This window comes from Chlamydiota bacterium, assembly GCA_012729785.1.
In the GTDB taxonomy this organism is placed as follows: domain Bacteria; phylum Auribacterota; class Tritonobacteria; order UBA1439; family UBA1439; genus UBA1439.
This window is the reverse complement of the sequence record JAAYCL010000038.1, coordinates 1-110,171: the sequence shown is the minus strand read 5'-3', so window position 1 is coordinate 110,171 and position 110,171 is coordinate 1. Positions and strand designations below refer to the sequence as shown.

The window sequence follows — 110,171 nt, the reverse complement described above, 5'->3', positions numbered from 1 at the left end:
GGCGGGAAAGGCGTGGAGAAGGGCGCCGCGAAAGTTGAAGGGCCCGGCGGGAAGGGGAAGGAGACGGCGGGCGCAGAGGAGAAGGAGTCGGGCGCCACGGGCACGAAGAAGGGGGATACCGGCTCGGGCCAGGCGAAAGAGGAGGCCCCGGGCGGGAAAGGAGTGGAGAAGGGCGCCGCGAAAGTCGAAGGGCCCGGCGGGAAGGGGAAGGAGACGGCGGGCGCAGAGGAGAAGGAGTCGGGCGCCGCGGGCGCGAAGAAGGGAGATGCCGGCTCGGGTCAGGCGGGAGAGGCGGCGGCGGGCGGGAAAGGCGTGGAGAAGGGCGCCGCGAAAGTCGAAGGGCCCGGCGGGAAGGGGAAGGAGACGGCGGGCGCAGAGGAGAAGGAGGCGGGCGCCGCGGGCGCGAAGAAGGGGGATACCGGCTCGGGCCAGGCGGGAGAGGAGACGGCGGGCGGGAAAGGCGTGGAGAAGGGCGGCGCGAAAGGCGAAGGGCCCGGCGGGAAGGGGAAGGAGACGGCGGGCGCCGAGGAGAAGGAGGCGGGCGCCGCGGGCGCGAAGAAGGGGGATACCGGCTCGGGCCAGGCGAAAGAGGAGGCCCCGGGCGGGAAAGGAGTGGAGAAGGGCGGCGCGGGGAAATCCGCCAAGAAGGCGGGCACCGGCCTTCCGTTCAAACAACCGCAGAAGGGCGGCGGGGAAAGGCAGTCGGGAGGCTCGACCTTGGGCCAGCCCCCGTCCGCCGCGGCCGGAGGAAAGAGCGCCGAGAAAGACGGCGAGGGCGCGGGCGGGCAGGCGGCGGGCGCCGAATCGGCGGCCGAGAGCGGGCGGGATCCTTCCGCCGGTTCCGGCGCCTCTCGGAAACGCCCCGAGGAGACGGCGGGGGAGGCGATGCCGGGCGCCGGGGAAGGAGAGCCGCTCCCCGGCGGAACGGCGCACGACCCCCGCCTCGCCGACAGCCCCGTGGCGCCCCCTTCGGAGGTCGCTGACAGGGTCTACCTGCAGATGAAGGCCGGCGATGAGACGGAGGGGCGGGCGTCGAAGCGTCTTACGCTCTCGCCCGCGGAGGGCGTCGGCGGGGATGAAACGCAGGCCCCCGCGCGCGGGATCGACCCGGCGGCGCGGCTCTCCGACGAGCAGGCCGGGGAGGACGCCGTGCGCCCGGCCCCGGTGCCTTTGGAGTACCGGGAGATCCTCAGGCGCATCAACTCGGGAACGCCGTAGGGCGGCCTTCAGGCCGCCCGGTGCGACGCAGTCGGGGAGAGGAATAACGGTCGTGCCGCGGATGGAAAAGCGGTTGAAGATCCGAGGTTGAACGCCGAGAGATTCAACGGCCTTGCACCGTGCGCGTTCCGCGTTGAACCGCACTCGGATCCGTGATGGTCTGCGGGAATCCGCGGCAGAGAACCAAGGAGATATCCATGGCAGGGCGTGCGGGGAGGTTCGCGGGCAAGGATGCGATCGAGCAGTTCAAGCGGGTCTTCGGCGCGCTTCGCGATCAGATCGGGCGGGTGATCGTCGGCCAAACGGAGATCGTCGAACAGGTGCTCATCTGCTTCTTCGCGCGCGGCCACGTGCTGCTCGAGGGGGTGCCGGGCCTCGGCAAGACGCTCCTCGTCAAGTCGCTGAGCCGCGCGCTTGGTTTCGACTTCAAGCGGATCCAGTTCACCCCCGACCTGATGCCCGCCGACATCATCGGCACGCAGCTCGTCGTCGAGGGCGAACACGGCGGCAAGAGGTTCGACTTCTCGCCGGGCCCGATCTTCACCAATATCCTCCTCGCCGACGAGATCAACCGGGCGACGCCGCGCACGCAGTCGGCGCTGCTGGAGGCGATGGAGGAGCGGCAGGTGAGCGCGGGCGGCGTGACCCGCCCGCTCGTGGAGCCGTTCTTCGTCCTCGCGACGCAGAACCCGATCGAGATGGAGGGGACCTACCCGCTCCCCGAGGCGCAGGTGGACCGGTTCCTGCTGAAGATATTCATCGACTACCCGACCGCCGACGAGCTGCGGGAGATCCTCAAGCGCACCACCGCCTCCGCGCGGAGCGAGATCGTGCCCGCCTTCGACCCCGCGGAGGCGGCGGAGGAGATCGGGGAGATGCGGCAGCTCGTGCGCGAGGTGCTCATCTCGGCCGAGGTCGAGCGGTACATCATCGATATCGTGACCTCGACGCGCCCCGACAAGAGGCGGGCGGCCGATCCGGACGCCCGCCCGGTGGACCGGTATGTGAACTACGGTTCCTCCCCGCGGGGGGCGCAGGCCCTCGTCCTCGGCGCCAAGGTCGCCGCGCTTCTCGACGGGCGGGCGAACGTGGGCTACGAGGACGTCGACCGCGTGCTCGTCCCCGCCCTGAACCACCGGGTCGTGCTCAACTTCGAGGCCGAGGCGGACAAGGTCTCCGCCGCGGAGATCCTCCGCCGCGTCCGCGACGAGGTCCGCGCCGGCCGGCAGCCGTGATTCCGGTCCGATCCCGCAGGGCGCCATGAACGGCAACCCGCGGGGGCGGACTGAAAGGGGCGGGGGCGCGCCATGCTCACCAAGATATTCTCCCCGGAGTTCCTGCGGCGGCTGGAGGCGCTCGCCATCCGGAGCCTGAAGGAGTTTCGCACCGTCCGCAAGGGGGACCGCCTCGCCAACATCAGCGGCACGAGCATCGAGTTCGCCGACTACCGGAACTACCTCCCCGGCGACGAGATCCGGCACATCGACTGGAATATCTACGGGCGCACCGAGCGGCTCTATCTGAAGACGTTCAAGGAGGATATCGACTTCTCCACGCACGTGCTCATCGACGCGTCCAGGTCGATGCTCTATCCCGAGGGCGACGGGAAGTTCGACTACGCGCGCAAGCTCGCCCTCGCCCTCTGCTACGTCGGCCTCTCCACGCACTCCAGCGTGAAGACGGCGGCGTTCTCGGACCTCGAGACCTCCGGCTCCCTGACGGACACCTCGTTTCTGAACGGCCCCCCCTTCTTCTCGAAACGGAGCGGGATCTTCGCCATCAGCGAGTACCTGTTCGGCATCAAGCCGGGGGGCGGCACCGACTTCGTCGGCTACCTGCAGCGCTACACCAGCCTCACGCGGGGCCACCGCGGCGTCTTCATCATCCTCTCGGATTTCCTCTTCGAGCCGGCGGCGCGCCGGCGCGGGCTGAACCTGCTCCGCTACCTCAACTACGACGTGAAGGTGATCCAAATCCTCGGCCCCCGCGAGATGGACCCGTTCCGGGGGCTCTCCTCGGCCGAGGTGGTGGACGTGGAGACGCGGGAGCGGCGGACGGTCTCCGTCACCCCCGCCGTCCGCAGGAAGTACGCCGACGCGCTCGAGGGGCACATCAGGGACCTCAAGAACTTCTGCCGGGCGAACCGGATCGTCTACGCCCTCGCCCTCACCGACGTGGATTTCGAGTCGTTTGTCCTGCGCGAGCTGCCGCGGATAGGGATCATCAAGTAAGCGCCGCCGCGGAGGGGGCGTAAGGCGGTGCGCGCCGCGGATCGGCGCGGATCCTCGCGGACCGGGCTCTCCGTTGCGGAGATCCGCAACAACTCTTCCGCGCAGGGCCCGCGCGCCGCCGATGCTCCGCGGGGATTCCGATTTTCTCGGTGACCTCGCCGCCCTCTGTGGTTACACTATCCCCATGGGTTTCCTGAATCTCGCCGGCCTCGCCTACCTCGCCTCGATCCCGGCGCTCATCTGGATCTATCGGCGGAGCCGCAAAAAGCGGCGTGTCGAGATCTCGAGCATCATCCCCTGGCGCGTGCTGAAGGAGAGCGTCGTGCGGAGCAGCCTCTTCCGCGCCGACCTCCTCTTCTGGGTGCAGCTCGCGATCCTCATCGCCCTCATCCTCGCGGCCTGCCGCCCGTATTGGCGGGGGACGGCGGTTTCCGAGCGGCGGCGGCACTTCATCCTGGTGCTGGACCGCTCGGCGAGCATGCAGGCGCTCGAGGGGAAGAGAAGCCGCTTCGACCTCGCCCGGGAAGGCGCCGTGCGCCTGGTGCGGCGCCTCGGCGCGGGCGACCGGGTGACGCTCATCGCCGCGGGGGCGCGGGCCGAGGCGCTTGCGACCGGGGAGACCGACCATGACGCGGTCGAGGCGCGCCTCGCGAAGCTTTTCCCCGCCGACACCCCCGACAGGATGGCCCCGGCGCTCGGGACCGCGATGGCGCTCCTGCGCGAGGGGGAGAAGCGCCGCCGCCTGCCCGAGGCGGCGGCCGAGGAGACGCATCTGCGCATCTTCACCGACCGGAGCGCCGACTCGCTCGGCCTCGGGAGGGAGACGGCGGGCGGGGCGATCCGCGTCGACCGCGTCGGCGCGCCGAAGGGGAATGCGGCCATCACCTCGCTCGCGGTGCACACCGACCTCTTCTCCGCGCGGCAGATCGCCTCCGCCTACGTGACCGTGGAGAACCTTTCGGCCTCCCGCTTCGCGGGGACGCTCCGCGCGCTCGCGGGCGGGAGGGGGATCGCCTCGCGGCCCGTCTCCCTGGCCCCCGGCGCGTCGCTCACCACCGCGGTGGGGGAGACCCTCCCCGAGGGGGCCGTCGAGATCGTCCTCGAGCCCTCGGACTCCCTCCCGGCCGACAACCGCGCCTGGGCGCTCCTCACCGGCCGCCGCACCGAGCGGATCGCCCTGTTCACGCGCGACCCTGCGTGCCTGCGGTCGTTCACCGGCCTCGCGGCGGCGATTCCGCACGTCGAGCTCGTCGCGCGCAACCCGTCGCAGTTCGTCTCCACCGATATCGCCTCCTTCCACACGGTCATCTTCCACCGGTGCGAGCCGGAGGAGATGCCCGCGGCCAACCTTCTCCTCATATGCCCCCCGGTGAAGAGCGCCGTCGCGCCCGTCAGGGGCGACTGGGCGACGGGGATCGAGTTCCTCAACTGGGACGAGAGCCATCCGATCGGCGAGAACCTCCGGGGGCTGAACGGCGTCCGGTTGAGCGGCGCGCGGCTCCTCGAGACGCCGAGGTGGGCGCGGCCCGTCGTCATCTCGGCGACGGGGGGGGGCGACATCCCCCTTCTCCTCTGCGGGCGACATCGCGGGAGAAAGGTCGCGGTCATGGCGTACGACGCGGCCGAGATCGACCACCGGAAGGTCGAATCCCTCCCCGCGCTCGTGTTGCTCCTCAACACCCTCAACTGGCTCGCCGAGGACGATCGGGCGCAGCTGAAGACCGGAGAGCCGTACGAAACCCTCCTTCCCGAGACGGGGGGCGCCGAAGGCGAGGAGGCGGCCGCCACGGTCATCGACCCTCGCGGTAACGAGACCGCCGTGACCGCCGCGCGCGGCGAGCCGCTTGTCTTCGCGGGGACCGACTACGCGGGGCGTTACCTCCTGACCGGGGAGGGGGAGAGCCGATCGTTCGCGGCGAATCTCTGCAGCCGCGCGGAGTCGGATTTGCGGACCGAGGCCGACGCCGGCGACCGCGTGTCGGCGGCAGAGGTGGTCTCGGTGCGCATGCCGCCGTCCGCGCCTCCCGATCGAAGCCCCCTGTTCCTGCTTCTCGCGGCGGCGCTGATGCTGGCGGACTGGCTGCTGTTCGGCATGCGACGGCGGCCGCTTGCGCCCGCCCCTGCGGAGGCAGGAGAGAGCGTGAGCCCTCCCTCGGCCGGGGGGGGACGGATATAGGTATCCACAACCCCAGGGCACACTTAGGTGTGCCCTTGGGTTGTGGATAACCTCTGGGCAGGAACTGGGTTTTCGGACAGGACCGTATGGATTTCACGGCATACCTTGTGCGTCTCGCCGCGCGTCACGGGCTGGAGTTCGCGCGCCCCGAGCACCTCGCCTGGCTGCGCATGGTGCTCGCACTCTGGGTGATGGGGGCATTCGCCCTGCGGCGCGGGCGGCCGCTGCGGCTGCTCGCCGCCCTCCTCGCCCGCACCGCGGCGTTCGTCCTCTGCATCCTCCTCCTCGCGGGCCTTAGCCGCAGGACGGAGGAGGTGCGCCCCCCCTCCGTCATCGCGGCGGTGGATGTCTCCGACAGCATGGGCCCGGAGGGGCGGGAATGGGCGGAGGGGCGCGCGCGGGAGCTGTTCGCCCTCGCGGCCGCGGCGGCGACGAAGGGGGTTGTCCTGTTCGCGCGCGGGAGCGAGATGGCGCAGGGGCTCTCCCGCGACGTCTCCGCCGGCGCCTTCTCCCCGGATATCCTCACCGATGCGACCGATATCTCCGCCGCGATCAAGTCGGCCTGTCTCGCCTTTCCGCCCTCCGGCCCTCGACGTCTCCTGATCTTCAGCGACGGCAACGAAAACTCCGGGGACGCCGTCGCGGCGGCCGTCGAGGCGGGACGGGACGGCGTGCGGATCGACTGCCTCGCGCCGCCGCCCCGCCCGCGGGAGACGCGCCTCTCGCTCGTGCGCCTCGACCTCCCGGAGGAGGTCTCCGTCTCCGAGCGGTTCGTGGTGCGGATCATCGCCGAGAACCGCGGGGAGGCGGCGGCGCACGGGTCTCTCGAGCTGCGCGCCGGGGAGAAGCTCGTCAAGGAGTGGCCCGTCCCGCTCCAGCCGGGCACGAACGCCTTCGAGCTCCCGTACGCCATCGCCGAGCCGGGGACGCACCGGATCACGGCGACGCTCACCCCGCTCGTCGAGGGGGGGGCCGGGGTGCCCGAGACGGTCGGCGCGCCGGTCCTCGTCGTCGACCGGCCGAGGATCCTCTGCGTCGGCGGCACCAGCGAGGGGAGAAACTTCCTCGCCGAGGTGCTCGAGGCGAAGGATATCGAGACGCAGGTCGGGGGGGCGGAGATCATCCCGGACACGCTCGAGGGGTTTCTCCCCTACGACTGCATCGTCCTCTCGGGGGTCCCGCGCCGAGCGCTCGGGGAGGCGAGGATGAAGCTGCTCAAACGGTACGTGGAGGAGCACGGCGGGGGGCTCGTGATGCTCGGCGGGCCCGACAGCTTCGGCCCCGGCGGCTACGGCGGGACGCCGGTGGAGGAGCTGCTGCCCGTGTCGATGGGGGCGGGCGTCCCGTACGAGCGGGAGAAGACGGTGCGGCTCTGCATCATCCTCGTCATCGACAAGTCCGGGAGCATGGCGGAGGGGTTCGGGGGGAAGATCGTGGCCGCGCGCCGGTCGGCCGAGGAGCTCGTGAAGCAGCTTCAGCCCAACGACATGGTCGGCATCATCCCGTTCGACGCCTTCCATACGGTCCTCGTGCCGCTGGGTCCCGTGGGGGGGAACGCCCCGTTCATCATCGACCGCATTCGGAGGATTTATCCCGGCGGCGACACGCGCGTCTCAAAGCCGATGGAGGAGGCGCTCCGCCAGATGCGCGCCTCGGCGTGCAAAGCCAAGCACGTCGTCGTTCTCACCGACGGCATGACGCGGGACGTCAAGGAGTACGACTACCGGGCGCTCATCGCCGAGTACGCGCGGAACGGCGTCACCGTCTCCACCGTCGGCATCGGGCGCGGGGCGGACAGCGAATTCCTCCGCGCGGTCGCGTTGGGGACCGGCGGGGACTACTACCACGTCAAGGACGCCTCCACGCTCCCGATGATCGTCCTCCAGGATGCGCGGAGGGTGCTGGAGAAGACCGGGTTCCTCGAGGAGCGGATCGTGCCGAGATTCGGCGAGAAGACCGCGATCTTGAAAGGGATCCGGCAGGAGGAGCTGCCGGTGCTCGAGGGCTATGTCATCACCGCCGCCAAGCGCAGCGCCGACGTCGCGCTCTACACGGACGCGCGGAAGCTCAAGGACCCGCTGCTCGCCTCGTGGCGGCGCGGACTCGGGAAGACGGTCGCCTGGACCTCCGACGCGGAGGGGCGCTGGTCGGGCGGGATGGTCGGGTCGAGGATCTTCGGGAAATTCTGGGCGCAGATCATCCGGTGGGCGATGCGCGAGCGGTCGCAGGACTCGTACCTGGTGCGCCTCAGGAGCGACGGGGGGCGCGACGTCCTGGAGCTGCGGTCGTTCAGCCCGGTGAAGGAGGGGGTCTCGTTCAGGATCGCCGCAGGCGCGGCCGCGGCGAAGGGGAGAAAAACCGCGGCGCTCCACCAGGTCGCACCCGACGTCTGGGCGGGCGAGGCGCGCGGCATCCCGCCCTCGCTCGACTCCGTGACGGTGGAGAGGGTCGAGGCGGGGAAGGTGACCGGCCGCAAGGAGGTCGCCCTCTTCCGCCGCGGCCCGGCGAAGCCCGCCGCGACCGCTGAATCCGTCACGGGGACGAACCTGCGGCTGCTCGAGGCGATCGCGCGGGCGGGCGGCGGCGGGGTCGATACGGCCCTCGACGCGGCCTCCTTCGCCCCGGAGAGGGCCCCCGTTCGGGAGGGGCTCGCCCCGTACCTGCTCCCGCTCGTCTTTGCCCTCCTCCTCCTGGATATCGCGGCGAGGAAGCTGTGGATGTGAGGAGTGATCGGAACAGAGAGACCGAATACACGCGATGAGAAAAGCTTCCGTTGTTGTCCTCGCCGCCGCGACGCTCTGCGTCCCCGCTGCGCCAGGCCCCGCGGAGATGGACGGTGTCCCGGGTGCGCCGCCGCGGCACTCCGCGCCGGGAATCTCCGCGGCATCCACCCCCGCCCGACCCTCCGTGCGGAACATCCTCTGCGTGAGCCGCTCGGCCGCGGGGAGGGAGTTCCTCGCGAACGCGTTCGCGGCGGAGGATGTCGAGACGCGCGTCGGGGGCCCCGAACTAGTGCCGGACAACGTCAAGGATTTCCTCGCCTACGACTGCGTCGTCCTCTCCAACATCCCCCGCGCCTCCCTCGGCGACGCGCGGATGCGGGCGCTCGCCCGGTACGTGCGCGACTACGGCGGCGGTCTCGTGGTGCTCGGCGGACCGGGAAGTCTCGGCGCCGCCTACCGCGGAACGCCGCTGGAAGCGATGCTCCCGGTGACGATGGGCGGGGGGAACAGATTCGGGAAGAGGGAGGCGCTGCCGTTGTGCATCGTCCTCCTCGTCGACAAGTCGGGGAGCATGGGCGAGGGGTTCGGGGGGAAGATGCTGGCCGCGCGGCGGGCCGTCGGGGAGCTGCTGACGCAGATGCAGTCGAACGACATGGTCGGGATCATCCCGTTCGACTCCTCCTATTCGGTCCTGGTGCCGCTGGGGCCCGTGGGAGACGACCGGGAACGCATCGTCAACCTCGTCCGCCGGCTCCAGACGGGCGGCGACACGCGTCTCGCAGGGCCCCTGGAGGAGGCGCTCCGGCAGTTCCAGGATTCCGCCTGCAGGGTGAAGCGCGTCATTCTCATCACCGACGGGATGACGAAAGACATCTCCGAGTACGACTACCGCGGCCTCATCGCCGACTACACGAGGAACGGCGTCGCCATATCCGCGATGGACATCGGGCGAAAGGACGGCAGCCATTTCCTGCGCGCGCTCGCGCTGGGGACGGGAGGCGACTACACGCACCTGGGGGACGTGGATGAACTCCCGCTCGCCCTCCTCCGGGACGCGCGGAAGTCGATGGTGGAATCCGGCCTCATCAGTGGATCCGTCGTGCCGAAGCTCGGCGGGAAGAGCGCCATCCTGGAGGAGATCCGTCGCGGCCAAATCCCGGAGGTCAGGGGCTACGTCATTCTGTCGGCCCGGCCCGGCGCCGACGTCGCCCTCTACAGCGATCTGCGGGGCGAAAAAGACCCGCTCCTCGCCTCGTGGCGATTCGGGAGGGGAAGGACGGTCGTCTGGGCCTCGGATGTCGAGGGGCGCTGGTCGGGCGGTTCGGGGGCGGCGGAAAGATCGGCGGGCTTCTGGGCGCGGGTGCTCCGTTGGGCGGGCCGCGCGAGGCGGTGAGGACCGGCCCTTGCCGCGGCGTCCCCCCGGCGCTATACTCATGGTGATGAAGCCGAGAATGGCGGCGCTGTGCGCCCTCCTGTGCCTGTTCGCCTCCGGCGTGTCCGCTCGCTCCGTCCTCGAGGGGCTGGAGATCGTCGAGGGGGATAACGGCGCCGTGGAAATCCTGAGCGTCGCCCCGGGGAGCCCGGCCGCGCAGGCGGGTCTCCAGCCCGGCGACCGGATCATTTCCATCGGGAAAACGAAGGTCAAACGCCTCGACGACTATATCGCCCTGTCGAAGGGGCTCAAACGCTCCGCCGCGGGGATCGCCATAGGGTATCTCCGCGCGGGGGCCGCACACACCGCCGACCTCTCGATCCATTCGAACCCGCTCCGGGAGAAGTGGGGCATCCCCGTGGCCCCGTGGAGGGAGTCGAGGGCTTCGGAAGAGGCGCGGGGCTCGGGGTTCTGGCTCGACCGGGCGCGGAGGGAGCTGCGGGAGACGGAGGCGCGCGGAGACGCGGCGAGGCCCGAGGATCACGCGAAGGTCATCCTCTCCTTCTTCACCGCCCTGGACGCCGACCCCGACTCGCTCGAGACCGCCGTGCTCATCGCGCGACAGTACGGGAAACTGGCGGGGCTCTATGCCCGGCGGGAAGAGAGGGGGAAGGCGGCTTGGTGCCTCCGGCGCGCCCTGCAGATATACGGGAATGCGGTCCAGAAGTCGGGGGGGATCCAGGAGCTCGTATTGGTGAAGAACGGCCTCGGCGAGATGCAGGAGGCGCTCGCGGCGATGCGCTGAGGGCGCCGCGCCGTTCGTTCGGGCCGGACCGCTCCATCCCCCCGCGGCGGGAGACGGAACACGCCTTCGCGGCCGCTCCTCGCCCGCCCCGCTAGTCGCGCACCGCCAGCCGCAACGTGTCCAGCGCGAAGGCGTTGACGAGCGCCGGCGGCGCCTGCGGCGGCACGAGACCGGCGTGCAAGGTCCAGGCGCCCGCCGGGATATTCGCGGGCACCTCGATCTCCAGGAGCGCCGCCTTCGTCTCCGCCTCGATCCCCCGGACAGCCCCCAGGTATCGCCGGATGCCGGGGGCGAGGCGCCCACCCGGCAGGATCGAGTACGTCCCCGCGGGCCCCGCCAGCACCGCGTAGGCGTCGAAACGTCGGCTCGTCGGCTGCACCGCCGCGGCGAGCCGGAGCCCCGCTCCCCGCGGGAACAGCGTCCCGTCGGCTAGAAGCCGGAGCGGGGCGGCGCACGGCCCGTCTTCCCGACATTCCACCGCGCCGATGTCGTGGTACGGGCGCGATCCCGCGCCCGCGCCCGGCGGGTCGCTCCACCTCCTCGCGCAGCCCTCGAAATCGACCCCCGGCGTTCGGTCGCTCGTCCCGGCGTCGATAACGGCGGATCCGGGCCGGGGCCTGAAATCGAGCGCCGCCTCGTTTGCGTAGGGGCTCTCGACCGCGGTGGAGGAGTGCGCGTCGTACCCCGCCGCCTGCCACTCCGCGAGCGAGCGGTACGAGACCCCCCCCTCGGCGGGGCCGCGGTGGCAGAGCGGGTCGAAATTGACGCCGTAGCGGATGTCGGGCAGGAACAGATTGTAATCGGAGGAGAGCGACGCGGAAACGTTTTCGCAGTAGATCGCCGCGCTGATCGGGGAGCTGTTCCCGTTCTTGCGGATGACGCAGTTCCGGAGCGCGTACGGACCCGTTCCGGCCAACGAGATCCCGCGCACGCCGCAGTTGGCGGCGATCCCCGAGGAGTCGGCGCCGAGGAAGGCGATCCCAGGGTAGCGCCCGTATCCCTCCTTCTGCGTGTCCGCGCTCAGGCAGTTGACGACCACGTATCGCCCGTTGCCCAGCTTGAACGCGTGCGCGTTGTTGCCGGCGCAGAGGCACCGGTCGAGGATCGCGTCGCGGGAATGGAGGAGATCGAAGCCGTCGCCGTTGTCGGCGATGTTCCAGCCGTTGTCGCGGGAGACGCAGCCGGTCAGGAGCGCGCGTTCCGCGTAGAAGCCGAACCCGTCGTTCCCGTTGCGGCGCGCCTCGCAGCGCTCCAGCGTGACGAAGGATGCGCGCGGAGTGTCCCCGTCGCTCGCAAAGCCGAATCCCGCGTTGTCGCGCGCGCGGCAGCCCCGGAGGTGGATCCGCGCGCATCCCCTAAGGAGCATCAGTCCCGCGCTCCACCGGTTGTCCCCGCCGTTGCCGTCGAGCGCGCAGTCCAGAATCTCGATATCGTGCGCAAACTCCCCGAGGTGGATGCCGTTTCCCGCGTTCCCCTCGACGTTGAACCCCTCGATGCGGATCCACCCTTTCCCCGACAGGTCGAAGCCGTGCCCCGCCCCGCCCGAGACGACGGGCGTCTCGCCCGGGGCGGCGCGGAACGAGATGTAGCGGTGGTCGCTCCCGGTTTTGAGCGGAACCACGCCGCCCGCGTACGATCCCGCGCGGACATACACCGTGTCGCCCGCCTCGAGCACGGCGGCCGCCTTCTGGAGCGTCGCCCACGGCGCGTCGGGAGTGCCGGGATTCGCGTCGCTGCCGCCCGGGGCGGCATAAAAGATCCGTCGCGGCGCCGAAACGGGGCGCTTCAGGACCAGGCGCACCGCGTCGGCGATTGCGTCGCCGCCGCCCATGTCCGTGATCGCGATCTCCGCCCCGGCGCCGAGACGGTACTCGCCGATGCTCCGCCACACGCCGCCGCCGTCGCGCAGATTTACGCGGGCGTGGCGGACCCCGCCGGCGGCGCGGACGAAGACCGGGAGATCCGCGGCGAGCGTCCCGGCTGCGGCGGGCCAGCGGAGAAAGAGTTCGTAGATCCCCTCCTGGTCGAGCGCGGGACGGTAGGTCGCGACGCTGCCGCCGCTCCCCGGCCCGGTCCGGGCCGCCCAGCCGCCGAGGGCGGAGGCGGAGCGGAAGAGCTCCCAGTCGCCGGAGAGCTCCGCCTGCGCGTCGTCGAGAAGACGCTCCGCCGCGGGTGAGGCGGTCAGGAGGAACGAGAGGATGAGCGCGGACGAGAGCATCGCCACAAGGCCTCCATGCGCGACGCGCGCCCGCCGTCCCCCCGCGCCGGGGGGAACGGATCGCGCCCACGCGCCTTTTCCCCCCGTGTGCCGGAGGGGGATGGGGGGGCGCGGCTACGCGCGGGCCCGCGCCGTGATCAGGCGGTGCGTGTCACGGGCGATGACCAGCTCCTCGTTCGTGGGGATCATCATCGCGGCGACCTTCGACCGGGGCGTGGAGAAGATCGTCTCGCCGCGCCGGTTTTTCTCCTCGTCCACCTCGAGGCCGAGGAAGGTCGCGAAGGCGAGGATGCGGGAGCGTATCGGGGCGCTCCGTTCGCCCATCCCCGCGGTGAAGACGATCGCGTCGAGGCCGTTCATCGCCGCGGCGTAGGCGCCGATATACTTGGCGACGCGGTAGGTGAAGACCTCGATGGCCAGGAGCGCCGCCTTCGACCCGGCGCGCGCGTCCTCGATGATGTCGCGCATGTCCTTCTTGCCGCAGATCCCGACGAGGCCGCTCTTCTTGTTGAGGAGATCGCTCATCTCCGAGATCCCCATCCGCTCCCGCTCCATCAGGTAGAGCGGCACGTACGGATCGAGGTCGCCGCTCCGGGAGCCCATCACCAGCCCCTCGAGCGGGGTGAACCCCATCGAGGTGTCCACGGAGACGCCGCTGTCCACCGCGGCCACGCTGCAGCCGTTCCCGAGATGGCAGGTGACGATCTTGAGCGATTCGAGCGGCCTGGCGAGGAGGCGCGCCGCCTCCCGGGAGACGTACATGTGCGAGGTGCCGTGGAAGCCGTAGCGGCGGATCTTGTGCGTGAGGTACATCCTGTACGGGATTGCGTACGCGTACGCCCGCGGAGGCATCGTCTGGTGGAACGCGGTGTCGAAGACCGCCGCCTGCGGGACGCCCGGCAAAAGTTTCCGGCACGCCTCGATGCCGAGGAGGTTCGGCGGGTTGTGGAGCGGGGCGAGCTCGACGCACTCCTTGATCGCCGCGTACACCGCGTCGTCGACGAGGACCGACTCGGCGAACTTCTCGCCGCCGTGCACGATCCGGTGTCCGACCCCCTCGATCTCGCGGAGGTCGCGCACCACGCCCTGCTCTGGATGGGTGAGGAGGGAGAGGATCTCCTCGATGGCGACGGTGTGATCCCGGATCTCGCCGGTCCGCGAAAACGGTGGCTTCTCGGAGACGGAGTGCGCCACCGCGGAATTCTTCAGCCCGATCCGTTCGATGAGCCCCTTCGCGAGAAGGGTCTCGCGGGAGTCGATATCGAAGACCTGGTACTTGATCGAGGAGGAGCCGGAGTTGAGGACGAGGATCTTCATCTGCGGCGACAGCGTAGCAGAAGCCCCGCGGGCGGGTCAACTGTCCTTTGGGTAGGTTACCGTTTCACCACGGGGACACGGAGAAGGTGCAGTGTATTTCGCCGCGGATTTACGCGGATCAGCGCGGATAGAATATCCATTTCCTTATCCGTGGATATCCGTACGATCCGTGTTAATCCGTGTCTGACGCATTGTTCTCCGCGCTCTCCGTGGTGAAGCAGTTGATGCCGCGCGCCGCCTTGACAACGGCGCCGGGGCGGCTATACTTCGCTGCGTGAAGAAGATCGCGTCGATCGGGCGTGGAGGCGTGGGGAAGACCTGTTTCATCGCGGGCCTCGCCCGCGTGCTCTCCGAGAAAGGGCCGCTCCTCCTGATCGACGCCGATCCCGACCAGAACCTCGCCGAGGCGATGGGCGTGGAGGTCGAGCGGGAGGGGGTCAAGAGCATCTCGGAGCTCCTCTTCGACGTGAAGGCGGGCCGCATCGATCCCCGGCTCGAGAAGGCGCCGCTGACGGAGAAGGTGGACTACCTCCTGAGCCATCACGGGCTCTACGAGGGGGAACGGTTCGACCTGTTCTCCCTCGGCACAAAATGGTCGGAGGGATGCTACTGCCGGCCGAACAGCATCCTCAAGGGGCTCATCGCGCGGCTCGAGGGGGGCTACCGCTTCGTCCTCATCGACTCGCCGGCCGGTCTCGAGCACCTGAACCGGAGGATCACCGCCTCGATCGACGACATCTTCGCCGTCGTCGGGGGGTCGAAGAAGGCCCTCGACAACGCGCGGAGGGCGAGGAGAATCGCGGAGGAGATCCAGATCCGCTTCGAGCGGTTCTATTTGGCGGCGGGGTACGACTACCCGCCGGAGAGGATCGGGGATCTCTCCGCGGATCCCGCGTTCACCTGCTGCGGCACGCTCGCCCGCGATCCGGAGGTCGCCCGCGTCAGCCTCGCGGGAGGATCGATCTTCGCCCTCCCGGACGATTCGCCGTTCATCGCATCGATCCGCGCCATCGCCCGCACTGCGGGCTACCTCTAACCCTTTTCCCCCGCGCGCGCGTCTCCTTTCGCCCTCTTTTCGCCGTCGCCCGGGGAGCGGTTCGATATCCTTCCGGGCGCATGGGGCGCGACTGCATGCCGCGGGAGAAGACGGATCTTCGAAACCGGGGGCGTGCAGGTATGCGCGGGCGGGTGGGAACGATGTGCCGGCTTGTGTGCCCTCCTGTCTCCGCCGGAAGCGCCGGTAAAAGAGGATCTTTTCGGGAAGAGGATACGGAACGGGTGCGGGGCGCCGCCGTCTCAGCGAAGGGGCTGGGGGTCGTCCACGACACGCCCGGCCTCGAGGATCCTCATCCCCCGCGGCGGGAGGAACTTTTCCGGGGGGATGGGCACGTCCACCTTCAGCTCGACCGCCTCCTGGACCATGTCGCCGAGCGAGGGGCTCTTCTTTTTGAGGGGGAGATTGTTCCAGAGCCAGGTTGTCATCCCCATCGCCTCGTACAGATCGCAGTCGCGCCCGAGCACCTTCTCCTTCCCCTTGCCGGCGACCTCTCCCGAGATGGCGTGCCCCCGGGTGAGTTCCCTGCCGATCTCCTCGAAGGCCGTCTTCTGGGCGGGGCTCATCGAGCGCACCATCTCTCGCGCGAGCCTCGCATAGCTCGGGGTCTTCTCCGCGGTTTTCTTGATCTGATCGATGCGGTAGATCCACTCGCCGTCGTCGATCTCGACGATGGATTCCTTCTGCGTGCGCCCGAGCAGGGTGAGCGTGGTGTCGCGCTCGGTCCTCGTTGTGCGCCCGTGGTCGTCGATGAAGAGGGTCTGCGTTCCCTCCTGTATCGTACCGCTGATCTTGTAGACCACCACGGCGCTCTTGAACGGGTACCGGGGCCGCTCCTCGGCCCGCGCCGGCAGGGCCGCGGCGGCGAGAATGACGGCGATGAGAGGAAGTCGCATCTTCTGTCTCCGCGATGACGCGCACGCGCCTCCCGGATCCCGGGAGGGGCGCGAACACTCTACACGACGGCGCGCGGGCAGGTCAAGCGCCATTGCCCCGCGGGCTCGAGTGGAGCGGATTCAGGCGGCCCGTGGCCCGTTCGGGTTCGCTTCGTCGCGTTCCGCGCCGCGGCATCTGCATTGACAGTACGGATCGTATGTGGTAGTTTGTCGAATATCGGTCCTTGTAGCACCGCCCCGCGGTCTTCTGCGCGCGGCGGCGATCGTACGGGGGTTTCCGCAATGGCGAAAAACCTGGAAAAGGCGATACAGAGATTCAACAGGCGTTACAGCGAGGTCGGCGGCTACAAGCGCTTCTGCGCGCTCCTGCGGGAAGGGAGAACGCTCGAGGAGATCGGCGCCGTCTTCGGCTTCACGCGCCAGTACGCGTCGCTCAAGAAGATCGAATTCGGGCTGAGACCGCCGATCAAGAACTACCACGACCGGGAATGGCTCGAGCGCCGGTACCGTCGGGAGGACCGGTCCCTCGCGGATATCGCCAAGGAGTGCGGCGTGGACCCCGGGACCATCTATGTGCATCTGAAGAAGTGCAAGATCCCGCTGAAGGGCGTCCCGTCGGGGGAGCGCCACCCCCGGTTCAAGACCGGGCAGTTCAAGCGGCCGGACGGCTCGATCGTCATCACCGCGGGGAAAAACAAGGGAAAATACCTCCACCGGCTCAAGATGGAGGAGTACCTCGGAAGGCCGCTGCGCCGCCGGGAGAAGGTCTACCACATAGACGGCGACAAGTCCAACGTGGAGATATCCAACCTCAGACTCGTGAGCAGGGACTAACGCCTCGCCTGTCGGGAAGAGGGGGTCGCCGATGAGATGCGTCACCGTCGCCTGCCTCGCGTGCCTCGCGGCCGTCTGCGGCTGCGGCGTCGCGGACAACACCCCCGTGGGGAAGGGGGTCAAGGCCTACGAGAGGTACAGCGACGAGATCGGCAAGGAGCGCGACGTCACGCTGTTCGGGAAGGACGTCGTCGTCGAGCCCGAGGCCGACAGAAAGATACGCATTGCGTTTTGATCCGCGCGGGGGCGTTCCCGTTCCTCCCCCCCTCCGTCCGATCGGGCGGCAAGGAATGAGTCTGTGATCACGCTGCGCCCCCGCATCCTCTACGCGTTCGCCTTTATCATGAACAGCGCCACCGGCGTGCTGGTGGTCGCCTTCCCGCTCCTCGGGATCCGTTTCTGCGCCTCGCCGCTCCAGCTCGGGATCCTCGGCGCCGCCGGTGCGTTCGTCTATACCCTCGCCTGCCCGTTCGGGGGGGGGCTCTCGGACCGGGTCCGCGCGAGGGCGGGCGGGCGGCGCGGTTCGCTCATCTTCTGCTGCGCCCTTCTCGTCGCGGTGGATTCGTTCATCTTCGCCGTCTCGGGTCTCAGGGACCTGTTCATCATCGCCATCTGCGGCTATTTCTTCTCCGCCTTCTTCTGGCCCCCGCTCCAGGCGTGGCTCTCCGAGGTGGGCGGACGCGAACGGCTCGCGGAGCGCCTCGGTTTGTTCAACCTCGCCTGGAGCCTGGGCATCATGGTCGGGCCGATGATCGGCGGCTTCCTCTTCGCCGTCGACTACCGACTCCCCTGGTGCTACGCGATGCTGACGAACTCCTCGCTCGTCCTGCTGCTCCTGCTCCTGCGGAAACAGACCTCCGCCGCCGCCCCGCCCCCCCCGCCGCCCGCCGACGAAGCCGCCCGCCGCAACAACGCCGCCGAGTTCCTCTCCCTGGTGCTCTGGGCGAACTTCGCGAGTTTCTTCTGCCTCTCCAACGTCCAGTCGCTCTATCCGAAGCTCGCCTCCGTCCGGGACCTTTCCCCGCAGCTCATCGGCTGCCTGCTCTTCATGGTGGGGGCCGCGCAGTCCGCCTTCTTCATCGTCCTGCGCGCGACCCGCGCCTGGCATTTCCGCTACGGGCCGCTGGTGGCGGTGCACGGCCTCGCGGCGGCGGGGATGCTGATCATCTTCCAGACCGTCTCGGTGCCGCTGCTCGCGTTTGCGTTCTCGCTGATCGGGATCGCGCTCGGCCTGTCGTACTACTCGAGCCTCTACTACAGCCTCTGCGGGGACGGGGATGCGGGGCGCAGATCGGGGATCCACGAGCTGATGGTGGGGTCGGCGTTCTTCCTGGGGCCGCTGTTGGGGGGCTTCGCCGCCCAGTACCTCGGCCTGCGCTCCCCGTTCATCCTGTGCGCGGCGCTCCTCGCCGGGACCGCCGCGTGGGAAGTTGCGCGGTGGGGGATATCGGTCCGCCGCTCCCGCTCGCTCGATAGCGCGACAGCTCGATAGCGTCAGTTGATCTTGTCCTCCGGCAGGTACGGCGTCTTGATGAAGATCACTCGGATGGGGGCGGGCGTGTCGTTCACGATGTCGTGGCGCTCGCCGGGTTCGAGGCGGAACACATCCCCCTCTCGGACCCGCTGCGGGGTCTCGTTGACGAGGAGCGTCGGCGCCCCCTCGAAGAAGTAGAACGTCTCCTCGACCTCTTTGTGCCCGTGGCGCCCCATCTTCTCCCCCGCCTTCAGGCGGATGATCCCCCACTCGAACCGCGGCCCGCGCATCAAATACTTGGGCCCCGAGTCGCCGTGGCGGTACGACTGTTCCTTCTCGTTCACGCGCTGCATGGCAGACCTCCGTGATGAAATCCAGAATCCCATAGCCCAAGGTTCAAATCCCAAGGACCAAAGACCACAATGCGCGCCGAGACGCGATGAGGCCGCGCGGACTAGAGCGCCGCACGGAGTATGCGCACGAGCGCCCCCTCGTCCGCCGCGACCGGGTTCCCCTCGAGGCTCGACCCGCGCGCCTCCCGCGCAATCGCCGCGAAATCCTTCTCCCGCACCCCGAACGCGGAGAGGCCGGGCGGAATGCCGATCTCCGCGGCGAGGCGCCGGACGCGTTCGACCGCCCTGCGGGCGGCATCCTCGACCGCGAGCCCCCGGACCTCCTCGCCCAGCGCCGCGGCGACATCGGCGTATCTCTGCGCGGCGGCGGGGAGGTTGAACGCCATCACTCGGGGGAGCAGGATCGCGCAGGCGCAGCCGTGCGGGACGTTGAAGCGGACGCCGAGCGGATGGGAGAGGGCGTGCGCCGCGCCGAGCCCGGCGTTGGCCAGCGCCATCCCGCTGAGCAGCGCCGCGAACGACATCCCGGCGCGGGCCTCCGCGTCGCCCCCGTCCCGGACCGCGCGCGCGAGACAGCTCCCCGTCAGTTGTATCCCGCGCAGGGCGAGCGTGTCGGTCAGCGGCGTGCTCCGCCTCGAGACGTACGGCTCGACGAGCTGGGCGAGGGCGTCCATCCCCGTCGCGGCGGTCGGAGCGGGCGGGAGCGAGAAGGTGAGTTCGGGGTCCACGACGGCGGCGGAGGGGACGAGGAAACGGTGGCGTATGCTCTGTTTGCGGCCGCGCCGGCGGTCGGTGATGACCGCGTTCTTCGTGACCTCGGCGCCGGTTCCCGCGGTGGTGGGGACCGCGACGAAGGGGAGGGGGGGAAGGCGGATCTCCTTCCCCTCGAGGTAGTCGTACGTCGAGCCGCCGTTGGTCGCGATCCCCGCGATCGCCTTGCCCGCGTCGATCGCGCTCCCGCCGCCCGCCGCCACGACCAGGTCGCACGCCCCGTCGAGCGCCGCGGCGACGCCGCGATCCACCGTCTCGGCGGACGGGTCCCCTTCGACCCCTTCGAACAGGACCGTTTCGACGCCGGCGGCCCCAAGGAGGCGTTCGATCCTCTCGAGCGCGCCGCCGCGCCGGAGCGACCCCCTCCCGGCGACGAGGAGCGCCTTGCGGCCGAGCCGCCCCGCCTCCTCGCCGAGCCGGGCAAGGGCGCCGGGGCCGTAGATGACACCGGGGGGGATGAAGAACTCGTGCACGGGCATCGTCGTCGGCTCCCCGCGATAGTGTACGCCGCGAGGGGGCGCGGGTGAAGCGAAAAAGAACTGCGTGCCACGGATCGTGCGGATCTCCACGGATTGTCTAACGAGACGGATTCTTTATCCGTGCTGGTCCGCGTAAATCCGCGGCAAAAAAGAAGCCGCGTTTTCTCTGTGTCCTCCGTGGTGAAACGTTACCCGCTATCTTCGTGGCACAACAGTAGCTGTGCCGGCGTTCATTCTGTTGCCCCTCCCCGCGCGATGTGATATAAACGCACGAAAATGAATCCCGTCCTCCTCACCATAGACCTCCAGAAGGACTTCCCGCGCCTCTTCACGCTCCGCAAGCCGGCCGCGGCGTTCGACGAGAGCGTGCGCCTCCTCGCGGCGTTTTTCAGGAAGCGGAAGATCCCGATCGTGCATATCCTGACCCTGCACAAGGAGGACCGGAGCACCTGGACCCGGCAGATGGTGCGGGACGACTTCAGGATCTGCGTCGAGGGGACGGACGGGGCCAAAGAGCTCGAGTCGGTCGGCAGGAGGCCGGACGAGCCGGTCATCCACAAGACCCGCTGGAGCGCCTTTCACGGCACCGGCCTCGACCGGTTCCTCAAGGTCCGCGGCTACGACACGCTCGTCCTCGCGGGGTTCCTCACGCACGCCTGCATCCGGGTCACCGCGCTGGACGCCTACCAGCGCGACTACGACGTGATCATCGCCCGCGACTGCGTCGACACCTACGACGCCGCGCACGAGAAGGTGACGCTCGCCTACCTCTCCCGCTACGTCGCCCGCGTCCTCTCCAACGACGAGCTCTTCGCACTGCTCGGTCCCGGGGCGGGGGCGCGGTAGGCGTTCGTCCCCGCGCTCATTTTTACTACAGCATCGAGGTTCGGGTGTCCGCCCTGCGCTCTTGCCGCGCGTACACGCTGTTTTCACCCCCCCAAAAACGCGTCCAAGGCCTATTTTGAGGCCCTAAAAAGACTCAACCATAACCGCCCCAACGAGATATCGTGGTCCGACCCCAAAAAACTCCATTCCTCCCTCCCGATGTAGTATCATTTCTCCGGCGGGCCGCGGCGGGCGCGGCCCTGGCCGGGTGGGGACTGCGGATGCTCTGGGGGAAGATCGGCGAGACGGCGGGGAGGGTGTACGAGCAGCTGCGCCGGAAGAAGGCGGCCACGCCGGCGGAGCTCATCAAGGCGCTCAACTGCCCGTACGACGAGCTCCAGATGGCGCTCGGGTGGCTCGCGCGGGAAAACAGGATCAGGTTCGAGAAGGTCAAGGCCCGCCTGAAGATCGTGCTGCGATAGCATGACCGATCGGGAGCCGGAATCCGGACGCCGGGAGCCGGGATGAGGATGCGGGCGGCATCTGCCGACCCGGCGGTGCGGCACGAGGCCCTCCGATTCGCGCGTTCGGCGTGCCGTCCATCTCGGACATCCCCCGGATCTGAAACCTGCGGCCCGGTCTCGCGATCCCGGCGCCCCGCGGTGTCGATCGCCCCGACCGTCGCGGAAGGATTCGGGCGACGCGGGAAGGCGGACAGACCCGGCTCGTCGACGTCGCGCAGGGTGCCGTCGAACACGCGCGATACTGTCGGATTCCGGCAAAGGGGTTTGGCCGCGGGGACGTTTCCGGGGCCCTGCGGTTGCTCGAAGAAATAGGCGCGCCGCCGGAGGCCTAGTCGGGACCCGTTCCGGATCCCGACTCCCGGCTTCTGACCACCCGGGTCTTCACGGGAGAGTATGCCCAAGACACTCACGGAAAAGATCGTCGCCGCGCACCTCGTCTCGGGGCGTCACGCCGCGGGCGGGGAGATCGCGCTGCGGATCGACCAGACCCTCACGCAGGACGCCACCGGCACGCTCGCCTTTCTCCAGTTCGAGGCGCTCGGCCTCGACCGGACGCGCGCGCGCCTCTCCGTGAGCTACGTCGACCACAACACGCTCCAGGCGGGCCCCGAGAACGCCGACGACCACCGCTACCTCCAGACGGCGGCGGCGCGCTACGGCGCCTGGTTTTCCCCTCCCGGGAACGGCATCTGCCACCAGGTGCACCTCGAGCGGTTCGCCGTGCCCGGGGCGACGCTGCTGGGCTCTGACAGCCACACCCCCACCTGCGGGGGGCTCGGGATGCTCGCCGTCGGCGCCGGGGGGCTCGATGTCGCCGCCGCGATGGCGGGCGAGCCGTTCGTTTTCACGATGCCCGAAGTCGTCCTGGTGAGGCTGGCGGGGAAGCTCCCCCCGTGGGTCTCCGCCAAGGACGTCATCCTCGAGCTGCTCCGGCGATTCGGGGTGAAGTGGGGGAGGGGGAAACTGCTCGAGTACGGCGGTCCGGCGCTCGCCGGCCTCACCGTCCCCGAGCGCGCGACGATCGCGAACATGGGGACGGAGCTGGGGCTCACCTCCTCCGTATTCCCCTCGGACGCGCAGGCGCGGCGCTTCCTCGCCGCGCAGGGGCGCCTGAAGGCGTGGCGCCCGCTCGCCGCCGACGCCGCGGCCGCGTACGCCGGGACCGTCGACCTGGACCTCGCGGCGCTCGAGCCGCTCGTCGCGACCCCGCACAGCCCCGACAACGTCCGCGCGGCGCGGGAGCTCGCCGGGACGCGGGTGGACCAGGTGTGCATCGGCTCCTGCACCAACTCCTCTCTGCGCGACATGCGGGAGGCGGCGGCGATGCTCAAGGGCCGCCGGATCGCCCCCGGCGTCAGTTTGACCGTCTCGCCGGGCTCCCGGCAGGTGCTCCGGATGCTCGCCGCGTGCGGCGCGCTCGACGCGATGCTCGAGGCGGGCGCCCGCCTCCTCGAGAACGCCTGCGGCCCCTGCATCGGGATGGGACAGGCGCCCTCCTCGGGGGGCGTGTCGCTGAGGACCTTCAACCGGAACTTCAAGGGGCGCGCGGGGACGCCCGACGCGGGCGTCTACCTGTGCAGCGTCGCGACGGCGGTCGCCTCCGCGCTCGCGGGCGAGATCGCGGACCCGCGCCGTCTCGGCCGCCCGAGGGCGTTGCGGCTCCCCGCGCGGTTCCTCGTGGACGACGGGATGCTCGTCCGGCCGCCGCGCAACCGGCGGGCGGTGGCGGTCGTGAAGGGGCCGAAGATCAAGCCGTTGCCGCGCTTCCCCGCCCTCGCCGACCGGCTGGAGGGCTCCGTGACGCTCGTCCTCGGCGACAACGTCAGCACCGACGACATCATGCCCGCGGGGGCGAAGATCCTCCCCCTGCGCTCCAACATCCCCGCCCTCGCGGAGCACGCCTTCGGCCGCCTCGACCCCGGCTTCGTCGCGCGGGCGAAGGCGGCGGGGACGGGGCTCATCGTCGCGGGCGAGAACTACGGCCAGGGGTCGAGCCGGGAGCACGCCGCGCTCGTCCCGCGCTACCTCGGGATCGCCGCGGTCGCCGCCCGCTCGTTCGCGAGGATTCACCTGGCCAACCTCGTGAACTTCGGGATCGTCCCGCTCCTCCTCGACCGGGCGGAGGATCTCGCGGCGCTTCGCGCGGGGGACCGGATCCTGATCGAGGGGCTGCGGGAGGCGGTGCGGTCGGGGGATCGGGTGATCATGCGGAACGCGTGCCTGGACAAGACGGTGTCCGCGCGGTTGGAGCTCTCCGCGCGCGGGCGGCGCATCCTGCTCGCCGGGGGGCTGCTCAACGACATCCGGAATCGCGCGGACCGCGCCAGAACGGAGGCCCCTCGATGAGGGCGGCGGTCGCGGGACGATGGATCGGAGCCTCGGCCGCCGCCGCGCTTCTCTGCGGGTGCGGGCGGGGCGCGGAACCGGTCGCGGTGATCGACATGGAGGCGGTCCTCAAAGGGTACAGGAAGGCGCAGGCGGTCCACGCGACGCTCGACAAGGAGAAGCGCGACCTCGAGAAGAAGGGTCAGGGGATGCTCGACGAGATCGACGCGCTGGTCAAGGAGCCCGGGATACTGGACGAGGAGGCCCGCCGCGAACGCGAAACCCTCATCCGGGAGAAGAGTGCGGCGGTCGAGTTGTTCCGCCGCACCGCGACCCGCACGCTGATGGACAAGACCGGGGAGGAGTACGCAACGCTGATGGGCGAGCTGCGGGCCGCCGCCGGGGCGTTCGCGCGCAGGCGCGGCATCCGCGTCATCGTGGATTCCTCGGCGGTCGCCTACGCCGGCGAGGGGATGGACATGACGAGGGAGGTCGTGGAGGAGCTCAACAGGCGCCTCGACAAGAAGGGCGGGGAGAGGTAGCGGCCGCGCGCCGCTCCGCCCCGGCCGGGTGACCGCCGATGCCGTTTCCCGTTCCGTTCCTGCTGCTGCTCCAGTTCCTTCTCCACGACCTCGCGGCCGGGGAGGAGCGGCAGCGCTTTCTCGCCCCGGTGGACGGGTTCGCAACCGCCGCGCTCGAGCGCTACGCGCCGCGCGACCGCGGGGCGCTGAGGATGGTCTTCTACGTCAAGTCCGGCGAGCTCTGGCAGGGGCCGGGCGATCCCGACGGTGTCCGCTGGAGCGGCTACCGGACGCTGTCGGGAGAGGTCTTCAGGTACGCGCAGGCGCGCGCGTACGTCAGCGTGCTCGCGCACCGGGACGAGCCGCGGGCGGAAATCGCCTGGGAGGAGGCGGGGCTCGTCGACAACATCCCCACCTGCATCCCCGGGGCCTGCGTCCCCGACCTCCGTTCCGTGGCGGAGCTGACGCGCTGGATGGGTGATGCGACCAGGCTCGACCTCCGCTACGCCCCGCCGCTGCGTGAGTTCTCCCCGTCGCGGGTGGTCGACCGCGAACCGCTCGCCCCGGGGAAGGAGGGCGAGTTCGGGGCGGTCTATATCGACGCCAACGGCTTCAAACGGCTCCAGCGCGGCGTCGATCTCTCCGGCCGGGCAGACCAGACGCCGGTCTCGGCGGCCGCGGTCGGGAGGGTGGCGCTCGTGTCGCGGGCCGGCGAGCGGAAGGCCTCCGCGCTGACGTCCGGCGGCGGCGTCACACACGATTTCCCTCCCGGGCGGCCCGACAAGGGCGCGACGCTGAAGGAGTACGGGAACTGCGTCTACGTGGCGCACCCCGACGGCTACAGCATCCGCTACGCGCACCTGGGCTCGATCGAGGTGGAGGCGGGGCAGGGGGTTCTCCCGGGGACGAAAATCGGCACGGCGGGCGGCGCAGACGGCGTCTCAGGCGGGGAGGGCTGGGTGCACATCGAGGTCCGGCTGGGCGACCCGCTGAGCGACGGCGACTCCCTGCCGGTGAACCCGTGGGAGTTCTTCGGGCGGAAACGTCCGTCCGCTTCGTAACGGGTCCGGGGTCGGACCTCGGCGGGACGCGTCGTCTGAAAAGGGAGGGGCTCGTGAAGCGGCGGGCGCTCGGAATCACCCGTTCAGTGTGCGCCGAGAGGCCCGAAGCATCCTTTGCGCCCCCCTGCTCGGCCTCCGGGACGCTCTACTGCACCTACTGCTCGGCGGTCAAGCACGGGTCGCGGGCCCCGATGCCCTCCATCCGGCGCTACCTCTCGCCGCGCATCCGCCTCGTCCACCGGATGAGCCGGGAGGCGGGGAGTCGTTTCGCCATCCTCTCCGGGGAGTTCGGCCTGCTCGGGCCCTACGCCCAGATCCCGTACTACGACCATCTCCTTCTCGCAGGCGAGGTCGCCGCATTGGTCCCTCGCGTCGCGGCGTACCTCTCCCGGAAGCGGATCCGTTCGGTGCGTTTCTTCCACGAGCCGCTGAAGGGCCGTCCGAACCTGAAGCCGTACCTCGCCGCGATACGTCGCGCCTGCCGTCTCGCGAACGCGCGCCTCGTCCTCTCCGAACTCTCTCCGTGAGCGACTGTTCGAGTCCTCCAACCCCCCTGAAATCGAAATCGGGATCGGGATCGGAATCGGGATCGGGAACGACCGGCACCTATCGAAGATCAACGAGTCGACGCGTTGCGGCTGCCGGCGCGGCCGCGTAAAGAAAAGGGAGCTTCCGGGGACGGGCGACCTGATTGTTGGTGCGGAAGGGGGGAGTTGAACCCCCACCCCGTTGCCGGGACTAGACCCTGAATCTAGCGCGTCTGCCAGTTCCGCCACTTCCGCACCGTAGGATCGGCATTCTAGACCATCCCCGCCCGCGTGTCAATCGAGGCGCCCCGCGGGGGCGCGTCCTCGCGCCCCGCGCCGAGCCAGTGCGGGGCCAGCATCAGGAAGATGATGTTGAACGTCGTCACGAGGACGCCGGGAACGGAGGCGGTCCTGCCGATCAGGGCGAGGCCGACCGCGGTCGAGAACGCGGACATCTTGACGGTCCCGAGGAGCACCAAACTCGCCCGCTTTTCGCGTTCCACGCCCGCCCGCCGAAGCAGGGCGTTGAGCGTCCCCGCGGTCCCGAAGACGCTCGCCGCCGCCGTAACGCCCGCCCAGAGGAGGAGGTCGAAGCGGCCGAGGAACGTCTCCCGGTTGATCCCGACCGCGGCCAGAACGATGACGGCAAACCCCCAGTTGACGACCGTGCCGTGTCGCCGTGCGACACGCTGCGCGAGCCCCAGGCGGATGATCAGCTGCGCCGCGACGAACGGGACGACGAGGAGCTTGAAGAGCGCGGGAAGGAGATGCCAGGGGGCGAGCGTCCCCTCGCCGAGGAAGGCGGCGGTGATGAGCGGCGCGACGAGCGGGGAGACGGCGAAACCGCCGATCAGCCCGGCGGTGGAGATCGTGAGGTCCCCGGCGCAGAACCTGGTGAACGGAATGACGGCGACCCCCGGCGGCGCCGCGGCGACCAAAACGAATCCCGCCCGCAGCGCCGGGTCGTCGACGAACGCCCAGGTGAGGGCGAGCGTCGTCCCCCCGAGAACGAGCATGTTCAGGACGGCCCCGACGGCCATCGGGCGCAGGAGGTCGAGCGGACGGCGGAAGCGCCCCCACGGGAGGCCGCTCAGCGAGACGGTCATGATGAGCATCAAAATCGGCATCGCGAGCGGGTCGAGCGGCGCGACGCGCTCCCCGAGGAGGAGGCCGAGCGCGATCGCCCCGAACAGAAGCAGGTTCCTCGCGGTGAGGAGCGTCTTCATCCGGCGGGGGTCAGAGTTTTCGCGCGGCTTCGCGCGCGAGCGTTTTCGCCTTCTCGAGGGCGGTCTCCGCGGCCTCGGGGCCGGCGGCGTCCATCGGCTGGGCGGCGACGAAGACGATCCCCTCGATCCCGGCGAAGCCGAACGCCGTCCGAAGGTACGGCTCGAGGAAGTCGTACGAGCGCATCGGGCTCCCGGGGGCGTAGTCGCCGCCGCGGCTCGAGACGACGACCATCGGTCTCCCCTTCGCGAGCCCCTCGACCCCCGTCGCCGTGTAGCGGAACAGGTACCGCGGCTGGAGGATGACGTCGAGGTAGTGCTTGAGCACGTACGGGACGCAGAAGTTCCACATCGGGGTGCTGACAAGGAACGCGTCCGCGGAGAGGAAGCGCTCGATATGCCGGAGCACCCCCGCCCATGCGTCCCGCATCGGCCCCTCGAGTTCCTTCCCCCCGAGGAGCGCGTACTTCCCCCGCACCACCGGGACGGTGAGCGGCGGGAGTTTCTCCTCCCAGAGGTTCAGCTCGTCCACCGCGCAGCCGGGGCGGGCGGATCGGAACGTCTCGAGGAACGCCGCCGAGACCCTGAGCGTCCGGGACTCGTCCCCGCGCGGCGCGGCGTTGATGTGGAGCAGCTTCCTCACGGTTCACCCATCCCGGGCGCATCCCCGCGCCCCTCGTTGCCTGCGCCGCTTCGCCGCGCCTGTTCAGGGCGCGATCGACCTTCGGCAGCGCTCGATCTCCTGCATCAGGTTCCTGACCACCGTGTGGGCGGCCTTCGCGATCGAATCCACGGCGATCTCGGCCCCCTCCCGCGTGTCCGTCTTGTAGATGAGCCGCCCCGTCTTCGGGTCGGCGAGCTTCATCCGCGCGTAGACGACCTTCCTCGAGACGATCTTCTCCTCGAGCGTGAACAGGAGCGGCTCCTCCTCGGGGACCGGCCCCAGCTCCTCCGTCATCTCCGTTTCGACGACCGCGTCGGCCTGCGCGGGGGAGGCGGCGAGCCGGAAGCGCCCGCGTCCGCGGCGTTCGAGCTCGTCGACGATGCATTCCCGCATCTCCCGGGCGGCGTCCTCGCCGGGCGCGCCCCGGACCTCCTGCACGAAGAGAACCCGGACCTTCAAGAGGCGCGCCATCATCTCCGGGTGGTTGGCGTAGTAGCGCGCCATCGCCCGCCCCCCGCCCGCGCAGGAGGCGAGGGCGGCGAGGCAGGAAACGGCGAGGGCGAGGCGCACGGTCGTTCGAGCGGGGATCATCGCGGAGTCTCCTTGTGCGCGCGGGGCGCCGGCGCGGGGATCGGGGGCGCCACGCGGGGACCGCGCCGCGTTACGTTCACGGCCTGGGGGCCGCGGGGGCCGGGCGCCTCGTCGAATTCCACCGCCTCGCCCGGGGAGAGCGTCTTGAATCCGTTCCCGGCGATCGAGGTGTAGTGGACGAAGATCTCCGCCTCGCCGCCTTCGGGGGCGATGAAGCCGTACCCCTTACGGTCGTTGAACCATTTCACGATCCCGTTCGCCATGGGCCCGCTCCTTCCCGCGGGCTACAGTATAGCACGCCGCCGGGGCGCGTGGGGACGAGGCGGACGGCGTCGCGAGGCGCGGGGGCCTGTGCTATACTGTGATCCCTCGACCGGGGCCGCCGCACGCAATGGAATTCGCGCATCTCCACAGCCACTTCTGGGGCTCCTACTCCGACAGCGCCCTCGGGCTCGACGAGGGGCTCGCCCGCGCCGCCGCGCTCGGGCAGCGGGCGATGGCGATCACCGACCACGGCGAGCTCGCCTTCGCGCCGCGGTTCTACCGGGCGGCCCGCGGGCGCGGGATGAACCCGCTCCTGGGCTGCGAGTGCTACTTCGTCGACGACGCGTTCGACTCCATCGCCCGAAACGACCCCTACCGCAACCACCTCGTCCTCATCGCTAAGAACGCCGAGGGGTACCGCAACCTGGTCTCCCTCACCAGCGATGCGTGGCTCGACCGCTGCTTTCGCGGCAACCGCGGGACGGTGGACTGGTCGCTCCTGGAGAGATACCACCGGGGCCTCTCCTGCTCGAGCGCCTGCTTCTGGGGGTCGTTCCCCCTCGCGATCATCCGGCGGGGCCGGGCGGCGGGGGAGCGGGAACTCCGGCGCTACCTGGAGATCTTCGGCGACGATTTCCACCCCGAGATGTCCAGCCTCGGCTACGCGGAGCAGGAGATATCCAACGCCGCGATCCTCGAGCTCGCGCCGCGCCGCGGGCTGAAGGCCGTGGTCACCAACGACGTCCACTACGCCCACCCCGAGGACTGGGTCGCGCACGACATCATCGTCAAGACCCGTTTCGGGAAGGTGAGCGACTTCGCCGTGACGACCCGGTCGATCTGGCTCAAGGGCCTCGACGAGATGCGGGCGCTCGGTTTCCCGGACTCGTTCCTCGCCAACACGGCGGAGGTCGCCGCGGGCTGCGACGTCCGCCTGCCGCCGTTCCCGTTCTCCCCGCCCGTTTTGCACGGTTCCCCGGCGGCGGATCTCCGGGCGCTCGCCGCCCGCTGCGCCGAGGCGGTCGCCGGGATCGCGCGCGGCCCCCGCCGCAGGCGGCTGGTGAAGCGCCTCGAACGCGAGGCGGCGGGCATCGGCGCGCAGGGCCTCGCCGGGCTGGTTTTGGCCGTCGGCGCCATCCCGCGGTTCTTCGGGAGCGCCCGCGGGCGGATCCGCATCGCGGCGGGGGGATGGGAGGGGAGCGCGCTCTTCCGACTTCTCGGCTTCTCGGGCGGCGCCCCGCGAGGCCCTTCGCCTCCCGCCCCCGCGGCCCTGTCCTCCCTCCGGCTGTTCTGCCCCGACCCCCGGGCCGCGGCGGAGCTGCTGCTCGAGGGGCTCGGGCCCGAGCGGGCGTGCCCCGCCGCGGAGTTCGTTCCGATCCGCGGCGGCGACGCGCTGCGCTACGCGGCCGAGGTGCTCGGCGTGCCGGAGAGGGAGCGCCTCCGGGGGCTCGGCGCCGTGCGGGCCGGGGAATTCGTCGCGAGCGCCCTCGCCCGCAGCCGGTCCTGCGCCGCCCTCTGCCTGTCGCACCCGCTCGTGGCCCGGTGGGCGCGCAGGATCGAGGGGATCCCCCGCATCTCCCGCCCCTCCCCCGGCGCGGTCGTCCTCACGAACGGGCCTCTGCGGACGCTCCTGCCGCTCAAGCGGCTCGGGGGCGCGATCTTCGCGCAGTACGACCTCGAGGGGGCGCGCATCGCGGGCCTCTGCACGGTCGAACTTGTCCACCTGGACGGCCGCCGCCCGGCCTCGAACGGAAACGAGCCGGTGCCGGTGGCGGGGGATTTCTGACGGCCGGCGGCGAGGAGAGCGCCGGACCGCCCGGCGCGCGTCTGAACGGCTCGACGGGAACGGGCGGCTAGCCGACGAGCCCCGCGAGCAGGCGCTCGTGGAGATCCTCGAAGCTCCCGTTGGACATGATGAGGACGACGTCCCCCGGAACGCACTCCGCCAGGAGCGCCGCGAGGATCTCGTCCACGCGCTCGATATAACGCGCGTGCACGCCCCGCCTCGCGAGGTCGGCGGCGAGTTTCTGCGGCGAGAAGCGCCGTGTCTCCTCGATCTGCTCGGCGCGGAAGACCCCCGCGACGACGACCCGGTCCGCCCCCAGGAACGCCCCCGGGTACTCGTCCTGGAAGAAGCTCCTCCGGCTGGAGTTCGTCCGCGGCTCCCAGACCGCCCAGATCCGCCGCCCCGCGTAGCGTCCCTTCAGCGCCTCGATGGTCTCGCGCACCTCGGTGGGGTGGTGCGCGAAGTCGTCGACGACCGTCACGCCGCGCGCCTCCCCGCGCACCTCCTGCCGGCGTTTCACCCCCTGGAAGGAGGCGATCCCCTGGAGGATCGTGTCGGGGGGGACGCCGAGCGCCGAGGCGGCGGCGAACGCCGCCGCGGCGTTGCGCGCGTTGTGCGCGCCGGCGAGCGGCGATTCGACGAGGTGCCTGTCGCCGCCGCGGCGGGAGAGGGTGAAACGGGCGCCGGCCGCCGTCGCCTCGAAGCCGGAGAGGCGCCAGTCCGCGCCTTCGCGGAAGCCGTACGTCGCGACCGAGGCGGAAGGCGCATCCGCCGCTATCCCCCGGACGTGCGGGTCGTCGGCGCAGGCGACGAGCGTCCCCGAGGAGGGGACGAGGGCGGCGAATCGCCTGAACGTCTCCTTGCAGGCGTCGAGGCCGCTGAAGATGTCGGCGTGATCGAAGTCGACGCTCGTGAGGACGCCGATCGACGGGCGGTAGTGCAGGAACTTCGGGTTCCGATCGAAGAAGGCCGTGTGGTACTCGTCCCCCTCGACGACGAAGTGGGGCCCGCGGCCGGAGGCGCTCGAGCCGCCGAAGTTGCGGAGCACCCCCCCGATGAGGAAGCCGGGTTCGAGGCCCGCGCGGGTGAGGATCCACGCGATCAGCGACGAGCAGGTCGTCTTGCCGTGCGTGCCGGCGACGACGACGTTCGTCCGGCGGGAGAGGTACATCTCCTCCAGGGCGGCGGGGAACGAGAGGTAGCGCAGGCCGCGGCGGATCGTCTCCTGCACCTCTGGGTTGTCGGCCCGCACGGCGTTGCCGACGACCACGAGCTCGGTGTCCGGGGGGATGTGCGTGGGACTGAAGCCGATCTTCACCTCGACGCCCAGGCGGGCGAGGAGGTCCGACATCGGCGGGTACGGGCCGGCGTCCGAGCCGCCGACCCGGTGCCCGCTCTCCCTGAGGAGCTGCGCGAGCGAGCCCATCCCCATCCCGCAGATGGCGCAGAGGTGTATATTCATCCCGACAAGTCCCTTTCGTTGCGGCCGCGCCTCATCCCGCCAGGCACGGCTCCGTGAGCGTCACCGTTCCGCGCGTGCCGTCGAGGGAGGCCCGCGCCCCGAGCGGGAAGAGGATGCTCCCGTCGAAATGCCCCGCGGGGAATCCGGCGAGGACCGGGCAGCCGGACTCCTCCGTCGCCTCGAGGGCGATGCGCCGAACCTCCTCCCCGTAGCGCTCCGCCCCCTCCTTCCATCCCGCGGGCGGGACGAAGCGCCCGAGCAGAAGCCCCCGCGCCTCGTCGAGCGCGCCTGAGAACCTGAGCGAGGAGAAGAGCCGGTCGATCTCGTACGGCTTCTCGCCTCGGTCCTCGAGGAGGAGGATCCGCCCCGCGGTCTCCGCGGCGTACGGCGTGCCGAGTAGCGCGCAGAAGACGGTGAGGCTCCCGCCCGCGAGCGGCCCCTCCGCCGCCCCCCCGCGCAGCGTCTCGAGCCCGGCGGCGACCTCCCCCCACGGCGCCGTCCGGCCGAGTTGCGCCAGCAGCGCGCGGAAGGCGGGCGGCTCCATCCGGCCCATCTCGGTGACCAGCGGGCCGTGGAACGTGACGAGGCCGCACGCCGTCCCGAGGAAGGCGTGGACGGCGGTGAGGTCGCTGTAGCCGACGAAGATCTTCGGGTTGCCCCGGAACAGCTTCGGATCGAGCAGCGGCAGGAGGCGCTGCGAGCCGTACCCGCCGCGGGCGCAGAAGACCGCCTTCACGTCCTGGTCGGCGAAGAGCCTCGAGAGCTCCCCGGCCCGCCGCCGGTCGCTTCCCGCGAGGTACCGGTCCCGGGAGAAGATCCCCTCCTCGAACAGCGTCCGGTGACCCGCCTCCTCGAGGAGGCGGACCCCGCGGAGAAAACATTCGCGGTCGAACGGGCTCGCGGGGGCGGCGATGCCGACGGTATCGCCCGCGCCCAGCGGCGGGGGCGTGATGGCGCTGGTCATACGGTCACGGTGGTGCTACACTCGATCTTCCCGCGGGCGACACGGGCGCACCATCATAGGGATTCTTCATGCGGCAGTCAAAGGAAAACAGGGTGGAGGAGTTCCTGCGCGTCCGCGGGCTCTGCGGGGCCCCGGCGCGCCTGGCGGGGGACGCCTCCACGCGCTCGTTCTACCGCGTCAGGCGCGGCGCGGGCACGGCGGTCCTGATGACGCGCGACGAGCCCTCCCGGGAGGCGGATCGGGACTTCATCGAGGTGCGCGACCTCCTCGCCTCCTGTGGCGTCCCGGTGCCGGAGATCTACGAATGGGACCGGGGCCGCGGCATCGTGCTGATGGAGGATCTCGGCGACCTGACGCTCGAGGAATGCCTCCGCGCTGCGGCCCCGCCGGAGCGCCGCCGCCTCTACCGCCTCGCCGTCGACGCGATGCTCTCCGTTCACGTCTCGGGGAGCTGCGGCGTGCGCGACTGTCCGGCGTTCCACCGCCACTTCGACGAAACGAAGCTGATGGAGGAGCTCGATTTCTTCCTCCGCCACACGGTGGAGGGGCTCCTCGGCGCCGCGCCGTCCCCCGCCGCGCGGGAGGAGATCCGGGCGGGGTTCGCGGAGCTGTGCCGGCGCCTCGCCGCGATGCCGCGGGTGCTCAACCACCGCGATTACCACAGCCGCAACCTGATGGTGGTCGGGGACCGGCTCGGCGTGGTGGATTTCCAGGATGCGCGGATGGGGCCGTGCCAGTACGACCTCGCCTCGCTCCTCAAGGACTCCTACACCGTGCTCGACCGGGCGTTCCGCGCGGAGATGGCGGCGTACTACCTCGACGCGAGCCGCGACCGCGGGATCGAGTGGCGGGACAGGGACGAGTTCGTGGAGCGTTTCGACCTCGCGGGGATCCAGAGGAACCTCAAGGCCTGCGGCACCTTCGGCTACATGGCCGTCGTGCGCGGGAACCGGCGCTACCTGGACGCCCTCGCGCCGACGTTCGCCTACGTGCGCGAGGCCGCCCCGAGATTCCCGTTCCTGGACCGGTGCATCCGGGCGCTCGGCCGCCTCGTGCCGCAGCTCCGGGGGGAGGGCTGAGATGCGGGCGATGCTGTTGGCGGCCGGCCTTGGAACGCGCCTCAGGCCGCTCACCGACGAGCTCCCGAAACCGCTCCTCCCGGTGGCGAACCGCCCACAGATACACTACGTCCTCGATCTTCTCGCCCGCGCGGGGGTGCGCGAGGTCGTCGTGAATCTTCACCACCTCGGCGGACGGGTGCGCGCCGCCCTCGGGGATTCGTACGGCGGGGCGCTGCACATCAGCTACTCGCCGGAGCCGGAACTGCTGGGGACCGGCGGCGGGCTCAAGAAGGTCGAGCGGTTCTTCGCGGACGAGCCGTTCATCCTCGCGAACGCCGACGCGCTCACCGACGCGGATTTGCGCGCGGCGGTGCGCAGGCACATCGAGGCGGGCGCGGCGGCGACGATGCTGCTCGCCGACTGGGACCCCTCCGGCCGGTATTCGAAGATCGAGGTGGGCGCGGACGGGATGGTGCGGCGCATCGGCGGGGTCGGGGGCGGCGGGGGCCTCTCCCCCGCCGTCTTCACGGGGATCCATATCCTCTCGCCCGAGATATTCCGCCGCCTCCCCACGGGGGCGCCGTCGTGCATCGTGCGGGACGGCTACCTCCCGATGCTCGCGGCGGGGGAGCGCATCGCCGGGCACCGGGTGACCGGGTACTGGAGGGACATCGGGACGCTCGCGGCCTACCTCGACGCCAACGCGGAGGTGCTGCGCGGCGCGCTGCCCGGCGCCCTCCGCGTTTCGGCGGACGGGGATCCGCTCCCGCGCCGCTTCCCCGGCGCGAGATTCAGCCCCCCGGCGCTCGTCGGGCCGGGCTGCACGATAGAGGCGGGCAGCGTCATCGGCCCCGCGGTGGTTCTCGGGGAGGGGTGCCGCGTCGGGGCAGGGAGCCGTCTCGAGGAGGTGGTCGCGCTGCCGGGCGCCCGCTTCGGGCCGGGGGAGACGGCGCGGCGGGTTGTGCGTTCGCCGGCGGTTTCGGTATTGGCCTGATGCGGCGTTCGGTTTTTGTTACAATACGCAAAATACCTTGTAATGGATCCGCCCCTTTTCGCGACTAGTAGGGTGAAAGGGGGTGGGGTATGGACGGGAAAGCGGCGGGGGAGTTGCACCGGGGGTCGCTGACGCTCGATTTCGATCGAGACGGGGGACGCGGGCAGGGATGCCGCTGGCTGCTGCGCTTCGACGGGGCCCCGATGCCGGCCCTGGTCCGCGACATCAGCAGCTGGGCCCACGGCAAGGCGAAGCTCGAAGCGGTGGCGGTGAACCTCGCCTCCCTCGACAGGGGGCGGATGGAGCTTCGCATCACAGGCCGGGGCAAAGACGGGCGGTGCCGCTGGTGCCGCACCTTCCGCTCCGGCCTCGGAACCGCGGTGCGCCGCGGTTGCGGTCCGCAGGCGTTCGTGCTCGCCGGGCGCTGTGTTTTCGACGGCCCCGCCGGCCGGGCCCCTGGAACCTGAAACGACGCCTGAGGGGGGGGAGCGGGCGCCGGCGGCGGGAGGCGCGGCGAGGGCGTCGACCGTGCGCACACGGGCCTGTCCCGCCCGGGAGCGGCCGGGACGGGGGGCGCGTTCGAAGGCACGTATACCCGGCGGCTCGCCGGGGGAAGGGTGAGGATGCGGCTGCCGGGCGGCAGGCACACGTGGTACGTCGCGGCCTCCGCGATCGTGAGCGTGGGGGTGATCGGCTATCTCCTGACGGTGGTCAGCCCGGGGGAGATCGCCCGCTCCGTGCGGAGCGCCTCCGTGCCGGGACTGCTGGCCTACACGGCACTGAGTCTTCTCTCGACCCTGTTCCGCAACGAGCGGTACATGCTGCTCGTCCGCGCCGCGGGCGCCGGCGTCACGATCGGGCGATGGCAGATGCTCCTCGTGACCTTCGTGCGGAACCTCTTCGCCGACCTCCTCCCGGCGCGGATTGGCTCGACGGTCTACATCGTGGTCCTGCGCACCCGCTTCGGCTATCCGGTGGATGCGGGAACCTCCATCTGGGCGCTGGCCTTCCTCCTGGACATGGTCGTGATGGTCCCGCTGATGGCGATCGGAATCGCGATGGTGGGCGGGTGGAGGCTCGGGGTGTCGCCGATGCTCCTCGCCGCGGTCGCCGCCGCCTTCTTCCTCCTCTCCGTCACGGTCTTGCTGTACCTGCCGTCCCTGCTCCGCGCGGCGGGGCGGGCCGGCGCGCGGCTCCGCCCGCCGCGCCTGAAGAGGGCGGCGGTGGAGGAGATCTGCGCGCGCACGGCGGATCGCGTCGAGCGGATCGCGCGCGCCGGGCTGTTCGGGCGCGCGCTCTGGCTCTCGTTCATCGTCCGGGCGCTCAAGTACGCGTGCCTGATGTTCCTCGTCTACGCGATCCTCAACCCGATCGATCCGGACGTCTACACGCTCCGCCGCATCGGGTTCTGGCCGGTTTTCGTCGGGGCGTCGCTCGCAGAGCTCTCCGCGAGCACGCCGGTGAGCGGGATCGGCGGCTTCGGGGCGTACGAGGGGGTATGGGCGGGGGCGTTCTATCTCCTCGGTTACCCGAAGGACCTCGCGGTGCTCTCCGGCGTCTCCGCCCACGTGATCACGCAGGTCTTCGGCTACACGCTCGGCGCCCTCGCCCTGGCCGTCCTCGGGGCGCCCCTCCTGCGCCCCGGCGGAACACCCCGCTGAATTCGCGTTCCCTCGCGTAGCAGCCCGCGTTCCGTCGGGGGAATCCTCCGAAATGGCTTCCGAAATACGCCGGGAAACGGAAGCCGGAATAATCGGACGAAGCCATTTCGATACGCCCTACCTGCACCGTGGGGGCAGCGGTGAAAGCCGGCTGCATCATCAGTAGCGCCGTTGCCTTGTGCATGCGTGCGCTCCCCGCGTGGCCCCCGCCGCCACCGTCGATCTCCGCGACGCAGTAATCGGCAGAATCCCCCGCTACATCGGTGCCGTCGAGGGCAGAACGTTTTCCGTCCCCTTCATGGCGGGGTGCGGGATCAACACCGATGGCGGGGGCACGGGCGACCTCGCGGAGCTCCATGATGGGACCGACCCGCGCGATGCCTCTGACGACTTGGACGGTGACCGGGACGGGGACGGGCTGACCAGCCGGGATGAGCTGGAGCAGTGCCCTGCCGATCCGCGCAATGACGACCACGACGGCGACAGCCTCGACGACGGGGAGGAGATCCTCAGCTTCCTCACCTCGGCCACGAGTCCGGATTCCGACAATGACGGCTACAGCGATTACATAGAGGCACAGTGCGGATGGGACACGGGGGAAGGCGCTCCTTCCGGTGGCGTCCGCCTCAACCTCCGGCGTGCAGCGAATTCAAGGAATCCGTCTGGATTTTGCGTGGACGCCGCGGACTCCCCGAGCCCGCGAGGCTACGGGTGGGCCTGAACTGGGTACGGTAGGACCGCTGAATGTGGGTGAGAGTTTTGCATGTTAATAGTAAAAGTAACTATTGATATTCAGGCTGGATGATGCTAGCGTAGAGATGAAAAGTGTATGGTCGCATCCGTATCTCTTGCAGGGAGAGATTATGATACGACACCAATGCCCGGGCCGGAAGATGAACCGGCGCCAGTTCATCAAGACGTCAGCCGCGGGGGGCGCAGCGCTCGCTCTTTCCCTCAAGGGCGGTCTGCTGCGCCGAGCGTGGGCGGCTTCGACTGACAAGACGCTTGTCCTCAGGGTGGGGAACATCCCGGAGAACCCGTTCGTGCACGGGGCCAACCGTCACGCGGGACTGGATACCGTACTCTCTCTCTTCTCCTCGTGCGAGAGGCCGTTCTATCAGAGCGACACTACGCGCGATCTCCTCACGGGGCCGACCGGCATCATCCACGCGGACGATGTGGTGGTCATCAAGGTGAACGGCCAGTGGTGCTACCGGGGCGCGACGAACACCGACGTGCTCCGCGGGCTCATCCAGCGGATCATCGAGCACCCCGACACTTTCTCGGGCGAGATCGTCATCGTCGAGAACGGGCAGGGGCGGGGTAGTTTCGACTGCGACCAGGATCCAGGGGAACTCGGGCCCGGCGTGCACGCCAACGCGGTGGACCACTCGCAGTCGTTCAACGCTGTCGTGTCGATGTTCTCCGGGGTGACCCGCATCAGCGCCTACCTTCTCGACACCATCCGGAGCGTGGGGGTGACAGAGGGAGATCAGACGCGCGACGGCTATGTGGCCTTCGGCACGGTCACCTACCCGAAGATCACGACCCCCTTCGGGACCAAGATAAACCTGAAGAACGGCATCTGGAACGGCGCGGCCTACGAGGACCGGCTCCGCCTCATCAACGTGCCGGTCTTGAAAGACCACGGCGGGGCGCAGGTGACGGGGGCCCTCAAGCACTCCTACGGCCTCCTCTCGATGGAGCTCGCGCCCTTCGGCACGTCACCGTACCACTACCTGGACCTCGGGAAGACGACAGGGACAATCTGGTCGGCAATCCGCAGGGCCGATCTGCACGTGCTGGACGCAATCCATGTAGTGAAGAGCGGCGGGCCGGGCTGCGAGACCTACAGCGAGAGCCTCGCCCCGCACACGGCGACGCTGCTCGCCTCTGTAGACCCGGTGGCGCTCGACGTCGTCGCCTCGAAATACGTTCTCTACCCTGCCACCGGCGACGCTCGACACCATCCCGACAACGCGGGGAGGTTGAAGAACTACCTCGCGCAGGCCGAGACGACGATCCGGGGCTACGGCTACGCGGCGAACAGCCAGGAGAGCGGCATCATGGTGGCGCACGGCGTGCGGGGGGCGCTCGATATGATGTCGAAGAAGCACCGCGAGGGCGGCGCCTCGGCGATCGACGTTCAGCGGCTCGTGGAGTACTACTACGAGGGGGCATGGATCTGATGAGGTTGCCTTCAGCGGTACTCGCGGCGGCGCTCCTGGTCCCGGCGCACACCCGGGCGTCGGGGCACGTGTATCCCGAGGGCGTGGCCGTCGCCGTCGGGAGGGAGTACGAGTCCCTGCTCATCATGCCCGGCATCCCCCTCGAGCTCACCGTTCGCATCGACAACCTCAGCGCCTCCTCCCTGCGCGGGCTGGTCTTCACCGAGCATATCCCCGCCGCCTATGACGTCGAAACGATCGGGGTGTCGATAGACGGCGCCCCCCTCGCCGACTACCTGTACGAGGTATCGACGCACGACGTGTACCCGGAGACGAACGCGCACCACTGGATACTCGAGGAACCGGGCAGGTACGAGGAGCGGGCGAATCCGCTCCCGGCGGGCTCGTCGCTCGTCATCTCATGCCGCCTGAGCGGCACCTCGTATCTTCCGTTCGAGTGGCCGCCCTATTTCGCCGCATGGGAGGCGGACCTCCCCGCGGGCGAGTACGGCTTCGCGTGGTGCGACGAGACGCTCGTCATCAACGATGACGGCGACGACGACGGGATGGGTGACGCCTTTGAGGTCCGTTTCTTCGGGGATCTCTCGCACGACGGAACCGCCGACGGGGATGGCGACTGGCTGAACGACCTGGCCGAGTACCGGGCCGGGACGGACCCGACGAGCCTCGACACGGACGGGGACGGATTGAGCGACGGGGACGAGGTCTCCGTCCGCGGGACGAATCCCCTCGCCTCCGACACGGATGGGGACGAGTTGAACGACGGCGCCGAGGTGCATGTGTGGGGCACCGATCCGCTCTCTCCTGACAGTGACGGGGATCTCCTCGGCGACGGCGACGAGGTGGTGCGTTTCGGCACGGATCCGAATCTGGCGGATTCCGACGGCGACGGAGTCGGGGACCGCGACGAGGTCGGCTACGACGGTGACCCGTCCTCCTACGCGCCGTATGATCCCGACGCCGGCCCCTCCGGCACCGACCTGGACGCGCGCCGCCCCGACACCGATCGGGACGGCTACAGCGATCTCATCGAATCCCATCTCTCGACTGACCCCCTCGACGGGGGGGCGACGCCCGCGGTGGTGCCGGCCAACTTCCAGCCACCGTCTTCACGCCGTCCCTCCGGTTTTCTCTCCGCCGGTACGGACCCCTACTCCGCTCGCGGCTTTGGCTGGCGATAGGGCGTCGCCCCCGGGCCCCCGTCGCACTCCGCGCCCGAACATGGTAGGATACGGGACGGCGCCCCGATGAAAACCGCGACTCGTCCCCTGATTCACCGGCTCGTCGTCGGCCCGCTGCAGGCCAACTGCTATGTCGCGGCCTGCCCGCGGACCCGCGAGGCGGCGATCGTCGACCCGGGCGGCGACGCGGACCGGATCGCCGCGCGGGTGCTGGAGGAAGGCCTCAGGCCGCGCTGCATCGTCAACACGCACGCCCACCCCGATCACGCGGGCGCCAACGCCGCCCTGAAGGCCCGCTTCGGCGTCCCGGTCCTGATGCACCGCGCCGAGGCGGCGATGCTGCGGCATGCGGAGCCGCTGCTGCAAAGGCTCGGCCTGCCGTTCGAACCCCCGCCCCCTCCCGACGCCCTGCTCGAGGACGGGGACGCGATCGCTCCGGGAGAAATCGTTTTCAGGGTCGTCCACACGCCGGGCCACTCGCCCGGGGGCATCTGTCTCCTCCACGATCTGAGCTCCCCGCCGATCCTCCTGAGCGGCGACACGCTCTTCGCCGGCTCCGTCGGGAGGACCGACCTTCCGGGGGGCTCGCAGGAGGCGCTCGAGGCGTCGATCAGGGACAGGATACTGCCGTTGCCCGACGAGACGCTGCTCCTCCCCGGGCACGGGCCGGAGACGACGCTCGGCAGGGAGCGGAACTCCAACCCCTATCTCCGGCTCTGACGGTGCGCCATGCGGGTTTTCCTCGATGAGTTTCTGAACTACCTCGCCGTCGAGCGGGGGCTCTCCCCCCTCACGATCGCCGCCTACCGGAGCGACCTCCTCGGGCTGCTCGCGTTCCTGGAGAAGCGCGGGGTGCGCACGCTCGACGGCGTGACGCGCGAGCTGATCGGGGAGCACCTGATGGCGGAGAAGCGGCGGGGCCTCGCGGGCTCGTCGCTCTCGCGCTTCCTCGCCGCGCTCAAGGTCTTCTTCCGTTTCCTCGCCTCCAATCGGTACGTGCGCGCCGACATCACCGACGTCCTCGAGAGCCCGAAGATCTGGAAACACCTCCCCGAGGTGCTCTCGGTGGAGGAGACCGAGCGGCTCCTCGCCGCGCCCCGGCCCGGCACGCACGAGGGCCGCCGCGACCGGGCGATCCTCGAGCTGATGTACGCCACCGGGCTGCGGGTCTCCGAGGTCGCGGGATTGAAGACGGAGGAGGTGAACCTCGAGGTCGGGTACCTCCGGTGCCTGGGGAAGGGGTCGAAGGAGCGGATCGTGCCGCTGGGGCGGCAGGCGCGGAAGGCCGTGAAAAGCTACCTCGCCGAGACGCGCCCCGCGTTCGCCCGCCCCGCCTCCCCCGGCGTCCTCTTCCTCACGCGCCGCGGGAGAGGGTTCACCCGCCAGGGGGTCTGGCGGATCGTCACGCAGCACGCCCGCCTGGCGGGGATCGGGAAGGGGATCACGCCGCACACGCTCCGGCACACGTTCGCCACGCACCTCCTCGCGCACGGCGCCGATCTCAGGGTCGTGCAGGAGATGCTCGGGCACGCCGACATCTCCACGACGCAGACCTACACGCACGTCGACACAAACCGCCTCAAGGGGATCCACGCAAAATTCCATCCACGCGCCCGGTAGCGGGCGTTGACGCCGGGCCTCGGGCGCGGTAGCATGCAGGCGCCGGCGGTGCACGCGAAGCGGTTCGGCGCGGTCCTCGAGATCCATAGCCGGTGCGCCGTCGCGCGGCGGCCTAAAGACGGGAGGGATGGGGATGCGGGTGCGGGACGGGGCGGGGGCGTGCCTGCTCGCCGCCTGCATGGCCGCGTTCGCCGCCGCGGAGCCGGCGTTCCTGCGCCCGTGGGCCGCGCGCGCGCAGGATCTCGTCCTCCTCCTCGTCCCGAACGCCCCCGCCCGAAACGTCTGCGTCGTGATCGCCGCGGACGCCGCGAGCCGCCGCGAGGTCGGGCCGTGGCCGTGGCCGGCGTCGGTGGCGGGGCGGCTCCTGGACCGGATCGCCCGCGGCAACCCGCGCGCCATCGGCGTCGTTTCGTGCCCCGCCTCGTCCGACGGGGGGCGGCCGCTCGCCGATGCCGCGCGGCGGGCGGGAAACGTGGCGAGCGGCTTCGCGCTCAGGTTCGGGTACCAGTCGTCCGCTGGCGGGCCGCCCGCGCCCCGCAACGCCCGCATCCGCTATGTCACCAACCCGTGGGGGAAGGCGCGCGAATATCGGATGCCGAAGGCGGACGGCACCGGATGCGTGGATGTCGCTCTCGCGGAATCGACGTCATCGGCGGGGTTCACGAATGTTCCCCGTCCGGAGGATCGGGATAGCCGGGAGCCCCCCTCCAGCCTTCCCCGATTTCCCCGCGGCGGGGACCCGATGGTGCGCGGGGCGCCTCTCGTCTCCGCGGAGGGGGACGGCTTCCTGATGAGTCTCCCGCTCGCTCTCGCCTCGACCGTTCTGAAGACGGCGCGGGTGACGCTGCGGCTCAAGGGCGGCGCGGCGGATGGGATCGAGCTCGACGGGCGGTTGATTCCCATCGATGCGCGCGGGATGCTGCGGCTTGTTCCCTCGCGCGGGGGGAGGGGGCCGAAGATCGTCTCCGCCGCGGATGTCCTGTTCGGGCGCGCGGAGGCGTCGCAATGGGCGGGGAAGGTGGTTGTCCTCGGGGAGTGCGAGGCGCCCCTCCCGGCGCGGCGATGGGGCCGTCTCCCGGCCTCCGCGCCCGCGGCGCTCCTCCACGCGGAAACGGTCGACGCCCTCCTCGCCGGGCGGTTCCTGCGGCGGCCGCGCCTCGCGGCGCTCCTCGAACTCGCGCTCGCGGCCGTCTTCCCCTTCGTCGCGCGCGGGATCTTCAGGCGGAGCGGCCGGGGGGCGCGGCGCGGGTGGGCGGCCCTCGCCGCGGCGCTCGCCGTCTGCGCGGGGGCGGGGATTGTCGCCTTCGCGGCGCACGGGGAGGAGATCCGCCCGTTCTATCCCGCGGTGAGCGCCGTCGTGTCGTGGGTCGCGTACGGGGTCCCGGGCCGGCGGGGGGCCCGCGTCTCGTAGCAGGGTCCCGCCCGCTTTTTGCGGGATCGGGCGCGGATCCGCACAACCGGTTCTACAGGATCGCCAGATACTTGTCGATCTCGTACCGGGAGACGTGGACCCGGTACCGGTCCCACTCGATCTTCTTGTTCTCGATGAGCTTCTGGAAGATGTGGTCCCCGAGCGCCCTGTGCAGGAACGCGCTCCTCTCCGCCTCGACGATCGCCGCGTAGAGGCTCCCCGGGAGCGTCTTGATCCCGGCCGCGTCGCGCTCCTGCGGGCTGAACTCGAAGATGTCGTCCTCCATCGGCGCGGGGATGGTGTACTTCTTCTCGATCCCCTCGAGCCCCGCGGCGAGCATCGCGGCGAACGCGAGGTACGGGTTGCAGGCGGGGTCCGGCGCCCTGAACTCGATCCGCGTCGCCTTCTCCTTCCCGGGCTTGTACAGCGGCACGCGCACCATCGTCGAACGGTTGCGCTGCGCCCAGGAGATGTAGACCGGGGCTTCGTAGCCGGGGACGAGCCGCTTGTACGAGTTGATCCACTGGTTGGTGACGATGCAGAACTCCTTCGCGTGCGCGAGGATGCCGGCGGTGTACGACTTGGCGACGTCGGAGAGATGGTACGGGTCCTTCGCGTCGAAGAAGGCGTTCCGGTCCCCCTTGTTGAGCGACTGGTGGACGTGCATCCCGCTCCCGTTCTGCCCCTCGATCGGCTTGGGCATGAACGTGGCGTAGACCCCGCGCATCTGGGCGACCTGCTTGACCACCAGCCGGTAGGTCATCGCGTGGTCGGCCATCGCGAGCGCGTCGGCGTAGCGCAGGTCGATCTCGTGCTGACTCGGCGCCACCTCGTGGTGGTCGTACTCGACCTGGATCCCCATATCCTCGAGGATCTGGATCGTCTCGCGGCGGAGGTCGGCGCCGAGGTCCATCGGGACCATGTCGAAGTAGCCGCCCCGGTCGAGGACATCGGCCGCCCGGTCGTTCTTGAAGTAGAAATACTCCAGCTCGGGCCCGACCATCCAGCGGTAACCGAGGTCGGCGGCGTGCTTCAGGGCGCGCTTGAGGGCATAGCGCGGGTCGCCCTCGTACGGGTTTCCGTCCGGCGTGACGATGTCGCAGAACATCCGGGCCTCGCAGCCTTCGTTCTTCGGTCTCCAAGGGAGCAGGCAGAAGGTGGACGGGTCGGGCATCGCGACCATATCGCTCTCCTCGATCCGCGCGAACCCCTCGATCGAGGAGCCGTCGAAGCCCATCCCGGTCTCCAGGGCCTCGGCCAGCTCGGTGCGTGTGATGGAGAAGCCCTTGAGCCGGCCGAGAACGTCGGTGAACCAGAGGCGTATGAACCTGACATTGTGCTTCTTGACGAGTTCCAGAACCTCTGATTTCGTCCGTGCCATCGCGGTATCCCTCCGGATGCGCCGTGCATGTCGGCTGCGGCGCTATAGTACTTAATCCGCCCCGTCCGGGAAAGAGGATTCCGGCGGCCGATTCCGGCGAGAGGGGGGGATGCGCGCCTTCAAGGCGGGCCGGTTCCCGGCAGGGGCGTCGCGGTCCGGTCCAGGCACCATGCCCTCCAGCGCTCGAGGGCCTCCTCGCGCGACGCCGGATCGGCCGTTCGCGAGAAGCCCCGCGCGTCGCCGGTGATCTTCCCGAGGGCCTCCGCGGCCTCCTCCCTGACCTCGGTTCGGCGGTAGGGAACGAGCAGGGAGAAGCCGCTCGGGTTCGAGTCCTGGAGAAGGGCGCAGAGGGCGGGGATCGATCGCGGCGCCTTGAGCGCGCCGAGCGCCGCGGCGGCCGCGCCGCGCACGTGTGGGGTTTCGTCGCCGGCGGCCTTCTCGATGAGCGGGACCGCGTCGGCGTCGCCCATCTCCCCCAGGGCGGCGGCGGCCGAGCTGCGGACCCACGCGTCGGAATCCTCCAGCGCCTTCCTGAGCCGGGGGAGCGCGGCGCGGTCGCCGATCTTCCCGAGGGCGATTGCGGCGCTGTTCCTGACGCGGGCGGACGGTTCCTCGATCGCCTTCAGGGCGGCGGGAACCGACTCCTTGTCGCGGAGGTTGCCCGCCGCCGCGAGGGCGCAGGCCCTGACCTTCTCGGAGGGGTCGGAGAGGAGGCGCCTGATCTTCCCCGTGTGCTCCGGCATTCGGAGCTCCCCCATCACGCGGACCGCCTCCGCACGCGCCGACTCGTTCGGATCGTCGAGGAGCGGGGCGAGCACGGCGGGCGCGCCCTCGAGGCCGAGCTTGCCGATCGCCGCCGCCGCCTGCGCGCGCACCGGCCCGTCGGGGTCCTGCAGCGCCTCGCGGAGGGCCGGGAACGCCGCGGGCTCCCCGATCTCGCCGAGGACAAGGGCGGCGCGCGCCCGCCGGCCGGTTTCGGGCGCCTTCAGCTCGGCCTCGAGGTACTGGAGCACCGGCTTCCCCATCCCCCGCAGAAGCGCGGCGGTGGTCCTTCGGGTCTCCATCGTGCCGCCGGCCACGTGCCCCGCGAGCGTCCTGACCCGCTCCAGGTACGCGTCGGCCGCCTCGCCGTCGGCGGCGGGGGAGGGGAGGGGGACGAGGAGCATGCCGCAGCAGGCGGCCGCGAGGCGCCCGCGCAGCGGCCGGCCGGCCCGCGCCGCGGGGCGCGGCCTCAGCCGCGGTACGTCACCGAGTAGTTCGGCGTTTCCCATAGCTTCACCTCGGCGACGCCGAGCGGGGCGAGCCGGTCCCAGATCCAGCGAGCGATGAGCTCGGTGGTCGGCTTCTCGAACAGCTCGTTCAGGTCCCTGTGGTCGAGCGCCGAGATCACGCGCTCCTCCAGCTCCCGCTCAAGCGCGACGAAGTCGCGGACGATGCCGTCCGCGCCCAGCGGGCCGGTGAACGACGCCTCGATCCGCCAGCCGTGCCCGTGGAGCCGTTCGCACGGGGCGCCGGCGAGACGGAGACGGTGGGCGGCGTCGAAGCGCCCGGTTACCGTGACAAGGAATTCGCCCCGTTCCCTCTTCATCGGCCCTCCGGCATACCTCTCTGTGGCCGCGGCTGGGACGGCACCGCCTCCCGTCGCGGATGCCGCGGCTCTCCGCGGAGGCGTCCGTCCGTGTCGATCCGCGGCACGGACCTATCCGGGACGATTCGCGGCGGAGACTACGTTCGCTTTCCGCCGATCCGCACGAGCTCGTAGCTCCGCGTGCCCACGCCGATCTCCTCGGCGTACTCCAGTATCCTCCGCCAGCCCTTCACCCCGGTGGCGGCCGTGATCGCGTCCCCGTCCGGGTTCTTCCCCTTCAGGCGCGACGAGGAGAGCACCTGTCCCGCGTTCACCAGGTCCGTGGAGGCCTGGTCGATCGCCACCGGGTCGCGGGAGGCCACGATCCCGATGTCGGCGACGAACGGGGCGTCGTTCCATTCGTAGCAGTCGCATTCAGGCGACATCCGCAGGAGGAAGTTGAAGAACGCCGCGCGCCCCCCCTTGTTCGCGAGGATGGCCTTGACGTACTCGGCGGACTTCTCCAGCAGCGGCTCCGCGGCGGTCTCCCAGTTGACCGGGATCGCCTCGGCCGGGCAGACCGCCACGCACTCGCCGCAGCCGACGCATCTGTCCGTGTCGATCCCCGCCTTCCCTCCTTCCGCGAGGCGGATGGCCCCGTGGGCGCAGGAGCGGACGCACCGCCCGCAGGCGATGCAGCGGCCGCGGTCCACCTTCGGTTTCACGTCGGAGTGGAGGATCTGCTTCCCGGCGGGGGTCGTGCACCCCATCGCGATGTTCTTGAGCGCGCCGCCGAAGCCGAAGAGCTCGTGCCCCTTGAAATGGGCGAGGGAGAGGATCGCGTCCGCGCAGTAGATCGCCCCGGCGACCCGCACGCTCGGCACCCGTTTCCCGTCCGCGGGCACCTCGACTGAATCGCCGCCGCTGAGCCCGTCGGCGATGATGATCGGGGCCCCGGCGGAGGCGACGGAGAAGCCGTTCTTCAGGGCGGTGAGGATATGGTCGATCGCATTGTGGCGCCCGCCGGTGTAGAGCGTGTTCGTGTCGGTCAGGAACGGTTTCCCGCCCGCCTCCCGCACCTTCTCCACCAGGCGGCGGGCGAACGGGGGGGGGAGGAAGGCGACGTTGCCCCACTCGCCCCAATGGAGCTTGACCGCGACCTTGTCGCCGGGCCGCAGGAGGCCGCCGAAACCGACGAGGTCGAAGAGCCGGGCGGTCTTGTCGAGGAGCGACTCCCCCGACTTCGCCCTGAGGTCGGTGAAGTAGACGTTCGATTTCATCGTGGCCTCCCCCCGCCGCGGCGGGCGTTCAGTCCGGCGTCACGGCCAGACCCGGGCGGCGCCGGCGAGCTCCGCGAGGCGCCTGAACTCCCCGGGAGGGGTCGCCGCGGCGCCGAGCGTGTTCCCCGAGTTGTCCTTCCACCCGTGGTAGTCGCTGCCGCCGGTCTGGATGAGCCCGAGGTCGCGGGCGAACCCGCGGTAGCGCTCCCGCTGCGCGCCGGTATGGTCGGGCGTGTACACCTCGATGCCGGCGATGCCCCAGGCCGCCAGCTGCGGGATGAGCTCGTCGCCCCCCCAGAGGCCCGGGTGCGCGAGGACCGCGACGCCGCTGGCCTCCCGGATGAGGGCGATCGCCTCCCCGGGGGCGAGTTTCGAGCGCGGGGCGTAGGCGGGCTTCCCCTCCCCGATGAAGCGGTCGAACGCCTCGCGCATCGAGGAGACGTAACGCCTCTGGAGCATCACGCGGGCGATGTGGGGCCTTCCGACGGAGCCGCCGCCGGCCGCGGCAAAGATCTCTTCGGGATCGACCTCCATCCCGAGCGCGCCGAGCTTCTCGACGATGCGGCGCATCCGGACGATCCGCGCCTCTCGCAGCTCCGCGAGGGCGCGGCCGAGGCGTTCGTCGCGGTGGTCGAGGAAGTAGCCGAGGATATGGTACTCGAACGCCCCGTGGTAGGCGTTGATCTCAACCGCCGGCACGACCTCGATCCGCTCCTCTCCGGCCGCCTGGAGCGCCTCCTCGACGCCGTTGACGGTGTCGTGGTCGGCGATCCCCAGCGCCGAGAGCCCGGCTTCGCGGGCCTTCCGCACCACCTCGGCGGGGGCGAAGAGGCCGTCGGAGGCGTTTGTGTGGACGTGCAGGTCAATGCGCATCGGGGGACCGCCTGTGCCGGGGGGCGATGGCGCCGGGGCGGTGCGTCACGGCTGCCGCATGGTGCAGAAGATGTCGCCGTCCTTCCGCTCGAAGAGAATCGAGCCCCTCTTGGTGGTGTCTATCGTGTAGCGCTCGCCCGGCGGCTGGAGCCCGAGGAGGACGTCCCGGACATAGACCCTGAATTCGCCGGTGGAGAGTTTTTGGTAATCGGGCCGCCATTTGAGGAGCATGTCGGTGACGAAACGGACGTCGTCACCCGCCCACGGCTCCGCGCTGCAGAGGAACCGTTCGAGCCCGTCCGCGTCCGCGGCGGGCGGAGGCGTCTCGGCGCCGACCACGGACGCCGCCGCGATCGCCGCCGCAAGGAGGAACGCCCGGGCAGGGACGCTACGCGCCGTAGACGCGATTGACGATCTCATCGACCTTCTTCTCGATCGCCGCGGAGGGGGCGGAGGAGAACTCCCACCGCAGGTTCTGGAGGATGCGCTGCTTGGCGTGCTCCTTGCTGTGCGCGAGCCGCTGGAACAGGCGGGCCCGCTCCGCGATCTCGTCGTACTGCATCTTCTGAAACGCGTTGCTCTTGGCTGCCATCGGTCCCCCCGTTCAGGTCCGCCGGGATGCGTCTTCCCCGGCATATCGGCACTAGTATAGACGATCGGGCGCCCCGCGTCAATCGGCGGCTCCGCCGCCGCGCGGCGGGGCGGCGGGGAAAGGCGTCGGGGCGCGTCCCGCGCCGCGTGGCAGGCGCGGGGCGATGGAGATCGTGTCGATCTCGAGGTCCGCCGCGCCGGTGTGGACGACGCGCGCCGCGAGCGCCTCCCGGCGCGGCAGGGCGAAGTCGAGATCGACCGACCGGTAGCCGCCGGAATCCCCGCCCTCCGGCAGGGCGATCTCGCGCTCCGCGAGGATCCCGCCGTTCGCCCCGGAGAGCTCGATCCGCGCGAGGGGTGCGCCGGGGCGCGCGCCCCTGCACCGCATCAGGACCGTCAGACGGTAGGCGCCGGGATCGAGCGGGTGGGCGGGGGTCGCGGCGAGGACGCCGGGCGGCGAGGAATCCCGGTTCGCGCCGCGCGCCCGCCCGGGACCCGCCCCCGCGTCGGGGGCGCGAATCTCTCCCGTCTCCCCGGGAAGCCCCGCCGCGTCGTAGCGGCGGCGCCGGGTGAGGATCGCGCGGTGCAGCGCCGCCTCGGACCCGTCCGGGAGCGGGTAGGATTTGATCGTGTCGAGGTGGAGCCAGGGGGCGGTGAACCGTCTGAGTTCCTCCCGCTGCCCCGCCCCGACGAGGCGCGTGATGATGAACGCGGCGTCCCCGGGGGCCGCGGCGGAGATCCGGTAACGCCCGGCCTCGAGGCGGTAGATGAGGGCTGCGCCGTGGAACCGCGGGTGCGGCGCCAGGAACCAGCCCAGCGAGGTCCCGCCGGGCCCCGCCTGCGCCGAGAGGTCGCGCAGGATCTCGTCGATGCGCCACTCCTCGCGGAGGGGAACGCCGATGCCGGCGGCGGGGATGACGCCGCGGACGACCGGCAGCCCGGCCCCGCCCGGGCGGAGGGGGATCGAGAGGTCGAGCAGGGCGGCGGCGGAGGGGAAGGTGAAGGCGGCGGCGTTCAGCGCCGCCGCGAGGAGCGCGGCGGCGGCGAGGCCGCGCCGCCACGCGGGGCGCTGGAGCATCGCGATCCCCGCGGCGGTGAGCAGGGCGGCGGCCGGAAGCGCCGGGGCGAAGAGCCGGGGATCGCCCGCGCCGGAGAGAGAGAGGACAAGGAGCGGGACGAAAAGCCAGAGGAGCAGGGCGGGATCCGCCCTGCGGCGGACCGCCGCGGAACTGATGCCGGCGAGGAGGAGCAGCGCCATCGGGAGAAAGAAGACGGAGTCGACGAGGAGACGCGGGAACCGGAAGAAGCCGCGCGGGGACACTCCTTGGAAGAGCCCTCCCCACGCCGCCGCGAGTCGCGGGATGCACGGCGCGGCCGTCGCGGCGGCGACGGCGAGGGCGAGGAGGCGCAGCAACGCCCTCCGGGAGGGCGTGCCGCGGTAGCGCAGCGTGCGGCGGGGCCCGAACAGGATCCAGGCGATCGGGGGGGCGGCGAAGAGCGGGAAGAGGGGGGAGGAGAGGGTGCCCATCCCGAAGGCGAGGCCGAGGAGGAGGTGCCAGGGGATCGTGCGCGAGCGTTCGGCGCAAAGCGCCGCGCAGACCGCGGCGGCGGCCAGCGCCGCGTCGGCCGTCCCGGGCAGGTACTGTCTCGAGAGGCCGAGGGCGAGCGGGTAGGATACGGCGAGCGCCGCCGCCCCCGCGCCCGTCCCCTCGCCGTGGAGGATGCTCCCGATGCAGTAGACCGAGACAAGGAGAAGGGCGAGGAACGGGATGTTCGCGAGGACGGCCGCCGCGCGCGTACGCCCGACGCGCGAGAGACAGGGGGCCGCCGCCGCGTGCAGGAGCGGGGCCGATTCAGAGGAGACGAGCGCCGCCACGAGACGGGGCCGTTCCCGCAGGGGCCGGTCGAACGCCGCCCGCCAGCGGAGGCCGAGGCGGAGGCAGTCGGCCTCGTCCCTCGAGGGGGGGAGGGTGTCGAGGCGCTGCGTCTGCACGATGCAGGCGGCGCAGGCGGCCGCGGCGAGGAGCAGCAACGGCCAAGTGCGCCGGGCGCCTGGGGCGGGGTACGGGTGGGGTGCGGCCATCGGCATCACGGCCCCGCGCTCAGTCCTCGCGCGTCTCCTCCTCGGCGATGATGCGGAACGCGTCCTCCGGCGTCGCGGCGGTGCGGAGCCTCTCGAGGAACGCGTCGCTCTGGGAGAGCGCGGCGATGTTGGCGAGCGCCTTGACGTGGGGGCCCGACATCCCGGTGGGGGCGGAGAGGAAGAAGAAGATGAACGACGGCTTCCCGTCCATCGCCTCGAAATCGCGGCCGTCGGGCGCAACGGCCAGCGAGCAGGTGAGCTCGCGGACGGCGTCGGTCTTGCAGTGCGGGATCGCGACCCCGCGCGCGAGTCCGGTGGTCGCCTCGGCCTCGCGCCGCATCGCCGCCTCCACGAGTTGCCCCTCGTCGGCGACCTTCCCGGCCGAGGCCAGTATGCCGACGAGCTCCTCGACGATGCCGCGCTTGTCGCGGCTTTGGAGCCCGATCCGGATCAGGTTCGGGGTGAGCAGTTCGGTCAGTTGCATGGCGGTGCCTTTCCGTGTCTCTTGCCGCGGAGGCGACGACGAGGTCTCCCGCCGCGGATACAGGCGAACCTTCGCTGACGCAAGAAACCGCGTCTTCAGCCGCGGCCGAAACCTGTCTGCGCGCGTCCCCGCCTGCCGGCAGGCGCGCGGATCCGCGGCCGGGGGGCTATTCCACGCCGTCGTACAGCGCGCGGATCCTCTCCTCCCCCTTCACGACGAGGACCGGGCACTGCGCCTCGCGGAAGATCCGCTCCCCCTCGTTGAAGTAGTAGTCCCTCCGCGAGGCGGGGGCGTCGGGTTCCCCCATCACCAGCAAATCCGCCCTCATCTCGCGCGCCTTCGCGGTGACGATCGTGTGGACCTCGCCCTTCTCGAGGATCGTGGAGATCGGGACCCCCTTCGCCTCGGCCAAATCCCGGACATGGTTCAGGTACCGGCGCCCGTTCTCCTCGAAATCGCGCGCGTAGTCCCTCTCCTCCATCTGGATGAAGATGCGCGCCTTCAGGAGGCCGGCGAGTATCTTCGTGTCCACCACATAGACGGCGATGAGCTCGGCGCCGAGGAGGCGCGCGAGCGCCACCGCGTACTGGGCGGCGAGGAGGGAACGCTCGTTCCCGCCGATGCTGACCAGTATCCTCCCGATGCCGCGGGCCTGCGCCATACGTTCAGCCGCCCCCCCGGGCCCCGCTCCGCGCGCCGGAAAGGCGCGCCTTGATCATCTTGAGGACGAAGAACGACTCCCGCTCGGATTCCTCGAGGGTGTTCGCGATGTATTGTAGGACGTCCGTGTAGTCGGGGATATAGATTTTTTCGAGCGCGTTCACGCGCCGCATGCTCTTCTTGACCTCGGCCGCGAGGCGGAGGACCGAGTTGAACATCCCGGTGAACGCGTCGAGGAGTTTCACCGCCTCGGCGAAGAGCCGCTGCGCCTCGTCGAGCCGGAATCCGGTCTGCCGCGCGGGGTAGAACGGCGGTTCGCCGCGGGCGGTGGAGTGCACGACCGGGAGGCCGACCCCCATCACCCTGCGCTCGGAGACGCGCGTCTCCACCCTCGCGTCGACGGCCCACGACGCCTCGCGGACGGCGCGCCGCCCCGAGTCGAGCACCGCCCGGTCCAGCGCGGCGAACGCCTCCCCGAGCTTCTCGTCGAGCCGCCGCTGCGTGTGCGCGGCCTCCGCCGCGAGGTCGAGGAGCTCGGCGACGAGGATATCGCGCTTCTTCGTGAGGAGCTCGTGCCCCTCGCGGGCGAAGGCGAGGCTCGCCGCCGCGGCGAGCAGGTTCGACTTCGTCGGGGCTATCGCGTCTCGCGGCATTGCGGCGCTTTCTCCTCGATCGTCGGGGCGTGTCGACACTACCGCGGGTAGTGCCGTTCCATCTCCTCGTCCGTCATCCGGTGGAGCTCCTCCCGGGGGAGGAGGCGCAGCATCTGCCAACCGAGGTCGAGTGTGCGCTCGATCGGCCGATCCTCGTGCTCCCCCTGGCGCAAAAACGACCCCTCGAACTCCCTGCCGAAGGCGAGGTAGGCGGTGTCGAGCGGGCTCAGCTCTTCCTCCCCGATGACGGAGGCGAGGGCGCGGAGATCCTTTACGTGGGAGTACGCCTCGAAGAGCTGCCCGGCGAGGTGCGCGTGGTCCGCGCGGGTGATCCCCTCGCCGATCCCGTCCTTCATCAGGCGGGAGAGCGACGGGAGGCCCGCGACGGGGGGGTAGATCCCGCGCCCGAAGAGATCCCGATCCAGCACGATCTGCCCCTCCGTGATGAAGCCGGTGAGATCGGGGATCGGGTGCGTGATGTCGTCGTTCGGCATCGTCAGGATGGGGATCTGCGTGATCGAGCCGGGGATCCCGCGGACCATCCCGGCGCGCTCGTAGATGCTCGCGAGGTCGCTGTACAGGTACCCCGGGTACCCTTTCCGGCTCGGGATGTCCCCCCGCACCGTCGCGATCTCGCGCAGACTCTCGCAGTAGTTCGAGACGTCGGTGAGGACGACCAGCACGTGCATCCCCTCGTCGAAGGCGAGGTGTTCGGCGAGCGTCAGGGCGGCCCGCGGCGTGATCAGCCGCTCCACCGGGGGGTCGTCGGCGAGGTTGAGGAAGAGCGCCGCGTTCTCCAACGCCCCGCTCTCCTCGAAACTGTCGGTGAAGAAGCGGGCGGTGTCGTACTTGATCCCCATCGCCGCGAAGACGACCGCGAACCGGGTCTCCTCGCCGAGGATCCTCGCCTGCCGGGCGATCTGCGCGGCGAGGCGGTTGTGGGGCAGGCCGCTCCCGGAGAAGATCGGGAGCTTCTGCCCGCGGATGAGGGTGTTCATCCCGTCGATGGCGGAGATGCCGGTCTGGATGAACCGCTTCGGGTATTCGCGCGCGGTCGGATTGATCGGGAGGCCGTTGACGTCGAGGAGGGTTCCTCCGATCGGCTCAGGGCCGCCGTCGCGCGGGCGCCCGATGCCGTCGAAGACGCGCCCGAGCATCTCCCTCGACACGGAAAGCTCGAGCGGCCGCCCGCGGAAGCGCACCCGGGTGTCCGGGATGGTGAGCCCCATCGTCCCTTCGAAGATCTGCAGGGCGGCCAGTTCGTCCGACGTCTCCAGGACGAGGCCGAGACGGGTCTCGCCGTCCGCGCCGCGGACCTCGGCGAGCTCGTTGAAGCCCACGCTCCCCGCGCCCCTGACGATCACGAGCGGTCCGAGCACCTCGGAGATCCCGCGGTACTCGCGGGCGCCCGCCGCCCGCTCAGCGCCGCCCATAGCGCGCCTCCAGTTCGGCGATCGAGCGCTCGAGTTCCTCCCCCATCCGGTCGAGCGCGGAGAGGTCGTCGTTGGGCACCGTCTGCCGCATCCGCATCATCTCCCGGTAGGAGGGGAGCCCGCGCACGGCGACGAGGGTGGCCCCCTTCTGCAGGGCGCGGCTCCCGAGCCGGTGGAAGCGGAGGATGAGCGAGAGCATCTTCATCTGCTTCTCCGCCGGCGTGTAGGCGTCCCGGGCGCTGAAGGCGTCCTGCTGGAGGAACGAGTTCTTGAAGAGGGCGCAGGTCTCCAGCACGATGCGCTGGGAATCCGGGAGGACGTCGGGCCCCACCAGCTTGACCACCTGCTGGAGGCGGTTCTCCTGCTGGAGGAGCCCCATGATCTCGGCGCGCAGTTCCCGCCACTGCGGGAAGCCCTGCGCCTCCCACCAGGGGGCGAGCTCCTCGACGTACTCGCTGTACGAGTCGATCCAACTGACCGCGGGGTAGTGGCGGGCGTTGGCCAGCTTGCGGTCGAGCAGCCAGAGGGCGCGCACGAAGCGCTTGGAGTGCTGGGTCACCGGCTCGGAGAAGTCGCCCCCCGGCGGCGACACGGAGCCGATCACCGTCACGGATCCCTCCTCCCCGCCGAGCGTCGTCACCGCGCCGCCGCGCTCGTAGAACTCGGCGAGGCGGGTGGGGAGGTAGGAGGGGAACCCCTCGTCCGCGGGGAGCTCCTCGAGGCGCCCGGAGAGCTCCCGCAGCGCCTCGGCCCACCGCGAGGTGGAGTCGGCCATCACCGCGACATGGTAGCCCATGTCCCGGTAATACTCGGCGAGGGTGATGCCGGTGTAGATCGACGCCTCGCGCGCCGCCACCGGCATGTTCGAGGTGTTGGCGATCAGGATCGTCCGCTCCATCAGCGGCCTCCCGGTGCGGGGATCGAGGAGCTTGGGGAACTCGGTGAGCACGTCGGTCATCTCGTTCCCGCGCTCCCCGCAGCCGATGAAGACGATCACCTGGGCGTCGCACCACTTGGCGAGGGCATGCTGGAGCATCGTCTTGCCGGTGCCGAACCCCCCGGGGAGCACCACGGTGCCCCCCTTGGCGACCGGGAAGAGGGTGTCGATCACGCGCTGCCCGGTGGCGAGCACGGCCGCCGGCGGCATCTTCCGCGCGTACGGGAGGCCCCTGCGCACCGGCCAGCGCCGGCAGAGCGTCACCGCCCGCTCCCCCCCGGGGCCGGAGATGACGGCGATCGTGTCGTTGAGGCGGTACTCACCCTCGGGCGCGATCGACGTGATTCTCCCCTCGGCCCCCGGCGGCGCCAGCACGCGGTGCTCGATGCTCCCCGTCTCTTGGACGGCGGCGATGACCGCGCCGGCGCGGACCGGGTCGCCGGCCCGCAGGCGCGGCGCGACAGGCCAGGTCCGCTCCCGGTCGAGGACCGGCAGGTGGATGCCGCGCCGGATATACTGTCCCCCCGCGTCCCGTATCGCGGCGAGCGGTCGCTGGATGCCGTCGAAGATCCCTCCGAGAAGGCCGGGACCGAGCTCCGCCGAGAGCGGCATCCCGGTGCCGTAGATGGGCTCGCCGGGCTTGAGGCCGGTCGTGTCCTCGTAGACCTGGAGGGCGGCCCGCTCCCCGTCGAGGCGGACGATCTCGCCGACGAGGCGGTCGGCGCCGACCTCGGCCAGCTCGAGCATCTGCGCGTCCTTGACGCCGCGCGCCTGCACGAGCGGCCCGACGACCCGGCTCACCCGCCCGATCACCCTTCCGCCCGTGGTAATCGCATTCATGCCCATGCCCCTTCAGAGGCGCCGCGTCTCCGCGTCGCCGCCGCGCCTCCCTCTACCCGAACAGCGCCTTCGAGACCAGCAGCCGGATCTCCCTGCCGTTCCGGAAGATCTTCGCCTCGAGGGTGTTGTCCACCGAGACCCGCCCCGTGCGCGACCGCGCGACCGCGCCGACGCCCGGGGCCGGCTCCGCCGCGACGGCGACGGATGCGTCCGCGATCCCCTCCCGCGCGAGCGCCTCGGCGATCTCGCGGAGCGCCGCGCCGTCGAGCCGCTCCCGGTCTCCGGGGGGGAGGAGGATCTCCGCCTCCCGCTCGCCGAGTTCCAGGACGGCCTCGGCGGCGAGCCGCTTCAGCACCCCGGCGTACCCAGGCTCCAGGCGCAGTCCCGCGATCCTCCGCCGCACGCGGCCCATCACCTCCTCGATGAGCCGCTCGCGCTCCGCGAGCTCGTTCCGGCGCGCATCGAGGCGCACCTTTGCGAGGAGGCGCGTCTCCTCCTGCGCGGCCGCGGCGCGGCCCCGGAGGACCGCCTCCTCGCGGAGGCGCGCCGCCTCCGCCTCCGCCTGCGCGATGCGGGCGGACGCCTTCTCGGCGGCGAGGCGGAGCAGTTCGGCGGCCTGCGCCGCGGCGTCCTCGGCGATCCTGCGGCAGAGGTCGGCGGCTCCCTGCGGTTCCATCTCCGTCTCCCCGGCTCGGCCGGGCCGTGCGTTTGCGTTCATACGGTGACGCCCACCGCGGCCTTGACCAGCTCCCGGATGGTCTTGCGCCCCTCCATCGGGCCGCGCCGGTCCGGGATCTCGACGACAAGCGGTTTCCCGCGGAGGCGGCAGGCGTCGATTTCGGCCTTCACCGCGGCCGCGATCCGTTCGGTGATCACGACGACCGAGACCTCCCCGGCCGCCGCGGCGGCCTTCAACGCCTCCCGCGCCTCGTACGGCGTCCGCGCCGCCCGCCCCTCGATCCCCGCGAGGCGGAAGCCGGTCACCGTCTGGTCGTCGCCGATGACGAGGTAGCCCACGATCGATTCCTTTTGGCGCGCGCCGCGCCGGTCAGACGCGCATCAGGATGAGGAACGCGATGACCCAGCCCCAGATCGCGATCCCCTCGGCGAGCCCGACGAAGATGATCGCCCGGCCCGCCAGTTCCGGCTTCTCGGCGATCGCCCCCATCGCCGCGGCGCCCACGTAGGCGACCGCGATCCCCGCCGCGAGCGATCCGACCGCCACGGCGATCGAGGCGGCGATGAAGGCGCCGCGCACCACGTTCGGGTCCGTGTTTTTGACCGCCGCCTCGTCCTGGGCGTGTGCCGTGCGGGCGACGCCCGCGAGGCCTATGCACGCCGCCGCGAGGACCGGCACGAGCAGCGCCGCCCCCGTGAACCTTCTCAGCATTACGCTCCGCGAACCGTTCATCCGTCTCCTCCTTGTTGCCGCACGCCGAGGGGGCGGCGGTTTCGCCGCGCCCTCAGGTCTCCGCGATCGAGATCGGCTCGTACGCGGCGCCGTCCCCCGCGAAGAACTTGCCGAAGAACTCGTTGTACTCGAGGCGCACCGCCTGTATGGTCACGATCATCCCCTCCAGGCAAAAGATGAGGAGGTTCCCCAGCAGGATGATCAGCGCCGATGAGTAGGTCCCCCCCGGCGTGCGGGCGATGACGTCCGACAAACTGAAGACTGCCATAAAGAGCATCCCGTGCGCCAGCGCAAAGGCGCCGACACGTATGAACGAGAGGGTGTTCGAGAGGAAGCCGACGAAGATCTCGACCACCTCGATGACCATCTCGAGGAGATAGGTGAGCGGTCCGTCGGGGAAGAGCCGGGGGCTCTTCCCGGCGAGGCGCGAGAACGGGGCCTTCAGGAAGAGGAGCAGCACCGGCGTCCCCACGACCCAGAGGATGATCCGCGGGCTGACGGAGGAGTCGTTGAGCATCAGGGCGTTGATGGCGAGCCCCGCGCCCCCCCAGTAGATGACGCCGGCGAGCAGGCCCGCCTTGTCGAAGATGCCCCGCACCCAGTCGCGGGTCCTGAGGGCGTCGGCGATGTTGAGGAGGAGGCCGAGGGTCACCACCGCGATGCCGAGGAAGATCGCCGCCTTGAGGAACAGGAAGACGTCGCTCATCGGCCGCACCCAGAGCGGCCTGAACCAGCTCTCCACGCCGAAGAAGCTGCCGTACAGGAAGCCGAACGCGGTCGAGGAGAGCCCGCACGCGAAGAGGAGGGCCCCCGACTTCTTCACCTGCGGCGCGCGGCGCCCCCTGACCAGCAGGGCGCCGATGAGGGCGAGGACGAGTCCCTGCCCGATGTCCCCGAACATCACGCCGAACATCAGGAGGAAGGTCACCGCCACGAAGATCGTGGGGTCTATCGTGCCGTAGGCGGGGATGCCGTAGGTCGCGGTGAGGAGTTCGAACGGCCTGGCGAAGAACGGATTCTTGAAGAGGACCGGAACCTTCACGCGCCCCTCGGCCACGCCGGGGACCTCGGCCGGCGGACGGATATTGAGGTAGTAGCGGCCGCCGGTCGCGGATTCGATCGCCGCCTTGAGGGCCGGCACGCGGGCGTCGGGGACCCAGCCGGAGATCAGGCTGGCGCTCCCGGTCCTCCTGAAGCGGCTGCGCGCGGAGGCGAGGAGCCTCGTGCAGGCGATCCGCGCGCTCAGCTCGGCGAGCGGGCCGCGGCAGCGCCCGCGCGCCGCCGCGATCTCCCCGTCCAGCGCCTCGATGCGCGCGCGCAGCGCCTCCGTCTTCCCGCGCAGGGCGCCCCCGACGTCGCCCGCCTGCCCCGCGGGAGGGGCGACCGGCTCGAACGCCGCTTCCCGGAGGGCCGCGTCGAGCGCCGCCTTGTCTTTCTTCAACCCGAGCGCCGCCACCGTGACGCGGTCGCCCTCGGAGCCGAGCGGCATCAGGACGTGGGGGACCCCGTCCAGCGTGCGCTCGAGGAGGGCGAAGCCGCGGCGGCTGACCCTCCCGGTGGAGATCTCGAGGAACGAGTGGCGCGCGCCGGCGTCGAGGCGCGCCAGCGGGCCGAGGGCGGCCGCCTCCCGGGCGATCGCGAGAAGCTTCTCGAGCTCCTGCGCCTTCGAGCCGCGCTCGATGACCAGCCCCCCGACCTCGGCGTCGAGGGCGGCGAGTTTTTCCTCCCACTCGTCGAGGTCGGCGGCCGAGAGGCGCTGCGCCGCGCGGGAGACCCTGCGGGGCAGCTCCCTGATCCCGATCCCCCGGGCGAGTTCGCGGAGCTTCTTCTCGAGACGATCCGTCCGAAGGAGCGTCTCGCCGGTCTCCTCCGCGGCGAGGTCCTGCGCCCAGTCCCCGATCTCGCCGCAGTCGGCCAGATGCATCACGCCCGCCTCGGCGATTTTGCCGGTCACGGCGTCGAGATCCTCCTTGAGGACGAGGACATTCACCTGCGACATCGTTTCCGGCTTGAACACGTTGCCTCCAGACGGCCGGGCTGCCGAACCGCCGCCCCCGCGGCGGTTCAGACGAGCTGCTCCGCCGCGATGCCGAGACTCTTTCCCGCCAGTATCCTCCGGATCCGCCACGACTCCGCCCGGGAGAGGGACAGGTACGCGATGACGGTCCCGATGCCGAACGGGAACCCGGCGAGCGCGTGCCGAGCCTCCGAGGCGAGCGCCTCCTCGAGGAGCGTCCCCACGAACCGCAACTGCTCCAGCGCGTCGGCCTCGCGCGCGGCGGAGGGGGGGGGGAGGGAGACGCCCCCCAGGGTCTCGACGACGAGGCGGGGGCTTTTCGCCGTGTAGGCGCGCAGCAGGAGATCCTCGCGCAGCCGGTGGCCGCCGGGGAGCAGCGTCCGCCGCGCCTCCTCCGCGGTCAGCCCGGTGTAGCGCATCAGGCGGAGGAGGTTCTCGATGTTGCGGATGTCCACCTCGGTGCCGATGATCCGCGCCGCCGCGAGCCGGTCCGCGCGGCCGAGCCCGCGCACGGCCTCGCCCAGGCGCCGGTAGTAGTCGATCTCGATCGCCGACTCGAGGGTGAACAGCTTCCCGGTCCGGCGGTACCGCGGGTAGGCGGAGACGAGCGGCTTTCGGTACGGGGTCTCCTCCAGGAGCAGGATGATCTCCTCGATGCCGGAGGCCTTCAGCATCGCCTCCACCGGGATCTCGCGGCAGATCGTCTCCGCGATGATCCCGTCGCGTTCCTCCCACGCCTTCTCGCTCCAGATGCGGATGATCCGCTCCACCTTCCCCACGTCGTACAGTTCCAGCAGCGCGAAGACGAATTCCGCCACGGCCCCCTTCGCATGGCGGAGGATCGCGCGGTGGCGCTCGATCTCGAGCTCGATGAGGAGCTTCTCCGCCGCCTCCGGCGCCGCGCCGCGCTCGATCGCGGCCGCGACGGGGCGGTACTCGGTGTCGAGGAGCATCGCGGCCGCCTCCTGGAGGTCCGCGGCGCGGGCGAGGGAGGCGAAAAACCGCTCGTCGAGCCGCGCGCGCAGCCGCGCGCGCAGGAACGCGTTCAGGAATGCGTATCTCGCGAGCGATATCATCCCAGCAGAAACTCCATGACGGCCTTCGCCGCCCCGTCGAGGAGCGGCTCCTTCTCGCGCGCGGCGCGCGCGGCGTTTTCCTGCGCCTCCCGCAGGATGCGCTCCCGCTCGGCCTCGCCGGCGAGGCGCGCGGCGGACCGCACGCGGTTGGTCTCCTCGCGCGCCTCCCGCTCCGCCCGCGCGGCGATCTCCGCCGCCTTCCGCTCGGCGTCGGCGCGCATCGCGTCGGCCTCGAGACGCGCCTGCGCGAGGCGTTTCCTGCCGTCCGCCTCGGCCCGCAGCACCTGCTCGACGGCGTCCTTCATCGGCATGCGAACCCCCTCCTCCGCCTCGCGGCGTTTCCGCGGTTCCACCGGCCGGCAGCGCCTGCTTCGTTTTCCCGCCGCGCCGCGGCTATCTGAATCCGCGCCGCCGGGAGCTCCGCGGCGGGCGGATCGCGCTCGGCCCGGCGAGGATGAAATCCACCTGCCTCGTCGGAAGGTCCACGCGCGAGATCCTGACGGTGACGATCTCCCCCACCCGGAACCTGCGCCGCGTCCGTTCGCCCGTGATGCAGGAGCGGTTTTTGGCCATCCGGTAGAAGTCGTCGGTGAGCGAGGAGACGTGCACGAGCCCGTCGAGGAGGTAGTCGTTCAGGTAGACGGTGAAGCCGAAGTCGCGGACGCCGGTGATGACCCCCTGCAACTCGTCGATCGTCCCGTCCAGGAGGTGCCCGCTGAGGTACTGGAGCTTCCGCAGTTTCACGCACTCCCGCTCGGCGTCCTCCGCGGTCTGCTCGGCCTCGGAACAGTGCGCGGCCAGCCCCGGCAGATCCGCGGGCGGCGACACCTTTGCGCCGGCGCAGAGCTCCTTCAAGAACCGGTGCGTGACGAGGTCCGGGTAGCGCCGGATCGGGGAGGTGAAGTAGAGGTAGTGCGGGCAGCCGAGGCCGTAGTGGCCGACGTTGCGGGTCGAGTAGACGGCGAGTTTCAGGGAGCGCAGGAAGCTGAGGTGGAGGGCGTACGCCTCCGGTTTCCCCTGCACCCGGTCGAGGAACTGCTGGATGGCCCGGGGATCGCGGAAGTCGCGTATCGTGTGCCCGAACGGCTTGATCAGGTCGAGGTACTCCAGGAGCTTCTTCTCGTCGGGCTTCTCGTGCACCCGCCAGAGCGCGGGGGCGCGCCGGGCGGTGAAGAAGGCGCCGACCGCCTCGTTGGCCGCGAGCATGAACTCCTCGATCAGGATGTGGGAGATGTCGTGCTCCTCGCGCCGCACGGCGGCGATGCGCCCCTCGTCGTCGAACTCGATCACCGCCTCCGGCATGTCGAGATTGATGGCGCCGCGCGCGAATCGGCGCCTCCTGAGGAGGCCCGCCAGCCGCTCCATCTCCCGCAAGACCGGGAGGATGAGGCGCTCGGCCTCCCCCTCCGGGAGCGCCTCGCCGCCGAGGAGGGCGCTCACCCGGGCGTAGGTGAAGCGCCTGCGCGAGCGGATGACGGTCGGGGCGAAGCGGCTCGCCTTCACGACCCCCTCGGGGGAGACGGTGACGAAGGCGCTCAGGGCGAGGCGGTCCTCGCCCTCCCTGAGGCTGCAGGCGTCGTTGGAGAGGGCCTCGGGGAGCATCGGCAGGACGCGCCCCGGGAAGTAGACGCTCGTGCCGCGGCGGCGCGCCTCGTCGTCGATCGGGCCTCCCGGCCGGACGTAGTGCGAGACGTCGGCGATGTGCACGCCGAGGATCCAGTCGGTCCCCTTCCGGGAGAGGGAGACCGCGTCGTCGAAGTCCTTCGCGGTCTCCGGGTCCACGGTGAAGATGATCTCCCCGCGCAAATCCTCGCGCCCCCCGAGGTCGGCCGGGCCGGGCTTTTGGGCGACGCTCCGCGCCTCTTTGAGCGCCGCCGGCGGGTACTGGATGCGGAGCTTGTGGTCGTGGATGATGGCGAGGAGGTCGGTCTCCGGCTCGCCCGCCTCGCCGAGCACCTCCGTGATCACCCCCTCGGGGTTCGCCTGCTGCGTGCCCCAGTTCGTGACCCGGACGAGGACCTTCTGTCCCGGCCGCGCCCCCCCGGCGTCGCCGGCGGCGATGTAGACGTCGCGCACGAGGCGCGGGTTGTCGGGGGCGACGCGCAGCAGGGCGCCGGTCTTCTCGACCGTCCCCACGACGATCTCGTTGGCGCGCGCGAGGATCTCGACGACGCGCCCCTCGCGCCGCCCGTCGCCCCGCCCGCGGCGCCCGCGCCCCTCCTCGAGCATCCTGACCGCCACGGTGTCGCCGTGCATCGCGCCGCCCATGTTCTCGCCGTGGATGTACACGTCGCCGCCGGCCTCTCCGGCGGGCTCGACGAAGCCGAATCCGCGCGGGTGCACCTGGAGCTTCCCGGTGACGAGGTTCACCTCCGCAGGGACGGCGTAGCGGCTCCCCTTGACCCGGACGAGGCGCCCGGCGCGCTCGAGTTCCTTGAGCGTCTTGCGGAGATCGCGGGCGTCGTCGCCGGAGAGTTCGAACGCGCGGCACAGCTCGGCCCGCCGCATCGGGCGGTAGCGCGGGGATGCGATGAATCCCAGGATCTGTTCGGGGGAGGGGAGACGATTCCGGCTCATGGGATCATAGTATAGCAAAGGCGGGGCCGCGCAGGGGAAAGAAGGCCGGCCGCGGCGGGGGTATCCGCGGCCCGGGCGGCAGCGCGGCTCGGGCGCGTTCGGCACGCTGCGGGCGTCCGCGAAATGCGCCGCGCCCCGGAAAGAAAAAGGGGAGGGCCTGCAGGCCCTCCCCCCGCGTGATCCGGCGCTGCCCCTGTCGCCGGAACGCTACTCCACCCGGCACTCCCCCAGAATCTTGACGCTTCCCTGCCCGTCCCGGATCTCGAAGACCGGGTTGTACTGGTCGCCGTCGGGGTAGCCCTTGAAGCGGGCCTCGAACCTCTTCCCCTTGATGTCGACCAGGTAGCTCCTCCCCGCCACGCAATCCTCGTGCATCATCCGCTCGTCCATGGACGCCCCCGCTCCGGTAGTTGAGTTGGTTTGAGACTGGTATGACGACGTGTTCCACGACACCCGTTGCAGCCCTCGGGCGCATACTGGCATACCGGCGCAGGTATGTCAAACAAAAAAAGGATAAAAAATCCCCGGGTTCCGAAACGCCCGGGGATTCCGCCGTGTGCGGTGACTACACAACGTGCTCCGGCATTCGCTATCCGTTGAGCTTCTTCAGCAGCCAGGCCATGTTCTCGCCGAGGAGGCGCATCGTCTCCATCCCCTCCTCGTCCCGCTCCACCTCGCCGATCTCCCTCCCGATCCCGACGTTCCAGTAGCAGGATCCGGGGACGACCATCTGGCCGATGAAGAAGAAATGGTTGAGCGTGTCGAAGGTGTGAATCGCCCCGCCGCGCCGCGCCGCCACGACCGCCGCGCCGGCCTTGCGCCGGAGCATGTCGCCGTTCGCCCGCGCGACGTAGCCGGCCCGGTCGATCAGGGCCTTCATCTCCGCCGTGGCGTCGGCGAAGTAGGTGGGGGATCCGAGGATGACGCCGTCCGCTTCGAACATCTTCGCGATGCAGGTGTTCGCGATGTCGTCGTCGATCGCGCAGCGGCGGTTCTTGTTCTTCAGGCAGGCGCCGCAGGCCGTGCAGCCGCCGATCCGCTCCCCGGCGAGCTGTATCAGCTCGGTCTCGATCCCTTCCCGCTGGAGCTCCGCGAATACCGCCCGGATGAGTATCGCGGTGTTCCCGTCCCTCCGGGCGCTCCCGTTGAACGCGACGACCTTCATGAGGCGTGCCCTCCCTGTGTGCGGTGCGTCACAGTATACCATCAGCTGCCGCCGCGGCGGGCCATGGGACCGCGTCGAGAACGTGGGGGCGGCGATTTCACGGCGAAGAGAGGAACGGCAAAGGCGTCGCGGCCGCCGTCTCGAAAAGACGGCCGCCTTGTCGGCGGATGCGAGGAGATCAGGCGCGAAATGGCGACGCGCCCCGCCCCCCCGCTCAGTGAACCCTGGAGGCGGACAGGACGCAGTCCATCGTGTAGATCGTCTGCGCGTATTTCGGGAGTTTGCCCAGAAGCTCGAACTCCTTGAGGTCGTTGACGCTCCCGACCCCCTCGGGGAGCCGGCCGGGGTCGGTCGTGACGACGTAGAGCGTCCACGACCCCGCCAAACTCGGGGTCACCGCCATGTTCTTCCAGACCGAGTGCAGGACCGGCGCCTTCAACCCCTGCATCCCCCGGGCGCACGGGAACAGGCCGTCATCCACGTAGCCGTTGAGGAGGATGCTCGCGATCTGCCCCGTCGTGTTGTTCGACACGCCGATGTAGGCGTCGAACGCGGTGTCGATATCCTTGCCGAGGGATATCGACATGGAGAGGAGGTCGCCCGACCGCAGCCGGGGGGAGGAGAGGAGGAGGCCGAGGTTCGCCGCGTTGACGTTGCTGGAGGGGGCGGTGGTGAGGGCGCTTATGCACGCGTCCTTCCCTCCCTTGAACTCTTTCTGGTACGGGTAGCTGTCGACCGGGAAGTCGGTCGACGCGGTGGTGCCGGCGACGACGGCGTTTCCGTCCGGGGCGATGGCCACGACCGGCGCCGCGTCGTTCCCGGCGCCGCCGAGGTAGGTCGAATAGGTGATGAACTCCCCGCCGGGCGAGAGTTTCGTCAGGAACAGGTCCCTATCTCCGGCGCGGGACTCCTGGTACTGATGCACCACGGGGAAATCGTCGAAGGTGGTCATCCCCGCGACGAGCGCGGAACCGTTTTCGTCGACGGCGATCGAGTGGGCGTTCGTCCAGCCGTCGCGCTCCGTGAGCCCGTAGAGGGGCTTGTAGTAAAACAGATCGCCGAGGCGCGGGGTGAGTTTGGCTGCGAACGCCTCGCTCTGCTGCGACCCCCCGTCCATGCCGTTCCGCGTGTACGTTCCCGCCACATACACGTTGCCGGAGGAGTCCGTGGCGACGGATTCCAGGTTGGAGGCGTTGTTCTTTAGGCCGTCGATGCTCCACGCGCCCAGGAGCGTCGACCGCTCGAAGCGGCAGTCGCTCGAGAAACGGACGACGAAGCCGTTTCCCGTGGACTGCGGGGGGTAGTTCGGCTGGAGGGAGTCCTGCGAGACGGGGAAATTCGGCGATGCCGTTCTCCCCACGACGTAGAACGACCCGTCCGGAGCCGTCGTGATGCCTGTGATCTCGTCGTCCTCTCTGCCGCCGAGGAAGCTGGCGTAGACGACGCGGCTCAGATCGGGGTCGAGCTTCACGATGATGCCATCCCAGCCGCCCTTACATTTTTTCTGATACGCGTTCTCTGTGGTGGTGAAGTTCCCGCCGTTCCAGTACCCGACCACGATGGGGGACCCGGCCTGATCCAGCGCCATGTCCGTGACATCGGTGCCCTCGATGAGCGTGGAGGCCAGCATCGTTTGGCACGGAGAATCGAATTTGGTGACGAAGACGCCGCTGCCATTCTCTTTGTAGGCGCCCTCTTTGGTGGGGAGGTTTTTCGATTCCGTGTCTGATGAGGCTCTCCCTGTGTGTCCCGCGACGAAGATGCTGCCGTTCCACACGGCGATCGCGCAGGCATAATCGTCCTTGTCCCCGCCGAAATACGTCGAGGAGAGGCGCTGCCCCCCGGATGAGAACCTCGAGATAAAGAGATCGCCGGCGCGATCGTCATGCCCGCCCCGATTGGGTTTTGTGCAGAGATTGAAGGGAGTGTGCGTGGGGAAATCGCCTTTGAGAGAACCCCCTTCGGGCGGCGGCTCGGTGGTCCCGACAAGATAGATGTTCCCGTTGGAATCCATCGCCATGTCGCGGACCGAATCATTATCCTTCCCGCCGAGGTAGGTGGAAAAGTCCAGTCCCGACGCGGCGGCTTCAAATGCGGGGATGGCGAGGAGGAGAATGAGGGGGAGAACGACGGCGGCACGCAACGAGGAGACTCGCATCGAAGGCCTCCCTTCCGGGGCTTAAGCCCTGCGGTCAGTTCAACATCATCCGCGGGGGGCGTCAAGCGAAAAGTCGTTTGCCCAACCGCGTGTCGAGGCGTGCGCGCATCCAAATCGAAATCGCTATCGGGATCGGGATCGGGAACGGGATTGGGAACGGGAACGGGATCGGGAACGGGATCGATCTCGTTCCCCTCGTGGATCGCAATCTTCTCCCGCACCCGGTATAGATCCTGGTCGCTCGTATCCGAGTGCCGTTCCGTTTCGATCCCGATGGCGATCCCGATCCCGATTTCGATGACACCATCAGGGCAGTATGTCCATGACCAGTTCCCGGATTGGACACGGCTTTCCGCGCTGTGCTATCCTCCTGGCGCCGCCGCACACGGGAGGGTTTCGGGATGAAAAGGGCACTCGAGAGATACTTCGGCCTCGGCGCGCTCGGCACGAACGTCCGCACGGAGATGGTCGCCGGGGTGACCACCTTCATGACGATGGCGTACATCATCTTCGTCAACCCCGCGATGATCTCGGCCACCGGGATGGATTTCGGGGCGGCGATGATGGCCACCTGTCTCTCCGCCGCCTTCGCGACGATCCTGATGGGAGTCTGGGTGAACTACCCGATCGCCCTCGCCCCCGGGATGGGCGAGAACGCCTTCTTCACCTACACCGTCTGCCTCGGGATGGGGGTGCCGTGGCGCGTCGCCCTCGGCTGCGTCTTCATCGAGGGGCTCATCTTCATCGTCCTCACGCTCACGAGGATCCGGCAGGCGATCATGGACGCGATCCCCGAGTCGCTCCGGCACGCGGTCGCCTGCGGCATCGGCCTCCTGATCGCCTTCGTGGGCCTGAAGGACGCCGGGCTGATCGTCGCCGACCCCGCCACCTTCGTCTCCCTCGGCGACGTGATGAGTCGGCCGGCGCTCCTGTCGCTCGGCGGGCTCGTGCTGACCGGCGCCCTGCTGGTCCGGGGGGTGAAGGGGGCCATCCTCTGGGGGATGCTCGCCACCGCCCTCGCCGGGATCCCGCTCGGGATCGTGCGCTACCAGGGGATCGCGGCGGCGCCCCCCTCGATGATGCCCACCCTGCTCCAGATGGACCTCGCCGGGGCGATGCAGATGGGGCTCGTCTCCATCATCCTCGTGTTCCTGTTCATGGACGTCTTCGACACGGTGGGGACGCTCGCCGGCGTGGGCGAGCTCGGGGGGTTCATCAAGAACGGGAGGTTCCCGCGGGTCGGGAAGGCGATGCTCGTCGACGCGGTGGGGACCTGCGCGGGGGCGGTGTGCGGCACCCCCGTCGTCACCTCCTACGTGGAGAGCGCGAGCGGGATCGCCTGCGGGGGGAGGTCGGGCCTGGCGAGCGTCGTCACCGGGCTGCTCTTCGTCGCCGCGATCTTCTTCTCGCCGCTGGTCAGGATGATCGGCGGGGGCGTCGAGATCGCCGGGGCGCTGCTCCATCCGGTGACGGCGCCCGGTCTGATCATCGTCGGGAGCATGATGCTCCAGCCGGTCGTGAAGATCGACTGGCGCGACTGCACCGAATCGATCCCGGCGTTCCTCATCGTCATCCTGATGCCGCTCACCTTCAGCATCGCCACCGCCATCGCCTTCGGCTTCATCCTCTTCGCGGCCATCAAGCTCGCCGCGGGGCGCGGGCGGGAGGTGCCGTGGCTCATCTACGTCTGCGCGGCGCTCTTCGTCGCCCGATTCGTCTACCTGAAGATCTGACATGCCCCGGCGCGGAGGGGGCGGGATCCGGCCGGCGGTTGACCTTCGCCTCTCGGCCGGTCCGTCTGCCTGACGATCCGGACGGGGGGCGCGGTCACGGCGCAGGGATGGCGGCGAGGAGTTCCTTCGCCTTCGCGGTCTCGGGGCACGCGGGCCAGCGCGCCACGATCTCCTCGCAGGCGGCGCGCGCCTTCGTCCGCGCCTCCTTCTTCTTGTCCGCCTCCTCCTCGGCCTCGGCGATCCTCCTCCACGTGTCCGCGATCCGCATCTGCGCCTCGACCCAGTAGATGCTCTGCGGCCAGGAGTCCGCGATCCCCCGGTACTGCTCGACCGCGCGCGCCGAGGCCCCCCGCATCGCGGCCAGGCGCATCCGCGCCCGGACCGCCCAGACGCTCTTGGGGAAACGGGAGACGACCGCCTCGAGCGTGCCCGCCGCCTCGTCCCCCTTCCCGTAATGGTCGAGCGCCTCGGCCGACTCGAACCGGGCGGCCGCGGCCGCGCGCGTGCCGTCGTACCGGGTCGCGGCGTCGGCGTAGCCCGAGAGCTCGGCGTCCCTGTTGCCGAGGGCCCGCTCCGCCTCGCCGCGCCGGGCGATGGCCCTCTCCAGTATGTCGCCGATCGGGTGGAGTCTGTGGTCGTAGGCGCCGTCCACCGCCATCCCCTCGACGAGGGAGGTGCAGGCGTCCGCGGCCTCGCCGAACGCCCCCTCCGCGAACAGGAGGTCGGCGAGGCGCATCATCGCCAGCGGCGCGATCTCGGGGAACGACAGCACCGCCAGGCGGTAGGCCGTCTTCGCCCCGGCCGGATCCCCCGTGGCGGCGAGCAGGTCGCCGATCAAAACCTGCGCCCGCGCCGCCTCCTCGGGATAGCCGTCGACCACCTTCAGGTACTCGCGCCGCGCCTCGTCCGCCTTCTCCGCGCCGAACGCCGCCAGAACGTCCCCCGTGCCGATGATCGCCTCCGCCCGCGAGGCGGGGTACCGGGCGAGGACCGTCTGGTAGGCGGCGAGCGCCTGGGTCATCCACGAGGAGGCCTTCGACTCGATCTCCTCGATCTCCCGTTTCGGCGCCCCGCCCTCCCTGGCCCGCGCGAGATCGGCCAACGCCTGCCGCAGCAGTTCACGGCAACAGACGCCGAGTTCCAGCCAGCCCTCCTGCGCCTCACCCGCGTCGGGGTGGCGGGAGAGCATCGCGCGGTAGGTTGCCACGGCGAGCTCGTGCTGCCCGGTGTGGGCGTAGAAAAGCCCGAGGTGGGGGTACTCCCTGATCGTCGGGTTCTCGATGCTCGCCCGCCCCGCCGCGGCGAGCAGCAGGATACAGATCGTCGCCGTCTTCATCGTCTGCCCCTCCCCCTTTGGAAACGAGAAACGAATGACCGGAAACGGCGGTCGTGGCGCGCCCGGCAGGACTCCCCTCGGCTGCGCTCGAAACAGACTCTCCTGCAGCGCAGCTTCTCGTCCTGCCGGCCTCGCGATGATCCCGTTATCCCTGGAAACGAAAGACGATGCGCCAGGGACGATAGTTGTGGCGCGCCCGGCAGGACTCGAACCTGCGGCCGACGGATTAGAAATCCGTTGCTCTGTCCAGCTGAGCTACGGGCGCGGGTGTCGCACGGGGAAAGTATAACACAGGCCGGCGGGGGGCGGGGCGGAACGGGCAGGCGGCACTGGACGGCGAAAGGGTGCCCCGGTTGATCCCGGAGGGGATCCTTGCCGTGTCTATCTTGCGCGCCGCGAGGCGGGGACCTTCAACGTTCTGCTTTTTGTTTTTCCCCGGTCATCCGTGAAGGTCACCTTGATCTTGTCGTGCACCCCGGCGGCTATCGAGTCCTTGAACGGGTGGCCGGGCGTGAGAGAGCCCTCGACCGTCGCTCCCGAGTTCTTGTTCCTGATCGCATACGTCACGAAACGCGGCGTGTACTCGCGGAACCGGATCGAGCCGCCGACCTCGACACGGTTCTGCGCATCCGGACCGGTCACGTACAGAGCCTCCTTGGGCACGATGAAGTTCGATCTCGGTCCCGTATACGTGACGCACCCGGCCAGGGCCAGTGCGAGCAGTGCGCCGCGCGCGCCCCTTCGCGCCGGGGAGGGTTTCATCTTTCGGAAGATCCGCATCGCCTCACTCCTCGAACCGCCGCTGCCGCCGGCGCGGGCGGACCGATTGCGGTCGCGGCGCGTTGCGTCTGGTCCGCGCCGCGGCGTTGGGGCGATGAGAACACGCCCCCGGTTCGCCGCCGCGCGCGCGGCGCGTATCCGTTACGGCTGCCCCCGCAGCCCCGCGGTCTCATCGAGGACCCTGTCCACGACCTCGTCCTTGACGTCGACCGTGAACGTCCCGAACTCGCCGGCCATCTCCCTGGCCATCGAGGGGAAATCCGGCTGCCCCGGCGCCCTGCCGCCGGGAGCGGTGCACCCGGCGCATGCGAGACAGGCGATCGCCGCGGGTACGGCTAACGGTATCCTCACGAGATGGTTCCCTCCGTGCAACGGGTTTCTCCTGCAGATCGAGTCGGCGCGCGGCGGGAGGCCGGTATCGGCATCGGACCGCCGAGGGTGATTATGCCACGAAGGGGGAGGATGGGGAAGGGGGTAGAAGGTCGGGCAGCGTCAAGTAGTGTATGCAAAAGGAGGAAGAAGTCCCCGGGAGGGGGGTGAAAAGGGCAAGGGAACAGGGGGACAACAAAGGTATCCTCTCCGGTCCAATCGGGCAGGAAAGAAAGGAGAGGATACCGTGCCACGAACGAGACACAGTGTGTGGGATTTCGATCCTGACAGGCAAGACCTTGGCTTCATGGTGGGATATGCGGCGCGGGACCTGTGGAGCTGCATCCGAGAGGAGCAGAGAGGAGCATTGGGGTCGGACCACGATATTGTATTGTGCCGGAATGAGTTATGCTGAAAAAGCCCTTTTTAGGGGCCAGAATAGTCGCAACATCCACTTCCGCAACGAATTATCGTGGTCCGCCCCCAATACGCATTGCCGGAGGGGGCGGCATGGTGACATGCAGCCGCGCTCGGTGTATACTGTACTGACGGAAGGACGCGAAAGGAGGCGCCCCATGAAGAGTATGCGCGCGCGCGCGGGCCTCGTCGGGATCGGAATGGCGGCGGGATTCGCCGCCTCCCTGCTCGTGCTCTCCCCGCGCCGGGGGGAGTCGCAGGTCGGGTATCCGTCCCAGGCGCAGGCGTACGCGCAACAGAACATCTCGCGGGATCTGGCCTCGATCAACCAGAAACTCGACCAGCTTCTCCAGGGCAACCGCAGGATCATGGATATGCTGACCAGGACCTGGGAGAACACGCGCCGGAGCCGGTAGACGGCGCGCGGGTCCGCCCCGTCGACCGGGCCGTCTTCTCGCGCGCGGCTCCTGGAGGGGCTATGCGGACTTCTCCGCCGCCTCCAGGATGATCCCCGCCGCCTCCTCCGCGCCGTTTGTGCGCAGCGCCTCCGGCCGCCGCGGCGGTCCGGCGAGGAGCGCCTCGATCTGTTCCGCCCACGCACCCGCGTGGAAATCCTCCCTCGGCAGGAGCCGCGCGCGGCAGTAGCGCGCGGCCCCCTCCGCCATCACGGCGTACTCCCGGAAATGGTCGCGCGAGGTGTAGACGAGCGGCGTTTCGTTCGCGATGCACTCGGCGACGGTGCAGTAGCCGGGCTTGCTGATCACGCAGTCGCTCGCCGCGACGATGTCGGGGTGGGCGATCCCCGCCCGGTCGGCGATCAGGATCAGGTTCGGGATCCGCGCGGCCGGCCGGAAGTACGACAGGTAGAGATGGCCGCCGAAGTCGGCCCGGCCGCTCTCCCGGATCTCGGCCCCGGCGTGCCCGCCCATCGAGATGAAGATCACCTTTCGCCGCTCCCCGTCGGCGATCCCGAGCCTCCGGCGCACCTCCCGGCGGGGCGTCGCGGCCTTCCGCGCGATGAGGGGGATGTCCCGCACCCGGCGGAACGCCTCCATCGCCCCGTGCATCGGGAGACGGAGCAGGAGGTCCGCCCGCCGGTACGCCTCGCGCGCGAGCTCCACGACGGAGCCGAAGGAGGCGCGTTCCGCCGCGTACTCCTCGTAGATCCAGTCCCACGAGAAGTTGCCGACGGCGACGCTCGGCCGGCGCGCCTCCGAGGCGGCGAGGAAGGCGAGGGGGGGGATGTCCCCCACGACGAGGTCGATCCGTTCGGCCCGGAGGAACGCCGCCTCCCGCCGCACGAGGGCGTCGGCGTCCCGGTAGAACCTCTCGTTCTCCTCGATCGTGCGGCGCACGTCGAGGCGCAGACTGTCGTCTTGAATCGCCCCGACATCGCAACGGAGCGGGCGGAGGCGCACCGGCACGGCGGGCGGCTCCTCAAAGACCCAGCGCGGCACCGGGCCGGTCACGTAGAGGGCCGCGGAGGGGGCGCGTTCCCGGATGCGGAAGAGCAGCTCCTTCATCCGCATCGCGTGGCCGAGGCCGTGTCCGCTGAGGTAGAGGGCGATGCGGCGCATCCTAGAAGAGCCTCGCGCGTATGCTGAGTTCCCGGACGAAGTTCCGCAGCGCCTCGGCGTCGGTCGCGGCCAGGCGGCCGAGGAGCGCGTCGGCGTTCCTCACGATCCGCGCGGCCGCCTCGGGGTCCCGCGCGAGGGCGTCGACGAGGCGCGCGGCGTCGTCGGGGTCGATGCGCTCGAGGAGGCGGCCGAGCCACGCGACCAGCTGGTCGATCTGGACCGGGGAGACGGCGGCGTCGATCCGGTCGCCGTCCCGCAGGAGCGGCGCCGAGCCGCCCGACGGGACGAGTTCGAGGTACGGTTCGCCGAGGAGGCTCCTGGAGCGGATACGGGCGCGCAGGTCGCTCCTGAGCCCCGCCGCCGCGCTCACGCGCGCCCCCACGAGCGCCTTCCCCCCTTCGAGGCGAAGCCCCGTGACGTAGCCCACCTCGACCCCCGCCACCGCCACCGGCGAGTCCTTGACGAGGCCGCAGGCGTGGGGGAAGAGGAACGACACCTCGACGCCGTCCCGCACCCGGGCGCGGGAGATCTTCAGCGAGATGAAGCCGAGGAGCAGCGCCGCCGCGACGACGAAGAGCCCCACCGAGATTTCGTACCTGAAGCGTGTGCGCATCGTCTGCCTCCTGTCGAATGCGTCTGATCGTGGTTTGTGGCGCCGTCTCGCGGCGCCGTTATCGGCCCCGGTGCCTGGCGAAGAAGTTCGTCAGCACCGGGTCGTGCGAGCGGATGATCTCCTCCCTTTCCCCGAAGGCGACGAGACGTTCGTCGTGGAGGACCCCGATGGAGTCCGCGATCTTGAACGTCCCGGGGATGTCGTGGCTGTTCACCACGAAGGTGCAGCCGAGCGTGCGCTGCATGTCGAGGATCAGGTCGTCGATGGCGTCCGCCATCAGCGGGTCGAGGCCGGAGGTCGGCTCGTCGAAGAGGACGATCTCCGGCTCGAGGGCGATGGCGCGGGCCAGGCCGACGCGCTTGCGCATCCCGCCGGAGAGCTCCGACGGGTATTTGGGGGCGCAGTCCGGCATCCCGACAAGCGCGAGTTTCTCGGCCACGACGCGCTCGATCTCGCGCTCGGAGAGCCGGGTGTGCCGGCGCAGGGGGAAGGCGACGTTCTCCCCGGCGGTCATCGAGTCGAACAGGGCGCCGTCCTGGAAGAGCATCCCCATCCTGCGCCGCAGGCGGTAGAGGCCGCGCTCGTCCAGCGCCGCGACGTTCTCCCCGCCGACGAGGACCGCGCCCGAGTCGGGTCTCTCCAGGCCCACGATCATCCGCATCAAGACGCTCTTCCCCACGCCGCTCGGCCCGACGAAGACGGTGATTTTCGACTCGGGGAGGGAGCAGGAGACGTCCGCGAGCACACGGACGCCGTCGAACGACTTGCAGACGTTGCGGTACTCGATCACGGTCTCACCCGTACATCAGCTCGCTCAAGAAGTAGTTCAGCACGATGCACACCACGCAGACGCTCACGACGGCCCGGTTGGTGGCGCGCCCCACCCCCTCGGGGCCGGGGGCGGAGTGGAAGCCGTGGCAACAGCTCAGGGTGGAGATCATCGCCGCGAAGACCGCCCCCTTCGCCATACCGTACCAGAGGTCGAGGAGCCCGACGCTGCTCCGCACGTTCTCCATGAACGTCCCCGGGTCGACCCCGAGCTGGCGCACGGCCACGAGGTAGCCCGCCAGCACGGTGAAGAAATCGGCGAAGATCACGAGGATCGGCAGGGCGATGAGGGCGGCGGCGATCCGCGGCGCCGCCAGGGCGCGGTACGGGTTGACCGCCATCACCTCGAGGGCGTCGATCTGGCCCTTCACCCGCATCGCGGCGACCGAGGCGGCCATCGCCGTCCCCGCCTTCGCCGCCACCATCGAGCCCGCCACGATCGGCCCCATCTCTCGGACGCAGGCGAGCGCGACGAAGATCCCGACGAGCCCCTCCCCCCCGAACTGCCGGAAGGCGTGCCAGCCCTGGAGCGCGATGGTGCTCCCGATGAAGAGGGAGACGGCGCAGACGATGAAGAGCGACCCGACGCCGATCCGGTACGCCTCCTCGAGGATCCAGGCAAGGGGCGGGGGGGCCGCGGCCGCCGCGCGCGCCGTGCGGGCGCAGAAGAGCCACCATCGTCCCGTCTGCGCAAGGAGGCGCGCGGGCGCCGCGCGCCCGGCGGCTTCGCCTTCCGCTCGCATCCGTCCCTCCCTCTCCGGCGCCTGCGGCGTCCGTCCCCGCCGCCGCTATCCCGCCATCGACAGCAGCGCCGAGGTCAGAAAATAGTTGATCCCGAGAAAGGCGATGATCGACCGCACGACGGCGTCGTTGGCGGCTTTCCCCACCCCCTCCGCGCCCCCCCTGACGGTGGAACCGTAGTAGCAGCTCACGAGCCCGATGATGAAGCCGAAGACGAGCGTCTTCACGATCCCCCCCCAGAGGTCGGCGGCCCGCACGAAGCCGTACAGGTTCGCCGCGAACGCCCCCCGGTTCACCCCCTTCAGCAAAACCGCGGCCGCGTAGCCGGTCGCGATGCCGCTGGAGCAGGCGATCGCGTTGATGAGCGGGCAGGCCAGGGTGAGGGCGATCAGCCGGGGGACGACGAGGTACTGGAACGGGTTCACGGCCATCACGGCGAGCGCGTCGGTCTCCTCCCTGAGGCGCATCGTGCCGAGTTCCGCCGCGGCCGTGCTCCCCGCCTGCGCCGCCATCATGATGCCGGTGAGGCCCGGGGAGAGCTCGCGCAGAAGCGAGACGACGAGGATGCTGCCGAGCATCCGCTCGACGCCGAACAGGTTCACGATCGCGAGCCCCTGCAGCGTGATGACCATCCCGAACGGGGCCACGACCGCGATCACGGGGATGAGGCAGCGCTCCGCGGTGAGGGCCATCTGCCTGAACGTCTCCCGGAAAAACCACGGCGGGCGGGCGGCCCAGTAGAGGGTCTGCGCGCCGAAGGAGGCGATCCTGCCGAGTTCGGTGATGAAGCGCATTGCCGTCGATGCCCCCGCCGTGTGCCCGTCATTCTACCACGGCCGGCGGGAGGGGCCTACCGGGATCGGGCGCGGACGGCCCGCGGGCGCGGGGGGCGGCGGGGCGGGCGGGGACGAAAGAAAAACCCCCGGGCCGCGAGGCCCGGGGGCTCGATCCGTTGCGCACGGGGCGCTTCAGAAGGGGACGTTGTAGCTCACCATGACCCGCTGCCGCTCCTGGTCCATGTTGAGGGCCAGGCCCTGATTCTTCTTGGCAACGTTCCAGGCGTCCCACGCGCTCCAGGTGTGCGCGATGAGCATCCCGCCGCCGCCGGCGAACGCCACGGGCCGGGGACCCTCGACCAGGAAGTAGACGAGGACGAAGATGGAGCCGCCCTCGAGCACCGCCATCGCGGCGGTCTTCCAGGTCAGCAGCTCCCCGTTGTACCACTGCCCGGTGCAGGGGATGACCGCGGACATCGCCCCGACCCACCGCGGATCCAGGTCGCCCTTCGGCTCAGCCGGAGACGACGCCTCTCCGGACGGGGCCGCGAACGACGGCTCCTGCGGCGGGGCGGCGGGGTACGCCCCCTGGTCGGCGAGGACCGGCGCGGCCACGCACAGCACACCGCACGTCATCGTGAGAACGGCCGCCACGCACTTCTTCAACCGCCACCTCCTTCCGCGCGCATACGCAATGCCCAACCCTGCCGGTAAGGTACTACCGCGGCCGGGGCTTGTCAACGTGCAATTATCGAAAAGAAACGCCCCTCACGACACCAGCAGCGGGCGGCTCCTCTCCGAGATCTCCTCCCTCCGGAGCTTCACCTTGAGCCGCCGCGCGTCCATCGGCTCCGGATACTCGAAGATCTTCCCCTCGTAGTTCCTCAGCACCACCCGCCCCTCGACGATGGAGATGAAGTAGCTCGGGCCGAGCGGGATCTTGCCGCCGCCCCCCGGGGCGTCCACCACGAAGGTCGGCACCGCGTAGCCGGAGGTGTGGCCGCGCAGCTTCTCGATGATGTTGATGCCGGTGGAGATCGGCGTGCGGAAATGCTCCGTGCCGACCGCGAGGTCGCACTGGTACAGGTAGTACGGCCGCACGCGCGCCCGCATGAGCTCGTGCATCAGCCGCTTCACCGTCGGCGGGTTGTCGTTGACCCCCTTGAGGATGACGGTCTGGCTCCCGAGCGGGATGCCGGCGTCGGCGAGCATCTCGCAGGCCCGCACGGTCGCGGGGCTGAGCTCGCGCGGGTGCGAGAAGTGGATGCTCATGTAGAGCGGGTGGTATTTCCGCAGCATCGCCACGAGCTCCGGGGTGATGCGCTGGGGGAGGAAGACCGGCGCGCGCGTCCCGATCCGGATGACCTCCACGTGCTTGATGGCGCGGAGCGCCTTGAGGATCCCCTCGAGCCGGTCGTCGCAGAAGACGAGCGGGTCGCCCCCCGAGACGAGGACGTCGCGGATCTTCCGGTTACCCGCGATGTAGTCGCAGGCCCGCGCGAGCTCGTCGGCGCTGATGCTGTGCTGCGTGGTGCCCACGATGCGCTTGCGGGTGCAGTAGCGGCAGTAGGAGACGCACGCCTCGGTCGCGATGAGGAGGACGCGGTCCGGGTAACGGTGGACGACCCGCGGGACCGGGGAGTCCTTCTCCTCCCCGCACGGGTCCTCCATGTCGCGCGAGCAGGCAAAATGCTCCTCGATGCGGGGGATCACCTGCCTCCGCAGCGGGCACTCCGGGTTGTCGGGGTCGATGAGCGAGAGGAAGTGCGGGGGGATCGCCATCGGCAGCCTGTTCGCCTCGCGCCGGATGCCCGCCTCCTCGTCCTTGGTGAGGGGGATCAGGCGGGAGAGCTCGGCGAGGGTGACGACCCGGTGCCGCATCTGCCATTTCCAGTTGTTCCAGTCCGTCTCCGGGACATCCTTCCAGATCGCGCCAACGGGTCGCGTAGGCAACGTGACCTCCTCCTTCTGCGTCCCCCGCGTGCGGGGGGCGGTCGGTATGGTTTTCATAGCCTCTTGCAGTAGATCACCCGGTCGTCGCCGGGCGCGTAGAAATCCCTGATGCGCGACTCCTCCGCGAATCCCTCCTTCTCGTAGAACGCCCGCGCATGCGCGTAGGAGGGGAGCGACGACGTCTCCGCGACGAGGAGGGCTATCGCCCGTTCCGCGAGCGCCTGCTCGACCTGCCGCAGCAGACGTCTCCCCACGCCGCTCCGCCGTCTCGCCGGGTCCGTGGCGATCCAGTACAGATCGGCCGTGGCCCGCGTCAGCGGGGTCTTCCCCCAGCAGGCGAAGCCCGCGATCCCGCCCCCCTCCGCCTCGGCGCAGAGGACGTGGTACTCCTCGTCGCCGTCGCCGCCCGCGCACGACTCGTCGAACAGCTCGAGCGCGCACGCGACCTCCTCCGCCCTGAACTCCTTCGCCGCGGAGAGGAGACGCTCGATCTCCGCCCGATCCCCCGGCTCCGCGGGGCGGATAGGCGGCGCCGTCATCGCGCCCCCTCCCCGTTCAGCCCGCAGCGCCTGCAGGCGATACGGAGCACCTCCCGCACCAGCTCCCCGTAGTTCATCCCGGCGGCCCGCGCCGCCTTTGGGAAGCAGGAGTTCTCATCCGGGTCGGGGAGGATCCCCGGCAGGGGGTTGAGCTCGATCACGTGGGGCGCCGCGTCGCCGTCCAGGCGAACGTCGATGCGGCACCAGTCCCGGCAGCCGAGCGCCCGGTACGCCCGCGTGCAGACCTCCTCGATGTCGCGCCGCAGGCCGACCTTCACGGCCGCCGGGCACGAGAAGATTTTCAGCGGCGCCTCGGGACGGTCCCAGACCCACTTGGCCTCCCAGGAGTAGATGCGCCGCGCCCCCGCGGGGAGCGTCGCGAAGTCGATCTCCACGAGCGGCAGCACCCGCACCTCGTCGCCGTTGCCCAACAAGGCGGCGGTGAACTCCCTGCCGTCGAGATACGATTCGACGAGCGCCGGCTGCCGGTACTCCTCGAGGATCCGCCCCAGGCGCGCGGGGAGCGCATCCGCCGTCTCCACCACCGCGTCGTCGCGGATGCCCATGCTCGACCCCTCCCAGAGCGGCTTCACGATGACCGGGAAACGCATCCCGTTCAGCGGTTCGTCCGGGGAGGCCATCACCCGGAACGGCGGCGTGGAGACGCGGTGGAACGACATGATCTCCTTGGCGCGCGCCTTGTTCAGGCAGGCCGCGAGGGTGAACGCGTCCGAACCGGTGTACGGGATCTCCAGCATCTCGCAGATGACCGGGACCTGCGACTCCCTGCTGGGGGAATCGATCCCCTCGGCGATGTTGAAGACGATGTCGGGGCGCACCCGCTTCAGCTTCTCCGCGAGGTCGCGGTCCGCCTCGATCCCGACGACCTCCCGCCCCCCGCCCGCGAGCGCCGTCGAGACGGCCTCGATGGTGGCGGAGTCGTCCCACTCGGCGAAATAGTCGGGGCGCGGGGCCGTCGAGGCCTGCGGCTTGAGGTTGTAGGTGAGCGCGACGCGCATGGCCCGGCCTTTCAGCGGATCGCCTTTTCCGGGGAGGTCAGCAACTGGGGGAACTTCTCCTGCCGCGGGTCCTCCTGCAGCTCGGCGAGGTAGCGCCGCAGCGCGTGGACGAAGATCCTCGCCATCGTCGTGTTCTCCCGGATCGCCAGCATCCGCACCTTCTTGTGAAGCTCCTCGTCCATATAGATCGTCGTTCTCTTCTTCATAGACGCGCGTGCCTTTCGTCTGCTCGTGCGCGGGGCGTGCGCCGCCCGCGCAGTGAATCATTCAATGACATATCGGCGCAAATACATAGTTATGTCTGCACTGGCAAAAAAAAATGCCAAATCCTAAGGCATATTAGTGCTATGACACCTATATGTCAACAAAAAAATGATCGCGTATACGAAAAAGCGCCGGCAGCTGCGGGCCCGCCGGGGATGATGCGTCCGGCGAAATCCGTGCCGGGACTCCGCGAAAACGAGGCCGCGGCTGTCAGGAGCCGTGGAGCTGCTTCTCGAACGCGTCCAGGACGTCGATGGCCGCCTGCTCATCCTTGGCCCGGCACATCGCCACGCGCAGGCGCATGCTGCGAAGCAGTTTCGTGAGGCTCGCGAGTATCTGGAGGTGCGTGTCGATGCGCGTCGTGCATAGGAGGACGACCACGTGCGTGAGCTGGCCGTCGAACGCCTCGAGGTCTATCCCCCGCCAGGAGAGGCCGAGCACCAGGCGGGTCTTCTTGATGATGCCGGTGAGCGGCTCCCGCGGGTGGGGGATCGCGACGCCGTCCGCGAGCGCGGTGCTGCACATCCGCTCGCGCTCGATGACGGCCGTCATCACCCGTTCGCGGTGTTTGGGGTCCACGCCGCCGCGCTCGACAAGCATGTCGACGAGCTCGGCGATGACGCCGGTCTTCGTCACGCCGGTGAGCTTCATCTTGATGCAGCGCGGGTCGAGGAGCGGCGCGATGCGGGTCGACTTCCCGCTGTAGTCGCTCTCGAGCACCTTGAGCTGGTCCGGGTCGAAGTAGCGGATCCCCCGGTGGAGCCACTCCCTGATCTCGGCCGTCTTGACCATCACCTTCCCGTTCTTGTCGCGCGAGGATATCCCTTTCTCGACGAGAAGCTTGAACGCCCCCTCGCTCATGTTCAGGAATTTTGCGGCATCCTCGATTGTCATATACTCGCCCGGCATCGCTTCCCCTTCCTTTCTTCGACAGGCCCGGGCTCCCGCGCCCGAAACCTAACGAACCGTTTTCGAGGCGGGCGCGGCCGCTCTGAACACGCCGCCGCGCGCCGCGTCCTCGTGAACCTCGATCCACAACGCGCGCGGCGGCTCCCCGCCGGACGCGTCGCGGTAGTCGATCTCAACCCGCATCCCCTCCGAGAGCTCGTCGACGCCGAGCGCCCGTATCCCCCGGAAGATGACGGTGTCCGTCTCGTGCAGCGAGAAGGCGGCGCGTTCGCCGCCGCGTGCCTCGACGGAGAGAAGGCCGCCCGCGGCGTCGATCGAGCGGATGGCGGCCTCGATGGTGCGCACCGGACGCGTCTCGGGAGCCGCGGCCGCGGGAGACGGGAAGCCGCCGGCGATCGCAACGGCGACGAGGATCGGGACAAAGGCGGGCGCGGCGGGGCGGTTCATCCGGGTTTCCGGGGCTTTTCCTGGCGCTCCTTGCACGCGAGGCAGAGCCGCGCGTAGGGCATTGCCGCCAGGCGCGTTTCGTCGATCGTCCGGGCGCAGAGCTCGCAGGTCCCGTACTCCCCGTTGCGTATCTTCGACAGGGCGGCGTTCACGTCGTTGAGGATCCGCTGCTCGCGGGAGGCGAGCGAGATGGAGAACTCGCGGTCGTAGGAGTCGCTCGCCGAGTCGGCGAGGTGGATCGAGTACCCGGAGAGGTCGCCCGACTGCTCCCGCGGCGATCGGCTGAGCGCGTCGCGCTGGCGATTCGCCACCTGCCCCGTCATCTCCTCCTGGAGCAGCGTCAACCGCCGCTGCATCTCCGCAATCGTGCGCGCATCCATCGGTGCCGTCGTCTGCTCCTCCCGCCTTCACTCTTTGATCCCCGGGGTGTGGGTGTAGCGTCTGGCGCCGTCGCTGATCGCGTAGTCATAGTACCGGTAGTCGGCCGAGCGGGAACCGTACGGCTGGGCCCATTCGCCGGAGGGTCCGCGCTGCCCGACGGGTCCCCGGGGCGTCAACGGCCCCCGCGTCACCGGGCCCCGCGTGACCGCCCGCCGGTGCTGGATCGGGCCCCGTACGCCTCGGTACGACGGGTGGCGGATTGGGCCCCGCCTCGACGGGGCGTTGCTGTCCCTGCGGGGGACCCAGGAGCCCGAGTCCCAGCGGTAGGCGTCCCACTGCGCGGAAACCTCGGCGGCAGCGAGGAGGGCGACGGCGGCGGCGGCGGCGACTGTACGCGTGCGCATGGCTACACCTCTCTGCATGGAGTGACGAGGCGGCCCCCGTTCGCGGGGAGGGACCGACCGCTCACACCGCACTATACCACGTCGGGCGGAAACAGGCAACCGATACCGAGCCGGGGTGCGGGGACGGGACGCGGAGTGGGGGCGGACACGGCGCCGCCGTCGCGGCGGCTCTTTTCGTCTGGAGCCGGTTCCAACCGCGCGGTATACTCAAGCGCGCATCGAACCGAGCGGGGGAGGAACAGGTGGGCGGGAGGCGCAGCGGCGGCATCGCCGTGGTCTACAACGGGTATCACCCGCGGGGCGGGATCCCCGCCGCGGAGGCCGAGGCGAATGAGAGCGTCGCCCGCGACGCGCGCGCCGTGCGGGACGCGCTCCTCGCGGCGGGCCGGCGGGCGTTCCTCGCGCCGATGCGGCGGAGCCCGGCGGCGTTCCTTCGCCGCCTCGCCGCCGCGCGCCCGCGCCTCGTCTTCAACCTCCTCGAGGGGGCGCGGGGCGAAAGCCGCCTCGAGATGCACGCCTGCGCCCTGCTCGAGCTCCTCGGCCTGCCGTACACCGGCAGCGGGCCGCTGGCGCTCGGCCTTGCGCTCGACAAGGCGCTCGCCAAGACGCTCCTGTCGGCCGGGAACGTTCCGACGCCGCCGCATTTCGTCTGCGCGGGCGAGCCGCCCCGGAGGCTTCCCCGGGGGATGCGGTACCCGCTCTTCGTGAAGCCGGTCCGCGAGGACGCGAGCATCGGCATCGGCCCCTCCGCCTTCGTGCGGAACCCCGCGGAGCTCGCGGCGCGATGCCGGCGGGTGCAGGCGCGCTACCGCCAGCCCGCGCTCGTGGAGGAGTATGTGGACGGGCGCGAGCTGAACGTGGCGATACTCGGCGCGGGCGACCCTGTCGCCCTCCCCGTCTCGGAGATCGAGATGGGGCGCCTGCCCGCGGGCGCCCCGCGCATCTGCGGCTATCGGGCGAAGTGGATCCCCGGGAGCCGGGAGTACGCCCGGACGGTGCCCCGGTGCCCGGCTTCGCTGTCGCCGTCCGAGGCGCGGCGACTGAAGCGGGTCGCGCTCGCGGCGTTCCGGCTCCTCTCCTGCCGCGGCTACGCGCGGGTGGACCTGCGGCTCGGCCGCGACGGCGTTCCGTACGTCCTCGAGGTGAACCCGAACCCCTGCATCGCCCCCGACGCCGGGTTCGCGCGCTCCGCCGCGGCGGCCGGCCTGTCGTACGCGGAACTTGTCTGCCGCATCGCGGACCTCGCGACGGCGTCCGGGGCGGCATAGGGCCTGCGGGTTTCGGCCGGTCCTGTGCTATACTTTTCCGGGAGGGAGCCGCCGATGCAGCTTGTCGTCGCGCCGTCGCGCCTTGCCGGCGAGGTGGAGATCCCCGGGTCGAAGTCGCATACGATCCGGGCGGTCGTCCTCGCCTCCCTCGCCTCGGGGACCTCGAGGATCGTCGCCCCGCTCGACTCCTCCGACACGCGCGCCGCGCTCGACGCCGCCCGTCTCTTCGGCGCCGAGGTCTCCGCGGGCGAGGAGTGGATCGTCACGGGGACCGCGGGCCGCCCCGTCCTCCCCGTCGACGTCGTCGACGTCGGCAACTCCGGCACCACGCTCCGCATCTTCCTCGGCGTCGCCGCGCTCTGCGACGGGTGGACGTTCTTCACCGGCGACGAGCAGACGAAACGCCGCCCGCTCCAGCCGCTCATCGACGCGTACCGGCTCCTGGGGGCCGAGGGGTTCTGCGCGCGCGGGAACGGCTGCGCGCCGGCGGCGCTCCGGGGGCGGATCACCGGCGGGCGCACCGAGATCCGCGCGGTCACCTCGCAGTTCCTCTCCTCCCTGCTCGTCTCCGCCCCGCTGGCGGAGCGGGACACCGAGATCCGCGTCCTCCAGCTGAACGAGGCCCCGTACGTCGAGATGACGCTCGCGTGGCTCGAGGGGCTGGGGGTCGTCTGGGAGCGGCGCGGGTGGGAGCGCTTTTCCGTCAGGGGCGGGCAGGGGTACCGCGCGTTCGAGCGCCGCATCCCCGGGGACTTCTCCTCGGCGACCTTCTTCCTCTGCGCGGCGGCGGCGACCGGTTCCGAGCTCCTGGTGCGCGGCCTCGACACGGCGGATGTCCAGGGCGACCGGGCGGTGGTCGGGATGCTCGCCGAGATGGGCGCAAAGGTCGAGCCGGTCCCCGGGGGGCTGCGGATCCGCGGGGGCGACCTGCGGGGGGCCGAGTTCGACCTCAACGCCACCCCCGACGCCCTGCCCGCGCTCGCGGCCGCCGCCTGCTTCGCCTCCGGCGAGACCCGCCTCCGCAACGTGCCGCAGGCGCGCCTCAAGGAGACCGACCGCATCGCGGTGATGGCGCGGGAGCTGGCGAAAATGGGCGCGGACGTGGAGGAGCTCCAGGACGGCCTCGTGATCCGCGGCCGCCCCCTCCGCGGCGCCCGGGTGAGCGGCCACGGCGACCACCGCGTGGTGATGGCGCTCGCCGTCGCGGGGCTCGCGGCGGAGGGCGAAACCGTCGTGGACACCGCCGAGGCGGTGCGCGTCACCTTCCCGACCTTCGTCGATCTGATGCGGCGCTGCGGCGCGTCGATGGAGCTCGCCGCCCCCGGCGCCCGCGGGGAGGGGGGCCGCTGACCTCCGTACGCCGATGAGACGCTACGCCGTCATAGGATGGCCGCTCGGCCACTCGATGTCGCCGGCCGTCCACAACGCCTCGTTCAGGGCGCTGGGGCTCCCCTGCCGGTTCGAGTCGATCCCCGTCCCCCCGGACGGCCTCGACGCGTTCATCCGCGCGCTGCCCGCGTCGGGGCTCCGCGGCCTCGCCGTCACCATCCCGCACAAGTGCGCGGTCCTCGCCCGCTGTGCGACGGTCGCGCCGGACGCCGCCGCGATCGGCGCGGCGAACACCGTCACGGTCGGCGAGGACGGGGGCCTGGCGGCGTGCAACACCGACGCGCCGGGGGCGCTGCGCGCGCTCGCGGAGGCGAAGGTCGCCGTGGCGGGCGCCCGGGCGGTGATCCTGGGCGCGGGCGGCGCGGCGCGGGCGATCTGCTGGGGGCTCCTGCGCGGCGGGGCGGCCTCCGTCGCGATCGCGAACCGGACGCCGGCGCGCGCGGAGCGGCTGCGCGACGACCTCGCGCGGGCGTGCGGCGCCGAACGGAGGATCGCCGTCATCCCCGCCGCCGGCCCGGCGCTCGCGGAGGCGGTCGCCTCCGCCGGCATCCTCGTCAACGCGACATCGGTCGGGATGCATCCGAAGACGGGGGAGAGCCCCATCCGGCGGGAGTTCCTGAGGCCGGGCCTCTCCGTGCTGGAGATCGTCTACAATCCGATCGAGACGCGCCTCCTCGCCGACGCCCGCGCGGCCGGGGCGGTCGCGATCCCCGGGACGGAGATGCTGCTCTGGCAGGCGGCGGAGCAGGAGCGGGTCTGGCTGGGGGTGGAGGCGCCGGTCGACGAGATGCGGGAGGCGCTGCTCAGCGGGCTCGGGCGATCTCTCTGAGGCGGAGGGAGCAGAGCTCGGCGAGCGCCTTCGGCGTTCCCGCCCGGTGCGCGAACCCTTTCGTCCAGCGGGCCTTGAAGGCGCCGTGCAGTCTCCTGAGGAACGCGTCCCCGACGCCGCGCCACTGCGCCGTCTTCGCCGCCCTGAACCGGTCGTACGGCAGCCGGTACTCCTCCTCGGGCCACCGCTCCCGGAGCGCCTCCTCGAGCGTCCAGCCCTTCCCCGCCTGACGGCGCACCTCCTCCCAGTACGCCTCGAGCTTCCGCAGGTAGTCGTCGGCGTCGAAGGCGCGGGTCCCCGCGTCGTAGACCACGCACCGCTCGAGCGCGGAGGAGAGGCGTTCGTACTGCGCGAGCTCGAACTCCGGCGCGAGGATGGCCGGGTGCCGCATCAGGTCGGTCCCCTGGAGCTTGATACGCACCGCGGTCTTCGAGTCGGCGAGGTGGAACTTCCCCTCGAGGTACACGGCGACGGTGCGCTCGTAGCCGGGGAAGATCTCCTTCAGCCGGCGGCTGTACTCCCTGAGGAGCTTCTCGAGCTTGTGGCAGCCGATGGTGAAGAAGACGATCTGCCGGATGGGGGCGCCGCTGTTCTTGGCGAGCTGGACGATGATCTCCAGCCCGTTTGAGATCGTGACGCCGGTCGCGATGACATCGGCGAAGAAGAGGGTGGCGTGGGGGGGGATGGCGATCTTCCGGTACTGGTTGTCCTTGATGAACCAGCGCCCGTAGGCGTCGCGCTCGCGCTGCGAGGTGATGAAGGAGGAGCAGTGGACGTTGAAGCCGTAGGCGCGCGCGAGGGCGCGCCGCATGCCGAAGTTCAGGCTCCCGCGGAGGAAGTGGATGACGCCGATCGTGCGCGGATCGAGCCGGCGGAGCGAGGAGGCCGCGGGGAGGTTGGCCAGCACCGCGACGACCGCGTCCTCGAGGAGGTCGGTGTAGCGGACGCCGACGATCTCGGGGCTGTTGAGCAGGAGGCGGCTCTGGGGGGTCGAGGCGATGTAGCGCGTGAGGCTGTCGCCGTACTCCCCCTTGAGCTCGTAGACCGCGGCCTGGCGGCTCTTTCGCGCAAGCGCGAGGTATTCCACGTCTCTCCCCTGCGGGCGCCTACCGCTTCCCGATCTCCTCGGGCTTCGTGACCAGCGCCGCCTCGTGCGCGCGCCCGCCCCGAGCGACCTTCACGAGCCGGCCCTTCACCCAGACGCGGTCGCCCTTGAGATACTCGCCGCGCTGGGCCCCGTCGTAGATCACGACCTCGATCGGGAGGCGCGCCTTCCCGTCGGCCCTGACGTCCTCCAACGGCAAGACGGCGGGGAGGTACGGGGTGTGGCGGCCGTCGGCGACCGTGCCGGTGATCGAGACCGACGGGGCGAGGAGCTCCATCGTGCAGTTCAGGTACGGGATCTCCGCCGGGTCCGCGTACCGGAAGAAGGGGCAGACCAGGGTGCCCATGTGCTTGAAGCGCAGCGGCCACGACTTGCCGAGCTCCCTGACCTCCCGCTCCGGTTCGCGCTTCAGAAGCTCCGCGATGCGGAGCACCACGTCGAAGTTCTGCTCGACGGTCCCGAAGAAGGTCGCGTCGACGTCCTCGAGCGGCTCCTCGTAGTAGCCGTAGGCGAGCGAGCCCGAACAGCCGATCCGCTCGCGCGGCACCCCGAGAAGCTCGTGCAGGGAGTCGACGACCTCGCGGAGCCGCTGGTTCTCCCTGCAGAGGAGCTCCAGCGAGCGCCTGCTGTCGAAGAACCCCTGCATCTCGCTGAAGAGGAAGTGGCAGAAATGGTCGGCGAAGAGCGGCAGGGGGGGGCGCGACGCGAGCTCCGGGTAGATCTCGATCATCCGTCGGACCTGCTCGTCGCCGGGGATGATGACCAGCTCCCCGTTTTCGTAGCGACGGTGCGTCCAGTTGAATTTCCTGCCGAAGATGTCGATATGCCCCTTCGGGTCCGGGTATTTGATCAGGGCGCCGTAGAAACCGTCCGGGGGATGAGCGTACCCCTCGCAGTAGACGAGGCCGCCTTTCTTGTGGAGGAAGTAGGTGGAGTCGACGGGCCCGTAGGAGAGCTTCTCCATCGGGAGGAGGTACTGCTGCATCACCTGGTCGAATCGGTCGCTCATCGTCTTTCTCCGATCGGGTGGGCGTGAACCCCGCAACCCTCTGCCGGAGAATACCACAACGGGGCGCGGTCGGGCAACACGGTATTCTCGGTATTCTCGGGAGGCGGAGGCGCTACGGCGCGGGTTCCAGGGTGAAGTCGGCGCGGGCGATCTCCCGCCCCTCGACCGCGCAGGCGACGCGGTAGCGCCCGTACCCGGCCTCGTCGGCGAGCGCCGCGGTCTCCTGCCTGAAGGCGCGGCTCTCCTGCGCATCGTCCCAAACGAAGCGGTGCTCCCGCACGAGCGAGTTCGCGGAGGGCTTTCGCAGCGAGAGGACGATCTCCTTGCCCGCGAAGATGCTCCCCAGCTCGAGGACGGCGTAGAGCGCGGGGTCTCCGGTCGTGAACCGGGAGCGGATGTCGACCGGGTGGTCGATGAAGTCGGCGCAGGTCACGAGGCAGCCCGGCGGGAGCTGGACGCTTTCCCGGTGGGGGACGAAGCCGAGGAGAAGCTTCCGCGCGGCGGCGTCCGCCGCCCGGTCGAGCAGTTCCGCGCCGGTCAGGCGCGGCGGCGCGCCGCGGTCGGACGCGGTGCCGGTCCGCGAGTCGGTCCAGAGCGCCCGCCCGTCGGCGGCGTCGAGGAGGGCGACGGAGAACTCGGCCGCCGCGTCCAGCTGGTACCAGTCGATCGGCTCGTCGTCGAACGCCTGGCCCCCCTGCAGCGCGCTCACGTCGTGGAACGGGACGTTGGCGAGCCGGACCTCGTGCGACTGGTCGGATCCGTACTGGAGGACCGCGCCGGTGAGGACGGCGTCCGCCCCGTGCGCCCGCGCGAGGGCTGTGGCGCGCGCGAAGTCGAGTTTCCCGCCCGGGAAGAGGTCGTCCGCGGCGTCGGGGCCGAGGTCGCGCCAGGTGATCACCCTCCAGGCGCTTCGCTGATCGAGGAGGCGGGCGAGCTTCTCCGCGGCGACCTTCCCGGCGTCCGGGTCGTCGGAGCGGTTCTCGAACGGCAGGACGGCCACGGTAGAGATGGCCCGGGAGTCGAAGCGGGGGACGACGGTGATCCAGACCTTCGGGGCGGCGCACCCGGCGAGGACGTCGAGGGCGAGCGCGGCGGCGGCGAGGGGCGGGAATGCGTGTTTCACGGGGAGAGTATACACCTGAACGAGGCCGCCGCGCACCCCCTCTTTCAGCATCGCGGCGCCCTTGTCATGCTAGTTCCGCCGGCCGGCAAAGACGCGCCCCTGCGCCCGCATGGACGCAGCCGCTCGACGGCTCGCTGTTCGCCCGTTGGCGGGCGGGACAGGGGCAAAGTAAAAGGTAACCTTTTCGATCCAATCGTTTTGAGAAAGATAACTCTTGCTTTTCTCGGGGGGGAACGGGTAGTGTGATTCACAGGCTTCGCGCGTTCCGCTACGGCGGTTCAGATAGAGGAGGCGCATGGACAGTAAAGCTGGGAGAGGCGTACAAACGGATTGGGGGAGGTGCGGAATGAATAGGGTGGTGATCTGTGCGGTGGCGGCGGCGGCGCTCGCGATGTGCGCCTCCGCCATGGCGGGGAGCGTGATTCAACCGGTGGCTATGACGAATTCATTCGAATGGCCCTCGCTGGTGGATCCAAACGGCGGCACCAGGGTCGCAGACGATTGGAAGTGCACGGACGGCCAGCCGATCGTCGCCGTGAAGTGGTGGGGGAACTACCATCCCTATGCAGATGGGATGCCGGGCGTGGTCGCCCCGCCGGGGTTTCAGCCGACCGCGTTCATCCTGAGGCAGTACGCCGACAACAACGGGCAGCCGGGAACGCTCCTCAAGACGGTCGAGGTGCCCCGCGCCCAGTGCAGGCAGACGCACGTCGGGATGGCCGCGATAGAGGGCGGGTTCTCCCGGCACGTCTTCTCCTACCAGGCCACACTGGCGCAGCCGTGGACGCAGACGAAGGGCAGCGTCTACTGGCTCAGCGTGCAGGCGAAATACTCAAGACCGATCGAATGGGATCTCGACGGGTATGCGCACTGGGGCTGGATGAGCACGCCGCCGGGCGACTTCCTCGGCACGGGGCACGACTCCGCCGATGGAATCACGTGGAACCCCATATGGATCGACGACCCGTCGGAGAAGAACAACTTTGCCTTCGAGATCGGGACGATGCCGGTTGGGCTGGCGGCGAACAAACCGACGTTCCGGCAGAGCGACTCGATCAGCGTCACGGCCGACGTGGCGGCGACCGCCACGCCGTGCTGGCCGTTCGTCAGGATAGTCCAGCCCAATAAATCGGTGCTCTACCTGACCCAGGCCTCCGGGTTCGTGCCGTCCGTGGCGCCGTACCTCGGCATCGAGGCGGGGCCGATCGCGCTGCCGAAGATCGACGACTACTCGATCCTGCCCAACGCGCGATTCGAAAATATGCCCAAGGGGACGTACCGTCTCGAGGGTGGCGCGGTGGATCCGGTGACGACGGACATCAACGACCTGCAGTACATCGGCATCGTCGACAGCACGCCGCTCGTCATCGAGTAGCGCGCCGCGCGGACGAAGGTCGCATGGCGAAGGGGCCGGGGGGGCGACCTCCCGGCCTCTTCCTTTGCAGATGTTGTACGCAACGCGATCGCGCCCAAATAGATGGGCTGGTATTCTCACCCGCCGAACGGGGCGCGCACCGGGATATGCGGATGTGGCAAAAATGTCCACGCGGAAGCCGCTTGCCTTCGGGGCGGTTGAAGAGTTCCTTGAAGCCGTGGGATGTGGGACGACCCGCGATCCGCCTCGGGGCGGCGCGACGGGCGGCCCGGGGACACAAAAGGAGGGGAATGCCTATGAGTAGGACGCCGATGTTCGCTGTCGCGTTGTGCGCGCTCGCGGTGGCCGGCGCCGCGGCGGCGGGGGGCTGGAGGCAGCCGGTGGATATGACCTGCCCGGACGGCTGGATGTCGCAGGTGTGCTTCGACGGGGGAACCAGCTACGTTTCCGCGGACGATTGGAGGTGCCCGGACGGCCAGCCGATCAACGTAATCAGGTGGTGGGGCGAGTACGAAGGGTACGAGAACGGCACCCCCGGCCCGGTGAGCCCTCCGACGGGGCTCCGGCCGAACGGCTTCACGTTGAACCAGTACCTGAACGACGCCTTCGACCCCCTGGACTCGAAGCCCGGCGGCGGCTTCAACGAGGCCAGCGTCCCCCTCGCCGACTGCAACGAGGCGTACGCGGGGACGGTGTACGCGGGGGGCGTCTATCACCACATCTTCAGTTACCAGGCGATGGTATATCCGTGGGCGCAGACCGCGGGCGAGATCTACTGGCTCCAGGTCTCCGCGCAATTCAACGACGATCCGGCCTCGTCCATCGGAAGCGGGTTCCAATACTGGGAATGGCTGAACACGCCGCCCGCCGACTTACTCGGCACGGGGCACGAGTTGAACTTTATGGGCTCCGATCCGTGGAGTCCGCTCTTCTATCTTGTCGAGGCCTGCTATGAGTTCGATCCCATCAACTTCGCCTTCGAAATCGGGTCGCTGCCGGTGGACCTGAGGCCCGACAAGAAGTCGTTCCGCCAGACCGACATCATCAACGTCACGGCGAACGTGACCGCGTCATCCACGCCGTGCTACCCGTTCGTCAGGGTCATCCGGCCGGACGGCTCGGCGCTCTACTACCAGCGGGGCGCGGGGTTCGTCCCGGCCGTGACGCCGTACCTCGGCCTCGCCGCGGGGCCCATCGCCCTGCCCGAGGTCTTCGACTACCCGGTCCTCCAGAACCTCCAGTTCAACGGCATCCCAGCCGGGACGTACTACCTCGAGGGCGGCGCGGTGGACCCGGCGACGACGACCAGCGTGGACGACCTCAAGTACCTCGGCCTCGTGGACCGCAAGGCCCTCGTCGTCGAGTAGCGGGCGGCGCATCGGAACGCCGTACAAGGGGCCGGGAGGGCGACCTCCCGGCCTCTTTGTGACTCTTCACCTTTCGGAGAGGTCGGAAGATCGGACAAGTGCGATGCGTCAGACAAGCCGGCCCCCCCCGCTGAATCCACCCGCTCATTCCGTCCCGCCCGGGGGGGGGGATGGCGCCCTCCCGGCCTTCTTCCCTCTCTTCACCTCGCGTCCCCCGCTGTCTTCGCGGGCGAAGCAATCCAGGCGATGAAACAACGAAAATGGGAGCTCCTCTCCGCTTCTTCACCCCCGGGGCAACATTGTTGACTCAGTCCCGGCCGCGGGCTATGCTCGGAAATAGAACGCGCACCGAAGGAGGGACGCCATGAGAACGAAGCTCCTCCCTTTGATCCGGCCCCTTCCTTTGCGGACGCCGTACGCACCACCCCCCCCCAGCGTCCAGCCTGATGCACGGCCATTCCCGCCCGCGCGGCGGGGCGGGAATTCCCGCGCAATCGCAACCGCCGCGGCAAGTTGCGTGAAGCCGGCGCCCGAAAAGATGCGCGCGGCGGCGCGCTCGCCGGGATATGCGGATAGGCGGAAAATGTCCACAAAAATCTCTTGCATTCTGGGCGGTGGAGGAGTACCATACAGTAGAGGGATGTGGGACGCCCTGCGATCTGCCGCGGGTCGGGGTAGGGAACGCCCCGTGGTGCGCTCCGCGCCCGCGTTGACGGAGGACGCATGAAGACGGCCGTCCTCGCGCTCCTGCCGTTTCTTCTCTCCCCCTCACTCGCCTCGGCGCTGGTCGCGCCCGTTCCCATCGGGGAGATGCCCGCGAGGGCCGACTTCGTCTTCGTCGGGGAGGTCCTGGACAGGGCCTGCCGCTGGGACGACCGGGGCGTGATGCTCTTCACCGACTACGTCGTCGCGGTGAAGGAGCGCGTCCTCGGGGAGCCCGGCGACCCGGTCCTGATGAGCTTCGCGGGCGGGACGGCGGACGGCAAAACGATCCTCGTCAGCGACACGCCGCGGCTCGAGGTGGGGGAGACGTACCTGCTCTTCGGCCTCGCCAACGAGAGGTCGTCCGTTCCGACGGTCGGGCACGGGCAGGGCGTCTTCCGGATACTGCGCGACAGCTCCGCGGGCCGGGACTACGTCGTCGACTATTTCGGGCGCCTGGTCGAGCAGGCGGCCGACGGCCGCGTCGTCAGGGGGCGCCTCGTGGACCCCGCGGCGCGCGACCGGCTCGCATTCGTCGAGCCGGGGGCGCCGGAGGGCCCCTCCGCGCCTGACCCGGATGGATGCGACGCCGGGGGGAGGATCGTCCCCGGGCGGAAGCCCCCCGCGGCGGCCGAGAAAGCGCCCCGCGGCGGCCGGCCGATGGAGAAAGGCGCGTTCATCGACTACATCCTGGGGAGGGCGCCTCGATGAGGACCGCGGCCCCCCTCGCGGCGTTCTGTCTCGCCTGCGCCATCATCCCGCCCCGCCCCGCCCTCGCGCAGGGGGCCTGGGTGAACCGCGAGGGCTGCTACTGCGGCGTCCACCCCCGCACGCCCCTGCGGTTCGAGGTCGTCGGGAGCGGCACCGAGTCCGAGCGCTCCTGGGCCGCCGCCCAGCTTCTGTACTGGGGCCGCTACGCGGACATCTTCGACCCGTGCGTGGACTACGGCACGGGGGCGCCGGACAACGGGAAGAACGAGATGACGGTCGCCATCTCGCCGGAGGATATGCGCGACCGCTACGGGATCCGGTTCGGCGACGATGTCTACGCGATGACCATCCTGTTCCCGGAGTCCGGCTTCGGCGTCTTCGACGACTGCAGAGACTTCTCCCCTTCCGGGTGCGGAACCTTCACCGAGGTCGACATCGTCTTCAACGACGGGTTCTCCGGCGGGTGGTCCGCGGACCCGTTCGACTTCGGCAAAGCGTCCATCCAGGCGACCGCCGTCCACGAACTCGGGCACGCCTGGGGCGCGCACCACGTCTTCAACACCTCGCCCTACGAGCACAACGCCTTCTCCGTGATGAACTACATGTCCGACTACGGGATGATGAAGATCACCCGGATGGACGCCAACACCATCCGGGACGCCTATCCGGACCGGGAGCGGCCGGTGAGGGACATCGGGATCTACCCGCTGAAGTACCGGCAGGGGCAGTACGCCGAGAGCTACGCCTCGGCCCCCGCGACGGCCGCGGCGGGGAGCGCGATCAGCGTGGGCCCGTTCACCGTGCAGAACTGCGGCGTCACGGACGAGACGAAGATCTACGTGTATTTCTACCTCTCGAGGGACACCGTCGTCACGTCGGACGACCCCTGCCTGGGCGGGGTGTGCTGGGACGGCGGGAAGTACCTGAAGCGGAACGAGGAGTGGAGCGGCACCTGGCCCCTCTCGCCCATCCCGGCCAACGTCGTCGGCTCCGGCTCCTACTACATCGGGGCGATCGTCACGGTGTGGGGGGCCGAGGACGACGTGCCCGAGAACAACCGGATGCTGCTCGTCGACGTCAAGGAGGTTGACGGCGCCGAGTACCCCTCCGGCCTCAGGAAGATCGAGGTGACGAACTGGATGTCCGCGCCCGTCCCGACCCCGGCGGCGACCCCGGCCCCGCCGTCGTTCGGCGGCTGCTGCGTCGCCTGGTGCGGCGACAACTACCTCGAGTTGCGCACGAGCCCCGCGGTCATCGATTCCGGCGGGGACCTCGCCCTCGACTACTCGTGCAGCTTCGACGACGTGAACTATTACGGGGTCCCCGTGGACGTGTACCTCGCCCTCGTCTGGAACCCGGTGATCGCCGACTGCCCCTCGACCCTCGGCCAGGCCCTCTCCGGCGGCAGGGTCTACCTGTCCACGGAGGGGCTGCGCGACGTCTACGTATTCAAGACGAGGGTCTACGGCCCGACCTGGCGCCGCGTCGCGTTCCCGCCGCAGCCGGTCTCCGGGACGCTGAACCTGCGGCTCACCGCGCCGCCGGGCAGGTACTGCTGGGCGGCGGCGTTCGTGGATCCGCTGACCGGGAGGTTCATCCGCGCCGATCTCCCCGTGGAGAACTCGAACTCCTTCGTCGTCAGGTAGGGGCCGGAGCCCTCCCCGCGGATGTTGCACGCACCCTCCCGGCGCCCGGATAAATGGACGGGTATTCTCGCCTGTGGGGACAGCCGGGAATGCCCGTCCGGCTTTTCGCGCCGGAACCGGCCGCCTGCAACGTCTGCGTGTTGTTGCCGTCATGCGGCGCGTGTATTATACTGGGTCCCCGCAGCGCAGGACGCCACGGGGGACGTTATGACGAAGGAGAGGGAAATCCTCGAGGTCGATGTCCTGTTCGTCGGCGCCGGCCCCGCGTCGCTCGCGGGCGCCATCCGGCTGCTGCAGCTCCAGGGTGAGCACAACGCGAAGGCCGGGGCGGGGGAGAAGAGCGATCTGCTCGTCGCCGTGATCGAGAAGTCCGCGGGCCTCGGCGCCCACAACCTCTCCGGCGCCGTGCTCGATCCGCGCGCGATGGACGCCTTGATGCCGGGCTGGCGCCTGCAGGGCGCCCCGATCGAGGCGGAGGTGGTCTCGCACGAGGTGCGCTGGCTGTTCCGGCGTGGGAGCGTCGCGGCGCCGGTCACCCCGCCCCCGCTCGCCAACAAGGGGTACCCGGTCATCTCCCTCTCGCGCTTCACGCGCTGGATGGGAGAGAAGGCGGAGGCGCTCGGCGCGAACCTGTTCGACCATTTCCCCGCGGACGAGCTCCTCTGGGACGGGGAGCGCGTCGCGGGGGTGCGGTGCAAGGACCGCGGGCGCGACAAGACCGGCGCGGAGAAGGAACAGTTCGAGCCGGGCGCGGAGATACGCGCCCGCCTCACGGTGCTCGCCGAGGGGACGCGCGGCTCGCTGACGAAGGCGCTTGCCGCCAAGAAGCGGCTCCTCGAGGGGAAAAACCCGCAGGGCTACGCGCTGGGGATGAAGGAGGTATGGCGGGTGAGGCCCGAGCGCGCCCGGCCCGGCCACGTGAGCCACACAATCGGGTTCCCCCTCGGGCTGAAGACGTTCGGCGGCGGGTTCGTCTACCATATGCGGGACGCGCACGTCGCCCTCGGGCTCGTCGTTTCGCTCGACTACCGCGACCCGCTGCTCGACCCGTACGAGGCGATGCAGCGCTTCAAGACGCACCCGCTCCTCGCGCGGCTCCTCGAGGGGGGCGAGCGCGTCGCCTACGGCGCCAAGACCATCCCGGAGGGCGGCGCGTACGCCCTGCCGCGCCTCTCGACGGACGGCTGCCTCATCGTCGGCGACGCGGCGGGGTTCGTGAATGCCCAGCGCGTCAAGGGGATCCACCTCGCGATGGAGTCGGGGATGGCGGCGGCGGAGACGGCCTGGGAGGCGCTGCGAAACGACGACGTCTCCGCAGCGTCGCTCGGGGCGTACGACAGGCGGGTGCTGCGCGGGCGGGCGGGGAGGGAGATGCGGCTCGTCCGGAACTTCCATCAGGCGTTCCACCGCGGCCTCTTCCCCGGGATGCTCGCGGCGGGCCTCCAGTATCTCACCCGCGGCCGCGGGCTCCGGGATCCGCTGGGCGCCGAGGAGGACGCGCGGACACTGGAGACGGTCGCCGCGCGCGGCGGCGGGACGGGCGCCGCCCCGATGCGATGCGACGGGACGCTGACGTTCACCCGCGAGGAGAACCTCTACTTCTCCGGCACGGAGCACGAGGAGGACCAGCCGTGCCATCTCGAGGTGCCCGACCTTGCCATCTGCCACGGGCGCTGCGCCCGGGAGTACGACAACCCGTGCCAGCGGTTCTGCCCGGCCAAGGTGTACGAATTCGTCGGGGAGGGGGCGGAGCGCCGGCTCCAGGTGAACTTCTCGAACTGTTTGCACTGCAAGACCTGCGATATCAAGGACCCGTACGGCAACATCCGGTGGCGCTGCCCCGAGGCGGGCGGCGGCCCGAAATACCAACTGATGTGAGGGGGCGCGGCCGCGCCCGGCGGAGAGGCCTCGCGGCCCCCGCGCGTTGAGCGTCCATGACCAGGAAAGACCTGTACGAGACACTCGGTGTCGGGAAGTCGGCCACGGCCGCCGAGATCAAGCGGGCCTACCGCGCGCTCGCCAAGAAGTACCACCCCGACGCCAACCCCGGCAACAAGGCCGCCGAGGAGCGGTTCAAGGAGATATCCCAGGCGTACGATGTCCTCGCGGACCCTGCCAAGAGGAAGCAGTACGACCAGATGAAGGACGCGGCGTTCCGGTTCGACCCCGGGGGGGGTGGCGCGCGCGCCGGCGGAGGGGGGCACGGGTTCTCCTACCAGGACTTCGGGGGCTTCGGGGACCTCGGCGATCTGTTCAGTTCGTACTTCGACCGCGGGACGTACGCGCGGCGGGAGCGCTACGGGCCGCGCCGCGGCGAGGATCTCACCTTCGAGGTCGAGATCCCGTTCGAGGAGGCGATCCGGGGGGGGCGTCGCACCGTCACCATCCCGCGCCAGGAATCGTGCGGCGCGTGCGGAGGCGCCGGGGCGCGTCCCGGTTCCCCCGTGTCGCAGTGCCCCGACTGCGGCGGGGCGGGCACCGTCTCGATCTCGCAGGGGGGGTTCGCCTTCAGCCGCCCCTGCGCGCGCTGCTACGGCAGGGGGCAGCTCATCCGCGACCCGTGCCCCGCCTGCGGGGGGCAGGGCGTGGTGCGCCGCCACCGGCGCATCACCGTGAAGATCCCGCCGGGGGTGGACAACGGATCGAAGATACGCGTCGCCGGGCAGGGCGAGCCGGGGCCCGCGGGCGGGCCGCCCGGCGATCTGATCCTCGTCGTGCGTCTCGGGAGCCACCGCTTTTTCGGCCGGAAGGGCGAGCATATCTACTGCGAGGTCCCGGTCAACTTCGCCCAGGCGGCGCTCGGCTCGACGATCCGCGTCCGCACGACGGACGGCGCGGCGGTGGTGAAGGTCCCCGCGGGGGTGCAGACGGGCGCCTCGCTCCGCCTGAAGGGGCGCGGGATCGCGGCGGCCGGCGGGCGGCGGGGGGACATGTTCGTGCGCATCAAGGTCGCCACGCCGCGCAACCTCGCGCCGAAGGCGCGCAAAGCGCTCGAGGAGTTCGCGCGCGAGGCGGGATTGCGATACTGAGGCGCGGCTCCGTCGCGCCTGCCCTCGGGCGGGGAGGCGCCCGGGTGTCCGGTCTTGGCGGTTGAACGGCGGTAACCGTGTCTCTTGATCCGAAGGAGGCTGCAATGGCGAAGCGCGAACCGAAGGAGCAGAAGCAGGCCAAGCCCGCGCCGGTCACCTCGGCGATCATCAGGGCGGGCCTCTCGATCGCCCGGCAGACGTCCGCGAAGGCGCTCTTCGTCTTCGGGGACGTCCGGGTCAACCTGGCCTCCCTGCGCAAGGCCGAGCATCCGCACAAGGTCGTCCTCGTCTCGGCGTACCCGGAACTGGTGGCGCGCGGCCGGGAGATGTTCGGCAACGCGATCCAGCTCCCCTCGTCGAACCTGTCGCGCATCGGGCAGTTCACCGTCAGCATCATCATGGCGATCTCCGGCAAGATCATCAACCCCAGGGACAAGATCGTATTCCTGTCGGGCACGGCGGAGAGGGGCACCCTCGACGTGCTCGCGGTCATCGACGTGGAACAGGAGTTCTCCCTCCTCTCGTCGCCCGAAATGGCCCAGTTCACCGACGAGGTGGATCACACGGTCTTCGACCAGCTGATGCGCATCGCCATCGAGATCGCGAACGAGGGGCGCGAGGGGCACGCGGTGGGGACGATCTTCGTCCTCGGCGACACGCGCGAGGTGATGAAGCACGTCGAGCAGATGATCATCAACCCGTTCAAGGGGCACTCCGAGCAGAGCCGCCAGATACTCAACCCCGGCGTGCAGGAGACGATCAAGGAGCTCGCCCAGCTCGACGGGGCGTTCATCATCCGGTCCAACGGGGTTATCGAGACCGCCGGGGCGTACATCTCGGCGCAGATGGTGCCCACCGCCTTGCCGCAGGGGCTCGGCTCCCGGCACTACAGCGCGGCCGCCATCACCGCCGCGACGCGCGCTGTCGCCATCGCCATATCCCAGTCGACCGGAGACATCTACATCTTCAAGGGCGGCCAGGTCGTCACCTGCATCGAGAAGAATCCGGGGACATGACCGTGATCGCACAACGCGGCGTCGGACAATCCCCTCGTGCCGGAGGTCTCGGATGAAATCCGTAGCGCTCCTCTTCTCCCTCGTCGCGTCCGCGCTGCTCTGCGCCTGCCCCGCCGCGCGCGCGCAGAGCGAAACGCCCATGGAAACCCCGACCCCGACCGAGACCCCCATGCCCACCGAGACGCCGACCCCGACTAACACTCCCACGCCGACGGAGACGCCCACCGAGACGCCGACCCCGACTATCACCCCCACGCCGACCAGAACCCCGACGCCGCTCCCGTGGCCGATGTTCCGCCGCGACGCGCGCCACACCGGCACGAGCCCGTACAAGGGGCCGCTGATCCCCCGGTTCCAGTGGTCCTACGCCACCGGCGGGGCGGTCGATTCGTCCCCGGCGGTGGGCTCCGACGGGACCGTCTACGTCGGCTCGGAGGACGCGAATCTCTACGCGGTCGGCTCCAGGGGCTCGCTGCAGTGGAGTTTCGCGACGGGCGGGGAACTATCCTCCTCCCCGGCGATCACGGGCACCGGCACGGTGTACATCGGTTCGTGGGACAACGCCCTGTACGCCGTCGACCGTGCGGCGGGCGCGGCGCAATGGTCCTATCTGACGGGGGACCGTGTGCATTCCTCGCCCGCCCTCGGGACAGACGGGGCCCTGTATTTCGGCTCGTACGATGCCCGGCTGTATGCGCTCGATTCCGGCGGCTCCCTCCGCTGGACGTACGCGACCGGGAGCGGGATCCATTCCTCTCCCGCAGTCGGCGGCGCCGGGCGGATCGCGTTCGGTTCCCGGGACAATCGCGTGTACCTCCTGAACTCGAACGGGACGCTCCTGTGGAGCTACGCAACCGGCGGCGCCGTCAATTCGTCGCCGGCGCTCGGCACCGACGGGAGCGTGTTCGTCGGCTCGGACGACCTTTACCTCTATCGGCTGCGTTCCGACGGCGCCTTCGGCTGGTCGTTCCGCACCCTGGGGAATGTGCGCACCTCCCCCGCGATCGGCTCCGGCGGGGGCGTCTGCTTCGCCGCGTTCAAGACCGTCTATCTCCTCGATTCCGACGGCACCCTCAGGGGGTCGTTCGAGACGGCCGGCGAGATCCTCTCCTCACCCGCCCTCGACGCGCTCGGGAGGGTGTACCTCGGATCGGGGGACGGCAGCTTCTACATCCTCGATTCCACCGGCGCCCTTCTCTGGAGTTATGTCGCGGCCGGCGCGATCGAGTCGTCCCCGGGCCTCTCCTCCGACGGCAGGGCGCATTTCGGCTCCGGCGACAACAACGTCTACGCCGTCAACTCCGCCTTGACGCCCACCCCGACGCCGACCCCCACCTCGACGCCATTCGTCAACTACGTCGAGCTCGAGGTGCTCCCCAACCAGGGGAAGACCATCTACCGCCCCGGCGACAAGGTCGCCCTCCTGTGGGAGGTGTTCCTCGACGAGTACGGCTACCGCGGCGTCCCCGTGGATATCTACGTCGCCGCGCGGGCGAACCCCCCGTGCGTCCCGGCTTCCACCCCGCCGGCGGGCGGTTCGACCTCGTGCGCGGTGACGGTCGAGGAGATCGCCTCGAGCACCGGCTGGCTCTACATCTTCGACGACACGTTCAAGCCGGTGCGCTACGAGGAGGGGGTGCCGCCCCCCAAGACATTCGAGAACGTGGAGTTCCCGGTGGGGATCAACGGGGATATCGTCCTCGGCTCGCTCGTCTTCACGGTGCCAGAGATAGGCGACACGCTGGAGTGGTGCTTCGCGGCGGCGTTCCTGAACACGCGCACCTACGACTGGATCGTCCCGTCGAAACCGGTGATCGTGTCCGGCGGCTTCACCCTCATGCCGTAGACGTTGTATCTAACTTTTTCGCGCGCAATCGAATGCGGCGTTAAACGTCCCTGTCCTCGCGCCGCGCGGGGGAGGGGGGGCCGCATCGTGACGGATAGCGCGCCGACGCGGCGCCGGACGGCGGGGCGGGGGGAGAACCGCCGCTGAACCCCCTGCGCGGGAACGAATGCGCGCACCGCCTGCGGTCAGCGCACGGTGACGTACGCCCAGTCGAGATCCAGGGCTTTCCGCGTGTCCGGCGGCGCGCCCGCGGGCATCAGGCCGAGGCACATCGAGTAGGTCCCCGGGGTGAGGCCGGTGCAGGCGGTGTGCCGGAACTGATTGCAGAAGCAGTCCGCGTTCGCGTACCCCCGGGCGGCCGGGCGGATGCCGTCCACCAGTTCCCCGTTGGGCGTCAGCGACCAAAACCTCCCGCCGGGGCCGAGGATGACGCAGTAGATGTCGACGGGAGGGGGAGGGATCACCGGGATACAGACCGACACGACGAACGAATCCCCGGGGGACAGCGTCTCGGGGCTCACCTCGAGCGCGACCTCCCTGCACGAGCAGACCTCCGGGGTCGGCGTGGGCGTGGAGGTGGGGGCTGCCTGGGCCAGGTCGCACAGCCCCCGGTCCCAGTACGTCGAACCGTCGTGGGCGATGTAGAGGCCCACGGTATCGCCGTGTATCGCCGGGAAGTAGACCCGCTTCGTTTGGCCCCCGTCGTACGTTACCGTGACGTAGTCGCCCGCCTGGACGGCGATCCCCTCCTGGTCCAGCCCCACCAGCACCCCCGCTGGCTGCGGCGCGTAGGAGGCCTTGTCCGTGAAGATGTTGCTGTTGTCGTACACGTACCCGAGCGGCTTCCCGTAGACGTCGTCCGCCAGGCCGAAGTAGAAGCTCCACCCCGAGCTGACCTGCGCGCGCGTCGCGGCGATCCGCAACGCCGTGATGTCGCCGATCTCCAGCGGCGTGTTACACGGCGTCGGGGTCCGCGTCGGCGTCTCCGTGGGCGTGCCGGTCGGGGTGGGGGTCGGAACCCCTTGCGCCAGGTCGCACAGTCCCAGGTCCCAGTACGTCGAACCGTCGTGGGCGATGTAGAGGGTTACGTCCGCGCCGTATATCGCCGGGAAGTAGATCCTTTTCGTCAATCCGCCGTCATAGGTCACCGTGACATAGTCGCCCGCCTGGATGGCGATGTCCTCGGAGTCGCGGCCCACCCACACCCCGGCGGGTTGGGGCGTGTAGGCGGCCCCGTCCGTGAAGATGTTGCTGTTGTCGCCCACGTACCCGAGCGGGTTATAGTAGACGTCGTCCGCCAGGCCGAAGTAGAAAAACCATCCCCCGTCGATGCTCGAACGCGTCGAAGCGATGTGCAGGTCAGTGATGTCGCCGATCTCCAGCGGCGTGTTGCACGGCGCCGGGGTTTGCGTCGGCGTCGGCGTGCCGGTGGGCGTGACGGTCGGCGTGGGCGTCCCCGCGCACACCTCGAGCGACGCGAGCCGGGGCGACTTGGGGCAGCCGTGCACCGTCGCCGGATGCAGGAACGCGCGGAAGAAGAGCGTCCCGGGGGAGGGGAACGACCCGATATGCGCGTTCACCGTCGAGGCCGTGTTGCTCTCGGCGGGGTCCGTCGTGGCAGCCCATCCGCTCCCGTCCCACCAGCGCCAGGTCGAGCCGTCGGCGGAGAGCCAGTAGGTGACCGTGCCGTGGCTGTCGTCCGCGGCGGTCTCCACGAACTGCGCGAGCGGCCCGCCGTACACGTAGCCGGCCGCATTCTGTACGTACCCGTCGTCGTGGTAGGCGGAGCGCGACGCGTAGACCTCGCCGAAGCGACGGTAGCCGAGGTAGAGGCAGGAGTTGCACGCGACCTCGATGCAGTAGAAGTCGCCGGCGGCGTCTTTGCCGAACAGCGGCCGCGGCGACATCGCCCAGTCCCACGTCGTGCCGCCGTCTTCCGAGCGGACGACGAGGGCCTGGCTGCTCGTGGCGGCGTAGAGGTGCCCGGTGACGGCGTCCTCGTCGATCTCGTGGCAGTAGAGCACGTTGTTCTGGCTGTAGGTGTCGGTGCCCGGGGGGACCCCGAGGCCCGGCAGGTTCCCCAGCGCCTCCCACACCTTATCGACCGGGTTGTACGCGAAGACGATGCCGTCCGGGCGCGGGTCGATGATCCAGGAGCGGTACGGGTCGCCGCTCGATGAGGCGGCGTAGATCGTGCCGCCGCGGTCCTGCCAGATGTGGTCCACCCAGGTCGGGAACGACTGCATCGTGGGCACCGGGTCCGCGGCAAACGAGCCGTTGAGGTGGTGGTGCTGGACCCACGCGGCCCCGTCCCAGTAGCCCCAGTAGTAGGGCTCGGTCACGGGCGGAGGGTCCCACGGGCCGCTGTCCTGCCAGGTGAGGCCGTTGTCCGAGGAGAGGTAGATGTGGGCGAAGTTCCGCACGGCGACGCCGCCGGACCAGATGCTCGGGGCGCCGCTGTTAATCGACACAAACAGCGTCCCGTCGTCCGCCCGGAACAGGGACTGCGTCCTGTCCGGCCTGTACGGATTGGGATAGGAGGTGTACGGATTTCCTCCGCAGCCCTCGCCGTAGTTGTCCCAGAGATAGTCGCAGGCGGGCAGCACGGGGGGAGGGTAGGGGGGGTACGTGGCGGGCGCGCCGCCCCACGGGATGGATGGGGTTTCGAAGACGGCGGTCCACGTTCCGGGGGCGCCGACCGGCTCGGCGCAGCGCCACACGGTGCCGCCGCCCTGCGTGGAGGCGAGGAGTGCCCCGTCGGCGGCCTCGACGACGCTCGTGCATCCGGTCCCGGGGAGGGCGTGAACGAGCGTCCACGTCGCCCCGTCGTCGACGCTCTTCCAGACGCCCGAGTTGTCGGTCGTGAACGAGTAGTCGTACCCCCCCGCGTAGATGGTGCCGTCCGCGGCCTGCCAGAATCGGCCGATTCTCATGCAGCGCCGGACGCCCGGCACCTCGAGGTCCGCACAGCTCCAGGTGAGGCCGCCGTCGCAGGACTTGCAGATGACCCCGCACTCGGGGCCGCCCGCGATGGGCCTGGAGGAGGAGGCGTAGAGGCACCCGTCGGCGAGCACCTCGAGATCGCGCACCTGGGAGATGTCTGCGCCGTAGGGAAGAGATACATCCTCCCACTCCTCCCCGATCTCTCGGCTTTTCTGCAGGGACGCGGCCCCGTCCCCGATGAGGACGTGGTTCCCCGTGAACCCCGCCGGGTCGTCGAACTCCCAGGTCTGGCACTCCTGCCCCGGCGTTTGGGCGGCGGACAGGAGCAGTGCAGCCGCGACGAGGAAGACGGCGGGGATGAACCGCGTCTGTCGCATGAGACACCTCCGGCGCACACATGCCAACGCAACAAGTATAGGCCTGTGGGGCGCTCGATTCAAGCAGGGTGTAGTCCCTGCGTGTTGTAGTCTGTATGTTGACAGTCTGTAAGGTAGCTGTAATATGTAAGGTAGTTGTAATTGACAAAAGAATATGGAATCCATATACTAATTTCGCTGGTGCGCGCTACTACGAGGCGGAGAGATGCACAAAGCCCTCTTACCCGCGCTGCTGTTCCTAATGCTCGCGCTCGCCTTTGCCGCCGCGCCGGCCCTTCTGCCGGCCCAGCCGTTGTGGACGGATTTCACCTACACCGACTGGAACCCCGGCGTCGCCCCCGCCATCGGCGTCATCGACGAACGGCACTACGAGAGCCGGACGGCGTGGGACGGGACGCAGTTCGTGAGCATACACGAGTACACCGAACCGTCGGGGGCCAAAGGCTCCTATTGGATAGCCTACTCCGCCGACGGCCAGACGTGGGGCACCCCCACGCCGCTCCCGGCTATGGCCGAATGGACCGTCGGCCACCACGCCGTCGCCTGCGATCCGAACTGCTTCCCCGCTGGCGACACGATGAACGGCGACACGGATATCAAATTCAAGATGTGGTACAACCGTTACTCAAACCACGCCTATTTCCGATATGCCGAATCGCCCGACGGCATCGCCTGGAGCGGGACCGGGACCTTCGACGGGGTCTATTGCCCGCCGTACTGCAAGGTTTCCGACCTCCCCATAACCACCAAATTCATGACGAAACCCGACGTCCTCTACCGCCCCGAGGGTTCGCTCACGCTCGACACCGACAACCCGATGAACAATCGGTACATATGTTTTCTGAACTCGAACACCGTCTCGGGGAACCCGGGTTTCTTCGAGATGTACATCTCGCACAACGGTCTCGAGTGGACGCTGTACGCATGGGACCAGCAGAGCCAGGACCGCTGGGACGGCCAGCCGACGCCGGTCCCCACCGCCGAGGTGCGCGACATCATCACGTTCGCCGGGGGATCAACACCTTCTTCCAGCCTGCACGTGAGCGCGCTAGAGGAGGTTTACCAAGACGGGGAATTGCAGGGGTACATGCTGTGGGTCGAGAACGGTTATACGCAGATATACTCCTACTACTCCACGGACGGCGTCGACTGGACGAAGCGCGAGGAGCCGATCAACGGCATCGGCGGAATCCATTCGGACGGGTACTACGACTACTGGAATTCGGAGCGCAACTACGGCCTCGACGCCGTGCGCCTCGGCGAGAGCTACTTCTTCCTTCGCTCGGGGAGGAGCACGGCCTACGATATCTACACGCTCGGGGCGGCGGTCCGGAAGGGAAGGATGTCGGCCGAGGTGGAGACGCCCGAGAGCCCTGCGTCCGGGACCGTCCTCGTGTCGTACCGCCTCTTCAACTGGACGGAGGAGGTCGCGCCGTCGGCGTTGTTCACCTACAGCACTGATGGGATCGTCTACCAAGCCGCCACGATGGGCGCAGGGGGCGACGGGGACACCGACCTCTCCGCGGGCATCGGCGGCGCGGCGCACGTCTACGCGTGGAACGCCGCGGCGGACCTCCCCGCGGGGGCGACGGGCGTGACTTTCCGGGTACAGCCGGTTCCCGACTCCGAAGACGGCTCGTACGGAACCTCCGGCGCTTTCGATGTGACAGCGGGCGCGCCGATCCGCCTGAACTATCAGCCGCCCGAGTACCCGGCGCCGCCGTGGTTCCCCCATGTGGATACCGGCGGCGCGTACGGCGACCACGGGTGGGCCTCGTGGGGTTGGCGGTGATCACCCCTGCGGCTTCGGCGGACCGATGCAGGCGCCGGGATATCGCGGCTGTCGGATCCGCGGGCGCCCGCCGGAATGGGAATGCGGGCGGCGTCAGAAAAAGGGGGCTCGGATGAAGACATATTCAGCGGTGACATATCTTTTTGCGGCGCTCGCGCTCGGCTCCGCCGCGGCGCCCGCTCGTTTGCCGGCCCAGCCGTTATGGACGGATTTCACCTACACCGACTGGAGTCCTGAGGTGCCCCCCGCGATCGGCGTCAGCGGCGAACGGCACTACGAGAGCCGGACGGCGTGGGACGGGACGCAGTTCGTGAGCATACACGAGTACACCAACCCTAATCCTTCTGCTCCCACCCCTACTCCTGCAACGTATTGGATATCCCATTCCGCCGACGGCCGGACGTGGGGCACGCCCACGCCGCTCGCGAGCCTCGCTCCGGAATGGGGCGTTGGCCACCACGCCGTCGCCTGCGATCCGAACTGCTTCCCCGCCGGCGACACGATGAACGGCGACACGGATATCAGGTTCAAGATGTGGTACAACCGGTACTCGAACCACGCCTATTTCCGATACGCCGAGTCGCCCGACGGCGTCACCTGGACCGGGACCGAGACCTTCGACGGGGTCTATTGCCCGCCGTACTACAAGGTTTCCGACCTCCCTCTGACCACCAAGTTTATGACGAAGCCCGATGTCCTCTATCGCCCCGAGGGTTCGCCCACGCTCGACACCGACAACCCGATGAACAACCGGTACATATGCTACTTGAACTCGAATAGCACCTCATCGGGGAACCCGGGTTACTTCGAGATGTACATCTCGCACAACGGCCTCGACTGGAAGCTGTACGCGTGGGATCAGCAGCGTCAAAGCCACTGGGACGGCCAGCCGGCGCCTGTCCCCACCGCCGAGGTGCGCGACATCATCACGTTCGCCGGGGGATCAACACCTTCTTCCAGCCTGCACGTAAGCGCGCTGGAGGAGGTTTACCGGGACGGGGAATTGCAGGGGTATATGCTGTGGGTCGAGAACAGTTATACGCAGATATACTCCTACTACTCGACGAACGGTGTCGACTGGACGATGCGCGAGGAGCCGATCAACGGCATCGGCGAAATCCATTCGGGCGGGTCCTACTGGAATTCGGAGCGCAACTACGGCCTCGACGCCGTGCGCCTCGGCGAGAGCTACTTCTTCCTTCGCTCGGGCATGGAGGGATTGTCGAAGCTCTACACGCTCGGCGCGGCGGTGCGGAAGGGGAATATGTCGGCGGAGGTGGATACGCCCGAGAGTTCGCCGGACAGGAACATCCTCATCGACTACCGGCTCTTCCACTGGGAGCCGGCGACCGCGTCCTCGGCTCTCTTCACCTACAGCACGGACGGGAGCACCTTCGTCCCGGCCACAATGGGAGCGGGGGGGGACGGGGAGACGGACCTCTCCGCGGGCATCGGTGGTGCGCCGCACAGCTACGTGTGGGACTCCGCGACGGACCTGCCCGGGGGGGCGCCCGTCGTCTACTTCCGCGTGCAGCCGCAGCCGACCCCGTCGGGAACGCCCGGGTCGTACGACACGACCGACCCGTTTGCCCTCCCGCTGGATACGCCGACTCCGACTCCCACGCCCGATTGGACCGCCACGTCCACGCCCACGCGCACCCCGACGCCCACGGTGACCCGGACACCCACGCGCACGCCGACCCGGACGCCCACGCGGACGCCGACGCCGCGGTCGAACTACGTCATGCTCCGCCTGTCGCCCGCGGGCGTCAAGCCCGGCGCGACGCTCTCGCTCGGCTGGGCGTGCGACTTCACGAGATGGAACTACCGCTCCCGGCCCGTCGACGTCTACCTGGCCGCCATAAGGAACCCGCGCGTAATCGACGGCCCGTCCTCCATCGACGATGCGCTCGCGGGCGGAGAGCTGTTCATCTTCGAGAACGGGATGGCGGGCGCGTACCGGTACGAGGGGTCGGTGAAGGGCCCGACGTGGCGCGCGGTGGCGTTCCCGCCGGTGGATCTGTCCGGGACGCTCGCGTTCGTCACGCCGACGGACCCGTACTTCAGGGGGAACTGGGTCTTCGCCACCGCGTTCCTCTACAGCGACGGGTCGGGATGGGTGCGTGCCGACCTGCCGGTAGAGAACTCCAATAGGACGACGCTGTCGCCGTGAACGGCCGCCTCGCCGCGGGAGCGGCGCGGCGGGAGGGGATTGCGTTCCGACTAGTCCCCCGTGATGGGTGAGGGGACAGGGGGCGGTGCTGTCCCCTCGTGTCGAGGTGTGACACTGCGACGATAGTGACGCCGCTTCCAGTCCCGTGCGGGGCGGCGTGCCTCAGACCGCCGCGTCGAGCAGCTGCATATCCCCAGCTTCCTGTCCCTCCACGGCATAGCGCCGGCAGGCCGTGAGAATGGGCACCCTGTGCGAATCGGCTACCCCGCCCCCGCTGCCAGGTCGATCGAAACGCCTGTCAGAACGCCTGCAGGCGTTCCGTTCCTCTCCAGCACCGTCGGATCGCCGAACGGGTGCATCTGAATCTCCCCGGCGGCCGGAGTTGCCACGATCCTCCTGACGAATACGCGGGCAAACCGGCGCTTCTCGTCCGCCGTCCCGCGGGCACATGCCCTTGTGAAGTCCCTTCGGCGCCCCTCCGCCATCGCCGGGTCGCCCCGCATTGCCGTCGGTAGCGCCGGGATGCCGGATCGAACCGCCCCGTCACCTCTTCTCGATCGACCGTTCTCCATCCATCAGACGGGGCGGACAAGGTCGGTGAACTGCGGTATGGGCGCACGAGAGGACCTTCAAGAATAGGGTCTGGCGGGGGACGATCGCTTGAAACTCACTTCCTCCATGCGTCATATTCAGCGAAAACTCTCGAATCGCGCAGAACGACAAGTGTAACTATCTTATCATGCATTTACCGGCGGGACATGCGCCCGAGATGCAATCCGTAATAGCATAATCGTCTTGATTCCGGGATCGCGTTATGTGTGGCGATGAAGATGCATCCAAGCCCGTGAATATCAGTACACATCGGCGGAGGGTGTATGCCGGCCAATGATATTGCCCCTCTAAAAATCCCCCCTTGCGGGTGATTGTATTTTCTGAAGCGTGGTGATAGCTTGAAAAACGACTGATGGTGTAATGCCCCAAAGGGCTTCTAAGAACTATGAGTCTGACGATTCACATTGTCACCGAGTCGCATCACAGATCGATGCCGCCATTGCCATCAATTCTCGTTCGTCGCGCATTGAGCCACCCGAGCGTTGCTCCGATACCTGCCGGATGAAGACGTTTCGCGATCGGGATATGAAGCGGGTTGGAGTTGCGCAGCCGCCGTCCTCACGCCGCGCTGGTTCACCCGCGGCCTATCAGATCATTCCGATATGTTACACCCCCTTGTCTCCCTCCCGTTGTCGCTTCAGTGCGTCGTCTTTTCGCAAGGGGCGGGAGACGCGTGCTCTTTGAGATGGCAACGGACAGCGTTCTATGAAAGGGCGGCCGGCACGATGAAGACCGGATCACGGCGGGAAACGCGGAGCTATTTCGCGCAGTGTATCGGCGGCATCGACGCCGACGCGTACGCCGACGCGGACGCCGACGGCGACGCCGGTGCCGCAGGCGGAGGTGGTGCTGAACGGGACGGAGTTCACGGCGGGGCAGCGGTTCACGGCGGCGTTCAGATTGAACCGGTCGGTGGAGCGGTTGTTCACGGCGTACGCGGTGGTGGTGCTGCCGGAAAAGTCGATGTTGAACTGCCTGACGCTGGGGCCGGAGATCGTGCCGGTGGCGTCGAACGTGCCGCGGCTGGACCCGATGGCGTACCCGCTGATGGACCTGGAGGTGCCGGCGGGGATTCCGGGGAGCTACGAGGTGATGGCGGGGTTCTTCGATCCGTCGCAGCCGATCACGAAGCCGGAGGACGCGTTCCTCCTGGCGCGGAGCCCGTTCACGGTGCGGTAGGGAGCGCGCCGCACACACGTAAACCGATGGAGGTGCTGGCATGAAACGCGTGCTCGTCTTGTCGGTCATCATTGCGCTCGCCGCCGGGTCCTCGCTCGCGCAACCCTCCTCCTCCCCATGGCCGATGTTCCGGCACGACGCGCGGCACACCGGCAGGAGCACGTGCGAGGGACCGTCGGCATGCCTGCTCAAGTGGAGCTACACGACCGGTGTCATCACTGCTTCTGCCGCCGTCGGCACCAACAACAGCGTATACATCGGGACCGACGACTGCGTCTTCTCCTTCACGCACACGGGGGCTCTGCAATGGACGTATAACGTCGATTTGCTCAACAACACGGCCTCGCCTGCGGTGGATGAGAACAACGGCATACGATTCGGCGCCGCCGACAATTGTCTCTACGCCTTCGATTCCGCCCACGTGCTTTCCTGGAGTTATGAGACAGGTGAAGAACTGGTCGGCGCGCCCACGATGGGAAGCGACGGGCGCATCTGCATCGGTTCGATGGATAACCGGCTTTACCAGATGACCTCCTCGGGGGTGCTCACCTGGTCGTATCAGAGCGGCAATGACATTTACGGGTCCCCCGCCATCGACACCGCCGACGCCGTGTATTTCGGATCCGCCGACAGCAGGATCTACGCACTCTCGAGCGACGGAACGCTGACGTGGTCCTATGATACTGGCGTCATCGCGCAAAGCTCTCCCGCCGTCACCGTTAACGGAAGGGTTTTCGTGGGAACCCTCGTCAATGTCCTCTACGCAGTCGATTCCGACGGAAGCCTCGCGTGGAGCTATCGGACGGGAAAGGCGATCTACTCCTCCCCCGCGCTGACGACGGGCGGCGACGTATGCATCGGCTCCGACGATAATCGGCTGTATGCGTTGAAAATCATCGCGGGGACATTGAAGTGGAGTTATCAGACCGGCGGGACGTTGAGGATCACGTCGCCCGCGATCGGGAGCAGCGGCAATGTGTACATCGGCTCGTCCGACAACTCGATATACGCCGTCGACTCCGGCGGGGCCCTGCTGTGGACGTTCCTGACCGGCGCTGGGGTGGAATCCTCGCCGATCATCGGAAGCGACGGCCTTGTGTACGTCGGTTCGATGGACAACAACTTCTACTGTATCGGCCAGGCGCCGACGCCCACGCCCACGGAGGCGCCGGTCGTCCCGACGGCGACGCCGACGCCGACGCGTACGCCGACGCGGACGCCGACGGCGACTCCGGTGCCGCAGGCGGAGGTGGTGCTGAACGGGACGGAGTTCTCCGCGGGGCAGCGGTTCAAGGCGGAGTTCAGATTGAACCGGTCGGTGGAACGGTTGTTCACGGCGTACGCGGTGGTGGTGCTGCCGGACAAGTCGATGCTGAACTGCCTGACGCTGGGGCCGGAGATCGTGCCGGTGGCGTCGAACGTGCCGCGGCTGGACCCGATGACGTATCCGCTGATGGACCTGGAGGTGCCGGCGGGGATTCCGGGGAGCTACGAGGTGATGGCGGGGTTCTTCGACCCGTCGCAGCCGATCACGAAGCCGGAGGACGCGTTCCTCCTGGCGCGGAGCCCGTTCACGGTGCGGTAGGGAGCGCGCCGCACACACGTAAACCGATGGAGGTGCTGGCATGAAACG

99 protein-coding genes, 2 tRNA genes and 1 pseudogene are annotated in these 110,171 nt (G+C 69.7%); 45 read left to right on the top strand and 57 right to left on the bottom strand.

The features are described 5' to 3' along the window. From GXY35_10190 to GXY35_10160, 7 genes are all read left to right on the top strand, one after another. Positions 1-1,218: hypothetical protein (locus GXY35_10190; protein ID NLW94945.1), on the top strand; the 1,218-nt coding region annotated here is incomplete at its 5' end. A 197-nt stretch (positions 1,219-1,415) separates the two neighbouring features. Continuing rightward, positions 1,416-2,453 carry an AAA domain-containing protein gene (locus tag GXY35_10185; protein ID NLW94944.1) on the top strand — a complete coding sequence of 346 codons (1,038 nt, stop codon included), beginning with the start codon at positions 1,416-1,418 and terminating at the stop codon, positions 2,451-2,453. A gap of 72 nt (positions 2,454-2,525) precedes the next feature. Next, the gene (locus GXY35_10180) at positions 2,526-3,449 is read left to right on the top strand and encodes a DUF58 domain-containing protein (GenBank protein NLW94943.1); all 924 of its coding nucleotides are present in this window, start codon (positions 2,526-2,528) and stop codon (positions 3,447-3,449) included. A gap of 184 nt (positions 3,450-3,633) precedes the next feature. Beyond that, positions 3,634-5,625, top strand: a complete 1,992-nt coding sequence (locus tag GXY35_10175) for a VWA domain-containing protein (GenBank protein ID NLW94942.1) — start codon at positions 3,634-3,636, stop codon at positions 5,623-5,625. 86 nt (positions 5,626-5,711) lie between these two features. Beyond that, complete coding sequence (locus tag GXY35_10170; protein ID NLW94941.1) at positions 5,712-8,348, top strand: VWA domain-containing protein; 2,637 nt, start codon at positions 5,712-5,714, stop codon at positions 8,346-8,348. Positions 8,349-8,382: 34 nt separating this feature from the next. Beyond that, the gene (locus tag GXY35_10165) at positions 8,383-9,741 is read left to right on the top strand and encodes a VWA domain-containing protein (protein NLW94940.1); all 1,359 of its coding nucleotides are present in this window, start codon (positions 8,383-8,385) and stop codon (positions 9,739-9,741) included. A gap of 58 nt (positions 9,742-9,799) precedes the next feature. Beyond that, a complete protein-coding gene (locus tag GXY35_10160) occupies positions 9,800-10,525 on the top strand; it encodes a PDZ domain-containing protein (GenBank protein NLW94939.1) in 726 nt (241 codons plus the stop codon). A 91-nt stretch (positions 10,526-10,616) separates the two neighbouring features. Here GXY35_10160 and GXY35_10155 read toward each other — a convergent pair whose 3' ends face one another. Together GXY35_10155 and GXY35_10150 are read right to left on the bottom strand one after the other, a co-directional pair. Further along, positions 10,617-12,749, bottom strand: coding sequence for a hypothetical protein (locus GXY35_10155; GenBank protein NLW94938.1), 2,133 nt, complete (start codon positions 12,747-12,749; stop codon positions 10,617-10,619). Between the two features lie 108 nt (positions 12,750-12,857). Beyond that, positions 12,858-14,060: an acetate kinase gene (locus GXY35_10150; GenBank protein NLW94937.1), complete on the bottom strand. Its 1,203-nt coding sequence runs from the start codon at positions 14,058-14,060 to the stop codon at positions 12,858-12,860. 274 nt (positions 14,061-14,334) lie between these two features. Here GXY35_10150 and GXY35_10145 point away from each other — a divergent pair, with 274 nt between their 5' ends. Further along, the gene (locus tag GXY35_10145) at positions 14,335-15,096 is read left to right on the top strand and encodes an AAA family ATPase (GenBank protein ID NLW94936.1); all 762 of its coding nucleotides are present in this window, start codon (positions 14,335-14,337) and stop codon (positions 15,094-15,096) included. A 260-nt stretch (positions 15,097-15,356) separates the two neighbouring features. Here the strand turns inward: GXY35_10145 and GXY35_10140 are convergent, their stop codons facing one another. Then, the gene (locus GXY35_10140) at positions 15,357-16,010 is read right to left on the bottom strand and encodes a hypothetical protein (protein NLW94935.1); all 654 of its coding nucleotides are present in this window, start codon (positions 16,008-16,010) and stop codon (positions 15,357-15,359) included. Positions 16,011-16,292: 282 nt separating this feature from the next. Between GXY35_10140 and GXY35_10135 the strand changes: the two genes are divergently transcribed. The 3 genes from GXY35_10135 to GXY35_10125 all read left to right on the top strand — a co-directional run bounded on the left by GXY35_10135 (position 16,293) and on the right by GXY35_10125 (position 18,336). Beyond that, positions 16,293-16,844: a hypothetical protein gene (locus tag GXY35_10135; GenBank protein NLW94934.1), complete on the top strand. Its 552-nt coding sequence runs from the start codon at positions 16,293-16,295 to the stop codon at positions 16,842-16,844. 31 nt (positions 16,845-16,875) lie between these two features. Beyond that, entirely contained in the window at positions 16,876-17,079 is a 204-nt protein-coding gene (locus GXY35_10130) for a hypothetical protein (GenBank protein ID NLW94933.1), read from the top strand. A gap of 63 nt (positions 17,080-17,142) precedes the next feature. Beyond that, on the top strand, positions 17,143-18,336 hold the full coding sequence (locus tag GXY35_10125; protein ID NLW94932.1) for an MFS transporter: 1,194 nt from the start codon (positions 17,143-17,145) through the stop codon (positions 18,334-18,336). Positions 18,337-18,338: 2 nt separating this feature from the next. Here the strand turns inward: GXY35_10125 and GXY35_10120 are convergent, their stop codons facing one another. Further along, positions 18,339-18,671 (bottom strand): cupin domain-containing protein, encoded by a 333-nt coding sequence (locus GXY35_10120; GenBank protein NLW94931.1) that lies wholly within the window; start codon positions 18,669-18,671, stop codon positions 18,339-18,341. Positions 18,672-18,772: 101 nt separating this feature from the next. Further along, complete coding sequence (locus GXY35_10115; GenBank protein NLW94930.1) at positions 18,773-19,921, bottom strand: iron-containing alcohol dehydrogenase; 1,149 nt, start codon at positions 19,919-19,921, stop codon at positions 18,773-18,775. Between the two features lie 276 nt (positions 19,922-20,197). Between GXY35_10115 and GXY35_10110 the strand changes: the two genes are divergently transcribed. The 6 genes from GXY35_10110 to GXY35_10085 all read left to right on the top strand — a co-directional run bounded on the left by GXY35_10110 (position 20,198) and on the right by GXY35_10085 (position 25,704). Further along, positions 20,198-20,767, top strand: a complete 570-nt coding sequence (locus tag GXY35_10110; protein NLW94929.1) for a cysteine hydrolase — start codon at positions 20,198-20,200, stop codon at positions 20,765-20,767. A 260-nt stretch (positions 20,768-21,027) separates the two neighbouring features. Further along, a complete protein-coding gene (locus tag GXY35_10105) occupies positions 21,028-21,228 on the top strand; it encodes a winged helix-turn-helix domain-containing protein (GenBank protein NLW94928.1) in 201 nt (66 codons plus the stop codon). Between the two features lie 435 nt (positions 21,229-21,663). After that, positions 21,664-23,616, top strand: a complete 1,953-nt coding sequence (locus tag GXY35_10100) for an aconitate hydratase (GenBank protein NLW94927.1) — start codon at positions 21,664-21,666, stop codon at positions 23,614-23,616. Beyond that, the gene (locus GXY35_10095; protein ID NLW94926.1) at positions 23,613-24,137 is read left to right on the top strand and encodes an OmpH family outer membrane protein; all 525 of its coding nucleotides are present in this window, start codon (positions 23,613-23,615) and stop codon (positions 24,135-24,137) included. The genes GXY35_10100 and GXY35_10095 overlap by 4 nt, the downstream gene beginning before the upstream one ends. A gap of 38 nt (positions 24,138-24,175) precedes the next feature. Beyond that, the gene (locus tag GXY35_10090; protein ID NLW94925.1) at positions 24,176-25,177 is read left to right on the top strand and encodes a M23 family metallopeptidase; all 1,002 of its coding nucleotides are present in this window, start codon (positions 24,176-24,178) and stop codon (positions 25,175-25,177) included. 53 nt (positions 25,178-25,230) lie between these two features. Then, positions 25,231-25,704: a hypothetical protein gene (locus tag GXY35_10085; protein ID NLW94924.1), complete on the top strand. Its 474-nt coding sequence runs from the start codon at positions 25,231-25,233 to the stop codon at positions 25,702-25,704. A 168-nt stretch (positions 25,705-25,872) separates the two neighbouring features. Here GXY35_10085 and GXY35_10080 read toward each other — a convergent pair. The 5 genes from GXY35_10080 to GXY35_10060 form a co-directional block, all read right to left on the bottom strand. Next, positions 25,873-25,959, bottom strand: a tRNA-Leu gene (locus tag GXY35_10080). 17 nt (positions 25,960-25,976) lie between these two features. Further along, positions 25,977-26,930: a hypothetical protein gene (locus GXY35_10075; GenBank protein ID NLW94923.1), complete on the bottom strand. Its 954-nt coding sequence runs from the start codon at positions 26,928-26,930 to the stop codon at positions 25,977-25,979. Positions 26,931-26,940: 10 nt separating this feature from the next. Next, complete coding sequence (locus GXY35_10070) at positions 26,941-27,570, bottom strand: ACP phosphodiesterase (protein NLW94922.1); 630 nt, start codon at positions 27,568-27,570, stop codon at positions 26,941-26,943. 63 nt (positions 27,571-27,633) lie between these two features. Continuing rightward, complete coding sequence (locus GXY35_10065; GenBank protein ID NLW94921.1) at positions 27,634-28,182, bottom strand: hypothetical protein; 549 nt, start codon at positions 28,180-28,182, stop codon at positions 27,634-27,636. Further along, positions 28,179-28,445 (bottom strand): cold shock domain-containing protein, encoded by a 267-nt coding sequence (locus GXY35_10060; GenBank protein NLW94920.1) that lies wholly within the window; start codon positions 28,443-28,445, stop codon positions 28,179-28,181. The genes GXY35_10065 and GXY35_10060 overlap by 4 nt, the downstream gene beginning before the upstream one ends. A gap of 128 nt (positions 28,446-28,573) precedes the next feature. Between GXY35_10060 and GXY35_10055 the strand changes: the two genes are divergently transcribed. Further along, a complete protein-coding gene (locus GXY35_10055; protein ID NLW94919.1) occupies positions 28,574-30,232 on the top strand; it encodes a PHP domain-containing protein in 1,659 nt (552 codons plus the stop codon). A gap of 67 nt (positions 30,233-30,299) precedes the next feature. Here GXY35_10055 and GXY35_10050 read toward each other — a convergent pair whose 3' ends face one another. Together GXY35_10050 and GXY35_10045 are read right to left on the bottom strand one after the other, a co-directional pair. Beyond that, on the bottom strand, positions 30,300-31,694 hold the full coding sequence (locus GXY35_10050; protein ID NLW94918.1) for a UDP-N-acetylmuramate--L-alanine ligase: 1,395 nt from the start codon (positions 31,692-31,694) through the stop codon (positions 30,300-30,302). 31 nt (positions 31,695-31,725) lie between these two features. Further along, positions 31,726-32,658 carry an LD-carboxypeptidase gene (locus GXY35_10045; GenBank protein ID NLW94917.1) on the bottom strand — a complete coding sequence of 311 codons (933 nt, stop codon included), beginning with the start codon at positions 32,656-32,658 and terminating at the stop codon, positions 31,726-31,728. A gap of 68 nt (positions 32,659-32,726) precedes the next feature. Between GXY35_10045 and GXY35_10040 the strand changes: the two genes are divergently transcribed. The 10 genes from GXY35_10040 to GXY35_09995 all read left to right on the top strand — a co-directional run bounded on the left by GXY35_10040 (position 32,727) and on the right by GXY35_09995 (position 42,775). Further along, positions 32,727-33,737, top strand: coding sequence for a phosphotransferase (locus GXY35_10040; GenBank protein NLW94916.1), 1,011 nt, complete (start codon positions 32,727-32,729; stop codon positions 33,735-33,737). Between the two features lies 1 nt (position 33,738). Beyond that, on the top strand, positions 33,739-34,713 hold the full coding sequence (locus tag GXY35_10035; GenBank protein NLW94915.1) for an NDP-sugar synthase: 975 nt from the start codon (positions 33,739-33,741) through the stop codon (positions 34,711-34,713). A gap of 89 nt (positions 34,714-34,802) precedes the next feature. Further along, a complete protein-coding gene (locus tag GXY35_10030; GenBank protein NLW94914.1) occupies positions 34,803-35,180 on the top strand; it encodes a hypothetical protein in 378 nt (125 codons plus the stop codon). A gap of 156 nt (positions 35,181-35,336) precedes the next feature. Then, positions 35,337-36,374 (top strand): flippase-like domain-containing protein, encoded by a 1,038-nt coding sequence (locus tag GXY35_10025; protein NLW94913.1) that lies wholly within the window; start codon positions 35,337-35,339, stop codon positions 36,372-36,374. 178 nt (positions 36,375-36,552) lie between these two features. Beyond that, positions 36,553-37,095, top strand: a complete 543-nt coding sequence (locus tag GXY35_10020) for a hypothetical protein (GenBank protein NLW94912.1) — start codon at positions 36,553-36,555, stop codon at positions 37,093-37,095. Between the two features lie 142 nt (positions 37,096-37,237). Beyond that, positions 37,238-38,563: a DUF362 domain-containing protein gene (locus tag GXY35_10015; protein NLW94911.1), complete on the top strand. Its 1,326-nt coding sequence runs from the start codon at positions 37,238-37,240 to the stop codon at positions 38,561-38,563. Next, on the top strand, positions 38,563-39,744 hold the full coding sequence (locus GXY35_10010) for a hypothetical protein (protein ID NLW94910.1): 1,182 nt from the start codon (positions 38,563-38,565) through the stop codon (positions 39,742-39,744). The genes GXY35_10015 and GXY35_10010 overlap by 1 nt, the downstream gene beginning before the upstream one ends. Before the next feature lie 66 nt (positions 39,745-39,810). Then, positions 39,811-40,464, top strand: coding sequence for an MBL fold metallo-hydrolase (locus GXY35_10005; protein NLW94909.1), 654 nt, complete (start codon positions 39,811-39,813; stop codon positions 40,462-40,464). Positions 40,465-40,473: 9 nt separating this feature from the next. Further along, the gene (gene xerD / locus GXY35_10000) at positions 40,474-41,364 is read left to right on the top strand and encodes a site-specific tyrosine recombinase XerD (GenBank protein ID NLW94908.1); all 891 of its coding nucleotides are present in this window, start codon (positions 40,474-40,476) and stop codon (positions 41,362-41,364) included. A gap of 133 nt (positions 41,365-41,497) precedes the next feature. After that, positions 41,498-42,775 (top strand): CHASE2 domain-containing protein, encoded by a 1,278-nt coding sequence (locus GXY35_09995; GenBank protein NLW94907.1) that lies wholly within the window; start codon positions 41,498-41,500, stop codon positions 42,773-42,775. Positions 42,776-42,827: 52 nt separating this feature from the next. Here the strand turns inward: GXY35_09995 and GXY35_09990 are convergent, their stop codons facing one another. The 23 genes from GXY35_09990 to GXY35_09880 all read right to left on the bottom strand — a co-directional run bounded on the left by GXY35_09990 (position 42,828) and on the right by GXY35_09880 (position 65,961). After that, positions 42,828-44,156, bottom strand: coding sequence for a glutamine synthetase (locus GXY35_09990; protein NLW94906.1), 1,329 nt, complete (start codon positions 44,154-44,156; stop codon positions 42,828-42,830). A 119-nt stretch (positions 44,157-44,275) separates the two neighbouring features. After that, complete coding sequence (locus GXY35_09985) at positions 44,276-45,427, bottom strand: HEAT repeat domain-containing protein (GenBank protein NLW94905.1); 1,152 nt, start codon at positions 45,425-45,427, stop codon at positions 44,276-44,278. Further along, a complete protein-coding gene (locus GXY35_09980; GenBank protein ID NLW94904.1) occupies positions 45,388-45,744 on the bottom strand; it encodes a 6-carboxytetrahydropterin synthase in 357 nt (118 codons plus the stop codon). Before GXY35_09980 ends, GXY35_09985 begins: the two co-directional genes overlap by 40 nt. Positions 45,745-45,881: 137 nt before the next feature. Continuing rightward, a complete protein-coding gene (locus GXY35_09975; protein ID NLW94903.1) occupies positions 45,882-47,003 on the bottom strand; it encodes a DUF362 domain-containing protein in 1,122 nt (373 codons plus the stop codon). Positions 47,004-47,042: 39 nt separating this feature from the next. Then, positions 47,043-47,876 (bottom strand): PHP domain-containing protein, encoded by an 834-nt coding sequence (locus GXY35_09970; protein ID NLW94902.1) that lies wholly within the window; start codon positions 47,874-47,876, stop codon positions 47,043-47,045. A gap of 45 nt (positions 47,877-47,921) precedes the next feature. Next, the gene (locus GXY35_09965; GenBank protein ID NLW94901.1) at positions 47,922-48,296 is read right to left on the bottom strand and encodes a hypothetical protein; all 375 of its coding nucleotides are present in this window, start codon (positions 48,294-48,296) and stop codon (positions 47,922-47,924) included. Further along, positions 48,265-48,468 (bottom strand): hypothetical protein, encoded by a 204-nt coding sequence (locus tag GXY35_09960; GenBank protein NLW94900.1) that lies wholly within the window; start codon positions 48,466-48,468, stop codon positions 48,265-48,267. Before GXY35_09960 ends, GXY35_09965 begins: the two co-directional genes overlap by 32 nt. A 78-nt stretch (positions 48,469-48,546) precedes the next feature. Next, positions 48,547-50,556 carry a hypothetical protein gene (locus GXY35_09955; protein ID NLW94899.1) on the bottom strand — a complete coding sequence of 670 codons (2,010 nt, stop codon included), beginning with the start codon at positions 50,554-50,556 and terminating at the stop codon, positions 48,547-48,549. Between the two features lie 13 nt (positions 50,557-50,569). After that, complete coding sequence (locus GXY35_09950; GenBank protein NLW94898.1) at positions 50,570-51,034, bottom strand: PTS sugar transporter subunit IIA; 465 nt, start codon at positions 51,032-51,034, stop codon at positions 50,570-50,572. 166 nt (positions 51,035-51,200) lie between these two features. Then, positions 51,201-51,695 (bottom strand): universal stress protein, encoded by a 495-nt coding sequence (locus GXY35_09945; GenBank protein NLW94897.1) that lies wholly within the window; start codon positions 51,693-51,695, stop codon positions 51,201-51,203. A gap of 4 nt (positions 51,696-51,699) precedes the next feature. Next, on the bottom strand, positions 51,700-52,347 hold the full coding sequence (locus GXY35_09940; GenBank protein NLW94896.1) for a V-type ATP synthase subunit D: 648 nt from the start codon (positions 52,345-52,347) through the stop codon (positions 51,700-51,702). 38 nt (positions 52,348-52,385) lie between these two features. Then, positions 52,386-53,780 (bottom strand): V-type ATP synthase subunit B, encoded by a 1,395-nt coding sequence (locus GXY35_09935; protein NLW94895.1) that lies wholly within the window; start codon positions 53,778-53,780, stop codon positions 52,386-52,388. Next, complete coding sequence (locus GXY35_09930) at positions 53,767-55,557, bottom strand: V-type ATP synthase subunit A (protein ID NLW94894.1); 1,791 nt, start codon at positions 55,555-55,557, stop codon at positions 53,767-53,769. The genes GXY35_09935 and GXY35_09930 overlap by 14 nt, the downstream gene beginning before the upstream one ends. Before the next feature lie 52 nt (positions 55,558-55,609). Then, on the bottom strand, positions 55,610-56,233 hold the full coding sequence (locus GXY35_09925; protein ID NLW94893.1) for a hypothetical protein: 624 nt from the start codon (positions 56,231-56,233) through the stop codon (positions 55,610-55,612). A gap of 38 nt (positions 56,234-56,271) precedes the next feature. Continuing rightward, entirely contained in the window at positions 56,272-56,574 is a 303-nt protein-coding gene (locus GXY35_09920; protein NLW94892.1) for a Vacuolar H+transporting two-sector ATPase F subunit, read from the bottom strand. A 31-nt stretch (positions 56,575-56,605) separates the two neighbouring features. Then, positions 56,606-56,947, bottom strand: a complete 342-nt coding sequence (locus GXY35_09915; protein ID NLW94891.1) for a H+transporting two-sector ATPase C subunit — start codon at positions 56,945-56,947, stop codon at positions 56,606-56,608. A 73-nt stretch (positions 56,948-57,020) separates the two neighbouring features. Next, a complete protein-coding gene (locus tag GXY35_09910) occupies positions 57,021-58,985 on the bottom strand; it encodes a hypothetical protein (GenBank protein NLW94890.1) in 1,965 nt (654 codons plus the stop codon). Between the two features lie 47 nt (positions 58,986-59,032). Further along, positions 59,033-60,061, bottom strand: a complete 1,029-nt coding sequence (locus GXY35_09905; protein ID NLW94889.1) for a V-type ATPase subunit — start codon at positions 60,059-60,061, stop codon at positions 59,033-59,035. Continuing rightward, positions 60,058-60,372, bottom strand: a complete 315-nt coding sequence (locus GXY35_09900; GenBank protein NLW94888.1) for a hypothetical protein — start codon at positions 60,370-60,372, stop codon at positions 60,058-60,060. Before GXY35_09900 ends, GXY35_09905 begins: the two co-directional genes overlap by 4 nt. 82 nt (positions 60,373-60,454) lie before the next feature. Next, positions 60,455-62,638, bottom strand: coding sequence for a ribonuclease R (gene rnr / locus GXY35_09895; GenBank protein NLW94887.1), 2,184 nt, complete (start codon positions 62,636-62,638; stop codon positions 60,455-60,457). Positions 62,639-62,845: 207 nt separating this feature from the next. Then, positions 62,846-63,028 (bottom strand): hypothetical protein, encoded by a 183-nt coding sequence (locus GXY35_09890; GenBank protein NLW94886.1) that lies wholly within the window; start codon positions 63,026-63,028, stop codon positions 62,846-62,848. Between the two features lie 199 nt (positions 63,029-63,227). Further along, a complete protein-coding gene (locus GXY35_09885) occupies positions 63,228-63,803 on the bottom strand; it encodes a flavodoxin family protein (GenBank protein ID NLW94885.1) in 576 nt (191 codons plus the stop codon). 214 nt (positions 63,804-64,017) lie between these two features. Beyond that, positions 64,018-65,961, bottom strand: coding sequence for a hypothetical protein (locus tag GXY35_09880; GenBank protein NLW94884.1), 1,944 nt, complete (start codon positions 65,959-65,961; stop codon positions 64,018-64,020). Between the two features lie 401 nt (positions 65,962-66,362). On the opposite strand from GXY35_09880, the gene GXY35_09875 reads away from it, so the two are divergent. Continuing rightward, the gene (locus tag GXY35_09875) at positions 66,363-67,694 is read left to right on the top strand and encodes an NCS2 family permease (protein ID NLW94883.1); all 1,332 of its coding nucleotides are present in this window, start codon (positions 66,363-66,365) and stop codon (positions 67,692-67,694) included. Positions 67,695-67,788: 94 nt separating this feature from the next. Here the strand turns inward: GXY35_09875 and GXY35_09870 are convergent, their stop codons facing one another. The 4 genes from GXY35_09870 to GXY35_09855 all read right to left on the bottom strand — a co-directional run bounded on the left by GXY35_09870 (position 67,789) and on the right by GXY35_09855 (position 70,161). Beyond that, entirely contained in the window at positions 67,789-69,030 is a 1,242-nt protein-coding gene (locus GXY35_09870; protein NLW94882.1) for a tetratricopeptide repeat protein, read from the bottom strand. A 188-nt stretch (positions 69,031-69,218) separates the two neighbouring features. Continuing rightward, positions 69,219-69,295: transfer RNA gene (locus GXY35_09865), tRNA-Arg, on the bottom strand. 116 nt (positions 69,296-69,411) lie between these two features. Next, entirely contained in the window at positions 69,412-69,792 is a 381-nt protein-coding gene (locus GXY35_09860) for a hypothetical protein (protein ID NLW94881.1), read from the bottom strand. 159 nt (positions 69,793-69,951) lie between these two features. Then, positions 69,952-70,161: a hypothetical protein gene (locus GXY35_09855; GenBank protein NLW94880.1), complete on the bottom strand. Its 210-nt coding sequence runs from the start codon at positions 70,159-70,161 to the stop codon at positions 69,952-69,954. A 593-nt stretch (positions 70,162-70,754) separates the two neighbouring features. Between GXY35_09855 and GXY35_09850 the strand changes: the two genes are divergently transcribed. After that, positions 70,755-71,012, top strand: coding sequence for a hypothetical protein (locus GXY35_09850; GenBank protein NLW94879.1), 258 nt, complete (start codon positions 70,755-70,757; stop codon positions 71,010-71,012). Positions 71,013-71,072: 60 nt separating this feature from the next. Here the strand turns inward: GXY35_09850 and GXY35_09845 are convergent, their stop codons facing one another. From GXY35_09845 to GXY35_09780, 14 genes are all read right to left on the bottom strand, one after another. Continuing rightward, positions 71,073-72,173 carry a hypothetical protein gene (locus GXY35_09845; GenBank protein NLW94878.1) on the bottom strand — a complete coding sequence of 367 codons (1,101 nt, stop codon included), beginning with the start codon at positions 72,171-72,173 and terminating at the stop codon, positions 71,073-71,075. A gap of 1 nt (position 72,174) precedes the next feature. Beyond that, a complete protein-coding gene (locus GXY35_09840) occupies positions 72,175-72,786 on the bottom strand; it encodes an MCE family protein (GenBank protein NLW94877.1) in 612 nt (203 codons plus the stop codon). A gap of 58 nt (positions 72,787-72,844) precedes the next feature. Further along, a complete protein-coding gene (locus tag GXY35_09835; GenBank protein ID NLW94876.1) occupies positions 72,845-73,576 on the bottom strand; it encodes an ABC transporter ATP-binding protein in 732 nt (243 codons plus the stop codon). 4 nt (positions 73,577-73,580) lie between these two features. After that, positions 73,581-74,357, bottom strand: coding sequence for an ABC transporter permease (locus GXY35_09830; GenBank protein NLW94875.1), 777 nt, complete (start codon positions 74,355-74,357; stop codon positions 73,581-73,583). A gap of 45 nt (positions 74,358-74,402) precedes the next feature. Further along, on the bottom strand, positions 74,403-75,149 hold the full coding sequence (locus GXY35_09825; GenBank protein NLW94874.1) for an ABC transporter permease: 747 nt from the start codon (positions 75,147-75,149) through the stop codon (positions 74,403-74,405). Positions 75,150-75,323: 174 nt separating this feature from the next. Further along, on the bottom strand, positions 75,324-75,797 hold the full coding sequence (locus GXY35_09820; protein NLW94873.1) for a hypothetical protein: 474 nt from the start codon (positions 75,795-75,797) through the stop codon (positions 75,324-75,326). Between the two features lie 102 nt (positions 75,798-75,899). Then, positions 75,900-77,141: a KamA family radical SAM protein gene (locus tag GXY35_09815; protein ID NLW94872.1), complete on the bottom strand. Its 1,242-nt coding sequence runs from the start codon at positions 77,139-77,141 to the stop codon at positions 75,900-75,902. Further along, on the bottom strand, positions 77,138-77,623 hold the full coding sequence (locus GXY35_09810) for a GNAT family N-acetyltransferase (GenBank protein ID NLW94871.1): 486 nt from the start codon (positions 77,621-77,623) through the stop codon (positions 77,138-77,140). Before GXY35_09810 ends, GXY35_09815 begins: the two co-directional genes overlap by 4 nt. Next, positions 77,620-78,642 (bottom strand): D-alanine--D-alanine ligase, encoded by a 1,023-nt coding sequence (locus GXY35_09805; GenBank protein NLW94870.1) that lies wholly within the window; start codon positions 78,640-78,642, stop codon positions 77,620-77,622. Before GXY35_09805 ends, GXY35_09810 begins: the two co-directional genes overlap by 4 nt. A gap of 11 nt (positions 78,643-78,653) precedes the next feature. After that, positions 78,654-78,848 (bottom strand): hypothetical protein, encoded by a 195-nt coding sequence (locus tag GXY35_09800; protein NLW94869.1) that lies wholly within the window; start codon positions 78,846-78,848, stop codon positions 78,654-78,656. Between the two features lie 268 nt (positions 78,849-79,116). Continuing rightward, complete coding sequence (locus tag GXY35_09795) at positions 79,117-79,815, bottom strand: PTS transporter subunit EIIA (GenBank protein ID NLW94868.1); 699 nt, start codon at positions 79,813-79,815, stop codon at positions 79,117-79,119. 48 nt (positions 79,816-79,863) lie between these two features. After that, positions 79,864-80,262 (bottom strand): hypothetical protein, encoded by a 399-nt coding sequence (locus GXY35_09790; protein ID NLW94867.1) that lies wholly within the window; start codon positions 80,260-80,262, stop codon positions 79,864-79,866. Further along, the gene (locus tag GXY35_09785) at positions 80,259-80,642 is read right to left on the bottom strand and encodes a hypothetical protein (protein ID NLW94866.1); all 384 of its coding nucleotides are present in this window, start codon (positions 80,640-80,642) and stop codon (positions 80,259-80,261) included. The genes GXY35_09790 and GXY35_09785 overlap by 4 nt, the downstream gene beginning before the upstream one ends. A 27-nt stretch (positions 80,643-80,669) precedes the next feature. Next, complete coding sequence (locus GXY35_09780) at positions 80,670-81,047, bottom strand: hypothetical protein (GenBank protein NLW94865.1); 378 nt, start codon at positions 81,045-81,047, stop codon at positions 80,670-80,672. A gap of 242 nt (positions 81,048-81,289) precedes the next feature. On the opposite strand from GXY35_09780, the gene GXY35_09775 reads away from it, so the two are divergent. Genes GXY35_09775 through aroE form a run of 3 tightly spaced genes read left to right on the top strand, consistent with a single transcriptional unit; the run spans position 81,290 to position 84,533 of the window. Continuing rightward, positions 81,290-82,315 (top strand): ATP-grasp domain-containing protein, encoded by a 1,026-nt coding sequence (locus GXY35_09775; protein ID NLW94864.1) that lies wholly within the window; start codon positions 81,290-81,292, stop codon positions 82,313-82,315. Positions 82,316-82,369: 54 nt separating this feature from the next. Then, a complete protein-coding gene (aroA, locus tag GXY35_09770) occupies positions 82,370-83,665 on the top strand; it encodes a 3-phosphoshikimate 1-carboxyvinyltransferase (GenBank protein ID NLW94863.1) in 1,296 nt (431 codons plus the stop codon). 13 nt (positions 83,666-83,678) lie between these two features. Further along, positions 83,679-84,533 (top strand): shikimate dehydrogenase, encoded by an 855-nt coding sequence (gene aroE / locus GXY35_09765; GenBank protein ID NLW94862.1) that lies wholly within the window; start codon positions 83,679-83,681, stop codon positions 84,531-84,533. On the opposite strand, the gene GXY35_09760 is transcribed toward aroE, so the two are convergent. The 3 genes from GXY35_09760 to GXY35_09750 form a co-directional block, all read right to left on the bottom strand. After that, a complete protein-coding gene (locus GXY35_09760) occupies positions 84,508-85,620 on the bottom strand; it encodes a hypothetical protein (GenBank protein ID NLW94861.1) in 1,113 nt (370 codons plus the stop codon). The genes aroE and GXY35_09760 overlap by 26 nt on opposite strands. Before the next feature lie 19 nt (positions 85,621-85,639). Further along, the gene (locus tag GXY35_09755; GenBank protein NLW94860.1) at positions 85,640-86,647 is read right to left on the bottom strand and encodes a hypothetical protein; all 1,008 of its coding nucleotides are present in this window, start codon (positions 86,645-86,647) and stop codon (positions 85,640-85,642) included. 112 nt (positions 86,648-86,759) lie between these two features. Beyond that, on the bottom strand, positions 86,760-87,770 hold the full coding sequence (locus tag GXY35_09750) for a hypothetical protein (GenBank protein NLW94859.1): 1,011 nt from the start codon (positions 87,768-87,770) through the stop codon (positions 86,760-86,762). 346 nt (positions 87,771-88,116) lie between these two features. On the opposite strand from GXY35_09750, the gene GXY35_09745 reads away from it, so the two are divergent. The 8 genes from GXY35_09745 to GXY35_09710 all read left to right on the top strand — a co-directional run bounded on the left by GXY35_09745 (position 88,117) and on the right by GXY35_09710 (position 99,462). After that, a complete protein-coding gene (locus GXY35_09745; GenBank protein ID NLW94858.1) occupies positions 88,117-89,145 on the top strand; it encodes a hypothetical protein in 1,029 nt (342 codons plus the stop codon). Positions 89,146-89,441: 296 nt separating this feature from the next. Then, positions 89,442-90,512: a hypothetical protein gene (locus GXY35_09740; GenBank protein NLW94857.1), complete on the top strand. Its 1,071-nt coding sequence runs from the start codon at positions 89,442-89,444 to the stop codon at positions 90,510-90,512. Between the two features lie 723 nt (positions 90,513-91,235). After that, positions 91,236-91,925: a hypothetical protein gene (locus GXY35_09735; protein ID NLW94856.1), complete on the top strand. Its 690-nt coding sequence runs from the start codon at positions 91,236-91,238 to the stop codon at positions 91,923-91,925. Then, positions 91,922-93,571, top strand: a complete 1,650-nt coding sequence (locus GXY35_09730; protein ID NLW94855.1) for a hypothetical protein — start codon at positions 91,922-91,924, stop codon at positions 93,569-93,571. Before GXY35_09735 ends, GXY35_09730 begins: the two co-directional genes overlap by 4 nt. 207 nt (positions 93,572-93,778) lie before the next feature. Continuing rightward, positions 93,779-95,449, top strand: a complete 1,671-nt coding sequence (locus GXY35_09725) for an electron transfer flavoprotein-ubiquinone oxidoreductase (GenBank protein ID NLW94854.1) — start codon at positions 93,779-93,781, stop codon at positions 95,447-95,449. A gap of 56 nt (positions 95,450-95,505) precedes the next feature. Then, positions 95,506-96,600, top strand: a complete 1,095-nt coding sequence (dnaJ, locus tag GXY35_09720) for a molecular chaperone DnaJ (protein NLW94853.1) — start codon at positions 95,506-95,508, stop codon at positions 96,598-96,600. 104 nt (positions 96,601-96,704) lie between these two features. Continuing rightward, positions 96,705-97,616 (top strand): hypothetical protein, encoded by a 912-nt coding sequence (locus tag GXY35_09715; GenBank protein NLW94852.1) that lies wholly within the window; start codon positions 96,705-96,707, stop codon positions 97,614-97,616. A 52-nt stretch (positions 97,617-97,668) separates the two neighbouring features. Further along, on the top strand, positions 97,669-99,462 hold the full coding sequence (locus GXY35_09710; protein NLW94851.1) for a PQQ-like beta-propeller repeat protein: 1,794 nt from the start codon (positions 97,669-97,671) through the stop codon (positions 99,460-99,462). Positions 99,463-99,647: 185 nt separating this feature from the next. On the opposite strand, the gene GXY35_09705 is transcribed toward GXY35_09710, so the two are convergent. Continuing rightward, entirely contained in the window at positions 99,648-102,782 is a 3,135-nt protein-coding gene (locus GXY35_09705; protein NLW94850.1) for an exo-alpha-sialidase, read from the bottom strand. A gap of 205 nt (positions 102,783-102,987) precedes the next feature. Between GXY35_09705 and GXY35_09700 the strand changes: the two genes are divergently transcribed. From GXY35_09700 to GXY35_09685, 4 genes and pseudogenes are all read left to right on the top strand, one after another. Next, a complete protein-coding gene (locus GXY35_09700; GenBank protein NLW94849.1) occupies positions 102,988-104,574 on the top strand; it encodes a hypothetical protein in 1,587 nt (528 codons plus the stop codon). A gap of 1,603 nt (positions 104,575-106,177) precedes the next feature. Continuing rightward, a pseudogene (locus GXY35_09695) lies at positions 106,178-106,300 on the top strand (laminin G). Positions 106,301-108,187: 1,887 nt separating this feature from the next. Continuing rightward, entirely contained in the window at positions 108,188-108,538 is a 351-nt protein-coding gene (locus GXY35_09690) for a hypothetical protein (protein NLW94848.1), read from the top strand. A 124-nt stretch (positions 108,539-108,662) separates the two neighbouring features. Further along, positions 108,663-110,123 (top strand): PQQ-like beta-propeller repeat protein, encoded by a 1,461-nt coding sequence (locus GXY35_09685; GenBank protein NLW94847.1) that lies wholly within the window; start codon positions 108,663-108,665, stop codon positions 110,121-110,123. Positions 110,124-110,171 lie beyond the last annotated feature (48 nt).

Bases quoted from the DNA above. Each gene is read 5' to 3' on its own strand.
- GXY35_10185 (NLW94944.1), top strand. From the start codon at position 1,416: ATGGCAGGGCGTGCGGGGAGGTTCGCGGGCAAGGATGCGATCGAGCAG.
- GXY35_10180 (NLW94943.1), top strand. From the start codon at position 2,526: ATGCTCACCAAGATATTCTCCCCGGAGTTCCTGCGGCGGCTGGAGGCG.
- GXY35_10175 (NLW94942.1), top strand. From the start codon at position 3,634: ATGGGTTTCCTGAATCTCGCCGGCCTCGCCTACCTCGCCTCGATCCCG.
- GXY35_10170 (NLW94941.1), top strand. From the start codon at position 5,712: ATGGATTTCACGGCATACCTTGTGCGTCTCGCCGCGCGTCACGGGCTG.
- GXY35_10165 (NLW94940.1), top strand. From the start codon at position 8,383: ATGAGAAAAGCTTCCGTTGTTGTCCTCGCCGCCGCGACGCTCTGCGTC.
- GXY35_10160 (NLW94939.1), top strand. From the start codon at position 9,800: ATGGCGGCGCTGTGCGCCCTCCTGTGCCTGTTCGCCTCCGGCGTGTCC.
- GXY35_10150 (NLW94937.1), bottom strand. From the start codon at position 14,060: ATGAAGATCCTCGTCCTCAACTCCGGCTCCTCCTCGATCAAGTACCAG.
- GXY35_10140 (NLW94935.1), bottom strand. From the start codon at position 16,010: ATGCGACTTCCTCTCATCGCCGTCATTCTCGCCGCCGCGGCCCTGCCG.
- GXY35_10135 (NLW94934.1), top strand. From the start codon at position 16,293: ATGGCGAAAAACCTGGAAAAGGCGATACAGAGATTCAACAGGCGTTAC.
- GXY35_10130 (NLW94933.1), top strand. From the start codon at position 16,876: ATGAGATGCGTCACCGTCGCCTGCCTCGCGTGCCTCGCGGCCGTCTGC.
- GXY35_10120 (NLW94931.1), bottom strand. From the start codon at position 18,671: ATGCAGCGCGTGAACGAGAAGGAACAGTCGTACCGCCACGGCGACTCG.
- GXY35_10115 (NLW94930.1), bottom strand. From the start codon at position 19,921: ATGCCCGTGCACGAGTTCTTCATCCCCCCCGGTGTCATCTACGGCCCC.
- GXY35_10110 (NLW94929.1), top strand. From the start codon at position 20,198: ATGAATCCCGTCCTCCTCACCATAGACCTCCAGAAGGACTTCCCGCGC.
- GXY35_10105 (NLW94928.1), top strand. From the start codon at position 21,028: ATGCTCTGGGGGAAGATCGGCGAGACGGCGGGGAGGGTGTACGAGCAG.
- GXY35_10100 (NLW94927.1), top strand. From the start codon at position 21,664: ATGCCCAAGACACTCACGGAAAAGATCGTCGCCGCGCACCTCGTCTCG.
- GXY35_10095 (NLW94926.1), top strand. From the start codon at position 23,613: ATGAGGGCGGCGGTCGCGGGACGATGGATCGGAGCCTCGGCCGCCGCC.
- GXY35_10090 (NLW94925.1), top strand. From the start codon at position 24,176: ATGCCGTTTCCCGTTCCGTTCCTGCTGCTGCTCCAGTTCCTTCTCCAC.
- GXY35_10075 (NLW94923.1), bottom strand. From the start codon at position 26,930: ATGAAGACGCTCCTCACCGCGAGGAACCTGCTTCTGTTCGGGGCGATC.
- GXY35_10065 (NLW94921.1), bottom strand. From the start codon at position 28,182: ATGATCCCCGCTCGAACGACCGTGCGCCTCGCCCTCGCCGTTTCCTGC.
- GXY35_10060 (NLW94920.1), bottom strand. From the start codon at position 28,445: ATGGCGAACGGGATCGTGAAATGGTTCAACGACCGTAAGGGGTACGGC.
- GXY35_10055 (NLW94919.1), top strand. From the start codon at position 28,574: ATGGAATTCGCGCATCTCCACAGCCACTTCTGGGGCTCCTACTCCGAC.
- GXY35_10050 (NLW94918.1), bottom strand. From the start codon at position 31,694: ATGAATATACACCTCTGCGCCATCTGCGGGATGGGGATGGGCTCGCTC.
- GXY35_10045 (NLW94917.1), bottom strand. From the start codon at position 32,658: ATGACCAGCGCCATCACGCCCCCGCCGCTGGGCGCGGGCGATACCGTC.
- GXY35_10040 (NLW94916.1), top strand. From the start codon at position 32,727: ATGCGGCAGTCAAAGGAAAACAGGGTGGAGGAGTTCCTGCGCGTCCGC.
- GXY35_10035 (NLW94915.1), top strand. From the start codon at position 33,739: ATGCGGGCGATGCTGTTGGCGGCCGGCCTTGGAACGCGCCTCAGGCCG.
- GXY35_10030 (NLW94914.1), top strand. From the start codon at position 34,803: ATGGACGGGAAAGCGGCGGGGGAGTTGCACCGGGGGTCGCTGACGCTC.
- GXY35_10025 (NLW94913.1), top strand. From the start codon at position 35,337: ATGCGGCTGCCGGGCGGCAGGCACACGTGGTACGTCGCGGCCTCCGCG.
- GXY35_10015 (NLW94911.1), top strand. From the start codon at position 37,238: ATGATACGACACCAATGCCCGGGCCGGAAGATGAACCGGCGCCAGTTC.
- GXY35_10010 (NLW94910.1), top strand. From the start codon at position 38,563: ATGAGGTTGCCTTCAGCGGTACTCGCGGCGGCGCTCCTGGTCCCGGCG.
- GXY35_10005 (NLW94909.1), top strand. From the start codon at position 39,811: ATGAAAACCGCGACTCGTCCCCTGATTCACCGGCTCGTCGTCGGCCCG.
- xerD (NLW94908.1), top strand. From the start codon at position 40,474: ATGCGGGTTTTCCTCGATGAGTTTCTGAACTACCTCGCCGTCGAGCGG.
- GXY35_09995 (NLW94907.1), top strand. From the start codon at position 41,498: ATGCGGGTGCGGGACGGGGCGGGGGCGTGCCTGCTCGCCGCCTGCATG.
- GXY35_09990 (NLW94906.1), bottom strand. From the start codon at position 44,156: ATGGCACGGACGAAATCAGAGGTTCTGGAACTCGTCAAGAAGCACAAT.
- GXY35_09985 (NLW94905.1), bottom strand. From the start codon at position 45,427: ATGGGAAACGCCGAACTACTCGGTGACGTACCGCGGCTGAGGCCGCGC.
- GXY35_09980 (NLW94904.1), bottom strand. From the start codon at position 45,744: ATGAAGAGGGAACGGGGCGAATTCCTTGTCACGGTAACCGGGCGCTTC.
- GXY35_09975 (NLW94903.1), bottom strand. From the start codon at position 47,003: ATGAAATCGAACGTCTACTTCACCGACCTCAGGGCGAAGTCGGGGGAG.
- GXY35_09970 (NLW94902.1), bottom strand. From the start codon at position 47,876: ATGCGCATTGACCTGCACGTCCACACAAACGCCTCCGACGGCCTCTTC.
- GXY35_09965 (NLW94901.1), bottom strand. From the start codon at position 48,296: ATGAGATCGTCAATCGCGTCTACGGCGCGTAGCGTCCCTGCCCGGGCG.
- GXY35_09960 (NLW94900.1), bottom strand. From the start codon at position 48,468: ATGGCAGCCAAGAGCAACGCGTTTCAGAAGATGCAGTACGACGAGATC.
- GXY35_09955 (NLW94899.1), bottom strand. From the start codon at position 50,556: ATGCCGATGGCCGCACCCCACCCGTACCCCGCCCCAGGCGCCCGGCGC.
- GXY35_09950 (NLW94898.1), bottom strand. From the start codon at position 51,034: ATGCAACTGACCGAACTGCTCACCCCGAACCTGATCCGGATCGGGCTC.
- GXY35_09945 (NLW94897.1), bottom strand. From the start codon at position 51,695: ATGGCGCAGGCCCGCGGCATCGGGAGGATACTGGTCAGCATCGGCGGG.
- GXY35_09940 (NLW94896.1), bottom strand. From the start codon at position 52,347: ATGCCGCGAGACGCGATAGCCCCGACGAAGTCGAACCTGCTCGCCGCG.
- GXY35_09935 (NLW94895.1), bottom strand. From the start codon at position 53,780: ATGGGCGGCGCTGAGCGGGCGGCGGGCGCCCGCGAGTACCGCGGGATC.
- GXY35_09930 (NLW94894.1), bottom strand. From the start codon at position 55,557: ATGAATGCGATTACCACGGGCGGAAGGGTGATCGGGCGGGTGAGCCGG.
- GXY35_09925 (NLW94893.1), bottom strand. From the start codon at position 56,233: ATGGAACCGCAGGGAGCCGCCGACCTCTGCCGCAGGATCGCCGAGGAC.
- GXY35_09915 (NLW94891.1), bottom strand. From the start codon at position 56,947: ATGCTGAGAAGGTTCACGGGGGCGGCGCTGCTCGTGCCGGTCCTCGCG.
- GXY35_09905 (NLW94889.1), bottom strand. From the start codon at position 60,061: ATGATATCGCTCGCGAGATACGCATTCCTGAACGCGTTCCTGCGCGCG.
- GXY35_09900 (NLW94888.1), bottom strand. From the start codon at position 60,372: ATGCCGATGAAGGACGCCGTCGAGCAGGTGCTGCGGGCCGAGGCGGAC.
- rnr (NLW94887.1), bottom strand. From the start codon at position 62,638: ATGAGCCGGAATCGTCTCCCCTCCCCCGAACAGATCCTGGGATTCATC.
- GXY35_09890 (NLW94886.1), bottom strand. From the start codon at position 63,028: ATGGACGAGCGGATGATGCACGAGGATTGCGTGGCGGGGAGGAGCTAC.
- GXY35_09885 (NLW94885.1), bottom strand. From the start codon at position 63,803: ATGAAGGTCGTCGCGTTCAACGGGAGCGCCCGGAGGGACGGGAACACC.
- GXY35_09880 (NLW94884.1), bottom strand. From the start codon at position 65,961: ATGCGAGTCTCCTCGTTGCGTGCCGCCGTCGTTCTCCCCCTCATTCTC.
- GXY35_09875 (NLW94883.1), top strand. From the start codon at position 66,363: ATGAAAAGGGCACTCGAGAGATACTTCGGCCTCGGCGCGCTCGGCACG.
- GXY35_09870 (NLW94882.1), bottom strand. From the start codon at position 69,030: ATGAAGACGGCGACGATCTGTATCCTGCTGCTCGCCGCGGCGGGGCGG.
- GXY35_09860 (NLW94881.1), bottom strand. From the start codon at position 69,792: ATGAAACCCTCCCCGGCGCGAAGGGGCGCGCGCGGCGCACTGCTCGCA.
- GXY35_09850 (NLW94879.1), top strand. From the start codon at position 70,755: ATGAAGAGTATGCGCGCGCGCGCGGGCCTCGTCGGGATCGGAATGGCG.
- GXY35_09845 (NLW94878.1), bottom strand. From the start codon at position 72,173: ATGCGCCGCATCGCCCTCTACCTCAGCGGACACGGCCTCGGCCACGCG.
- GXY35_09840 (NLW94877.1), bottom strand. From the start codon at position 72,786: ATGCGCACACGCTTCAGGTACGAAATCTCGGTGGGGCTCTTCGTCGTC.
- GXY35_09830 (NLW94875.1), bottom strand. From the start codon at position 74,357: ATGCGAGCGGAAGGCGAAGCCGCCGGGCGCGCGGCGCCCGCGCGCCTC.
- GXY35_09825 (NLW94874.1), bottom strand. From the start codon at position 75,149: ATGCGCTTCATCACCGAACTCGGCAGGATCGCCTCCTTCGGCGCGCAG.
- GXY35_09815 (NLW94872.1), bottom strand. From the start codon at position 77,141: ATGAAAACCATACCGACCGCCCCCCGCACGCGGGGGACGCAGAAGGAG.
- GXY35_09810 (NLW94871.1), bottom strand. From the start codon at position 77,623: ATGACGGCGCCGCCTATCCGCCCCGCGGAGCCGGGGGATCGGGCGGAG.
- GXY35_09805 (NLW94870.1), bottom strand. From the start codon at position 78,642: ATGCGCGTCGCGCTCACCTACAACCTCAAGCCGCAGGCCTCGACGGCC.
- GXY35_09800 (NLW94869.1), bottom strand. From the start codon at position 78,848: ATGAAGAAGAGAACGACGATCTATATGGACGAGGAGCTTCACAAGAAG.
- GXY35_09795 (NLW94868.1), bottom strand. From the start codon at position 79,815: ATGCCGGGCGAGTATATGACAATCGAGGATGCCGCAAAATTCCTGAAC.
- GXY35_09790 (NLW94867.1), bottom strand. From the start codon at position 80,262: ATGAACCGCCCCGCCGCGCCCGCCTTTGTCCCGATCCTCGTCGCCGTT.
- GXY35_09785 (NLW94866.1), bottom strand. From the start codon at position 80,642: ATGGATGCGCGCACGATTGCGGAGATGCAGCGGCGGTTGACGCTGCTC.
- GXY35_09780 (NLW94865.1), bottom strand. From the start codon at position 81,047: ATGCGCACGCGTACAGTCGCCGCCGCCGCCGCCGTCGCCCTCCTCGCT.
- aroA (NLW94863.1), top strand. From the start codon at position 82,370: ATGCAGCTTGTCGTCGCGCCGTCGCGCCTTGCCGGCGAGGTGGAGATC.
- aroE (NLW94862.1), top strand. From the start codon at position 83,679: ATGAGACGCTACGCCGTCATAGGATGGCCGCTCGGCCACTCGATGTCG.
- GXY35_09755 (NLW94860.1), bottom strand. From the start codon at position 86,647: ATGAGCGACCGATTCGACCAGGTGATGCAGCAGTACCTCCTCCCGATG.
- GXY35_09745 (NLW94858.1), top strand. From the start codon at position 88,117: ATGAATAGGGTGGTGATCTGTGCGGTGGCGGCGGCGGCGCTCGCGATG.
- GXY35_09740 (NLW94857.1), top strand. From the start codon at position 89,442: ATGAGTAGGACGCCGATGTTCGCTGTCGCGTTGTGCGCGCTCGCGGTG.
- GXY35_09735 (NLW94856.1), top strand. From the start codon at position 91,236: ATGAAGACGGCCGTCCTCGCGCTCCTGCCGTTTCTTCTCTCCCCCTCA.
- GXY35_09730 (NLW94855.1), top strand. From the start codon at position 91,922: ATGAGGACCGCGGCCCCCCTCGCGGCGTTCTGTCTCGCCTGCGCCATC.
- GXY35_09725 (NLW94854.1), top strand. From the start codon at position 93,779: ATGACGAAGGAGAGGGAAATCCTCGAGGTCGATGTCCTGTTCGTCGGC.
- dnaJ (NLW94853.1), top strand. From the start codon at position 95,506: ATGACCAGGAAAGACCTGTACGAGACACTCGGTGTCGGGAAGTCGGCC.
- GXY35_09715 (NLW94852.1), top strand. From the start codon at position 96,705: ATGGCGAAGCGCGAACCGAAGGAGCAGAAGCAGGCCAAGCCCGCGCCG.
- GXY35_09710 (NLW94851.1), top strand. From the start codon at position 97,669: ATGAAATCCGTAGCGCTCCTCTTCTCCCTCGTCGCGTCCGCGCTGCTC.
- GXY35_09705 (NLW94850.1), bottom strand. From the start codon at position 102,782: ATGCGACAGACGCGGTTCATCCCCGCCGTCTTCCTCGTCGCGGCTGCA.
- GXY35_09700 (NLW94849.1), top strand. From the start codon at position 102,988: ATGCACAAAGCCCTCTTACCCGCGCTGCTGTTCCTAATGCTCGCGCTC.
- GXY35_09685 (NLW94847.1), top strand. From the start codon at position 108,663: ATGTTCCGGCACGACGCGCGGCACACCGGCAGGAGCACGTGCGAGGGA.